Annotated in this window: 96 protein-coding genes, 4 tRNA genes, 1 pseudogene, 1 riboswitch and 1 other annotated feature (2 of these 103 running past the window's edge); of the genes and pseudogenes, 44 read left to right on the forward strand and 57 right to left on the reverse strand. The window is 56.0% G+C overall.

Annotation, left to right across the window (positions count from 1 at the left end; genetic code table 11):
• From cra to ilvI, 3 genes are all read right to left on the reverse strand, one after another.
• Window positions 1-793 carry the 5' portion of a catabolite repressor/activator gene (gene cra / locus C1Y41_RS12290; protein WP_039382560.1) on the reverse strand. 218 nt of this gene lie to the left of the window's left edge, so 793 of the gene's 1,011 nt are visible here — the first part of the coding sequence; the start codon lies at window positions 791-793; the stop codon falls past the left edge of the window.
• Between the two features lie 197 nt (window positions 794-990).
• On the reverse strand, window positions 991-1,482 hold the full coding sequence (gene ilvN, locus C1Y41_RS12295) for an acetolactate synthase small subunit (RefSeq protein ID WP_039382558.1): 492 nt from the start codon (window positions 1,480-1,482) through the stop codon (window positions 991-993).
• A 2-nt stretch (window positions 1,483-1,484) separates the two neighbouring features.
• A complete protein-coding gene (ilvI, locus tag C1Y41_RS12300; RefSeq protein ID WP_039382556.1) occupies window positions 1,485-3,209 on the reverse strand; it encodes an acetolactate synthase 3 large subunit in 1,725 nt (574 codons plus the stop codon).
• A 733-nt stretch (window positions 3,210-3,942) separates the two neighbouring features.
• On the opposite strand from ilvI, the gene leuL reads away from it, so the two are divergent.
• The 5 genes from leuL to leuD all read left to right on the forward strand — a co-directional run bounded on the left by leuL (window position 3,943) and on the right by leuD (window position 8,793).
• Window positions 3,943-4,026 (forward strand): leu operon leader peptide, encoded by an 84-nt coding sequence (gene leuL, locus C1Y41_RS20455; protein WP_108569992.1) that lies wholly within the window; start codon window positions 3,943-3,945, stop codon window positions 4,024-4,026.
• A 92-nt stretch (window positions 4,027-4,118) separates the two neighbouring features.
• On the forward strand, window positions 4,119-5,681 hold the full coding sequence (gene leuA / locus C1Y41_RS12305; protein ID WP_039382552.1) for a 2-isopropylmalate synthase: 1,563 nt from the start codon (window positions 4,119-4,121) through the stop codon (window positions 5,679-5,681).
• A 2-nt stretch (window positions 5,682-5,683) separates the two neighbouring features.
• The gene (gene leuB, locus C1Y41_RS12310) at window positions 5,684-6,775 is read left to right on the forward strand and encodes a 3-isopropylmalate dehydrogenase (RefSeq protein WP_039382550.1); all 1,092 of its coding nucleotides are present in this window, start codon (window positions 5,684-5,686) and stop codon (window positions 6,773-6,775) included.
• Between the two features lie 2 nt (window positions 6,776-6,777).
• On the forward strand, window positions 6,778-8,184 hold the full coding sequence (gene leuC, locus C1Y41_RS12315) for a 3-isopropylmalate dehydratase large subunit (protein WP_039382549.1): 1,407 nt from the start codon (window positions 6,778-6,780) through the stop codon (window positions 8,182-8,184).
• A 3-nt stretch (window positions 8,185-8,187) separates the two neighbouring features.
• Window positions 8,188-8,793 (forward strand): 3-isopropylmalate dehydratase small subunit, encoded by a 606-nt coding sequence (leuD, locus tag C1Y41_RS12320; RefSeq protein WP_104085543.1) that lies wholly within the window; start codon window positions 8,188-8,190, stop codon window positions 8,791-8,793.
• A 35-nt stretch (window positions 8,794-8,828) separates the two neighbouring features.
• Here leuD and C1Y41_RS12325 read toward each other — a convergent pair whose 3' ends face one another.
• Window positions 8,829-10,034, reverse strand: coding sequence for an MFS transporter (locus C1Y41_RS12325; RefSeq protein WP_104085544.1), 1,206 nt, complete (start codon window positions 10,032-10,034; stop codon window positions 8,829-8,831).
• Between the two features lie 256 nt (window positions 10,035-10,290).
• Between C1Y41_RS12325 and sgrR the strand changes: the two genes are divergently transcribed.
• The 4 genes from sgrR (at window position 10,291) to thiQ (ending at window position 15,387) form a co-directional block, all read left to right on the forward strand.
• Window positions 10,291-11,952: an HTH-type transcriptional regulator SgrR gene (sgrR, locus tag C1Y41_RS12330; RefSeq protein ID WP_104085545.1), complete on the forward strand. Its 1,662-nt coding sequence runs from the start codon at window positions 10,291-10,293 to the stop codon at window positions 11,950-11,952.
• Between the two features lie 35 nt (window positions 11,953-11,987).
• Window positions 11,988-12,083, forward strand: a riboswitch (TPP riboswitch).
• A gap of 46 nt (window positions 12,084-12,129) precedes the next feature.
• Window positions 12,130-13,116 (forward strand): thiamine ABC transporter substrate binding subunit, encoded by a 987-nt coding sequence (thiB, locus tag C1Y41_RS12335; protein ID WP_039382540.1) that lies wholly within the window; start codon window positions 12,130-12,132, stop codon window positions 13,114-13,116.
• Complete coding sequence (gene thiP, locus C1Y41_RS12340) at window positions 13,092-14,702, forward strand: thiamine/thiamine pyrophosphate ABC transporter permease ThiP (protein WP_104085636.1); 1,611 nt, start codon at window positions 13,092-13,094, stop codon at window positions 14,700-14,702. The genes thiB and thiP overlap by 25 nt, the downstream gene beginning before the upstream one ends.
• Window positions 14,686-15,387, forward strand: coding sequence for a thiamine ABC transporter ATP-binding protein ThiQ (gene thiQ, locus C1Y41_RS12345; RefSeq protein WP_039382537.1), 702 nt, complete (start codon window positions 14,686-14,688; stop codon window positions 15,385-15,387). The genes thiP and thiQ overlap by 17 nt, the downstream gene beginning before the upstream one ends.
• Here thiQ and C1Y41_RS12350 read toward each other — a convergent pair.
• Entirely contained in the window at window positions 15,384-16,145 is a 762-nt protein-coding gene (locus C1Y41_RS12350; RefSeq protein WP_039382534.1) for a DedA family protein, read from the reverse strand. The genes thiQ and C1Y41_RS12350 overlap by 4 nt on opposite strands.
• 143 nt (window positions 16,146-16,288) lie before the next feature.
• Here C1Y41_RS12350 and polB point away from each other — a divergent pair, with 143 nt between their 5' ends.
• The 3 genes from polB (at window position 16,289) to rluA (ending at window position 22,380) form a co-directional block, all read left to right on the forward strand.
• Window positions 16,289-18,649, forward strand: coding sequence for a DNA polymerase II (gene polB / locus C1Y41_RS12355; RefSeq protein WP_104085546.1), 2,361 nt, complete (start codon window positions 16,289-16,291; stop codon window positions 18,647-18,649).
• A gap of 149 nt (window positions 18,650-18,798) precedes the next feature.
• Window positions 18,799-21,705, forward strand: coding sequence for an RNA polymerase-associated protein RapA (gene rapA / locus C1Y41_RS12360; protein ID WP_104085547.1), 2,907 nt, complete (start codon window positions 18,799-18,801; stop codon window positions 21,703-21,705).
• A 15-nt stretch (window positions 21,706-21,720) separates the two neighbouring features.
• On the forward strand, window positions 21,721-22,380 hold the full coding sequence (rluA, locus tag C1Y41_RS12365; RefSeq protein WP_104085548.1) for a bifunctional tRNA pseudouridine(32) synthase/23S rRNA pseudouridine(746) synthase RluA: 660 nt from the start codon (window positions 21,721-21,723) through the stop codon (window positions 22,378-22,380).
• A gap of 48 nt (window positions 22,381-22,428) precedes the next feature.
• Here rluA and djlA read toward each other — a convergent pair whose 3' ends face one another.
• Window positions 22,429-23,238, reverse strand: a complete 810-nt coding sequence (gene djlA, locus C1Y41_RS12370) for a co-chaperone DjlA (RefSeq protein WP_039382525.1) — start codon at window positions 23,236-23,238, stop codon at window positions 22,429-22,431.
• Between the two features lie 182 nt (window positions 23,239-23,420).
• Between djlA and lptD the strand changes: the two genes are divergently transcribed.
• Genes lptD through apaH form a run of 6 tightly spaced genes read left to right on the forward strand, consistent with a single transcriptional unit; the run spans window position 23,421 to window position 30,252 of the window.
• Window positions 23,421-25,805, forward strand: coding sequence for an LPS assembly protein LptD (gene lptD / locus C1Y41_RS12375; RefSeq protein WP_052246515.1), 2,385 nt, complete (start codon window positions 23,421-23,423; stop codon window positions 25,803-25,805).
• Window positions 25,806-25,859: 54 nt separating this feature from the next.
• A complete protein-coding gene (gene surA / locus C1Y41_RS12380; RefSeq protein ID WP_094110725.1) occupies window positions 25,860-27,149 on the forward strand; it encodes a peptidylprolyl isomerase SurA in 1,290 nt (429 codons plus the stop codon).
• Complete coding sequence (gene pdxA / locus C1Y41_RS12385; RefSeq protein ID WP_104085549.1) at window positions 27,139-28,134, forward strand: 4-hydroxythreonine-4-phosphate dehydrogenase PdxA; 996 nt, start codon at window positions 27,139-27,141, stop codon at window positions 28,132-28,134. Before surA ends, pdxA begins: the two co-directional genes overlap by 11 nt.
• Complete coding sequence (rsmA, locus tag C1Y41_RS12390; RefSeq protein WP_039382519.1) at window positions 28,127-28,951, forward strand: 16S rRNA (adenine(1518)-N(6)/adenine(1519)-N(6))-dimethyltransferase RsmA; 825 nt, start codon at window positions 28,127-28,129, stop codon at window positions 28,949-28,951. The genes pdxA and rsmA overlap by 8 nt, the downstream gene beginning before the upstream one ends.
• A gap of 4 nt (window positions 28,952-28,955) precedes the next feature.
• Window positions 28,956-29,333, forward strand: a complete 378-nt coding sequence (apaG, locus tag C1Y41_RS12395) for a Co2+/Mg2+ efflux protein ApaG (RefSeq protein ID WP_039382517.1) — start codon at window positions 28,956-28,958, stop codon at window positions 29,331-29,333.
• 49 nt (window positions 29,334-29,382) lie between these two features.
• Window positions 29,383-30,252 carry a bis(5'-nucleosyl)-tetraphosphatase (symmetrical) ApaH gene (apaH, locus tag C1Y41_RS12400; RefSeq protein WP_094110724.1) on the forward strand — a complete coding sequence of 290 codons (870 nt, stop codon included), beginning with the start codon at window positions 29,383-29,385 and terminating at the stop codon, window positions 30,250-30,252.
• A gap of 69 nt (window positions 30,253-30,321) precedes the next feature.
• On the opposite strand, the gene folA is transcribed toward apaH, so the two are convergent.
• The 10 genes from folA to ribF form a co-directional block, all read right to left on the reverse strand.
• The gene (gene folA, locus C1Y41_RS12405; RefSeq protein ID WP_039382513.1) at window positions 30,322-30,804 is read right to left on the reverse strand and encodes a type 3 dihydrofolate reductase; all 483 of its coding nucleotides are present in this window, start codon (window positions 30,802-30,804) and stop codon (window positions 30,322-30,324) included.
• A gap of 270 nt (window positions 30,805-31,074) precedes the next feature.
• Entirely contained in the window at window positions 31,075-32,217 is a 1,143-nt protein-coding gene (locus C1Y41_RS12410) for a porin (RefSeq protein ID WP_104085550.1), read from the reverse strand.
• Window positions 32,218-32,443: 226 nt separating this feature from the next.
• Window positions 32,444-35,671, reverse strand: a complete 3,228-nt coding sequence (gene carB / locus C1Y41_RS12415) for a carbamoyl-phosphate synthase large subunit (protein WP_104085551.1) — start codon at window positions 35,669-35,671, stop codon at window positions 32,444-32,446.
• Window positions 35,672-35,684: 13 nt separating this feature from the next.
• Window positions 35,685-36,833, reverse strand: coding sequence for a glutamine-hydrolyzing carbamoyl-phosphate synthase small subunit (carA, locus tag C1Y41_RS12420; protein WP_039382504.1), 1,149 nt, complete (start codon window positions 36,831-36,833; stop codon window positions 35,685-35,687).
• Between the two features lie 466 nt (window positions 36,834-37,299).
• On the reverse strand, window positions 37,300-38,115 hold the full coding sequence (dapB, locus tag C1Y41_RS12425) for a 4-hydroxy-tetrahydrodipicolinate reductase (protein WP_104085552.1): 816 nt from the start codon (window positions 38,113-38,115) through the stop codon (window positions 37,300-37,302).
• Between the two features lie 222 nt (window positions 38,116-38,337).
• Window positions 38,338-39,291, reverse strand: a complete 954-nt coding sequence (gene ispH, locus C1Y41_RS12430) for a 4-hydroxy-3-methylbut-2-enyl diphosphate reductase (protein WP_039382499.1) — start codon at window positions 39,289-39,291, stop codon at window positions 38,338-38,340.
• Window positions 39,272-39,742, reverse strand: a complete 471-nt coding sequence (gene fkpB, locus C1Y41_RS12435) for an FKBP-type peptidyl-prolyl cis-trans isomerase (protein ID WP_071669088.1) — start codon at window positions 39,740-39,742, stop codon at window positions 39,272-39,274. The genes ispH and fkpB overlap by 20 nt, the downstream gene beginning before the upstream one ends.
• A gap of 69 nt (window positions 39,743-39,811) precedes the next feature.
• A complete protein-coding gene (lspA, locus tag C1Y41_RS12440; protein ID WP_071669089.1) occupies window positions 39,812-40,309 on the reverse strand; it encodes a signal peptidase II in 498 nt (165 codons plus the stop codon).
• Window positions 40,309-43,128 carry an isoleucine--tRNA ligase gene (gene ileS / locus C1Y41_RS12445; RefSeq protein WP_039382490.1) on the reverse strand — a complete coding sequence of 940 codons (2,820 nt, stop codon included), beginning with the start codon at window positions 43,126-43,128 and terminating at the stop codon, window positions 40,309-40,311. The genes lspA and ileS overlap by 1 nt, the downstream gene beginning before the upstream one ends.
• A 27-nt stretch (window positions 43,129-43,155) precedes the next feature.
• Window positions 43,156-44,094, reverse strand: coding sequence for a bifunctional riboflavin kinase/FAD synthetase (ribF, locus tag C1Y41_RS12450; RefSeq protein ID WP_039382487.1), 939 nt, complete (start codon window positions 44,092-44,094; stop codon window positions 43,156-43,158).
• 319 nt (window positions 44,095-44,413) lie between these two features.
• Here ribF and rpsT point away from each other — a divergent pair, with 319 nt between their 5' ends.
• Window positions 44,414-44,677: a 30S ribosomal protein S20 gene (rpsT, locus tag C1Y41_RS12455; protein ID WP_039382484.1), complete on the forward strand. Its 264-nt coding sequence runs from the start codon at window positions 44,414-44,416 to the stop codon at window positions 44,675-44,677.
• A gap of 106 nt (window positions 44,678-44,783) precedes the next feature.
• Here rpsT and nhaA read toward each other — a convergent pair whose 3' ends face one another.
• The 3 genes from nhaA to dnaK form a co-directional block, all read right to left on the reverse strand.
• The gene (gene nhaA, locus C1Y41_RS12460; RefSeq protein WP_104085553.1) at window positions 44,784-45,962 is read right to left on the reverse strand and encodes a Na+/H+ antiporter NhaA; all 1,179 of its coding nucleotides are present in this window, start codon (window positions 45,960-45,962) and stop codon (window positions 44,784-44,786) included.
• 150 nt (window positions 45,963-46,112) lie between these two features.
• Window positions 46,113-47,252, reverse strand: coding sequence for a molecular chaperone DnaJ (gene dnaJ, locus C1Y41_RS12465; protein ID WP_071669092.1), 1,140 nt, complete (start codon window positions 47,250-47,252; stop codon window positions 46,113-46,115).
• A 102-nt stretch (window positions 47,253-47,354) separates the two neighbouring features.
• On the reverse strand, window positions 47,355-49,265 hold the full coding sequence (gene dnaK, locus C1Y41_RS12470) for a molecular chaperone DnaK (protein ID WP_039382477.1): 1,911 nt from the start codon (window positions 49,263-49,265) through the stop codon (window positions 47,355-47,357).
• Between the two features lie 50 nt (window positions 49,266-49,315).
• Between dnaK and C1Y41_RS19920 the strand changes: the two genes are divergently transcribed.
• On the forward strand, window positions 49,316-49,537 hold the full coding sequence (locus tag C1Y41_RS19920) for a hypothetical protein (protein WP_139239684.1): 222 nt from the start codon (window positions 49,316-49,318) through the stop codon (window positions 49,535-49,537).
• Here the strand turns inward: C1Y41_RS19920 and C1Y41_RS12475 are convergent.
• From C1Y41_RS12475 to tal, 3 genes are all read right to left on the reverse strand, one after another.
• Window positions 49,529-50,830: an MFS transporter gene (locus tag C1Y41_RS12475; protein WP_094110717.1), complete on the reverse strand. Its 1,302-nt coding sequence runs from the start codon at window positions 50,828-50,830 to the stop codon at window positions 49,529-49,531. The two genes, C1Y41_RS19920 and C1Y41_RS12475, sit on opposite strands and share 9 nt — an antisense overlap.
• A 105-nt stretch (window positions 50,831-50,935) precedes the next feature.
• Window positions 50,936-51,523 (reverse strand): molybdopterin adenylyltransferase, encoded by a 588-nt coding sequence (mog, locus tag C1Y41_RS12480; RefSeq protein WP_071669094.1) that lies wholly within the window; start codon window positions 51,521-51,523, stop codon window positions 50,936-50,938.
• 123 nt (window positions 51,524-51,646) lie between these two features.
• Window positions 51,647-52,600 carry a transaldolase gene (tal, locus tag C1Y41_RS12485; RefSeq protein ID WP_094110716.1) on the reverse strand — a complete coding sequence of 318 codons (954 nt, stop codon included), beginning with the start codon at window positions 52,598-52,600 and terminating at the stop codon, window positions 51,647-51,649.
• A gap of 214 nt (window positions 52,601-52,814) precedes the next feature.
• On the opposite strand from tal, the gene yaaA reads away from it, so the two are divergent.
• Window positions 52,815-53,591, forward strand: a complete 777-nt coding sequence (gene yaaA, locus C1Y41_RS12490; RefSeq protein ID WP_104085554.1) for a peroxide stress protein YaaA — start codon at window positions 52,815-52,817, stop codon at window positions 53,589-53,591.
• 353 nt (window positions 53,592-53,944) lie between these two features.
• Here yaaA and thrC read toward each other — a convergent pair whose 3' ends face one another.
• The 5 genes from thrC to C1Y41_RS12515 form a co-directional block, all read right to left on the reverse strand.
• Window positions 53,945-55,228 carry a threonine synthase gene (gene thrC / locus C1Y41_RS12495; protein WP_071669097.1) on the reverse strand — a complete coding sequence of 428 codons (1,284 nt, stop codon included), beginning with the start codon at window positions 55,226-55,228 and terminating at the stop codon, window positions 53,945-53,947.
• 3 nt (window positions 55,229-55,231) lie between these two features.
• Entirely contained in the window at window positions 55,232-56,161 is a 930-nt protein-coding gene (thrB, locus tag C1Y41_RS12500; RefSeq protein WP_039385707.1) for a homoserine kinase, read from the reverse strand.
• A gap of 2 nt (window positions 56,162-56,163) precedes the next feature.
• Window positions 56,164-58,626, reverse strand: coding sequence for a bifunctional aspartate kinase/homoserine dehydrogenase I (gene thrA, locus C1Y41_RS12505; protein WP_104085555.1), 2,463 nt, complete (start codon window positions 58,624-58,626; stop codon window positions 56,164-56,166).
• A gap of 26 nt (window positions 58,627-58,652) precedes the next feature.
• Window positions 58,653-58,775, reverse strand: a sequence feature (Thr leader region).
• Window positions 58,711-58,782 carry a thr operon leader peptide gene (thrL, locus tag C1Y41_RS20460; RefSeq protein WP_071669149.1) on the reverse strand — a complete coding sequence of 24 codons (72 nt, stop codon included), beginning with the start codon at window positions 58,780-58,782 and terminating at the stop codon, window positions 58,711-58,713. It overlaps the preceding feature by 65 nt.
• 185 nt (window positions 58,783-58,967) lie before the next feature.
• Window positions 58,968-59,672 (reverse strand): tRNA/rRNA methyltransferase, encoded by a 705-nt coding sequence (locus C1Y41_RS12515; protein ID WP_071669099.1) that lies wholly within the window; start codon window positions 59,670-59,672, stop codon window positions 58,968-58,970.
• 599 nt (window positions 59,673-60,271) lie between these two features.
• Here C1Y41_RS12515 and arcA point away from each other — a divergent pair.
• Entirely contained in the window at window positions 60,272-60,988 is a 717-nt protein-coding gene (gene arcA / locus C1Y41_RS12520) for a two-component system response regulator ArcA (protein ID WP_039382461.1), read from the forward strand.
• A 46-nt stretch (window positions 60,989-61,034) separates the two neighbouring features.
• On the opposite strand, the gene creA is transcribed toward arcA, so the two are convergent.
• Entirely contained in the window at window positions 61,035-61,508 is a 474-nt protein-coding gene (gene creA, locus C1Y41_RS12525) for a protein CreA (RefSeq protein ID WP_039382459.1), read from the reverse strand.
• A gap of 194 nt (window positions 61,509-61,702) precedes the next feature.
• Between creA and robA the strand changes: the two genes are divergently transcribed.
• Window positions 61,703-62,584 carry an MDR efflux pump AcrAB transcriptional activator RobA gene (gene robA / locus C1Y41_RS12530; protein ID WP_039382458.1) on the forward strand — a complete coding sequence of 294 codons (882 nt, stop codon included), beginning with the start codon at window positions 61,703-61,705 and terminating at the stop codon, window positions 62,582-62,584.
• A gap of 266 nt (window positions 62,585-62,850) precedes the next feature.
• Here the strand turns inward: robA and gpmB are convergent, their stop codons facing one another.
• Entirely contained in the window at window positions 62,851-63,504 is a 654-nt protein-coding gene (gene gpmB / locus C1Y41_RS12535; RefSeq protein WP_039382453.1) for a 2,3-diphosphoglycerate-dependent phosphoglycerate mutase GpmB, read from the reverse strand.
• Window positions 63,505-63,555: 51 nt separating this feature from the next.
• Here gpmB and yjjX point away from each other — a divergent pair, with 51 nt between their 5' ends.
• Complete coding sequence (yjjX, locus tag C1Y41_RS12540) at window positions 63,556-64,074, forward strand: inosine/xanthosine triphosphatase (protein ID WP_039382451.1); 519 nt, start codon at window positions 63,556-63,558, stop codon at window positions 64,072-64,074.
• Here yjjX and trpR read toward each other — a convergent pair.
• Both trpR and sltY read right to left on the reverse strand, forming a co-directional pair.
• A complete protein-coding gene (trpR, locus tag C1Y41_RS12545; RefSeq protein ID WP_039382449.1) occupies window positions 64,049-64,372 on the reverse strand; it encodes a trp operon repressor in 324 nt (107 codons plus the stop codon). The two genes, yjjX and trpR, sit on opposite strands and share 26 nt — an antisense overlap.
• 43 nt (window positions 64,373-64,415) lie before the next feature.
• Entirely contained in the window at window positions 64,416-66,335 is a 1,920-nt protein-coding gene (gene sltY, locus C1Y41_RS12550) for a murein transglycosylase (protein WP_104085556.1), read from the reverse strand.
• Window positions 66,336-66,633: 298 nt separating this feature from the next.
• On the opposite strand from sltY, the gene deoR reads away from it, so the two are divergent.
• Window positions 66,634-67,398 carry a DNA-binding transcriptional repressor DeoR gene (gene deoR / locus C1Y41_RS12555; protein ID WP_104085557.1) on the forward strand — a complete coding sequence of 255 codons (765 nt, stop codon included), beginning with the start codon at window positions 66,634-66,636 and terminating at the stop codon, window positions 67,396-67,398.
• A 153-nt stretch (window positions 67,399-67,551) separates the two neighbouring features.
• A complete protein-coding gene (gene ettA / locus C1Y41_RS12560; RefSeq protein ID WP_071669101.1) occupies window positions 67,552-69,219 on the forward strand; it encodes an energy-dependent translational throttle protein EttA in 1,668 nt (555 codons plus the stop codon).
• A gap of 52 nt (window positions 69,220-69,271) precedes the next feature.
• Here the strand turns inward: ettA and nadR are convergent, their stop codons facing one another.
• From nadR to serB, 3 genes are all read right to left on the reverse strand, one after another.
• Window positions 69,272-70,498: a multifunctional transcriptional regulator/nicotinamide-nucleotide adenylyltransferase/ribosylnicotinamide kinase NadR gene (nadR, locus tag C1Y41_RS12565; RefSeq protein WP_039382440.1), complete on the reverse strand. Its 1,227-nt coding sequence runs from the start codon at window positions 70,496-70,498 to the stop codon at window positions 69,272-69,274.
• 106 nt (window positions 70,499-70,604) lie between these two features.
• A complete protein-coding gene (radA, locus tag C1Y41_RS12570; RefSeq protein ID WP_039382437.1) occupies window positions 70,605-71,987 on the reverse strand; it encodes a DNA repair protein RadA in 1,383 nt (460 codons plus the stop codon).
• A 13-nt stretch (window positions 71,988-72,000) separates the two neighbouring features.
• Window positions 72,001-72,978 (reverse strand): phosphoserine phosphatase, encoded by a 978-nt coding sequence (serB, locus tag C1Y41_RS12575; protein ID WP_104085558.1) that lies wholly within the window; start codon window positions 72,976-72,978, stop codon window positions 72,001-72,003.
• A gap of 107 nt (window positions 72,979-73,085) precedes the next feature.
• On the opposite strand from serB, the gene C1Y41_RS12580 reads away from it, so the two are divergent.
• Window positions 73,086-73,757: a YtjB family periplasmic protein gene (locus C1Y41_RS12580; RefSeq protein WP_039385704.1), complete on the forward strand. Its 672-nt coding sequence runs from the start codon at window positions 73,086-73,088 to the stop codon at window positions 73,755-73,757.
• An 88-nt stretch (window positions 73,758-73,845) separates the two neighbouring features.
• Here the strand turns inward: C1Y41_RS12580 and yjjG are convergent, their stop codons facing one another.
• Genes yjjG through C1Y41_RS12595 form a run of 3 tightly spaced genes read right to left on the reverse strand, consistent with a single transcriptional unit; the run spans window position 73,846 to window position 75,368 of the window.
• Entirely contained in the window at window positions 73,846-74,526 is a 681-nt protein-coding gene (gene yjjG / locus C1Y41_RS12585) for a pyrimidine 5'-nucleotidase (RefSeq protein WP_039382431.1), read from the reverse strand.
• 19 nt (window positions 74,527-74,545) lie between these two features.
• On the reverse strand, window positions 74,546-74,986 hold the full coding sequence (gene rimI / locus C1Y41_RS12590; RefSeq protein WP_039382428.1) for a ribosomal protein S18-alanine N-acetyltransferase: 441 nt from the start codon (window positions 74,984-74,986) through the stop codon (window positions 74,546-74,548).
• Complete coding sequence (locus C1Y41_RS12595) at window positions 74,958-75,368, reverse strand: DNA polymerase III subunit psi (protein ID WP_039382425.1); 411 nt, start codon at window positions 75,366-75,368, stop codon at window positions 74,958-74,960. The genes rimI and C1Y41_RS12595 overlap by 29 nt, the downstream gene beginning before the upstream one ends.
• Before the next feature lie 106 nt (window positions 75,369-75,474).
• On the opposite strand from C1Y41_RS12595, the gene rsmC reads away from it, so the two are divergent.
• From rsmC to C1Y41_RS12615, 4 genes are all read left to right on the forward strand, one after another.
• Window positions 75,475-76,506 carry a 16S rRNA (guanine(1207)-N(2))-methyltransferase RsmC gene (gene rsmC / locus C1Y41_RS12600; RefSeq protein ID WP_071669103.1) on the forward strand — a complete coding sequence of 344 codons (1,032 nt, stop codon included), beginning with the start codon at window positions 75,475-75,477 and terminating at the stop codon, window positions 76,504-76,506.
• A gap of 133 nt (window positions 76,507-76,639) precedes the next feature.
• Window positions 76,640-76,726: transfer RNA gene (locus tag C1Y41_RS12605), tRNA-Leu, on the forward strand.
• A gap of 31 nt (window positions 76,727-76,757) precedes the next feature.
• Window positions 76,758-76,844, forward strand: a tRNA-Leu gene (locus C1Y41_RS12610).
• Between the two features lie 27 nt (window positions 76,845-76,871).
• Window positions 76,872-76,958 (forward strand) — tRNA-Leu (locus C1Y41_RS12615).
• Window positions 76,959-77,048: 90 nt separating this feature from the next.
• Here C1Y41_RS12615 and C1Y41_RS12620 read toward each other — a convergent pair.
• The gene (locus C1Y41_RS12620) at window positions 77,049-77,333 is read right to left on the reverse strand and encodes a DUF1435 domain-containing protein (protein WP_071669150.1); all 285 of its coding nucleotides are present in this window, start codon (window positions 77,331-77,333) and stop codon (window positions 77,049-77,051) included.
• Between the two features lie 216 nt (window positions 77,334-77,549).
• On the opposite strand from C1Y41_RS12620, the gene C1Y41_RS12625 reads away from it, so the two are divergent.
• From C1Y41_RS12625 to C1Y41_RS12635, 3 genes are all read left to right on the forward strand, one after another.
• A complete protein-coding gene (locus C1Y41_RS12625) occupies window positions 77,550-78,644 on the forward strand; it encodes a GGDEF domain-containing protein (protein ID WP_071669104.1) in 1,095 nt (364 codons plus the stop codon).
• A gap of 107 nt (window positions 78,645-78,751) precedes the next feature.
• Window positions 78,752-79,546 carry a siderophore-iron reductase FhuF gene (gene fhuF / locus C1Y41_RS12630; protein ID WP_104085559.1) on the forward strand — a complete coding sequence of 265 codons (795 nt, stop codon included), beginning with the start codon at window positions 78,752-78,754 and terminating at the stop codon, window positions 79,544-79,546.
• Window positions 79,547-79,637: 91 nt separating this feature from the next.
• On the forward strand, window positions 79,638-80,102 hold the full coding sequence (locus tag C1Y41_RS12635; protein ID WP_104085560.1) for a YbaK/EbsC family protein: 465 nt from the start codon (window positions 79,638-79,640) through the stop codon (window positions 80,100-80,102).
• Between the two features lie 35 nt (window positions 80,103-80,137).
• On the opposite strand, the gene C1Y41_RS12640 is transcribed toward C1Y41_RS12635, so the two are convergent.
• From C1Y41_RS12640 to C1Y41_RS12655, 4 genes are all read right to left on the reverse strand, one after another.
• A complete protein-coding gene (locus C1Y41_RS12640; RefSeq protein ID WP_071669107.1) occupies window positions 80,138-81,127 on the reverse strand; it encodes a nucleoside hydrolase in 990 nt (329 codons plus the stop codon).
• A 21-nt stretch (window positions 81,128-81,148) separates the two neighbouring features.
• Window positions 81,149-82,162, reverse strand: a complete 1,014-nt coding sequence (locus tag C1Y41_RS12645; RefSeq protein ID WP_104085637.1) for a LacI family DNA-binding transcriptional regulator — start codon at window positions 82,160-82,162, stop codon at window positions 81,149-81,151.
• Between the two features lie 76 nt (window positions 82,163-82,238).
• The gene (locus tag C1Y41_RS12650; RefSeq protein WP_094110700.1) at window positions 82,239-83,627 is read right to left on the reverse strand and encodes an MFS transporter; all 1,389 of its coding nucleotides are present in this window, start codon (window positions 83,625-83,627) and stop codon (window positions 82,239-82,241) included.
• 505 nt (window positions 83,628-84,132) lie between these two features.
• Window positions 84,133-85,083, reverse strand: a complete 951-nt coding sequence (locus C1Y41_RS12655; protein ID WP_104085561.1) for a hypothetical protein — start codon at window positions 85,081-85,083, stop codon at window positions 84,133-84,135.
• 415 nt (window positions 85,084-85,498) lie between these two features.
• Between C1Y41_RS12655 and C1Y41_RS12660 the strand changes: the two genes are divergently transcribed.
• A complete protein-coding gene (locus C1Y41_RS12660; RefSeq protein WP_104085562.1) occupies window positions 85,499-86,518 on the forward strand; it encodes a glycosyltransferase family 32 protein in 1,020 nt (339 codons plus the stop codon).
• Here the strand turns inward: C1Y41_RS12660 and C1Y41_RS12665 are convergent.
• On the reverse strand, window positions 86,492-87,403 hold the full coding sequence (locus C1Y41_RS12665) for a LysR family transcriptional regulator (protein WP_104085563.1): 912 nt from the start codon (window positions 87,401-87,403) through the stop codon (window positions 86,492-86,494). The genes C1Y41_RS12660 and C1Y41_RS12665 overlap by 27 nt on opposite strands.
• Window positions 87,404-87,531: 128 nt before the next feature.
• Between C1Y41_RS12665 and C1Y41_RS12670 the strand changes: the two genes are divergently transcribed.
• Together C1Y41_RS12670 and opgB are read left to right on the forward strand one after the other, a co-directional pair.
• On the forward strand, window positions 87,532-87,921 hold the full coding sequence (locus tag C1Y41_RS12670; protein WP_104085564.1) for a tautomerase family protein: 390 nt from the start codon (window positions 87,532-87,534) through the stop codon (window positions 87,919-87,921).
• Window positions 87,922-88,112: 191 nt separating this feature from the next.
• A complete protein-coding gene (opgB, locus tag C1Y41_RS12675; RefSeq protein ID WP_369826808.1) occupies window positions 88,113-90,401 on the forward strand; it encodes a phosphatidylglycerol--membrane-oligosaccharide glycerophosphotransferase in 2,289 nt (762 codons plus the stop codon).
• A gap of 8 nt (window positions 90,402-90,409) precedes the next feature.
• Here opgB and C1Y41_RS12680 read toward each other — a convergent pair whose 3' ends face one another.
• Entirely contained in the window at window positions 90,410-91,123 is a 714-nt protein-coding gene (locus tag C1Y41_RS12680; protein WP_104085566.1) for a GNAT family N-acetyltransferase, read from the reverse strand.
• A gap of 52 nt (window positions 91,124-91,175) precedes the next feature.
• Window positions 91,176-91,673: an RcnB family protein gene (locus tag C1Y41_RS12685; RefSeq protein ID WP_104085567.1), complete on the reverse strand. Its 498-nt coding sequence runs from the start codon at window positions 91,671-91,673 to the stop codon at window positions 91,176-91,178.
• A gap of 226 nt (window positions 91,674-91,899) precedes the next feature.
• Here C1Y41_RS12685 and C1Y41_RS12690 point away from each other — a divergent pair, with 226 nt between their 5' ends.
• Window positions 91,900-92,580: a YecA family protein gene (locus C1Y41_RS12690; RefSeq protein ID WP_104085568.1), complete on the forward strand. Its 681-nt coding sequence runs from the start codon at window positions 91,900-91,902 to the stop codon at window positions 92,578-92,580.
• Window positions 92,581-93,077: 497 nt separating this feature from the next.
• Here the strand turns inward: C1Y41_RS12690 and C1Y41_RS12695 are convergent, their stop codons facing one another.
• The 6 genes and pseudogenes from C1Y41_RS12695 to C1Y41_RS12720 all read right to left on the reverse strand — a co-directional run bounded on the left by C1Y41_RS12695 (window position 93,078) and on the right by C1Y41_RS12720 (window position 98,543).
• On the reverse strand, window positions 93,078-94,124 hold the full coding sequence (locus tag C1Y41_RS12695; RefSeq protein ID WP_104085569.1) for a DUF1176 domain-containing protein: 1,047 nt from the start codon (window positions 94,122-94,124) through the stop codon (window positions 93,078-93,080).
• 105 nt (window positions 94,125-94,229) lie between these two features.
• On the reverse strand, window positions 94,230-94,607 hold the full coding sequence (locus C1Y41_RS12700; RefSeq protein ID WP_104085570.1) for a DUF1090 domain-containing protein: 378 nt from the start codon (window positions 94,605-94,607) through the stop codon (window positions 94,230-94,232).
• Between the two features lie 447 nt (window positions 94,608-95,054).
• Window positions 95,055-95,993, reverse strand: a complete 939-nt coding sequence (locus C1Y41_RS12705) for a nucleotidyl transferase AbiEii/AbiGii toxin family protein (protein ID WP_104085571.1) — start codon at window positions 95,991-95,993, stop codon at window positions 95,055-95,057.
• A complete protein-coding gene (locus C1Y41_RS12710; protein WP_088208768.1) occupies window positions 95,986-96,381 on the reverse strand; it encodes a DUF6088 family protein in 396 nt (131 codons plus the stop codon). The genes C1Y41_RS12705 and C1Y41_RS12710 overlap by 8 nt, the downstream gene beginning before the upstream one ends.
• Window positions 96,382-96,455: 74 nt before the next feature.
• Window positions 96,456-96,950: pseudogene (locus tag C1Y41_RS12715) on the reverse strand (DUF4942 domain-containing protein); the annotation flags it as partial.
• A gap of 621 nt (window positions 96,951-97,571) precedes the next feature.
• Window positions 97,572-98,543 carry a toll/interleukin-1 receptor domain-containing protein gene (locus C1Y41_RS12720; RefSeq protein ID WP_104085573.1) on the reverse strand — a complete coding sequence of 324 codons (972 nt, stop codon included), beginning with the start codon at window positions 98,541-98,543 and terminating at the stop codon, window positions 97,572-97,574.
• Between the two features lie 225 nt (window positions 98,544-98,768).
• Here C1Y41_RS12720 and C1Y41_RS12725 point away from each other — a divergent pair, with 225 nt between their 5' ends.
• The 3 genes from C1Y41_RS12725 (at window position 98,769) to C1Y41_RS12735 (ending at window position 105,016) form a co-directional block, all read left to right on the forward strand.
• Entirely contained in the window at window positions 98,769-102,182 is a 3,414-nt protein-coding gene (locus C1Y41_RS12725) for a DEAD/DEAH box helicase family protein (RefSeq protein WP_104085574.1), read from the forward strand.
• A 63-nt stretch (window positions 102,183-102,245) separates the two neighbouring features.
• Window positions 102,246-103,880, forward strand: a complete 1,635-nt coding sequence (locus C1Y41_RS12730; RefSeq protein WP_104085575.1) for a class I SAM-dependent DNA methyltransferase — start codon at window positions 102,246-102,248, stop codon at window positions 103,878-103,880.
• A complete protein-coding gene (locus C1Y41_RS12735) occupies window positions 103,877-105,016 on the forward strand; it encodes a restriction endonuclease subunit S (RefSeq protein ID WP_104085576.1) in 1,140 nt (379 codons plus the stop codon). Before C1Y41_RS12730 ends, C1Y41_RS12735 begins: the two co-directional genes overlap by 4 nt.
• Window positions 105,017-105,073: 57 nt before the next feature.
• Here the strand turns inward: C1Y41_RS12735 and C1Y41_RS12740 are convergent, their stop codons facing one another.
• From C1Y41_RS12740 to C1Y41_RS12750, 3 genes are all read right to left on the reverse strand, one after another.
• Complete coding sequence (locus C1Y41_RS12740) at window positions 105,074-106,663, reverse strand: SIR2 family protein (protein WP_104085577.1); 1,590 nt, start codon at window positions 106,661-106,663, stop codon at window positions 105,074-105,076.
• A gap of 397 nt (window positions 106,664-107,060) precedes the next feature.
• Window positions 107,061-108,326 carry an integrase arm-type DNA-binding domain-containing protein gene (locus C1Y41_RS12745; RefSeq protein ID WP_104085578.1) on the reverse strand — a complete coding sequence of 422 codons (1,266 nt, stop codon included), beginning with the start codon at window positions 108,324-108,326 and terminating at the stop codon, window positions 107,061-107,063.
• Window positions 108,327-108,512: 186 nt separating this feature from the next.
• A tRNA-Leu gene (locus C1Y41_RS12750) sits at window positions 108,513-108,597 on the reverse strand.
• 230 nt (window positions 108,598-108,827) lie between these two features.
• Here C1Y41_RS12750 and C1Y41_RS12755 point away from each other — a divergent pair.
• From C1Y41_RS12755 to C1Y41_RS12765, 3 genes are all read left to right on the forward strand, one after another.
• Window positions 108,828-109,346 (forward strand): DUF2501 domain-containing protein, encoded by a 519-nt coding sequence (locus tag C1Y41_RS12755; protein WP_369826810.1) that lies wholly within the window; start codon window positions 108,828-108,830, stop codon window positions 109,344-109,346.
• A gap of 149 nt (window positions 109,347-109,495) precedes the next feature.
• Complete coding sequence (locus tag C1Y41_RS12760) at window positions 109,496-110,131, forward strand: hypothetical protein (RefSeq protein WP_071669124.1); 636 nt, start codon at window positions 109,496-109,498, stop codon at window positions 110,129-110,131.
• Window positions 110,132-110,186: 55 nt separating this feature from the next.
• Window positions 110,187-110,864 carry a MarC family NAAT transporter gene (locus C1Y41_RS12765; protein WP_104085638.1) on the forward strand — a complete coding sequence of 226 codons (678 nt, stop codon included), beginning with the start codon at window positions 110,187-110,189 and terminating at the stop codon, window positions 110,862-110,864.
• A gap of 706 nt (window positions 110,865-111,570) precedes the next feature.
• On the opposite strand, the gene C1Y41_RS12770 is transcribed toward C1Y41_RS12765, so the two are convergent.
• The 3 genes in view from C1Y41_RS12770 to C1Y41_RS12780 are tightly spaced (at most 33 nt apart) and all read right to left on the reverse strand, a layout consistent with a single transcriptional unit that may run on beyond the window.
• Window positions 111,571-112,815, reverse strand: coding sequence for a cytochrome c (locus tag C1Y41_RS12770; RefSeq protein WP_104085579.1), 1,245 nt, complete (start codon window positions 112,813-112,815; stop codon window positions 111,571-111,573).
• Window positions 112,816-112,819: 4 nt separating this feature from the next.
• A complete protein-coding gene (locus C1Y41_RS12775; RefSeq protein ID WP_104085580.1) occupies window positions 112,820-114,589 on the reverse strand; it encodes a GMC family oxidoreductase in 1,770 nt (589 codons plus the stop codon).
• 33 nt (window positions 114,590-114,622) lie between these two features.
• Window positions 114,623-115,343, reverse strand: partial view of a gluconate 2-dehydrogenase subunit 3 family protein gene (locus C1Y41_RS12780; RefSeq protein WP_071669127.1) — the 3' portion only. Its footprint extends 11 nt past the window's final position; the window shows 721 of its 732 coding nt (coding positions 12-732); its start codon lies beyond the right edge, outside the window — the gene reads right to left on this strand; the stop codon is at window positions 114,623-114,625.

A 115,343-nucleotide genomic window follows, 5' to 3' on the forward strand; every position in this document is an offset into this window, starting at 1 on the left:
GCAGCCGCCCTTCTCGTTTCAGCGTGACATCCATTACGCCCTGCAGCAGACCAAATGATGTGGTAAAAAGCGCATCAGGCATGGGATTTTCGTCCAGATAACGCTCAAACAGGGCAGCGGCGGCCGCGCGATCAAAACTGTTGCAGTAGAGGTAACTGACTGAACGCTCATCATCCTGCCAGGCTTCGCGGAAGCCCATTTCACGCAGAAAACTCACGGAAAGCTCCGGTAGCGCGCCCATAAACAGTACGTTTTTCACCGGGAGCTGACGCAATTCAGCCGCCAGCGCGCGCGCATCATCCTGATCGGCACCGACAACGCTGGTAAAGTGCTCACGATCCAGCGCGCGATCCAGCGCGACAATCGGCAGCGGATCGTTTATCCAGCGCTGGTAGAACGGGTGCTCCGGCGGCAGCGAAGTGGAGACGATGATTGCATCGACCTGACGCTGCAGCAGATGCTCGATACAGCGCATCTCGTTATCAGGCTGATCTTCTGAACAGGCGATAAGCAGCTGATAGCCGCGCTGGCGCGCCTGACGCTCCAGATAATTAGCAATACGCGTATAGCTGGTGTTTTCGAGATCGGGGATCACCAGTCCGATAGAGCGCGTGCGCCCTGCACGCAGGCCGGCAGCGACCGCATTGGGGTGGTAGTTATACTCGCGTACCACCGCCATCACTTTCTCAACCGTTTTGTCGCTGACACGATACTGCCGCGCTTTACCATTGATCACATAGCTGGCGGTGGTACGCGAGACGCCGGCCAGACGCGCAATTTCATCCAGTTTCACGATAACACCTTCATGTCGATAAGCCAGAGCTGGCGGAGATATCCGCAACGTAGCTGTGGATAAAATCTTTGTTACATCTAACCGCAGAAAACCGGCCTGAGCAACCGCTTTTCATCAGCAAACAAAGCTGGCGCATAAAATAAAAAAACCCGGCATTACGCCGGGTTAGAGTAAAGTGCAGTGATAACAGAGCGGGATTAACGCATGATGCGCTCGCCGCGTGATACGCCAACGATACCTGAACGTGCCACCTCAACAATCTCTGCTACTTCGCGTACGCTGTTGAGAAACGCATCCAGCTTGTCGCTGGTGCCTGCCAGCTGAACCGTGTAAAGCGTCGGTGTGACATCAACAATCTGTCCGCGAAAAATCTCCGCGCTGCGTTTCACTTCTTCACGGCCATAGCCGCTGGCCTGAATTTTGACCAGCATGATCTCACGCTCAACGTAAGCGCCCTGCCCCAGTTCAGTGACGCGCAGTACATCCACCAGCTTATGCAGCTGCTTCTCAATCTGCTCAATCACTTTTTCATCGCCCACGGTCTGAATGGTCATGCGCGACAGAGTAGGATCGTCGGTGGGCGCAACGGTCAGGCTCTCAATGTTATAACCGCGCTGGGAGAAAAGTCCGACCACGCGGGATAACGCGCCCGACTCATTCTCCAGCAGCACCGATAGAATACGACGCATAATTAAGTCCTCTCCGTCTTGCTCAACCACATTTCATCCATTGAGCCGCCCCGAATCTGCATCGGATAGACGTGCTCGCTGCCATCAACGGTGACATCCACAAACACCAGTCGCCCTTTTGCCAGCGTATCCAGCGCCAGCTGCAGCTTCTCTTCCAGCTCGGCCGGATGCTGGATAGCGATGCCGACATGGCCATACGCCTCAGCCAGGCGGACAAAATCGGGCAGCGACTCCATATAGGATTGTGAATGGCGTCCGGAATAGATCATATCCTGCCACTGTTTCACCATGCCGAGGAAACGGTTGTTCAGATTGAGCACCAGCACAGGCAGATCGTACTGCAGCGCTGTCGATAGCTCCTGAATGTTCATCTGGATGCTGCCATCGCCGGTGACACAGATTACCGTCTCTTCCGGCAGCGCCATCTTCACGCCCAGCGCAGCCGGCAGGCCAAAGCCCATGGTGCCAAGGCCACCGGAGTTGATCCAGCGACGCGGCTTGTCAAACGGGTAATAGAGTGCAGCAAACATCTGGTGCTGTCCGACATCAGAGGTCACGTAAGCCTCGCCGCCCGTCAGACGCGCGATTGTCTCTATCACCGCCTGCGGTTTGATCTTATCGCTGCTGCGATCGAACTCCAGACACTTACGGCTGCGCCAGGTTTCAATGTTCTGCCACCAGTCGCGCAGGCTGTCGTGCTGCTGCTGCGTGTCGCTCTGCGCCAGCAGCTCCAGCATCTGCACCAGCGTCTGTTTTGCATCGCCAACGATCGGAATATCTGCGCTGACCGTTTTTGAAATAGACGTCGGATCAACATCAATGTGCATGATGGTGGCATTCGGGCAATATTTTGCCAGATTGTTGGTGGTGCGATCGTCAAAGCGGACGCCGATGCCGAAGATCAAATCGGCGTTGTGCATCGTCATGTTGGCTTCATACGTGCCGTGCATGCCCAGCATGCCGACGCACTGACGGTGCGTGCCAGGAAACGCACCCAGCCCCATCAGCGAGGTGGTTACCGGGATGTTAAGCTGCTCAGCCAGCTGGCGCAGTTCCGCTTCGCATCCTGACGTGATCGCCCCGCCACCGGCATAGATTACCGGTTTATGCGCAGCCAGCAGCGTCTGCAGTGCACGCTTGATCTGACCTTTATGGCCCTGCAGGGTCGGATTATAAGAGCGCATGCTGACGCTTTCCGGCCAGGCATACGGCAGCTTGTTCGCCGGATTAAGGATATCTTTAGGCAGATCGATCACGACCGGGCCAGGGCGTCCGCTGGCCGCCAGCCAGAACGCTTTTTTCAGTACAGTGGGGATCTCTTCCGTGCTTTTTACCAGAAAGCTGTGTTTGACCACCGGCCGGGAGATACCGACCATGTCACACTCCTGAAACGCATCATAGCCAATCAGCGATGAGGGCACCTGGCCTGACAGGATGACCAGCGGAATCGAATCCATATAGGCGGTTGCGATACCGGTGATGGCATTCGTCGCCCCCGGTCCAGACGTCACCAGCACCACGCCAACTTCGCCGGTTGCCCGTGCCAGACCATCTGCCATATGCACTGCGCCCTGTTCGTGACGCACCAGTACATGGTCAATTCCACCGACCGTCTGCAGCGCATCATAGATATCGAGCACTGCTCCGCCCGGATAACCGAATACCTGTTTTACGCCCTGATCGATCAACGAACGGACGACCATTTCGGCTCCTGACAACATCTCCATTTTCTGCCTCCAGGCGTCAGAAACAGCCGCGACGGGCAGCGCTGTCCAGCGCACGGTGTCGCATCTGTTCCCTTATCGCCAATTAAGATCAAAATCTTATGTTTATGCTCAGAAGAAGGAATTCATTTCCGCCTTCCAGATATCGGGAATCTACCTGAATGAATTCTTTTGAGAGTAGGACGATTACCATAACCGCAGAGCCTGCGGGCTGCAAACTGCCAGGGCCTGCGACATGCGTTCTCTGACACGCAAGCCTCTGACGTGTCGGGTCAGGGTGCGATGAATAAACTAATCGGCAGGCATAAATTCAGAGGAATATGCTGGTCTGAAGATTATTTTCAGCGAGTTGTAAGAAATATATTTTTGTTATCGCCTGTTGCATCAGCCCACAATGTTTTTAACTTCTTTCTTTGCCGTGTGATTAACGTCAAAAATTGCCAGAGGCATTATATTATTCTGCCTTGCAGCCTGAGATTTGTATTTTCATCTGCCGCATACATTAAAATACAACAATAAAATCAACAAGTTAATCAAAATAATCGCTTTATGATAGCGTACATTACATCTGCCCCTGCGATGCAGCACGCTATTTTTTTCGCGATCCTCCACAGGCGTCAATATTTCCAGCAGATCGCGCTTTTGGCGTAAGAAAAATAGCCGCTGGTTCAGGGTTGACATCACATCGCCAATCCAGTACCAATATGTACAGCACACATTTTATGGGGTCTGATTCATGTTTCGTTCTTTCCGCCTACTCGGTCTACTACTAAACGCATCCAGTTTGCGCGGTAGACTCGTGGGCGAAATCAACAACTGATTCCAACCCGCTGAAAGTTAAAAACCCGCGCCAATGCGCGGGTTTTTTTATGCTCGTTGCACCGGCGAAGTTAATGCAAAAGGAAGATAACCATGAGCCAGCAAGTTATTATTTTCGATACCACTCTGCGCGACGGCGAACAGGCGTTACAGGCCAGCCTGAGTGTTAAAGAAAAATTGCAGATCGCCCTGGCGCTGGAAAGAATGGGCGTGGACGTAATGGAAGTGGGTTTCCCGGTCTCTTCACCCGGTGACTTTGAATCGGTACAGACCATTGCCCGTACGATTAAAAACAGCCGCGTCTGCGGGCTGGCGCGCTGTGTCGAGAAAGATATTGATGCCGCTTACGAATCACTGCGCGTCGCCGATGCGTTCCGTATTCACACCTTTATCGCTACCTCACCGATGCATATTGCAACCAAGCTGCGCAGCACGCTGCCGGAAGTGATTGAGCGCGCGGTGCACATGGTAAAACGCGCACGTAACTACACCGATGATGTGGAGTTCTCCTGTGAAGATGGCGGGCGCACGCCGATTGACGATCTCTGCCGCATGGTTGAAGCCGCCATCAGCGCCGGTGCTACCACCATTAATATTCCCGATACCGTTGGCTATACCCTGCCTGGCGAATACGCCAATATTATCGGGCAGCTGGTTAACCGCGTGCCTAACATCGACAAAGCGATTCTGTCAGTGCACACCCATGATGATTTAGGGATGGCAACCGGCAACGCTATTGCTGCGGTACTGGCGGGCGCGCGTCAGGTTGAAGGCACGCTGAATGGTCTGGGCGAGCGCGCCGGTAACTGCGCGCTGGAAGAGGTGATCATGGCGATCAAAACCCGCCAGCAGATCATGAACGTTCACACCGCTATCAACCACCAGGAGATCTACCGCACCAGCCAGATTGTCAGCCAGATCTGCAACATGCCAATTCCGGCGAACAAAGCGGTGGTCGGCTCAAATGCGTTTGCGCACTCCTCCGGCATTCATCAGGATGGCGTGCTGAAAAACCGTGAAAACTACGAAATTCTGACGCCTGAATCGATCGGCCTGCACAAAATTCAGCTGAACCTCACCTCCCGCTCCGGACGCGCGGCGGTAAAACATCGTATGGAAGAGATGGGCTATAAAGAGGCTGACTACAACCTCGACGCGCTGTATGACGCCTTCCTGAAGCTGGCCGATAAGAAAGGTCAGGTGTTTGACTACGATCTGGAAGCGCTCGCCTTTATCAACAAACAACATGAAGAGCCGGAATTTTTCCAGCTCAACGAATTCAACGTGCAGACCGGCTCCAGCGTCACGGCAACCGCTTCAGTCCAGCTCGGCTATGGTGAAGAGACCAAAGCGGATGCGGCCACCGGCAACGGTCCGGTTGACGCGGTCTATCAGGCGATCAACCGCATTACCGGCTTTGACGCCGAGCTGGTGAACTACAAGCTGACGGCGAAAGGTCACGGCGAAAATGCCCTGGGCCAGGTGGATATCGTAGTGAACTACAACGGACGCAAGTTCCACGGCGTAGGTCTCGCTACCGATATCGTTGAATCCTCTGCCAAAGCGATGATCAACGCACTGAACAACATCTGGCGAGCCCGACAGGTCGAAAAAGAACTGCAGCGTAAATTTAAAGAACAGAAGGAAACGGTGTAACTATGACTCACTCATATCATATTGCGGTCATGCCTGGCGACGGAATCGGCCCGGAAGTGATGGCGCAGGCGATGAAAGTGCTCGACGCGGTTCGCACCCGCTTTGGCATGCGTATCACCACCAGCGAATATGATGTTGGCGGTATCGCCATCGATCGTCACGGTGAACCACTGCCGCCTGCGACCGTAGCCGGGGCTGAGCAGGCAGACGCGATTCTGTTTGGCTCCGTTGGCGGCCCGAAGTGGGAGCATCTGCCGCCGGCTGGCCAGCCGGAGCGCGGGGCGCTGCTGCCGCTGCGCAAGCATTTCAGACTGTTCAGCAATCTGCGCCCTGCCGCGCTCTATAAAGGTCTTGAAGCATTTTGCCCGCTGCGCAGCGATATCGCGGCGCGCGGTTTTGATATTCTCTGCGTACGTGAGCTCACCGGCGGCATCTACTTTGGCCAGCCAAAAGGACGCGAAGGCAGCGGTGCACACGAGCGGGCATTCGATACCGAGGTTTACCACCGCTTTGAGATTGAGCGCATTGCACGTAACGCCTTTGAAGCCGCACGCAAGCGCCGGGGTCATGTCACCTCCATCGACAAAGCTAACGTGCTGCAGAGTTCGGTGATGTGGCGCGAAATCGTGAATGAAGTGGCAAAAGCGTATCCTGACGTGCAGCTGGCGCATATGTATATCGACAATGCCACCATGCAGCTGATCAAAGATCCGTCGCAGTTTGATGTCCTGCTCTGCTCCAACCTGTTTGGCGACATTCTCTCTGATGAGTGCGCCATGATCACCGGGTCGATGGGCATGCTGCCGTCAGCCAGCCTGAACGAAGAGGGTTTTGGCCTGTTTGAACCCGCTGGCGGCTCTGCGCCGGATATCGCCGGACAAAATATCGCTAACCCGATTGCCCAGATCCTGTCGCTGTCGATGCTGCTGCGCTTCAGCCTGAACGCCGCCGACGCGGCGAATGCTATCGAACAGGCGGTCAGCCAGGCGCTGGAAGCGGGCCATCGCACCCGCGATCTGGCGGGCGACGGCCCTGCTGTCAGTACGGATGAAATGGGTAGCCTCATCGCGGGCTTCATTGCCGGAGAAAAATAAAAATGAAAAGCTTATACCAGAAGTTATTTGACGCACATGTCGTTCACGAAGCGCCCGATGAAACGCCGCTGCTCTATATTGACCGTCACCTGATCCACGAAGTGACCTCCCCGCAGGCGTTCGACGGCCTGCGCGCGCACGGCCGTAAAGTGCGTCAGCCGGAAAAAACCTTTGCCACCATGGATCACAACGTTTCAACCCAGACGAAAGATATCAATGCGTCGGGTGAAATGGCGCGGATTCAGATGCAGGAACTGATGAAGAACTGCGATGAGTTCGGCATTCAGCTCTACGACCTGAACCATCCCTTCCAGGGCATCGTTCACGTGATCGGGCCGGAACAGGGCATGACCCTGCCAGGTATGACCATCGTCTGCGGCGACTCACATACCGCCACGCACGGCGCCTTTGGTTCACTGGCGTTTGGTATCGGCACTTCGGAAGTTGAGCATGTGTTTGCCACTCAGACGCTGAAGCAGGGTCGGGCGAAAACCATGAAAATCAATGTGTCGGGCGCCGCTGCGCCGGGCATTACGGCGAAAGATATCGTGCTGGCGATCATCGGTAAAACCGGCAGCGCCGGCGGCACTGGCTATGTGGTGGAGTTCTGCGGCCCGGCGATTGAAGCGCTGAGCATGGAAGGCCGCATGACGCTGTGCAATATGGCGATTGAGATGGGCGCGAAAGCGGGTCTGGTGGCGCCGGATGACACCACGTTCGCCTACCTGAAAGATAAGCAGTTTGCGCCGAAAGGCGACGACTGGGAGCAGGCCGTGGCCTACTGGCGCACGCTGAAGTCAGATCCGGACGCAGCGTTTGACAGCGTGGTGACGCTGAACGCCGCCGATATTGCCCCGCAGGTCACCTGGGGCACCAATCCGGGTCAGGTGATGGCGGTGGATCAGGCGATACCCGATCCCGCCTCGTTTGCCGATCCGGTTGAGCGCGCCTCCGCTGAAAAAGCGCTGGCTTACATGAACCTGCAGCCGGGCGTGAAGCTGACCGACGTGGCTATCGATAAAGTCTTTATTGGCTCCTGCACTAACTCACGCATTGAGGATCTGCGCGCTGCCGCGGCGGTTGCCAAAGGGCGTAAAGTGGCACCCGGCGTAGTCGCGATGGTCGTGCCGGGTTCCGGTCCGGTTAAAGCGCAGGCGGAAGCGGAAGGTCTGGATAAAATCTTTCTTGAGGCGGGCTTTGAGTGGCGTCTGCCGGGCTGCTCTATGTGTCTTGCCATGAACAACGATCGCCTGAATCCGGGCGAGCGCTGCGCCTCGACCAGCAACCGCAACTTTGAAGGCCGTCAGGGCCGTGGCGGCCGTACGCACCTGGTCAGCCCGGCGATGGCTGCCGCCGCAGCGGTCTCCGGCCGTTTTGCCGATATTCGTGAACTGACTCAGGGAGCTTAAGCGATGGCGACTAAATTTACGCAGCACACCGGTATTGTCGCGCCACTGGATGCGGCCAACGTGGATACCGATGCCATTATTCCAAAGCAGTTTCTGCAGAAGGTCACCCGCACCGGCTTCGGTGCCCACCTGTTTCACGACTGGCGTTTTGACGATGATGCCGGCACACAGCCTACCGCCAGCTTTGTGCTTAACAAGCCTGAGTTTGCCGGTGCCAGCATTCTGCTGGCGCGCGAGAACTTCGGCTGCGGCTCCTCCCGTGAGCACGCCCCCTGGGCGCTGACCGACTTCGGTTTCCATGTCGTCATTGCGCCAAGCTTTGCCGATATCTTTTACGGCAACAGCTTTAACAATCAGCTGCTGCCGGTGCGACTGAGCGAAGAGGATGTTGACGCACTGTTCCGGCTGGTTGACGCCAGTCCGGGCATGCGCTTTACGGTGGATCTGGAAGCACAGACGGTCACGGCAGGCGATAAGATCTATACGTTTGAGATCGACAGCTTCCGCCGCCACTGCATGATTAACGGCCTGGACAGTATCGGCCTGACGCTGCAGCATGAAGAGTCGATCGCGCGCTACGAGCAGCAGCAGCCCGCTTTCCTGCGATAATGATTAAACGCCGCTACGTCAGGTAGCGGCACGCTTTACGCGCCGGCGATCTCCGTCGCCGGCTTCACATCGCGCACGCGCGCGACCAGCAGCAGCGCCAGCACGGACATGCCCAGCGCCACCTGATAAACCGATTCATGCCCGAAGCGCTCGCTCAGGATCCCCTGCAGCAGCCCGGCCACGATCAGCCCGGTGGAGATGGAGGTGGTAAACAGCGTTGTTGCCGCGCCCGCCCGGCCGGGCATCAGATCCTGAAACCAGAGCATGCCAATACCGGCGATAATGCCGATAAAAGCGGCGTTAAACAGCTGCAGCAGCATCAGCGCAGTTTTTGAGGTAAACAGCACCAGCCCGAGATAAAAGAGAATTGCTGCCACGCCCGCCACCAGCATCAGCGCACGCTTGCCGACGCGCTTCGCGTAAAAGCCCGCCAGCAGCATAATCGGGATCTCCAGGCCGGCGGCCGTTCCCATCAGCAGGCCCGCCAGCTTTTCAGGCAGCCCCAGCGTGTTGCTCATGTAGAGCGGCATATCAATAAAGTACATGGTGTTGCACGCCCACATGATTACTGAGGCGATAAACAGCAGCATCACCTGCGCATCTTTCCACGGGCTGACCTGCAGCAGCAGCTGCTCCGGCGTCGCCACCACGCGCGGTACCGACGGCAGGCCGCGCCAGATCAGCAACATACTCAGTAAAAACATGCCCGCCACCACGGCGAACAGCGTGACGAAACCGAAATTGAGCGCCAGCGCAAATGAGAGCGGCGGACCGATGACCCACGCCAGCGACAGCTGCGCCCGCATCACCGAACTGAACATCACCACTTCACGCGCTGATGCGTCCGCGTACTCCCGCGCCAGCGCAAATATCTGCGGCATTGCGACGCTGGCCAGCGCGGAGAGCAGCACGCCCAGGCTTATCAGCGTGGCGTAGTGACGGTTAAACGCAAACAGCAGCGCGTTCAGAATAGCCATCAGGCAGCAAAAGAGGATCAGGTGGCGCCGGTCGCCGCGCGTGTCGGAGCGCTTTGCTACCAGCATACTGATCACAATGCCGCCGAGTGCGTTAATGGTGAAAAAGAGCCCGACCCAGAAGGGGCGTACCTGCACTTCGCGGGTCAGAAACAGGCTGAGGGTCGGTGCCTGCAGCGCACCCGCAACGCCCGCCATAAAGGTGACAGCCATAAAAGCGAGATAGACCGGATCGGGGCGGCGCTGCCGCGTTAACAGCGACTTCATGCAGAAATCCCTTTGGAAAAAACAGAAAAGAGTAGCGAAAGAGCGTAGACGATTTCACACCGCTATGAAAAAAGCCAGCAGAGAAAAATCTGCTGGCGGTGTAATTGCACCCTACTCAGAAAAATGTGCCACACGGGCGACACAGCTGGTTGAGCGCCACCCGGATCGGGTGCCTCCCGCTCTTCCATTGAGTGGCAGTATGCCTCTATTATAGGGCAATAAACACTGAGCGAAATCGCCACGGAGTTCCCCTTTTATGCCTTCGGCCCGTCTGCAGCAGCAATTTATTCGTCTCTGGCAGCAGTGTGAAGGTCAGGATCGGGCGACAACGCTTGATGCACTGGCCAGCACTCTGCACTGTTCGCGGCGCCATATGCGCAACCTGCTTCAGGCGATGCAGCGTGAAGGCTGGCTGACCTGGCAGGCTGAGGCGGGACGCGGAAAGCGTTCGCAGCTGCGCTTCCGCTGTACCGGTCTGGCGCTGCAGCAGCAGCGTGCAGAAGCGCTGCTGGAGCAGGACGGTATTGACCAGCTGGTTCAGCTGGTTGGCGACAAAGCGCAGGTGCGGCAGATGATTGCCGCCCACCTGGGCCGCAGCGTGCGTCAGGGAAAACATATTCTGCGCGTGCTTTACTACCGTCCGCTGCAGAACCTGCTGCCCGCCTCGCCGCTGCGCCGCTCGGAAACGCATCTGGCCCGCCAGATCTTCAGCGGCCTGACGCGCATAAATGAGGAAAACGGGGAAATTGAACCCGATATTGCTCATCACTGGCAGCAACTCTCCGCGCAGCAGTGGCGCTTTTATCTGCGTCCGGCCATCCGCTTTCATCACGGGCGCGAGCTGGAGATGGCAGATATTCTTGATTCGCTGCAGCGCAGCGCCGCTCTGCCGCTGTTTGCGCATATCTCGCAGCTGCACTCGCCGGCGCCCTGGACGCTGGATATCACTCTGACCCAGCCTGACAGCTGGCTGCCATGGCTGCTGGGCAGCGTCAGCGCCATGATCCTGCCGCGCGAATGGCCGTCCCTGCCCGACTTTGCCCGTCAGCCTGCCGGCTGCGGCCCTTACAGCGTGGTACGCAATCAGCAGACGCAGCTGAAAATTGCCGCGTTTGATGACTACTTTGGTTACCGGGCGCTGATTGACGAAGTCTCAATCTGGGTGCTGCCGGAAGTCAGTGACGAGCTGGTCTACTCTGGCGTAAAACTGCAGGGCAGCGAGGCGGATGAGATAGCGGAAGAGAGCCGTCTGGAGGAGGGCTGCTACTTCCTGCTGTTTGACCAGCGCTCCGCCTGGGGACGCCATGCCCGGTTCCGCCGCTGGGTCAGCGATCTGCTTAATCCGGTTACCCTGCTGCATCATGCCGATCCCGGCTATCAGCGTTACTGGTTTCCTGCCTGGGGCCTGCTGCCGCGCTGGCACCATCGCCGCGATCTGCGGGCGGCGGACAAGCCGGAAGGTCTGACCCGACTGACGTTAAGCTGGTACAGCGACCACGTCGAGCATGAAGGCATCGCCAGCGCGCTGCGTCCCCTGCTGGCGCAGCAGGGGGTGGAACTGATCACCCGGGTGGTGAACTACGAAGCGTGGTTTGCCGGCGCCGGAGAGAGCGATATCTGGCTCGGCAGCGTTAACTTCACCCTGCCGCTGGAGTATGCGCTGTTTGCGCAGCTCTATGAGCTGCCGCTGATGCAGCACTGCATTCCGCTGGCGTGGCATGAGGATGCTGCGCGCTGGCGTGAGAAACGCCTGCCGCTGGCTGAGTGGGCGCGCCAGCTGGTAGATCAGGACTGGCTGCATCCGCTGTTTCACCACTGGCTGCTGCTGGAAGGCCAGCGCAGCATGCGCGGCGTACGGCTGAACACGCTGGGCTGGTTCGATTTTAAATCTGCCTGGTTTGCGCCGCCGGCGTTATGACGCTTTCACGCCGTGGCGGAAATGTCTACACTAAGCCGTTCTCAACGGGGTGTCTGCGTCGTCAGGCTGAGAGAAACCCGTCGAACCTGATCCGGTTAATACCGGCGTAGGGATTTGAGATGTGCCAGCCTCAGATCCTTTGCGACTCACTCATATCCTCTCCTTAAGGAGCGCAAAGTGTTAAAGAACGTTCTGCCTGTCCTGCTGCTGTTGTCCGCACCGGTATTCGCCGCCAGACCGCTACTGACCGTCTATACCTATGATTCGTTCGCTGCTGAATGGGGCCCTGGGCCGGCAGTAAAGAAAGCGTTTGAAGCGGAGTGCGGCTGCGAGCTGCGCTACGTGGCGCTGGAGGATGGCGTCTCGCTGCTCAACCGTCTGCGCATGGAAGGGAAAAACAGTAAAGCGGACGTTGTGCTGGGACTGGATAACAACCTCCTGCAGGCGGCGGAGAAAACCGGCCTGTTTGCTAAAAGTCAGGTCGATACCGCGGCGCTGCAGCTGCCTGAGCGCTGGCAGAACGACACCTTTGTTCCTTTCGATTACGGCTACTTCGCCTTTGTGTATGACAAAAACCGCCTGAAGAATCCGCCCGCAAGCCTGCAGGAGCTGGTTGAAAGCCCGGAGAAATGGCGCGTTATCTATGAAGATCCGCGTACCAGTACGCCAGGCCTCGGCCTGCTGCTCTGGATGCAAAAAGTGTTTGGCGATCGCAGCGACGCGGCGTGGCAGAAGCTGGCGGCGAAAACCGTTACCGTCACTAAAGGATGGAGTGAAGCGTACGGCCTGTTTCTCAAGGGCGAAGGCGATCTGGTGCTGAGCTATACCACGTCGCCCGCTTACCACATTATTGAAGAGAAGAAAGAGAACTACGCTGCTGCCACCTTCAGTGAGGGGCACTACCTGCAGGTCGAAGTCGCCGCCCGGCTGGCCGGCAGTAAACAGCCAGCGCTGGCACAGCGTTTTATGCAGTTTATCGTCAGCCCCGCTTTCCAGCAGACGATCCCCACCGGCAACTGGATGTACCCGGTGATCAAAAGCGATTTGCCGGCTGGCTATCGGGCGCTGAACGTGCCGCAAAAAGCGCTGCAGTTTTCACCGGCAGAAGTGGCTGACCAGCGCGCCGCGTGGATCAGCGCCTGGCAGCGGGCTGTCAGCCGCTGATGCCCGGCTGGCTGATACCCGGCGCGCTGAGCGCGCTGCTGCTGTGCGCCGTGGCGCTGCTCGCTCTGGGGGCGCTGCTGACGGCGGCCCCGCTGCCGGACATGCGCAGCCTGCTCAGTGACAGCTATCTGCACCACGTGCTGGCGTTCTCATTTGAGCAGGCGCTGCTCTCGGCACTCTGCTCCGTGCTGCCGGCCGTGCTGCTGGCGCGCGCGCTCTATCGCCGCCGCTTTCCTGGCCGCGCGCTGCTGCTGCGTTTATGTGCGATGACGCTGGTGCTGCCGGTGCTGGTGGCGGTATTTGGCCTGCTGAGCGTCTACGGCCGCAGCGGCTGGCTGGCACAGCTCTGCACGCTGCTGGGTATTCCCTACCACTTCTCTCCCTATGGCCTGCAGGGTATTTTGCTGGCGCACGTCTTTTTTAACCTGCCGCTGGCCACGCGCATGCTGCTGCAGGCGCTGGAGAGCATTCCGCCGGAGCAGCGTCAGCTGGCGGCTCAGCTTGGGCTGCGCGGCTGGAATCTGTTCCGGCTGCTGGAGTGGCCCTGGCTGCGTCGCCAGATCCTGCCGACCGCGGCGCTGATCTTTATGCTCTGCTTTGCCAGCTTCGCCACGGTGCTGGCGCTGGGCGGCGGGCCACAAGCGACCACGCTGGAGCTGGCGATCTACCAGGCGCTGAGCTTTGATTACGATCCCGGCCGCGCCGCGCTGCTGGCACTGCTGCAGCTCAGCTGTTGTCTGCTGCTGGTGCTGCTCAGTCAGCGCTTCAGTAAAGCGATCCCTGCCGGCAGTCAGACGCTGCAGGGCTGGCGCGATCCGCAGGATAGCGGGTTTGCACGCGTCAGCGACACGCTGCTGATTGCTCTCGCGCTGCTGCTGCTGCTGCCTCCGCTGGCAGCGGTGGTGGCCGATGGCGTGCGCGGCGGTGTGGCCGGCGCACTGCAGCAGCCGGCGCTCTGGCAGGCCACGCTGACCTCGCTGCGCATCGCCCTTGGCGCGGGCGCACTCTGTGTGATCCTGACAATGATGCTGCTGTGGAGCAGCCGCGAGCTGCGTCAGCGCCAGCGTCGGGCGAGCGCACAGGCGCTGGAGCTGAGCGGCATGCTGATTCTGGCGATGCCGGGCATCGTGCTGGCCAGCGGCTTTTTCCTGCTGTTTACCGCTACCTCCGGGCTGCCGGCGCGTGCCGACGGGCTGGTGATCTTTACCAATGCGCTGATCGCCATTCCCTACGCCATGAAAGTGCTGGAAAACCCGATGCGCGATATCGCCGCACGCTATGCGCCGCTCTGCGCCTCGCTCGGTCTCTCCGGCCTCAATCGCCTGAAGCTGATTGAGCTGCGGCTGCTGAAGCGTCCGCTGGCGCAGGCGCTCGCCTTTGCCTGCGTACTCTCGATTGGCGACTTTGGCGCAGTGGCGCTATTTGGCAACGCCGATTTCCGCACCCTGCCCTGGTATCTTTATCAGCAGATCGGCGCCTATCGCGGTGCCGACGGTGCCGCGACCGCCCTGCTGCTGCTGCTGCTCTGCCTGTTACTTTTTACTCTGATGGAAAAACTGCCGGGACGCCATGCTGACACTCACTGATCTTACTTACCTTTATCAGCATCTGCCGATGCGTTTCAGCTTCAGCGCTCAGGCGGGTGAACGGCTGGCGATACTTGGCCCGAGCGGCGCCGGTAAAAGCACGCTGCTGAGCCTGATCGGCGGCTTTCTGCCGGTCAGCCACGGCACGCTGCTGATTAATGGCCGCGATCACACCCGCAGCGTACCGGCGTTGCGTCCGGTCTCGATGCTGTTTCAGGAGAACAATCTCTTTCCGCACCTTTCGGTACAGCAGAATCTGGCCCTGGGTCTGCATCCGGGCCTGAAGCTCACGCGCGACCAGCAGCAGCAGCTGAGGGAGATTGCACACCAGACCGGACTGCATGATTTACTGACGCGCTTGCCTGGCGAGCTCTCCGGCGGCCAGCGGCAGCGGGTGGCGCTGGCGCGCTGCCTGCTGCGCAACCAGCCGGTACTGCTGCTGGATGAGCCTTTTTCGGCGCTCGACCCGGCGCTGCGCCGCGAAATGCTGCAGCTGGTGCGCACGGTGTGTGACGCACGCAATATCACGCTGCTGATGGTGTCGCACAGTCTGGAGGATGCGCAGCAGATTGCCGCACGCAGTCTGGTGATTGCTGATGGCCGGATCGAGTGGGATGGTGAGACGGCGGCGCTGCTTCGGGGTGAGAGCAGCAGCGCCGCGCGCCTGGGTATTACGCCAGCTTAAGCGAAGAAGACTTTCCAGAGCAGCTGCAGGAAAACAGGCATCATCGGATGAAACAGCAGCGCGATAAACGCGGCGCTGCCCGCTACGGCCATCAGCGGCGCCAGCCAGCGCAGGCGCGCTTTCGGCAGGTAGCGGGTTGCCCAGTCGCGCGTTTTGTCACTGCGCCACCAGCGCCAGAGCAGCCATCCGCCCAGCCAGAGCAGAATCGTTACCAGCAGCAGCAGCCATTTAAAGCTGTCGCCCTGCGCCTGCGGCACATCAATGGCCACACCGGCGAGGATCCCCGGCAGCAGATAGGCGGGCGGCCACAAAATACAGCCGATGATATTGGGCGGCAGAAACTTCCGCACCGGCAGCTCAAGCATGCCGGCCGCCAGCGGGATCAGCGGGCGTGTCGGGCCGACAAAGCGCCCCACCAGCACGGTAAACATGCTGTGCTGATGCAGCGCATGCTCGGTCTTATCCAGCAGGCTTTGATACTTTTTCAGATACTTCCAGCGGTGCAGCGGCCCCTGAAACTTCCAGCCGATACCGTAGGAGATCCAGTCGCCCAGCAGGCAGCCAATCAGCCCCGCCGCCCACGCCGGATAGAGGCCAATCTGACCGCTGCCCACCAGCGCCCCCAGGCTGGCCATCAGCACGGTGCCCGGCAGCAGCAGACCCACAAACGCCAGTGATTCAAGAAAGGTCACCAGAGCGACGGCGAACAGCGCGTACTCCAGCGATTGCGTAAACAGGTGTTGAATCCAGGCTTCCATAGCTATCCTCTGCGGAATATGAAGGCTGGATTGTCCTGAGCCTGCGTCAGGGCGTCAAGCTTTTCCCGCTGCGCTGCAGAGAGTTGCCGACACTGTATAAACATCCATGATATACTGCGCATAATTTCTACTCCGGAGTCACCGTGACAGAACCGCGCGCAGGCTATCTGCTGACCCGTCACTGGCGGGATACCCCTTCAGGCAGCGAGATCACGCTGTGGCTGGCAACCGATGCCGGGCCGCAGCGGCTGGTGCTGCCCGCGCAGGAGTCAGTGGCGTTTATTCCGGAAGCGTTCCGCCGTCAGACCGAAGCGCTCATCCGCGACGAAGCCCATACCCGTCTGCAGTCGCTGACGCTGAAGGATTTCCATTATCGTCCGGTGTTTGGCCTCTATTGCCGCAGCCATCGTCAGCTACAGCAGCTGGAGAAACGTCTGCGTGAGAACGGCATCAGCGTTTATGAAGCTGATATCCGGCCACCCGAGCGCTATCTGATGGAGCGCTTTATTACCGCCCCGGTCTGGTTCAGCGGCGAGCCGCGCGGTGAGACTCTGATCAACGCCCGCCTGAAGCCGCATCCCGACTACCGGCCGCCTCTCCGCTGGGTGTCGCTGGATATTGAAACCACCGAACGCGGCGAGCTTTACTGTATCGGGCTGGAAGGCTGCGGTCAGCGTCAGGTGTATATGCTGGGCCCGCCCAACGGCGACGCCAGCGCGCTCAGCTTTGAGCTGATTTACGTTGAGAGCCGCCAGCAGCTGCTGGAGCAGCTTAACGCCTGGTTCGCGCGGCACGATCCCGATGTGGTCATTGGCTGGAACGTGGTGCAGTTCGATCTGCGGGTGCTGCAAAAGCATGCCGATCGCTACGGCATTCCGCTGCGCCTCGGCCGTCAGCAGCAGCCGCTGGAGTGGCGTGAACACGGCTTTAAGCCGGGCATCTTTACCGCCCAGCTCGCCGGCCGCGTCGTGATTGACGGCATTGAAGCGCTGAAGTCTGCCTACTGGGATTTTCCCTCTTTCAGTCTGGAATCCGTTGCGCGCGAGCTGCTGGGTGAAGGTAAAGCGATCAATAATCCGTGGCAGCGCATGGAGGAGATCAACTGGCGCTTTGCCCATGATAAACCCGCGCTCGCGACCTATAACCTGAAAGATTGCGAGCTGGTGACGCGCATTTTTCACCATACCGCCATCATGCCCTTTTTACTGGAGCGGGCCAGCGTTAACGGCCTGGCGCTGGATCGGCACGGCGGCTCGGTTGCGGCGTTCAGTCATCTCTATATTCCGCGTATGCATCGTGCGGGGTATGTAGCGCCCAATCAGGGCGACGTGGCGCCGGAGGCGAGTCCCGGCGGCTATGTGATGGACTCCCGTCCCGGCCTCTACGACTCCGTGCTGGTGCTGGATTACAAAAGCCTCTATCCCTCCATCATCCGTACTTTTCTGATTGATCCCGTCGGGCTGGTTGAGGGCCTGGCCCATCCGTCTGACGCAGATTCTGTGCCTGGCTTTCGCGAAGCGCGCTTCTCGCGCCACCTTCACTGTCTGCCTGACATCGTGGCGCAGATCTGGCAGGGGCGTGAAGCCGCAAAGCGCGACGGCAACGCCCCGCTCTCCCAGGCGCTGAAAATCATCATGAACGCCTTTTACGGCGTGCTGGGTACCAGCGCCTGTCGCTTCTTTGATTCACGCCTCGCCTCCTCCATCACGCTGCGCGGCCACGCCATTATGCAGCAGACGCGGGCGCTGATTGAGGCGGAAGGGTTTACGGTGATCTACGGTGACACCGACTCCACGTTTGTCTGGCTGCAGGGCAAATATAGCGAGGAGCAGGCAGCGGCCACCGGCCAGCGGCTGACGACGCTGATCAACCGCTGGTGGCAGCAGCATCTGCAGCAGACGCTCGGCCTGACAAGCGCGCTGGAACTGGAGTATGAGACGCACTTCAGCCGTTTTCTGATGCCCACCATTCGCAACGCCGAACAGGGCAGCAAAAAGCGCTATGCCGGGCTGACCGGCAGCGGCGCGCAGCAGAGGCTGGTGTTTAAAGGGCTGGAGTCGGTACGTACTGACTGGACGCCGCTGGCGCAGCAGTTTCAGCAGCAGCTCTATGGCCGTATTTTCCGCGGGGAGCCCTGGCAGGATTATATCCGTGAAACTGTCGCACAGCTGATGGCCGGCCAGCTTGACGATCTGCTGGTGTATAAAAAACGCCTGCGGCGACCGCTGCATGAGTATGAGCGCAACGTTCCGCCGCACGTGCGCGCGGCGCGTCTTGCCGATGAACATAACCGCAGGCTGCAGCGTCCGCTGCAGTACCAGAAAGGCGGTTCCATTCGCTATGTGATAGCGACCGCCGGGCCGGAGCCGCTGGAGGTGCGTACCACGCCACTCGACTACGATCACTACGTCAGCAAACAGCTGCAGCCGATAGCGGATGGCATTCTGCCGTTTGTCGGCGACGACTTTGCTACACTGATTACCGGGCAACTGGGGCTTTTTTGACAGGTGACGAATGCCCTGCCATCCAGTACCATAGCGCCCTTCCTGTATTTCAGCATGCACAACCTGACCAGACATCTGTCTGGCGCTTTGTTATTGCCTGAGAGCAGGCGAACGTCTTTAAGTCATTCAGAGAATCGAGCAAAAAATATATGGTATTTACACTGGGTCAACGCTGGATAAGTGATACGGAAAGTGAACTGGGACTGGGTACGGTCGTGGCGCTGGATACGCGCATGGTCACGCTGATGTTTCCCGCAACCGGCGAGAACCGCCTCTATGCCCGTCATGATTCTCCGGTCACCCGCGTGATTTTCAATCCGGGTGATACCGTTACCAGCCATGAAGGCTGGCAGATGCTGGTTGATGAAGTGCGGCACGAAAATGAGCTGGTGACCTACATCGGTACCCGCGCTGATACTGAAGAGAGCAACGTGGTGCTGCGCGAAGTGATGCTGGACAGCAAGCTGGTCTTCAGCAAGCCGCAGGATCGCCTGTTCGCCGGTCAGCTCGATCGCATGGATCGCTTCGCCCTGCGCTTCCGCGCGCGCAAATACCAGAGCGAGCAGTATCGCCTTGCCGTCAGCGGCCTGCGCGGCATGCGCACCAACCTTATCCCGCACCAGCTGCATATCGCACACGATGTGGGCCGCCGCCACGCGCCGCGCGTGCTGCTGGCAGATGAAGTCGGCCTGGGTAAAACCATTGAAGCGGGCATGATCATCCAGCAGCAGCTGCTGGCGGGGCGCGCCGATCGCGTGCTGATCGTGGTGCCGGAAACGCTGCAGCATCAGTGGCTGGTAGAGATGCTGCGCCGCTTTAACCTGCGCTTTGCTCTGTTTGATGACGATCGTTATACCGAAGCGCAGCACGACAGCGACAATCCGTTTGAAACAGAACAGCTGATTATCTGCTCGCTCGACTTTGTGCGCCGCAATAAACAGCGTCTGGAACTGCTGGCGGATGCGGAGTGGGATCTGCTGGTCGTGGATGAGGCGCACCACCTGGCGTGGAGTGAAGCGGCACCCAGCCGCGAATATCAGGTAATTGAACAGCTGGCGGAGAACACGCCGGGCGTACTGCTGCTTACCGCCACGCCGGAACAGCTGGGGCTGGAGAGCCACTTTGCCCGTCTGCGCCTGCTCGATCCCGATCGCTTTCACGATTTCAGCCAGTTTGTCGCCGAGCAGCAGCACTATCGTCCGGTGGCCGATGCCGTCAGTTCACTGCTGGCGGATCAGGCGATCAGTAAAGATGAGATGAACCTGATCAATGAGCTGATTGGCGAGCAGGATATCGAACCGCTGCTGCAGGTTGCTAACAGCGACCGCGACGGTAAAGAGGATGCGCGCAAAGAGCTGGTCTCAATGCTGATGGACCGCCACGGCACCAGCCGCGTTCTGTTCCGTAACACCCGTAACGGCGTGAAGGGCTTTCCAAAGCGCGAGCTGCAGCAGATCCGTCTGCCGCTGCCGGCGCAGTATCAGACAGCGATCAAAGTCTCCGGCATTATGGCGGCACGCAAGTCGCCGGAAGAGCGCGCCCGGGACATGCTCTATCCGGAGCAGATCTACCAGGAGTTTGAAGGCGACAGCGGCACGTGGTGGAACTTTGATCCGCGCGTTGAGTGGCTGATGGGCTATCTCACCAGCAACCGCAAAGAGAAAGTGCTGGTGATTTGCGCCAAAGCGGCCACTGCGCTGCAGCTGGAGCAGGTGCTGCGCGAGCGTGAAGGTATTCGCGCGGCGGTGTTCCATGAAGGTCTCTCCATTATTGAGCGCGATCGTGCGGCGGCGTTCTTCGCCTCGCAGGAAGAGGGCGCGCAGGTGCTGATCTGCTCGGAGATCGGCTCTGAGGGCCGTAACTTCCAGTTCGCCAGCCGGCTGGTGATGTTCGATCTGCCGTTTAACCCCGATCTGCTGGAGCAGCGTATCGGACGCCTCGATCGTATCGGTCAGCTGCACGATATCCAGATTATGGTGCCCTGGCTGGAGAAAACCGCGCAGGCGGTGCTGCTGCGCTGGTATCACGAAGGGCTGGACGCGTTTGAGCACACCTGCCCTACCGGCCGCGCTATTTATGACGCTGAATATAACCAGCTGATTGAGTTCCTGGCGGCACCGGAAAACCCGCAGGGTCTCGATGAGTTCATCCTGAAAAGCCGTAAGCAGCATGATGCGCTGAAAGCGCAGCTGGAGCAGGGCCGCGACCGACTGCTGGAGCTTAACTCCAACGGCGGCGAAGCGGCGCTGGCGCTGGCTGATGCCATTGCAGCTCAGGATAATGATACCGAGCTGGTAAACTTTGCGCTCAACCTGTTCGACATTGTCGGCATCAATCAGGAGGATCGCAGCGACAACCTGATTGTTCTGACCCCTTCCGATCACATGCTGGTGCCCGATTTTCCCGGTCTGCCGGAAGATGGCTGTACGATTACCTTTAACCGTAATCAGGCGCTGTCGCGCGAAGATACGCAGTTCATTACCTGGGAGCATCCGCTGATCCGCAATGGTCTGGATCTGATCCTCTCCGGCGATACCGGCAGCTGCGCCCTGTCGCTGCTGAAGAACAAGGCGCTTCCGGTCGGTACGCTGCTGGTTGAGATGATCTATGTAGTTGAGGCGCAGGCGCCGAAACAGCTGCAGCTTACCCGCTTCCTGCCACCGACGCCGGTGCGCATGCTGATGGATCGCGCGGGTAATAATCTGGCGGGCAAAGTGGAGTTTGAGAGCTTTAACCGTCAGCTTAACGCAGTTAACCGCCACACTGGCAGCAAACTGGTCAACGCTGTCCAGCAGGATGTGCATGCCATTCTGACGCAGGCGGAGCAGGCCGTGGTGCCGGAAGCGCAGGCGCTGATTGCCGCGGCGAAAGCGGAGGCGGATGAAAAGCTGAGCGCAGAGCTGTCGCGACTCCAAGCACTGCGCGCCGTCAATCCCAACATCCGTGACGATGAGGTTGAGGCGCTGGAGAGCAATCGTGCGCAGGTGCTGGCCAGCCTGAGCGAGGCGGGCTGGCGTCTCGATGCGCTGCGCCTGATCGTCGTAACGCACCAGTAAGCAGGCGAGACTGACATGCTGATGGAACCCTACAATCCGCCGTCCGAACCCTGGCTGCATATTCTGTATCAGGACGCGCACATTATGGTGGTCAACAAACCGAGCGGATTGCTCTCGGTGCCGGGCCGGCTGGAGGAGCACAGGGATAGCGTGATGACGCGCATCCAGCGTGATTTTCCGCAGGCGGAATCGGTGCACCGGCTCGATATGGCGACCAGCGGCGTGATTGTGGTGGCGCTGAATAAGGCGGCAGAGCGCGAGCTGAAGCGTCAGTTTCGCGAGCGTGAGCCGTCAAAGCACTACGTGGCGCGCGTCTGGGGCCATCCGGCAGCGGAAAAGGGCCTGATCGATCTGCCACTGATTTGCGACTGGCCGAACCGGCCAAAGCAGATGGTGAGTCACGAACTGGGAAAACCGGCTCAGACGGAGTATGAAGTGCTGGAGTATGCCGCCGATAACAGCGCGCGCGTGCTGCTGAAGCCCATTACCGGTCGTTCACACCAGCTGCGCGTGCATCTGCTGTCGCTGGGACATCCGATCCTCGGCGATCGTTTCTATGCGCATGAGGCGGCGCTGGCGATGGCAGCGCGTCTGCAGCTGCATGCGGAGTCGCTGACCATTACCCATCCGGTATTTGGCAGCAGCATGACATTTCGGCAGCCAGCGGAGTTCTGACCTGCGTCACCCCGCCCTCTTTCCGGTAAAAAGGGCGGGATGCCCGGGCTATTTAAACCCTTTCTCTTTGCGGATCAGGTCGTATGCGGCCTGAATCTCCTGCGCTTTCTGTTTCGCCATCTCCATCATTTCCGGCGGCAGACCTTTCGCCACCAGCTTATCGGGATGATGTTCACTCATCAGCTTGCGATAGGCGCGTTTAATGGTGGTGTTATCATCACTGCTTTTCACGCCCAGTACGCTGCAGGCGTCTTCCAGCGTGGGTCCGCGCTTCGTCTGCTGCCAGCCGCCGCCTGAGGCCCCGGCGCCGCCAAACTGCTGGCCGCCTTCCATCATGCGCAGAAACTGATCGAACTGCTGGCGTGAAATCCCCAGCTCTTCGGCAATCACATACAGCACCTGCCGCTCGTTCGGATGCAGCGAACCATCCGCAAATGCCGCCTGAATCTGAATTTCCAGAAACATCCGAATCAGATCGAAGCGGCCAAAACAGGCGCTGCGCAGCTCACGCAGTTTGTTACGCAGCGGATAGTCGCTCTGTTTCCCTTCGCGAAAGGCGCGCTGCGCGGCAGTGCGCGCCTCCCCGTGCAGCTGCATACGATCCATAAACAGCGACGCAATCTGAATATCCGCCTCGGTGACGCGCCCTTTCGATTTGGTCAGATGCCCCATGATCTGAAACGTCGTGCTGAAAAACAGCGTCTGCCGCGACTGATTATTGGCAAAGTATCCCTGCCCTTTTACGCTGCGCACTTTATCAATCAGATGACCAATGATCAGACCCAGGACAATGCCCCAGAACCCCGCGCCTGACATCACGCCAAGCGCAAGACCAATAACTTTTCCCCAGTAGCGCATAAACTCCTCAATTCGCCATGCTTGTGGCTGAAAATTGCATTATCATACCTGTCATTTATCTCCGCGCCTAACGGCAACGCAGACAGAAAAGGATTAACGCTGGCACTACGCCGGGCGGTAAGTTAGTCTCTGTCCGGATTGTCGGCATGATGCCAGTGTCCATGGAATTATCGAAACCGCGTATGAAAAAACGTATACCTACCCTGCTGGCAACCATGATTGGTGCCGCACTTTATAGTCAGCACGCGCTGGCCGACGATTTGATGTCGCAGTGTATGCTGGGCGTGCCAAGCTACAACCGCCCGGTTATCAATGGTGACGCTAACTCCCTGCCGGTAACCATCAATTCCGATTCGGCAAAAGGCAATTATCCGGACGATGCAGTATTCACCGGTAATGTCGATGTGCAGCAGGGTAACAGCCGTCTGCGCGCTGACGAAATGCAGCTGCATCAGCGTCAGCAGGAGGGCCAGACCGCGCCGGTACGCACCGTGGATGCACTGGGCAATGTGCACTATGACGATAATCAGGTCATCCTGAAAGGTCCGAAAGCCTGGTCCAATCTGAACACCAAAGACACTAACGTCTGGAACGGCAACTACCAGATGGTGGGTCGCCAGGGACGCGGTGATGCCGACCAGATGAAGCTGCGTGGCAATAACCGGTATACCATCCTCGAAAATGGCACTTTTACCTCCTGTCTGCCGGGCTCTAACAGCTGGAGCGTGGTGGGATCAGAGGTGATCCAGGATCGTCAGGAAGAGGTGGCGGAGATCTGGAACGCGCGCTTCAAACTCGGCAATGTGCCGGTGTTTTATAGCCCTTATCTGCAGCTGCCGATCGGCGATCGTCGTCGCTCCGGTTTCCTGATCCCGAATGCGAAATATGGCAGTAATAACGGCTTCGAGTTTATGCTGCCGTACTACTGGAATATTGCGCCGCAGGCGGATGCCACGCTGACGCCGCACTATATGAGCAAGCGCGGTACGCAGCTGCAAACGGAGTTCCGTTACCTTACGGTGTTTGGCGCCGGCCTGATGGAGCTGGATTACCTGCCGTCCGATAAGCAGTATGAAAAAGATCGCGCGGCGCGCTCTTCTATTGAAGACGATCAGGACTCTAAACGCTGGCTCTTCTTCTGGCGCCATTCAGGCGTTTACGATCAGCACTGGCGCTTTGCGGCGGATTATACCAAGGTCAGCGATCCCTACTATTTCAACGATATCGACTCGAAATATTACAGCTCGACCAATAACTATGCGACGCAGAAATTCAGCATCGGCTACGCGGATACCAACTGGGATGCGACGCTGTCGACCAAAGATTTCCAGGTCTTCGGCAATACCAGCTCTGCCAACGTCTACCGTGCTGCGCCGCAGCTTGACGTTAACGCCTACCAGAATGATATCGGTCCGTTTGATGGTCGCGTCTACGCCCAGGCGGTGAAGTTTACCAACGTCAGCAACCGGATGCCGGAAGCGACGCGTCTGCATATTGAGCCGACGCTGAATCTGCCGCTCTCCAACGGCTGGGCCAGTCTCGATACCGAAGCAAAACTGCTGGCGACGCACTATCAGCAGGACAACATCGAAAGCTATAACACCCGTTTTAATCCCGACGCCACAAACAACAACAGCGGGCGGCTGAAAGATTCCGTAAACCGTACGCTGCCGCAGTTTAAAGTGGATGGCCGTCTGGTATTTGATCGCGATATGGACTGGTCGCAGGGCTATACCCAGACGCTGGAGCCGCGCGTTCAGTATCTCTATATTCCGTATCGCGATCAGAGCAACATCTATCCTTACGACTCTACGCTGCTGCAGACCGACTATACCGGCCTGTTCCGCGATCGCACCTATAGCGGTCTCGATCGCATCGCCTCCTCGAATGAAGTGGCAAGCGGCGTAACAACACGCATTTATGACAACGATCTGGTTGAACGTTTTAACGTTTCTGTAGGTCAAATCTACTCGTTTACTCCGTCGCGTACCGGCGTAAACCAGACAAATAAAGAAGATGATACCGGCAGCCTGGTATGGGCTGGCGACACGTACTGGAAAATCAGCGATCGCTGGAACGTGCGTGGCGGACTGCAGTATGACACCCGTCTCGACAACGTTTCACAGGGTAATACGGTACTGGAGTATCGCCGTGATGCCGATCGCATGCTGCAGCTGAGCTATCGCTACAGCAGCCCGGAATATGTCGCGCAGGCGCGTAACAACGCCAGCCTGATCAATAATCCGATTTATAAAAATGGCATTTCGCAGGTCGGTGCAACCGGCAGCGTACCGATTGCCGATGCCTGGTCGCTGGTGGGGGCGTACTATTATGATACCCGCAACAGCCGTCCGGCAGAGCAGCTGGTAGGCGTGCAGTACAGCTCCTGCTGCTACGCTATTCGTCTGGGTTACGAGCGCAAGATTAACGGCTGGGAAAACAACGACAGTAAATATGACAACCAAATCTCGTTCAACATTGAGCTGCGTGGCCTGAGTTCCAACTACGGCTTAGGCACTAATGAAATGCTGCGTCAGGGCATTATTCCCTATCAGCGCGCATTCTGATGTTGTGATGTTTGACAGGCGATCCCGCAGTGCGGAAACAATAATGGATAAAGTATGAAGAACTGGAGAATGCTGATTCTGGGTGCGGCGATGTCGGCCGGCACCGCTTTCGCAGCCCCACAGGTAGTTGATAAAGTCGCCGCCGTCGTGAACAACGGCGTGGTGCTGGAAAGTGACGTCGATAACATGATGCGCACGGTAAAATCCCAGGCGCAGCAGGCGGGTCAGCAGCTGCCTGAGGACCGTACGTTGCGTCATCAGATCCTTGAGCGTCAGGTCATGGATAACATTATTCTGCAGATGGGTGAAAAAGCGGGCCTGCAGATCAGCGATCAGCAGCTGGATCAGGCGATCCAGAACATCGCTGCGCAGAACCGTATGAGCGTCGATCAGCTGCGCAGTCGCCTCGCCTACGACGGCATGAACTACAGCGACTACCGTGCGCAGATCCGTAAAGAGATGCTGATCTCTGAAGTGCGTAACAATGAAGTGCGCCGTCGCGTCACCATTCTGCCGCAGGAAGTTGATACGCTGGCGACGCAGATTGGTTCACAGAACTCGCAGGGCACCGAGCTGAATATCAGTCAGATTCTGCTGCCGCTGCCGGAAAATCCTACGCAGCAGCAGGTTGACGATCAGGAAGCGCTGGCACGTCAGCTGGTGGGGGAGATCAAAGGCGGTGCCGATTTCGGTAAGCTGGCGGTGACCTACTCAGCCGATCCTCAGGCGCTGAAAGGCGGCAACATGGGCTGGGGTAAAATTGAAGAGCTGCCGACGCTGTTCTCACAGGCGCTGAGCAGCGCGAAAAAAGGCGATGTGGTCGGTCCGATTCGTTCCGGCGTGGGCTTCCATATCCTCAAAGTCAACGATCTGCGCGGTGAGAGCAAGAATATCTCGGTCACTGAGGTACACGCCCGCCATATTCTGCTGAAGCCATCACCGATCCTGAGCGACGATCAGGCGCGTGAAAAAATTACGCAGCTGGCCGCTGACATCAAAAGCGGAAAAACTACCTTTGCCGCTGCTGCCAAACAGTTCTCTGACGATCCGGGTTCAGCTAACCAGGGCGGCGATCTTGGCTGGGCGTCACCCGACATCTACGATCCCGCTTTCCGCGACGCGCTGCTGAAGCTGCAGAAAGGTCAGGTCAGCGCACCGGTGCACTCTTCGTTTGGCTGGCATCTGATTCAGCTGCTGGATACGCGCCAGGTGGATAAAACCGATGCGGCGCAGAAAGAGCGCGCCTATCGCCTGCTGTTCAACCGTAAGTTTGCAGAAGAAGCGCAGACCTGGATGCAGGAGCAGCGCGCCAGCGCCTACGTGAAGATCCTTGATGGCAACTGATAGCTATCGCGTTGCGATCACGCCCGGCGAACCCGCCGGGATTGGTCCCGATCTTACGGTGCAGCTGGCACAGCGCAACTGGCCGGTTGAACTGGTCGTCTGTGCTGACGGCGAAGTGCTGCGGCAGCGTGCCGCGCAGCTTGGCCTGCCGCTAACCCTGCAGCCGTGGCAGCCTGACCGCGCCCCGCAGCCGCAGCAGGCAGGTACCCTGACGCTGCTGCAGATCGATACGGCACAGCCGGTGGTACCAGGTCAGCTCTGCGTGGCGAACGGTGCGTACGTCCTTGAGACGCTGGCGCGCGCCTGTGACGGTGCGCTTCGGGGCGAGTTTGCGGCGCTGATCACCGGGCCGGTACACAAAGGCGTCATCAACGACGCCGGCATTCCGTTTACCGGCCATACCGAATTTTTTGCCGATCGCGCCGGTGGCGATCGCGTGGTTATGATGCTGGCAACCGAGTCGCTGCGCGTAGCGCTGGCAACCACCCATCTGCCGCTGAAAGATGTCTCTGCCGCCATCACGCGCGAGAGCCTGCGTGAGGTCATCACCATTCTGCATCAGGATTTACAGCAGAAGTTTGGCCTGGCGCAGCCGCATATCTTTGTCTGCGGTCTTAATCCGCACGCTGGCGAAGGCGGGCATATGGGGCGTGAAGAGATTGACACTATTACGCCAGCGCTGGATGCGCTGCGTCAGCAGGGCATCCGTCTGACGGGGCCACTGCCGGCCGATACGCTGTTTCAGCCTAAGTATCTGCAACATGCCGATGCGGTGCTGGCGATGTATCATGACCAGGGATTGCCGGTCCTTAAATATCAGGGTTTTGGCCGGGCGGTGAATATCACCCTGGGCCTGCCTTTTATCCGAACCTCTGTCGATCACGGTACCGCGCTGGAACTGGCCGGTCTTGGACAGGCAGAGCCGGGCAGCTTTATCACGGCGCTTAATCTCGCCATCACTATGATCAAGAGCAGTAATGAATAATCGCGTCCATCAGGGGCATTACGCCCGTAAACGTTTCGGGCAGAACTTCCTGAACGATCAGTACATTATCGATAGCATCGTCTCTGCTATTCATCCGCAAAAGCAGGAGGCGCTGGTCGAGATCGGTCCCGGTCTCGGTGCCCTGACCGAGCCGGTAGGCGAACGCCTGGACGCGCTGACCGTCGTTGAGCTGGATCGCGATCTGGCAGCTCGCCTGCAGACGCATCCGTTCCTTGGTCCCAAGCTGACCATTTATCAGCAGGATGCGATGACCTTTGATTTTGCGGCGCTGGCGCAGGAGAAAGGTCAGCCGCTGCGCGTGTTCGGCAACCTGCCCTACAACATCTCCACGCCGCTGATGTTTCATCTTTTCAGCTATACTGGTTCGATCAAAGATATGCACTTCATGCTGCAGAAAGAGGTGGTTAACCGTCTGGTTGCCGGCCCGGGCAGTAAAGCATATGGTCGTCTCAGCGTGATGGCGCAATATTACTGCCAGGTGATCCCGGTCCTTGAAGTGCCGCCGCAGTCGTTTACGCCGCCACCTAAAGTGGATTCTGCCGTGGTGCGACTGGTGCCTTATGCACAGCCGCCTTACCCGGTCAGTGATGTTAAGATCCTGAGCCGCATTACTACCGAGGCTTTTGGTCAGCGTCGTAAAACGTTGCGTAACAGCCTGGGTCATCTGGTTGCGGCGGGTGCGCTGGAAGAGTTAAATATTGATACCTCACTGCGTGCTGAAAACGTCAGCGTTGCGCAGTATTGTCAGCTGGCAAACTGGCTGGGTAATCATCAGGCAAAAACAGCGGAGAACTAAGTGCATGAGTGATATGGCGCGCGTCTGTGTTCAGGTACTGAGTCAGTATGTGGAATCGCAATCCTCACCGGACGAGGATCGCTACGTGTTTGCCTATACCATCACTATCCGCAATCCCGGGCGCACGCGCGTTCAGCTGCGCAGCCGCTACTGGCTGATCACCAACGGCAACGGCCGCGAAACGGAAGTTCAGGGCGATGGCGTAGTGGGCGAGCAGCCGTTTATCGAACCGGGTGGCGAATACCAGTATACCAGCGGTGCGATTCTGGAAACGCCGATGGGCACCATGCAGGGCCACTACGTTATGATCGATGAAGAGGGCAGCGCCTTTAACGTCGATATTCCGGTGTTTCGCCTCGCCGTGCAAACCCACATTCACTGATCCCCCCCGCCCGGCTCGTCCGGGCGGCGCGTTTTACCGGACTGATATCATGAGTACATATCTGATTGGCGATATCCACGGCTGTTACGATGAGCTGCGCGCGCTGCTGGCGCAGGTAAGCTTTGATCCGCAGCAGGATGAACTCTGGCTGACCGGCGACCTTGTGGCGCGCGGTCCCGGTTCACTCGATGTGCTGCGCTACGTAAAATCACTGGGTGACAGCGTACGCATGGTGCTGGGTAATCATGACCTGCACCTGCTGGCGGTTTTCGCCGGGATCAGCCGTAATAAACCGAAAGATCGCCTGACGCCGCTGCTGGAGGCGGACGATGCTGATGCGCTGATCAACTGGCTGCGGCGCCAGCCGCTGCTGCAGGTTGATGAAGAGAAAAAGCTCGTCATGGCGCATGCCGGCATTACCCCGCAGTGGGATCTCGCGACGGCAAAAGCATGCGCGCGTGAAGTAGAAGCGGTGCTCTCCAGCGACAGCTATCCGTTGTTTCTGGATGCGATGTATGGCGATATGCCCAACAACTGGACGCCGGAACTGAGTGGCCTGGCGCGCCTGCGATTCAGTACGAATGCCCTGACGCGCATGCGTTTCTGCTTCCCCAACGGCCAGCTGGATATGATCTGCAAAGAGGCGCCCGACTCCGCCCCACCGCCGCTGCGGCCCTGGTTCAACGTGCCGGGTAAAATGGGCAGTGACTACACGCAGATTTTCGGCCACTGGGCCTCCCTTGAAGGCAAAGGCACTCCCGATCACGTTATTGGTCTGGATACCGGCTGCTGCTGGGGCGGCACGCTGACGCTGCTGCACTGGGAAACACAGCAATACTATGTACAGCGCTCCCGGCGTGAAGCCGCACTGGCCGCTGAAGGCGCCGCCGCGACTCCTCCGCTAAACAACACGCCATAAAAAAAGCCCCGCGATGTCAGCGGGGCTTTTGCGCAGGGCGCGCATTTATGCACGCCAGGCAGGGATCAATTAACGACGCCGATCCAGGATCTCAAAGCAGTAGCTGTGCGAATTTTGCGCATCCGCATCGTGGAACTCGCTGAACGTCGACTGCCACTCATCTGGCTCGTAATCAGGGAATTGCGTATCCCCTTCCACTTCAGCATCAATATGCGTCAGGTAAAGACGATCGGCGCGGGGCAGCATCTGCTCATAGATACGCCCGCCGCCAATCACCATAATCTCTTCTGCGTCACCGGCTGCCTCGATTGCCGCTTCCGGTGAAGTGACCCAGGTCACCCCCTCGTGCGTACCGGGCTGGCTGCTGACCACAATATTGAGCCGGCCTGGCAGCGGACGGCCAATCGATTCAAAGGTCAGACGCCCCATGATCACCGGTTTATTCAGCGTAGTACGTTTGAACCAGGCGAGATCGGCGGGTAAGTGCCACGGCATGGCGTTTTCCATACCAATAATGCGATCCGCAGCCAGTGCTGCGATCAGACTAATCATGATTTAAAACCTGCTGGAAAAAATTGGCGCAATGATACGTAAAGGCGAAAGTTTCGTCGATAGGCCAGCCGTGCTATTTGCGTAAAGCTCTTTTTGCCGCCAGATTCAGGCTGCCGGGCAGAGCTTTACACCGACTTTACTGCGATTAACGGAGAGAGCCGCCATAATCGCCTGCGCAGCTGGCACAAATCAGCGGCATTAGCGGCAGGTTTTCAGAAAGAGTGTAAAGAAAAGCGCACTGAGCGGCTCCACGCGGAGCCGCTGCAGTCATCAGAAGTCGTAACGCAGACGGACCAGGTTCACGTTGCCCAGCGCCTTGCTGGTATCGGAGGTGATGACATATTCATAATCAACGCGGAAGCCGTAGTCGAGCTGCGCACTGATGCCCACGCCATTATCGATACGCTTATAGTGGCGTCCGTTGACGAAGTCCAGGCGATCGCCCATCACGTAAGGCTGCAGGGTTTTCACCGCATACTGGCCTACAGCAAATTTATAACCGGCAAAATATTCGATGCCCCAGGCGTCATCCGCAAAGTAGTTTGTTGCGCTTTTCAGGCGGGTTGGCGCAAAGTTCTGATACCAGCCGGCGCCTGCCGCCAGCGTCCAGCTATCCGGCGTCCAGCTGACCGAGGTGCCCCAGATATTCTGATCGTAGCGCTCGCTGTCGCCATTGCCCGGATTGCGTACGGTGGCACGGGTATAATTCCACGCGCTTCCCCACGCCAGTTCATCGCTGATGTGATAGTTGACACCCAGCGATCCGCCGCCGTTGCGCTTGTAGCGCAGGCCGTTACCCGGCAGATATTCGGTATCCTCAAAGAGATAAGAGGCGTACAGATCGGCGGCGCCGGCACGGGTTTTATACTTCAGCATTTTGCGCGAGCGATAGCTGCCGTCGTAATCGCCGTTGATCCCGACGCCGGAACCCTGGGCCAGCATATCGTAATCCCAGATATCGGTTTTTGCGCCAACTACATCGTAATAGACGCTGTTTTGCTGACCAAAATAGAGTTCGCCGAGGCTGGCACTTTTAAAACCGGTATAGAGCTGACGACGTGAGGTATCGCGTGCGCCGCTGGCATAGTGATGGTCCCAGCCCCACCACGCCGGGAAGTTAACGCCCAGCTCATAGTAGCCTACCCAGCTCAGATCTTCTGCGATCGCGTAGTCTGCGCCAAAGCGAAAGCGCGAGCCACCATCGTAGCCGTTACGCTTATAGGATGTGTCATTTACGCCATTCTGATGCATAAACTGCGGGCGAATGCTGCCGCCCACTTTAAAGCCAAGGCGATCGAACGCATTGTTCGCCTGAGGATCCTGCTTCAGCAGAGTAATTTCAGCCTGGCTGGCGAGCGGCGCAGCCATAAGTAACGCAGCCACTGCGCTAAGAGTCAAAGCACGCATGTTCATTTTATATTTTCCGGTGAAGGTAAAGGCTCTATGGTTGAGCGCGCCAGATAGTAAGGTGCCCTCACCGGATCGCGGGTTATAAATTTGTGCGAAAAATCTTAAAAAGTTATTTAGCAGCACCAATAGCTAAAAGTTAAGCCAAATCAGCAGGTTTGCTATAGCTACTCTGTTTCAGGCAAAAAAAAACGGCCCCATACGGGGCCGCTGTCTCTTACGGACGCTGCGCTTATTTGCCTTTCAGCTGCGCATGCATCTCCTGTACTGAAGTCACTTTCTCAGTGGGATCCGCATTCAGGGCCATCGCCGTCGCGAAGCCGCCGTTCAGCGTGGTGTCATAATGCACTTTATACTGCAGCGCGCTGCGGCGAATCAGCTTAGAGTCTTCAATCGCCTGACGTCCCGCCGTGGTGTTAACAATATAGGTGTATTCACCGTTCTTCAGGCGATCCTGAATATGCGGGCGTCCCTCATGCACCTTATTGACCAGGCGTGGATTGATACCGGCTTCACCCAGCACCACCGCCGTACCGTGGGTAGCGTCCAGCTCAAAGCCAAACTTCTGCAGCTTCGCCGCCAGATCGACGATGCGCTTTTTATCGCCTTCACGCACCGAGAGCAGCGCACGACCGCTTTTCTTCATGTTGCTCTGCGCGCCCAGCATCGCTTTACCGAAGGCTTCAGCAAAGGTACGGCCGACGCCCATCACCTCACCGGTGGAGCGCATTTCCGGTCCCAGAATCGGATCGACGCCCGGGAATTTATTGAACGGCAGCACCACCTCTTTCACCGAGTAGTAAGGCGGAATGACCTCTTCCGTCACGCCCTGCTCCAGCAGGGTTTTGCCCGCCATGACGCGAGCCGCCACTTTGGCCAGCGGTACGCCGGTAGCCTTGGAGACAAATGGAACGGTACGTGCCGCACGCGGATTCACCTCAATCAGGTAAACCTCGTTATCTTTGACCGCAAACTGCACGTTCATCAGACCGCGTACGTTAAGTTCAAACGCCAGCTTCTCAACCTGCTCACGCATCACGTTCTGGATCTCGCTGCTCAGCGTATAGGCCGGCAGGGAACAGGCTGAGTCACCGGAGTGAACACCCGCCTGCTCAATATGTTCCATGATGCCGCCAATCAGCACCCGCTCGCCGTCGCAGATGGCATCCACATCGACTTCCACCGCATCATCCAGGAAGCGATCCAGCAGTACTGGCGCATCGTTAGAGACGGATACCGCGGTCTGGAAATAGCGCTTAAGATCCACTTCGTCATAGACGATTTCCATCGCACGGCCGCCCAGTACATAGGAAGGACGTACCACCAGCGGATAACCGATACCGGCAGCTTTCTCTACCGCCTGCTCCAGCGTGGCAACCGTGGCGTTAGCCGGCTGTTTCAGTTTCAGACGATCCACCGCCTGCTGGAAACGCTCGCGGTCTTCAGCGCGGTCAATCGCGTCCGGGCTGGTACCGATAACCGGTACACCGGCCGCTTCCAGCGCACGCGCCAGTTTCAGCGGCGTCTGGCCACCATACTGCACAATAACGCCTTTTGGCTGCTCAATTCGTACAATCTCCAGCACATCTTCCAGCGTAACCGGCTCAAAGTAGAGGCGATCGGAGGTGTCATAATCGGTTGAGACCGTTTCCGGGTTGCAGTTAACCATGATGGTTTCATAACCATCTTCACGCAGCGCCAGCGATGCGTGGACGCAGCAGTAGTCAAACTCAATACCCTGCCCGATACGGTTTGGTCCGCCGCCCAGCACCATGATTTTGTCACGATCCTGATTCGGGTTCGCTTCGCACTCCTCCTCATAGGTGGAATACATATAGGCGGTATCGGTCGAGAACTCAGCGGCACAGGTATCCACCCGCTTATAGACCGGATGCAGATTGTACTGCTGACGCAGCTTACGGATTTCGCTTTCTGCCACACCCGCCAGCGCTGCCAGACGCGCATCAGCAAAACCTTTACGCTTCAGCGCGCGCAGGAAGCCGGCATCCAGCGCGTTAACGCCTTCACGTGCAACCTGCTCTTCCAGCCGCACCAGCTCTTCAATCTGTACCAGGAACCAGCGATCGATGTTGGTGAGATTAAATACGCCATCCACCGACATACCGGCACGAAACGCGTCAGCAACATACCAGATGCGGTCCGAACCAGCGTCTTTCAGTTCGCGGCGGATACGGGTCAGCGCGTCGGCGTCATCCAGATCCACTTTTGGATCGAAGCCGTTAGCGCCGACTTCAAGGCCGCGCAGCGCTTTCTGCATCGACTCCTGGAAGGTACGGCCAATCGCCATCACTTCACCCACTGATTTCATCTGTGTAGTGAGGCGATCGTTGGCGCCCGCAAACTTCTCAAAGTTAAAGCGCGGGATCTTAGTCACGACATAGTCGATAGAGGGCTCAAACGACGCCGGCGTGCGACCGCCAGTGATATCGTTCATCAGTTCATCGAGCGTAAAGCCCACCGCCAGCTTAGCCGCGACTTTAGCAATCGGGAACCCGGTGGCTTTGGACGCCAGCGCGGAGGAGCGCGACACGCGCGGGTTCATTTCGATTACGATCAGACGACCATCTTTCGGATTTACGGAGAACTGAACATTAGAGCCGCCGGTTTCCACACCAATCTCACGCAGCACCGCCAGCGAGGCGTTACGCATGATTTGGTACTCTTTGTCCGTCAGCGTCTGCGCCGGTGCCACGGTGATAGAGTCGCCGGTGTGAATGCCCATGGCGTCGAAGTTTTCAATTGAACAGACGATGATGCAGTTATCATTTTTATCGCGCACTACCTCCATCTCATACTCTTTCCAGCCAATCAGCGATTCATCAATCAGCAGCTCGTTGGTCGGAGAGAGGTCGAGGCCGCGCTCACAGATCTCTTCAAACTCTTCGCGGTTGTAAGCGATACCGCCGCCGGTGCCGCCCATGGTAAAGGAGGGACGAATAATGCACGGGAAACCGACCTCCTCCGCGACCTTCAGCGCCTCTTCCATCGTGTGGGCGATACCCGAACGGGCGGTATCGAGACCGATGCTTTTCATCGCCACGTCAAAGCGACGGCGATCTTCAGCTTTATCGATAGCGTCAGCCGTGGCGCCAATCATGGTCACGCCAAACTCTTCCAGCACGCCCTGGCGCTCCAGCTCCAGCGCACAGTTCAGCGCGGTCTGCCCGCCCATGGTAGGCAGTACTGCATCCGGGCGCTCTTTTTCGATGATTTTTCGCACCACTTCCCAGTGGATTGGCTCAATATAGGTCGCGTCAGCCATTTCCGGGTCGGTCATGATGGTCGCCGGATTGGAGTTAACCAGAATGACGCGATAGCCCTCTTCACGCAGCGCTTTACACGCCTGCGCGCCCGAGTAGTCAAATTCACACGCCTGACCGATAACGATCGGGCCAGCGCCAAGGATCAGGATAGATTTTATGTCAGTACGTTTTGGCATCGGAGGCTCCTGATTACTTCGCGTTTGAACGGTAGGCTTCAATCAGTTCGATAAAGTGATCGAACAGCGGCGCCGCATCGTGCGGGCCAGGACTCGCTTCCGGATGTCCCTGGAAGCTGAAAGCGGGTTTATCGGTACGATGAATACCCTGCACGGTCTGGTCAAACAGCGACACATGCGTCACACGCAGATTGGCCGGTATCTGGCTCTCATCGACGGCGAAACCGTGATTCTGTGCGGTGATCATCACAGTATTATTATCGAGATCTTTTACCGGATGGTTGCCGCCGTGGTGACCCAGCTTCATTTTGACGGTTTTTGCACCGCTGGCCAGCGCCAGCAGCTGATGCCCCAGGCAGATACCAAATACCGGAATTTCTGTCTCCAGAAACGCCTGAATCGCGCGGATAGCGTAGTCACACGGCTCCGGATCGCCCGGGCCATTGGAGAGGAAGATGCCGTCCGGATTGAGTGCCAGCACCTCTTCTGCTGGCGTCTGCGCCGGCACCACCGTCAGGCGGCAGCCGCGATCCACCAGCATACGCAGAATATTGCGCTTGGCGCCGTAGTCATAGGCGACCACGTGATACGGCAGTGCGTCAGCTGACTGCTGCTCAGGCAGGCCATCCTGCAGCGTCCAGCTCCCCTGCTGCCACGTGTAAGTCTCCGTGGTAGCCACTTCTTTCGCCAGATCCATACCTTTCAGCCCCGGGAACGCCTGCGCTTTCTGCAGCGCCAGCGCGGCATCCGGCGCGTCACCCGCAATGATGCAGCCGTTCAGCGCGCCCTTTTCACGCAGCAGACGCGTCAGCTTACGCGTATCGATATCAGCGATGCCGACAATATTATTGCGCTGTAGCCAGGCAGAAAGGCTCTCTTCACTGCGGAAGTTGCTGGTAATCAGTGGCAGGTCGCGGATCACCAGGCCCTGAGCGTGAATCTGGTTTGATTCATCATCTGCGATATTGACGCCAACGTTGCCGATGTGGGGATAAGTAAGAGTAACAATCTGGCGGGAATAGGAGGGATCAGTAAGGATTTCTTGATAACCGGTCATTGACGTGTTGAAAACGACCTCACCCACTGCCGAACCCGTAGCCCCGATGGCCCGACCGTGGAATTGGGTTCCGTCTTCCAGAACCAAGAGCGCTGACTTAATCAAAACATCCTCCAGGGAATAAACAGTCACAATATATGCATATTAATTCATAATACTGGCCTGAATCAATGTAAAAACCGCCTGACTGCTCGATTTTTGGCAAATTGCGCGCATTCTAATGATCACCTCTGCTGATGTCTACCCGGAAAGGCTATTTTTTTATGTTTTTCGGAGGCTATAACTAAAATATAGTGCAAACAGGGCAAAAGCAGCATCTTAATAGGGTAATTAATCGGTTGCCTGACAACAATAACCGCCGAATAAGCGGAGCTACGCAAAATATTTGACCAAATGGTCAAATTTAATCTTAGCAGCTGAGAAAAAGATGAGTTAACTTGCAAATAAACCCATTATGAAGATATTTTATGGCGAAGAGGTTATTTTGACAAAAATAAAGGGCAATAAAAATATTGCCCTGCCAATCAATGGACTAGCGACTGAAAAACCACATCACGATGGCTCACAACAATCAATTTTTTGCTAAATTAAGCACATCACGCATGTCATAAAGACCATTTTTTCGCAACTCAACCCAGACCGCAGCCCGGACGGCACCTTTTGCAAAGGTCATCCGGCTTGAGGCCTTGTGGCTAATCTCTATCCGTTCGCCGATATCAGCAAACAGAGCAGTATGCTCACCAATGATGTCGCCGGCGCGCACCGTGGCAAAACCGATAGTGTGAGGTTTGCGCTCACCGGTATGGCCTTCACGCGCGTAAACCGCATGATCCTCCAGCTTCCACTCCATGGCGTCCGCAATGGCTTCACCCATTGCCAGCGCGGTTCCTGAGGGCGCATCAACTTTATGGCGATGGTGCGCCTCAACGATCTCAATATCCGCATACTCCCCCATCACTGAGGCCGCCTGCTGCAGCAGATTCAGCATCAGGTTGACGCCAACGCTGAAGTTGGCAGCAAACACGATGCCGATCTCCTCTGCCGCTGCACGAATTACGGCTTTTCCGGCGTCATCAAAACCGGTTGTGCCAATCACCATCGCCTTTTGATGCTGGCGGCAAAAGGCCAGATACTCCAGCGTGCCTTCCGGACGCGTGAAGTCGATTAGCACATCGAAATCGTCCACCACCTTTAGCAAATCATCGGTGACGGTGACGCCGGTTTTACCGATGCCCGCCAGCTCACCCGCGTCTGTACCCAGCAGTGAAGAGCCGCTGCGCGCCAGCGCAGCGCCCACCGCCACGCCTTCCGCCTGATGCGCGGCCTGAATCAGATTTCGTCCCATGCGGCCCGGCGCACCAACAATAGCTAAGCGGATATCACTCATATTTATTCATTCCTGATACAAAACTATGCATGCAAAGCGTAAACAGGTTAACCATCAGCTAACCGTCACGCCACAATAAAAAAGGGATATAAGAATTTCAGGACAGCGATAAAACATTATCAGTAAAAGCAATCCCGGCGGCTGGTTGTGGCGAGGCACGCAGCCGTACATAAAGAAAAGGCCGAACAATGTCGGCCTGATACGGTAGCAAATGTTAAACGCTTACTGCACGTTGCGCACGTCAACGCGCAGCTCTTTCGGCACTTCGAATACGATATTTTCTTCGCGGCCGATCAGCTCAATGGCTGCTTCACCACCGAGTTCGCGCAGGCGCTGGATCACCTGCTGTACCAGAATATCGGGCGCAGAAGCACCTGCCGTCACGCCAATACACTCTACGCCGGTTACCCACTCTTCCTGAATATCATCCGCTGAGTCGATAAGCTTCGCCAGCTTGCCTGCGCGCTGCGCCAGCTCAGCCAGCCGGTTAGAGTTGGAGGAGTTTTTTGAGCCGACCACCAGCACCACTTCAGCATCCTGTGCCAGCACGCGCACCGCTTCCTGCCGGTTAGTGGTGGCATAGCAGATGTCATCTTTGCGCGGGCCGATAATGGCCGGGAAGCGCTGACGTAAGGCGTCAATGACGTCAGAGGTGTCATCAACTGACAAGGTAGTCTGCGTCATAAAACAGAGGTTGTTCTCATCTTTGACGGTCAGCTTAAACACATCTTCCGGTGATTCCACCAGATACATGCCGCCATTGGGGTTGCTGTATTGCCCCATGGTGCCTTCCACTTCAGGATGACCGGCGTGACCAATCAGGATCGCCTCCACCCCTTTACGGCTGGCACGCGCCACTTCCATATGGACTTTCGTTACCAGCGGACAGGTGGCATCAAACAGCATGGTCAGATCGCGTGCTTTCGCTTCAGCGCGTACCGCCTGCGATACACCGTGCGCTGAGAAGATCAGAATGGCACCATCCGGCACTTCACCGATCTCTTCGATAAAGATCGCGCCACGCTCGCGCAGGCTGCTCACTACATAACGGTTGTGCACCACTTCGTGACGCACGTAGATTGGCGCGCCATACATCTCCAGCGCCCGCTCAACGATGCTGATAGCGCGATCCACACCGGCGCAGAAACCGCGCGGGTTAGCTAACAGGATTTGCATTGTTATCCTCCAGCGCCGGGTCGATCTCAAGGACTTCAATATCAAACCGGACAGGCTGCCCCGCCAGCGGATGATTAAAATCCACGGTGATTGAGTCACCGGAAATTTCGCGGATTACGCCAGGCATCTCGCTGCCGCCCATGCCGCTGAACAGCATGATTGCGCCGATTTCCGGCTCGCCCGCGTCGATAAAGTCGCGACGCGAAAAGTACTGGATCAGATCCGGGCTGCTGGCGCCAAACGCATCTTCCGGCACCAGGGTAAAGGCGAGCTGATCGCCCGCTTTGCGCCCCAGCAGCTCGCGCTCCAGCGCCGCCGACAGGCTGCCGTCACCCAGACGGAACAGCGCAGGCTTGCCGTTAGCACGGGTGGATTCGGCAGTAGAGCCATCCTCCAGCTTGAGCGTGAAATGCACCAGCAGCGCGCTATCGGGCTGAACTGTCTCTGTCATCGGTTACCCTTACTCTCTTTTTCATCATGCCTGCGCCTGCAGCCGTGACCGGCATGCAGGCAGCAGACGTCAGGATGTTGCTTTTTTGCCGCTGGGGCTGAAGAACCCCTCAAGCACCACCAGCGCCGCGCCGATGCAGATGCCGCAGTCAGCGATATTGAACGTGGCGAAGTGCCAGTTACCGACATAAAAGTCGATAAAGTCGACGACAAAACCGTGCCAGGCGCGATCGAACAGGTTGCCAAGCGCCCCGCCAACAATCAGCGCATACGCAATATTGCTGAGCCTGTTGCTGGCGCGGTTGCGATACATCATCACCAGCAGCGCGACCACAATGGCAATGGCAATACCGGCAAAGAACCAGCGCTGCCAGCCACCTTTGTCTGCCAGGAAACTGAACGCGGCGCCATAGTTATGGGCATAGAACAGGTTCAGAAACGGCATCAGCGGCTGCGTTTCATGCAGCATCATATTGTTCATGACCCACACTTTGCTGGCCATATCGATACCAATGACGACCAGCACCAGCCAGATCCAGCGCAGTCCGGTAGAACTGAGTTTAGTCATCAGGCAAATTTCCGTACTTCACCGTCACCGGCTACGTTTGAGTAACAGCGTCCGCACACGTCGGCGTGCTCCGGATTCTGGCCTATGTCGGTAGTATAGTGCCAGCAGCGCGGGCACTTCTCGCCTTCTGCTTTATGCAGAACGATTTTCAGCCCTTTCAGCAGGTCGCTCTGCTGCGCCTCATCGCTCGCCGTTGCGTAATCGGCTACCGTCGCGCCGGAGGTCAGCAGCACAAAACGCAGCTCGTCGCCAAGCGCCTGCAGCTTCGCGCCCAGCTCCGGTTCCGCATAGAGCGTGACCGTCGCTTCCAGCGCGCCACCGATGCGCTTGTCGCTGCGCGCCTGCTCGATCGCTTTGTTGACTTCGCCGCGGACTTTCAGCAGATCGGCCCAGAACGCATCGTTCATCGGCTCATCCGCCGCAAGACCGAACAGATTGTCATACCACTCTTCAGTGAAGACATACTGCGCGCGTTCGCCCGGCAGGTGACCCCAGATCTCATCAGCGGTAAAGGACATGATAGGCGCCATCCAGCGCACCAGCGCCTCCACAATGTGCCACAGCGCGGTCTGGCAGCTGCGACGCGCCAGGCTGTCGCCCTTCGCGGTGTACTGGCGATCTTTAATCACATCCAGGTAGAACGACCCCATCTCAATGGAGCAGAAGTGCATCAGACGCTGCACCACTTCATGGAAGTCGTAGTTTTCATAGGAGGCAACGATATCCTGCTGTGCAGCCAGCGCACGTCCTACCGCCCAGCGATCGACCACCACCATCTCTTCCGGCGTAACGCAGTCAGTAGCCGGATTAAAGCCCGCCAGGTTAGCCAGCAGGAAGCGTGCGGTGTTACGAATACGGCGATAGCTGTCGGCAGCGCGTTTCAGGATCTCATCCGATACCGCCATTTCGCCGGAGTAGTCGGTAGAGGCGACCCACAGACGCAGAATGTCCGCGCCAAGCTTATCCATCACATCCTGCGGCGCTACCGTGTTGCCGATCGACTTCGACATCTTGCGACCCTGACCATCCACGGTAAACCCGTGCGTCAGAACCTGACGATAAGGCGCTTTGCCTTTCATCGCCGTAGAGATCATCAGCGAGGACATAAACCAGCCGCGATGCTGATCGGAGCCTTCCAGATACATATCCGGCGCGTGTCCCTCAAACTCCGGACGCGCATCGACTACCGAGAAGCTGGTTGATCCCGAGTCAAACCATACATCCAGCGTATCCGGCACTTTCACGTACAGATCGGCGTCGTCACCCATCAGTTCGCGCGGATCGAGATCCCACCACGCCTGAATGCCATCCTGCTCCACGCGCTGCGCAACTTTCTCCATCAGCTCCAGCGTGTCAGGGTGCAGCTGCTCACTCTCTTTATGCACAAACAGCGCCATGGGCACGCCCCAGGTACGCTGACGCGAGATGCACCAGTCAGGACGGTTGGCAACCATCGCTTCGATACGCGCCTGACCCCAGTCCGGGATCCACTGCACGCCTTTAATCTCTTTCAGCGACTGCGCGCGCAGCCCCTGCTGATCCATGCTGATAAACCACTGCGGCGTCGCCCGGAAGATGATTGGCGTTTTGTGACGCCAGCAGTGTGGGTAGCTGTGCAGCAGTTTCTCCACGTGGAGCAGCGCGCCCTTCTCTTTCAGCAGCTCAACAATCATGTCGTTAGCTTTGAAGACATTAACGCCATCAAGCGACGGATAAGTGCCCGGCAGATAGGTACCATCTGGTGCCACCGGGTTAGCGGTCTCGATGCCATACTTCTGACCGATTACGTAGTCATCCGGGCCGTGTCCAGGCGCGGTATGCACCGCACCGGTACCCGCTTCCAGCGTAACGTGCTCACCCAGCACCACTTTCGACTGAACCTGCGTCAGAAACGGATGCTGAAACAGCTGCAGCTCCAGCGCTGCCCCCTGGCATTCACCCAGCACCTGCCACTCGCTGATGCCGGCGCGCTTCATCACGCTCTCCACCAGATCTTTAGCGAGGATCAGGCTGCGGCCCTCAATCTGGACCAGCTGGTACTCAAATTCAGGATGCAGGGAGATCGCGCGGTTGGCGGGCATGGTCCACGGCGTGGTGGTCCAGATCACCAGTGAAACCGGCCCCTCTGAGGCGCTGACGCCAAAGGCTGACCGCACCGCGTCGGCATCCAGCGCGTTGAACATCACGTCGATAGACGGCGAGGTTTTGTCGTAATACTCAACTTCCGCTTCCGCCAGCGCTGAACGGCAATCCATACACCAGTGCACCGGCTTCGCGCCTTTATGCAAATGGCCGTTACCGATGATTTTGCCCAGTGCACGGATGATGTTGGCTTCGGTCGTGAAGTTCATGGTCAGATAGGGACGATCCCAGTCGCCCAGCACGCCAAGGCGGATAAAATCTTTTTTCTGCCCTTCTACCTGCTCAGCGGCATAGCTGCGGCAGGCGGCACGAAACTCTGCCGCGCTGACTTTCTCGCCCGGCTTGCCAATCATCTGCTCAACTTTGTGCTCGATCGGTAAGCCGTGACAGTCCCAGCCCGGAACATAGGGTGAGTCGTACCCTGCCATGCCTTTCGACTTGACAATAATGTCTTTCAGAATCTTGTTAACAGAGTGACCAATATGAATATTGCCGTTTGCGTACGGAGGGCCATCATGCAGGATGAAGGTTTTTTTCCCTTTTTTGGCGGCGCGGATGATGCCGTAGAGATTGTCATCGTACCAGCGCTGCAGCATGCCCGGTTCGCGTTTGGCCAGATCGCCACGCATCGGGAACCCCGTTTCCGGCAAATTCAGGGTAGATTTATAGTCACTCATCAGATTCTCGATTCCGTCTGTCGGTCATTAAACCGGTGTTTGTAGCCCAAAGAATTGGCGGGCTGTCACCACATCTTTTGCAATTTGTTCTTTCAGCGCATCCAGCGAGGAAAAGCGCTGTTCGTCGCGGATCTTCTGTTTCAGCACCACCTCAATATGGCGGCCATAGAGATCCATATGTGTGTCGAGCAGATGAACTTCAAGCTGCTGACGTAAACCTTTTACCGTCGGGCGGGTACCGATGTTGGCGACGCCTGGCACCGGCTCTGCGGTCAGACCCAGCACTTCCACGGCAAACACGCCCTTAACCGGCGTGACCGCGCGACGCAGCGGCAGATTAGCGGTCGGAAAACCTATGGTACGGCCCAGTGCATCACCGTGCACCACGCGGCCTGAAATGCTGAAGGGATGGCCAAGCAGCTGCTGCGCCTGCGCAAAATCATCCTGCGCCAGCGCCTGACGGACAGCCGTACTGCTGATGCGCTTACCGCTGTCGCAGAAGGTCTGGGTGCTGATGACCTCAAAGCCATACTCTGCACCCGCTTTCTGTAATAACAGGAAATCCCCTTCGCGACCAGCGCCGAAGCGGAAATCATCGCCTACCGCCAGAAAACGCACGTCGAGTTTTTCCACCAGCAGCTCGCTGATAAAACGCTGAGCCGGATAGGCTGCAAACTGACGATCAAACCGGATACAGAGCACGGCGTCGACGCCAGCGCGCTGCAGCCAGCGCAGTTTTTCACGCAGCCGCGTCAGACGGGCCGGTGCTTTTTCACCCGCAAACAGCTCCAGCGGCTGCGGTTCAAACAGCATCACCACCACCGGCAGATTGCGCTTACGGCCCTCTGCAATCAGCTGCGCCATCAGCGCCTGATGACCGCGATGCACACCATCGAAATTACCAATGGTCAGAACGCAGCCGCGATGCTGCTGTTTCAGATTATAAATACCGCGGATTAACTTCATGGCTGACTCAAACCGGTGGAAATCGGCGGATTATACCCTTGAATAGCGCTGAGGTTAACCCGTATACACGCCTTTCCTGCGCTGAAGCGCCCTCTGTCCCACCGTCGGGCAACAAATCACCATACCTGCTGAAGAAATTGTTGCGAAATACTGTATTCAGAGCGGGGTTGCTGGTAGAATCTTGCGCCATCAATTACGTAAGCGGGTGTCGTGGTTAAAACGACGCTTATTTGCACAAATCCATTGACAAAAGAAGGCGCAAAAGGCATAGTCCTCGGCCTTTGATTTGTCCATATAGAACACATTTGGGAGTTGGACCTTGGCTAATATCAAATCAGCTAAGAAACGCGCCGTAACATCTGAGAAACGTCGCAAGCATAACGCGAGCAACCGTTCTATGATGCGTACTTTCATCAAGAAAGTATACGCGGCTATCGCAACCGGCGACAAAGCTGCTGCGCAGAACGCATTCAACGAAATGCAACCAATCGTGGACCGTCAGGCTGCTAAAGGTCTGATCCACAAAAACAAAGCTGCACGCCATAAAGCAAACCTGGTGGCTCAGATCAACAAACTGGCTTAATCGCCTGTCTGTTTATCGCTTTGTAGAAAGAACCGGCTTATAGCCGGTTTTTTTATGCCTGTCGTTTGCCGGCAGCGTAAAAAGGAGGCTGACGCCTCCTCTCCGGTTAACGCAGCTTAACGCGCAATAGCGTATAGCCAATCACCGCTGACAGCAGCGAGCCGCTAAGAATACCCAGTTTCGAGAACGTCACCAGCTCTTCATGCGCGGCGTCAAAAGCCAGCGAACTGATAAAGATAGACATGGTAAAGCCGATACCGCACAGCACGCCTATGGCCATGATATCGCGTATCGTTGTCCCGCCCGGCAGCGCCGCCAGACGCAGTTTTACGGCCAGCCAGCAGAACAGCGTAATACCCAGCGGTTTACCAATCAGTAACCCGAGGATAATCCCCAGCGGCTCTGGTGAGAACACATCACCAAAGGTGATACCACTCAGTGAAATCCCGGCGTTAGCAAACGCGAACAGCGGCAGAATCAGCCAGTTCACCCACGGCATCAGACCGTGCGCCAGATGCTCTGCCGGTGAATGCCCCTCTTTCTCCTCCAGCGGTACAAAGAAGCCGACTACCACGCCTGCCAGCGTGGCGTGCACGCCTGATTTCAGCACCGCGGTCCAGAGCACAATTCCGACCAGCATATAGACGGCGATATTCCGCACGCCACAGCGGTTAAGTATGGCCAGCACCACAATCGCCGCTGCCGCCACGCTGAGCGACAGCACGGAGAGATCGCTGGTGTAGAAGAGTGCGATAATCACAATCGCGCCGAGATCGTCGATGATGGCCAGCGCCATCAGGAACACCTTCAGCGCCACGGGAACACGACTGCCAAGCAGTGCCAGCACGCCCAGAGCAAATGCGATATCGGTCGCGGTCGGGATCGCCCAGCCGTTGCGCGCAATCTCATTGTCATGATTGAAAAACAGGAAAATCAGCGCCGGCGCAACCATACCGCCGAGGGCAGCAATGACCGGAAAAATCGCGCGATCGCGACTTGCCAGCTCGCCGCTGATTAATTCGCGTTTCACTTCCAGACCGATCAGCAGAAAGAACAGCGCCATCAGCGCATCGTTGATCCACAGCAGCAGGTTCTTGCTGATATCGAGTGCGCCAAAGCGGATCTGCACCGGCTCAGCGAGAAAGCTCTGATAGCCAGCGGCTGTCTCTGCACTGTTTGCCAGAATCATGGCCGCGACCGCAGCGAGAATTAATACCATGCCGTTGCTGGCATCACTTTCTATAAAGCTTTTCAGCAACGTTTTAATCGAACGGGGCTTATTCACAACTCCTCCTGAGCAAAAACAATTTGTTAAGGAGTGTAACCGCGTTAACCCTGTGATAAAAGCCGCTTGCCGCGTCTTTACGCCAGTTTAAAATTAATAAAAAAGCGGAGAGTCACCTCTCCGCTTTTCGTGTGTTGCCCTGACGCTGAATCAGCGCGTCAGGTCATCAAAGAACTTCTTCACACCGTCAAAGAAGCTTTTTGAACGCGGGCTGTTCTTTTCACCGCTCGGGCCACCAAAGCTCTCTTCCAGCTCGCGCAGCAGCGCTTTCTGTTTATCATTCAGGCTGACCGGCGTTTCCACCACCACCCGGCACAGCAGGTCACCAACGGCGCCGCCGCGCACTGATTTTACGCCTTTGCCGCGCATGCGGAACAGCTTGCCGGTCTGGGTCTCCGCAGGCACCTTCAGCTTCACGCGGCCGTCCAGCGTCGGCACTTCAATCTCTCCGCCCAGCGCCGCCATCGCAAAGTTGATCGGCACTTCGCAGTAGAGGTTATTCTCTTCGCGCTCAAAGATAGGGTGCTTCTTCACCGATACCTGAACGTAGAGATCGCCCGCCGGTGCGCCATGCTCGCCCGCTTCCCCTTCACCACTCAGACGAATACGGTCGCCGGTGTCTACCCCCGCCGGAATTTTTACCGACAGCGTTTTCTGACGCTCTACGCGCCCATGACCATGACAGGCGTTGCACGGATCTTTGATGACCGAGCCGCGACCGTGACAGGTCGGACACGCCTGCTGTACGGTGAAGAAACCCTGACGCATCTGTACCTGGCCTGCACCGTGGCAGGTCGGACAGGTCTGTGGCTGCGTGCCCGCTTTGGCGCCGCTGCCGTGGCAGACGTCGCACTCTTCCAGTACCGGGATGCGGATCTCTTTGGTCACGCCGCGTACCGCTTCTTCCAGCGTCAGCTCCATGTTGTAGCGTAAATCGGCACCGCGTGATGCACGCTGACGGCGACCGCCGCCAAAGATATCGCCAAATACGTCGCCAAAGATATCGCTGAAGTCTGCGCCGCCACCGCCGAAGCCGCCACCAAAGCCGCCGCCACCGCCACCCTGTTCAAAGGCTGCGTGACCATACTGGTCATAGGCCGCACGCTTCTGAGCATCCGTCAGAATTTCGTACGCTTCCTTCACTTCTTTAAATTTTGCTTCGGCTTCTTTGTCGCCCGGATTACGGTCCGGGTGATATTTCATCGCCAGGCGCTTATAAGCCTTTTTGATTTCACGCTCATCAGCCGATTTTGAGACGCCTAAGATCTCGTAAAAATCACTCTTAGCCATTTTGTTCTGCCCTTAACATAGTTGCACGGGCGTGGAGAAACTCCTACGCCCGTGCTGGTTTCAACGGCTGTCAGGCCAGCCGTCGCGCCCGGTCAGGGGCAATTATTTTTTATCTTTAACTTCTTCGAACTCAGCGTCGACCACGTCATCCTGCTGCTGTGCTGACGCGTCGCCGGCGTCCGCTGCGCCTGCCTGACCCTGCTGCTGTGCCATCTCCATTAGTTTGCCGGAGACTTCCATCAGCGCCTGCATTTTCGCTTCGATAGCCGCTTTGTCTTCGCCTTTCAGCGCGGTATTCAGCTCAGTCAGTGCAGCTTCGATAGGTGCTTTGTCTTCTGCAGAGAGCTTATCGCCCGCTTCATCCAGCTGCTTGCGGGTGCTATGCGCAATCTGGTCACCCTGGTTGCGCGTCTGTACCAGCTCTTCAAACTTGCGGTCAGATTCAGCGTTCGCTTCCGCGTCACGCACCATTTTTTCGATCTCATCTTCGTTCAGACCAGAAGAGGCTTTAATGGTGATTTTCTGCTCTTTACCGCTGTTTTTATCTTTCGCTGACACATGCAGAATACCATCAGCATCGATGTCAAAGGTGACTTCGATCTGCGGCATACCGCGTGGTGCAGGCTGAATGCCGTCGAGATTAAACTGACCCAGCGATTTGTTATCGCCAGAACGCTTACGCTCACCCTGCAGCACGTGAATGGTCACGGCAGACTGGTTATCTTCAGCAGTAGAGAACACCTGACTGTGTTTGGTCGGGATAGTGGTGTTCTTGCTGATCAGCGCGGTCATTACGCCGCCCATGGTTTCAATACCCAGCGACAGCGGCGTTACGTCCAGCAGCAGAACGTCTTTCACATCACCTGCCAGTACGCCACCCTGAACAGCAGCACCGACCGCTACGGCTTCATCCGGGTTAACATCTTTACGCGGCTCTTTGCCGAAGAACTCGGTCACTTTCGCCTGCACCATTGGCATACGAGTCTGACCACCTACCAGGATGACATCGTTGATGTCAGAGACTGACAGGCCAGCATCCTGCAGCGCAACTTTCAGCGGCTCAATTGAACGGGTTACCAGGTCTTCTACCAGAGATTCCAGTTTCGCACGCGTTACTTTGATGTTCAGGTGCTTAGGACCGGTTGCATCTGCCGTGATATATGGCAGGTTAACGTCGGTCTGCTGCGCAGAAGAGAGTTCAATTTTTGCTTTCTCAGCGGCTTCTTTCAGACGCTGCATCGCCAGCGGGTCGTTATGCAGATCGATACCCTGGTCTTTCTTAAACTCGGCTACCAGATAGTTGATCAGGCGGCTATCGAAGTCTTCACCACCCAGGTGGGTATCACCGTTGGTTGCCAGCACTTCAAAGGTTTTTTCGCCATCAACGTCGTCGATCTCAATGATTGAGATATCGAAAGTACCACCACCCAGGTCATAAACCGCGATAGTACGGTTGCCCTGACCTTTGTCCAGACCGTAAGCCAGCGCTGCTGCGGTTGGTTCGTTGATGATACGCTTAACGTCCAGGCCCGCGATACGGCCCGCATCTTTGGTCGCCTGACGCTGTGCGTCATTGAAGTAAGCCGGTACGGTAATAACCGCTTCAGTCACCGCTTCACCGAGGAAATCTTCCGCGGTTTTCTTCATTTTCTTCAGCACTTCAGCAGAGATCTGCGGCGGTGCCATTTTCTGGCCCTTCACGTCCAGCCATGCGTCACCGTTGTCAGAACCGGTGATTTTGTACGGCATGATTTTGATATCACGCTGTACTTCTTCGTCCTGGAAACGACGACCAATTAAACGCTTGATAGCGAACAGGGTGTTCTGCGGGTTGGTCACTGCCTGACGTTTAGCCGGCTGACCTACCAGCGTTTCGCCGTCTGCGGTATACGCAATGATTGACGGCGTGGTGCGATCGCCTTCAGCGTTTTCCAGCACGCGTGCCTTGCCGCCGTCCATGATCGCCACACAAGAGTTGGTTGTACCCAGGTCAATACCAATAATCTTACCCATCTAAACGTCTCCCACGTAAATTCTTTGTCAAATTGGGTTGTGATGCAGAGATGTGGTCGTTACCGCCACTTTCAACTGCGACTGCAGGCTTTTTTGCTGCCTCACAACGCCCGATGACAAGTAAATGGGGCCGCTTCGATGCGCATCAAGGGTTAAAAGCAAAAAATATTTCGATTCTTTTAGCCGGACGGGATAAATGGCGGGAAAATGTACAACTTCAGCAGCAGTACGGCGGAGCAGTGCTGCCCGCCGTACCGGGCTCATCAGGATAAAGAGCGCGAGGAGTGCCCCGCTGGCTGACGTGCGTCACGCCACAGCCAGCAGCCGACAGCGGCACCGATCGCCGCCAGCGCCAGCACATACCAGGCCGGTGCCATAGGCGTCAGCTGCATCATCAGCGTTACGCTGACGGGGGTCAGGCCGCCGAAAATCGCGTAAGCAACATTGTATGAGAAAGAGATGCCGGTAAAGCGTACCGCTGGCGGAAAGGCGCGCACCATGACAAACGGCACTACGCCTACCACACCGACGCTCAGTCCCGCCACGCCGTACCAGAAAAACAGCATCTGCGGCGCGCTGCCGGTGTTTTGGAAAAAGTGCCAGCTGCAGAAAGCCAGCAGCAGCGATCCCGCTATCAGCGTACGCGCCGCACCCGCGCGATCTACGATCCAGCCTGCCAGCACGCATCCGACCAGCAGCATTACGGTCGCCAGGCTGTTGGCCTGCAGGCTCAGCGCAGCAGGCACGCCCTGTTTCTGCATCAGTGCGGGCGCCATTAAAATCACCACTACAATGCAGGCGGAGAGCAGCCAGGTCAGCAGCATTGAGATCGCAATACTGCGCTTGTGGTGCAGCAAAATAGCCTGCAGCGGCAGCCGTTCAGACAGCGTTTTCCGCTGCTGCATCTGCTGAAATACCGGCGTTTCATGCAGCCAGCGACGCAGGTACATCGCCAGCAGTCCAAACAGGCCGCCGAGAAAGAACGGCAGCCGCCAGCCGTAATCGCGCATTGCCGCTGGCGAAATCGTGCTGTTAAGCAGCGTCGCTACCAGTGAACCCAGCAGGATACCGGCAGTGAGGCCTGCGGTCAGGGTGCCGCAGGCAAAGCCGGTACGCTTTTCCGGAACGTGCTCAGCAACAAATACCCAGGCGCCCGGCACTTCACCGCCAATTGCCGCCCCCTGCAGCATCCGCAATAGCAGCATTAGCAGCGGTGCAGCGATACCTATGCTTGCATAGGTGGGCAGTGCGCCCATCGCCAGGGTCGGCAGCGCCATCAGCAGAATACTCAGGCTGAACATCTTTTTCCGGCCGACTTTGTCACCAAAGTGCGCCATAACAATGCCGCCCAGCGGTCGCGCCAGATAGCCGGCAGCAAAAATACCAAACGTCTGCACCTGACGCAGCCAGTCAGGCATATCGGGCGGGAAAAAGAGCTCGCCAATGACGGCAGCAAAGAAGATAAAAATAATGAAGTCGTAGAATTCCAGCGCCCCGCCAAGGGCAGCCAGCGACAGGGTTTTATAGTCCTGCCGGTTAAGTCGATGCGAGGTGAGCGAGTCCATAACGGTGCGGTATCCAGAGCCGGGAAAGGTAGAGCAGACGTTACTATACCGGCAAACCCGCACCACACCAGCAAGGCTGAATTTTATGCCTGAAAAGCCTTATATTCAGAGGTTTGTCTCACGCCGTGCGCTTTTCGGACGAAATGCTGCTACCACTGCCGCATGCGTCTCGATATAGGGTCCTTCCAGCAGCTGCAGGCAGTAAGGCACGGCGGCAAAAATTCCGGGTACCCTTACGCTGCCATCCTCCGCTTTTACCCCTTCCAGCGTCTCTTTAATCGATTTCGGCTGGCCGGGCAGATTCAGGATCAGCGACTGTTTGCGGATAACCCCTGCCTGGCGTGACAAAATGGCAGTGGGTACAAACTGCAGGCTGATCTGACGCATCTGCTCACCAAAGCCAGGCATTTCGCGATCCGCTACCGCCAGCGTCGCATCCGGCGTCACGTCGCGTCGTGCCGGCCCGGTACCGCCGGTGGTGAGCACCAGATGGCAGAAACGTTCATCTACCAGCTCGCAGATCGCCTGTTCAATCATCGGCTGTTCATCCGGCACCAGCCGCGTCTCCAGCTCGAAGGGTGTTGCCAGCGCAGTGCTGAGCCAGCTCTCCAGTGCCGGAATGCCCTGATCCTGATAAATGCCGTTTGCTGCGCGATCGGAAACGGAAATTAATCCAATGCGTAAAGTATCCATAAGAGTATCGCTGTGGTTAGCCGCGTGGCGGCAAAGAAAGATAGATGCAGAAAGGATAATACAAAGCGCAGAGCAGAGAAATGCGTAATGCCGCGGCGGCAAGGCACCGCCACGGCGTCATGCTTACAGCAGTTCGGTCAGCATCTTTTCAAGTTTGCCCTGATCAACGGCAAAGTTGCGGATGCCTTCCGCCAGCTTAGTCACCGCCATAGGATCCTGATTATGCTGCCACAGGAACTCCGCTTCGGTCATTTTCGCCGGACGCTCGCTGATCTCGCCGCTGTAGCTCAGCTTGCGCTCAACGCTGCCTTCGCTCTCAGCCAGCTCTTTCAGCAGGCCCGGAGAGATGGTCAGACGGTCGCAGCCCGCCAGCTCAATGATTTCGCCCACGTTACGGAAGCTGGCACCCATCACTACAGTTTCATAGCCGTGCTGTTTGTAGTAGCTGTAGATTTCAGATACGGACACCACGCCTGGATCTTCATGCGGCGCATACTCTTTTTTATCGGTGTTCTGCTTGTACCAGTCGAGAATACGGCCTACGAATGGAGAGATCAGGAAAACGCCCGCTTCTGCACAGGCGCGTGCCTGCGCAAAGGAGAACAGCAGCGTAAGGTTACAGTTGATACCCTCTTTTTCCAGCTGCTCCGCTGCACGGATGCCCTGCCAGGTTGAAGCGAGTTTGATCAGAATACGATCGTTGCTGATGCCTGCGTCGTTGTAGAGTTTGATCAGGCTGCGCGCTTTCGCGATGCTCGCTTCGGTATCGTAGGAGAGGCGTGCATCAACTTCTGTGGAAATGCGGCCCGGGATTAGTTTGAGGATCTCCAGCCCGATGTTGACAGCCAGTTTGTCAGAGACCAGCGCCAGCTGCTCTTCCTTGTTGCTGCTCTGCTGACGCGCCCAGCCGATCGCTTCATCAATCAGCTTGCGGTATTCAGGAATTTGGGCAGCGTTGAGGATCAGGGAAGGGTTTGTCGTGGCATCCTGCGGCTGATAGAGCTTCATCGCTGCAATATCACCGGTGTCGGCGACCACGGTAGTCAGCTGACGCAGGGAAGTAAGTTTATCCGTCATGGTTCTCTTTTCTCTTTGGTTGACTGTCAGGGTATAAAAGGCTGAATCGATAATATCACGCGCAATCAGCGGCGCAACATCGTGGCGTGCCCTTTACGATAGCGCTGACGAATAGGAGTGATTTGCCGATTGATGCCGCTTTTTTGATACACTCCGCGCAATAAATTTTCCGTTAATGTCCTGATATTTAAGCAGGCGCACAAGGAGACCCGGTATGCTGATGGTGATTTCACCGGCTAAAACGCTGGATTATGAGAGCCCGCTTGCCACCCCCCGCTTTACCCAGCCTGAGCTGCTGGAAAAATCGCAGCAGCTGATTGACGTTGCGCGCGCCCTCTCTCCGGCTGATATCGCTTCGCTGATGCGTATCAGCGACAAGCTGGCGCACCTGAACGCCGAGCGCTTTAACCAGTGGCAGCCGCACTTTTCGCCGGAAAATGCGCGTCCGGCTATTCTGGCGTTCAAAGGGGATGTTTATACCGGCCTGCAGGCTGAACGCTTTAGCGAGGCAGATTTTGATTTTGCCCAGCAGCACCTGCGTATGCTCTCTGGTTTGTATGGCCTGCTGCGCCCGCTGGATCTGATGCAGCCCTACCGGCTGGAGATGGGTACCCGACTGGCAAACCCGGCTGGCCGCGATCTCTATAGTTTCTGGGGCGATACGCTCACGGAAGCGCTGAATCAGGCGCTACAGGCGCAGGGTGACCAGGTGCTGATTAACCTGGCGTCAGATGAATATTTCCGGGCGGTAAAGCCGGCAAAATTGAATGCCCGATTGATAAAGCCGGTGTTTCTGGATGAAAAGAGCGGCCACTATAAGGTCATCAGTTTTTATGCCAAAAAAGCGCGCGGTCTGATGAGCCGTTTTGTGATTGAGCATCGCCTGGCACAGCCAGATCAGCTGAAGCAGTTTGATGCAGATGGATACCGTTTTGATGCGGCAGCCAGCCAGGGGAATGAGCTGGTGTTTAAGCGTCAGGAGCAGGGATAAATCGGTTTATGCCGGGGCGTCATCGCGTTTCGTATGCGCATCAATCCGGGCGCCATTAATGACGCCCCTACGGGACCATCCGATATCCGTAGGGGGCGCATTTATGCGCCCCTGGCATCATCACGTTTCGCACGCGCATCAACCCGGGCGCCATGAATGGCGCCCCTACAGGGGATGGGATATCCGTAGGGGGCGCATTTATGCGCCCCTGGCATCATCACGTTTCGCACGCGCATCAACCCGGGCGCCATGAATGGCGCCCCTACAGGGGATGGGATATCCGTAGGGGGCGCATTTATGCGCCCCTGGCGTGTTTATGCGCCCCTGGCCGCCATGGACTACGCCCCGATCTGTTACTGCAGCAGGAATTTGCGTAGTGCGGCAAACTCTGCCGGCATCTGGTGTGACAGCAGCGGCAGATCGGCGCGATCGGCCAGCGCCTGCGGCAGCGTAAGCGTCTGTCCCAGAATCTCCTCTACGCTCTCGCGGAATTTCGCCGGATGCGCTGTACCAAGGAACAATCCATACTCACCTTCCTGCAGCTGATCGCGCAGCAGACGATAAGCGATGGCCGCATGCGGCTCTGAGAGATAACCCAGATCGGCCAGCTCGCGCATCGTGGCCTGCGTCGTCTCATCAGAAACCGCACCGTAAGCGAGATCGGTCAGACGCCAGGTTTTACGGCGGAACAGCTCTTCCACGCGCGGCCAGTTATTCGGCTGGCTGACATCCATTGCGTTTGACAGGGTAGCCACGGTGGCATTCGGCTGCCAGGCACCGTTGCCAAGAAAGCGCGGTACGGTGTCGTTGGCGTTGGTTGCGGCAATAAACCGTTTGATTGGCAGACCGAGCGATTTCGCCAGCAGGCCGGCCGTGAGATCGCCAAAGTTACCGCTGGGTACGGAAACCACCAGCTGATTACGCTGCTCCTGCGGAAGCTGTGCGACCGCCTCAAAGTAGTAGCAGATCTGCGCCAGCAGACGGCTGATATTGATGGAGTTAGCGGAGTTAAGGCCAATCGCTTTTTTCAGCTCCTCATCATCAAACGCCTGCTTAACCAGCGACTGACAGGTATCGAAATCGCCATCAATTGCGATAGTTTCAATATTGCCACCCAGCGTGCAGAACAGTTTTTCCTGCAGGGCGCTGATTTTGCCCTGCGGATAGAGGATCACTACACGCACATTGTCCATACCGTAGAAAGCGTGCGCCACGGCAGCCCCGGTATCACCCGAGGTGGCAGTCAGAATAGTGATCTGCTCATCTGCGCCGGAGACATAGGAGAGCATCTGCGCCATAAAGCGGCCGCCGAAATCTTTGAATGCCAGCGTCGGGCCGTGGAACAGCTCCAGACAGGCGATATCTTCGCTGACTTTCGCCACCGGTGCCGGGAAGGTAAAGGCCGTTTTGACCCGCTCAGCCAGCTGATGCGGGGTAACTTCATCCCCGATATAAGCAGACAGGATTTTGCTGCTGCGGCTGACAAAGTCCATCTCCAGCATCGCATCGATATCGGTCAGTTCAAATTCCGGCAGCTCCAGTGGAAAGAACAGCCCCTGCTGCGAGCCCAGCCCCTGTTTGACTGCCTGCGAGAAGCTGACCTGCTCGTTGTGATCCTTAAGATTATAGAGTTTCATACGTTATCCCAGTTTACGTGCGCCAGCCGTATCAAGACGGCAGATATGGACGAAGCCTTCTTCATTCTGCAGATAGTGCTGGCTCAGCCAGTCTGCCATCCGCTGCGCCGTTGCCATCTCATTGCAAACAGCGAAAAGCGTCGGACCGGAGCCCGAAATGCCGCAGGCCAGCGCGCCGATATCGGCTGCCGCCTGCCGTGCCGCGGCGAAGCCCGGCAGCAGTTTGGTGCGGTACGGTTCGGCCACCACATCCTGCATTAACTTAGCCGCCAGCTGCGGCTGCCGGGTATGGCAGGCGTGAATAAAGCCCGCCAGCAGGCGGCCATGTTTAATCACATCCTGCTTGCGATATTGCGCCGGCAGAATCGCCCGCGCTTCCGCGGTAGAAACTTTAATGCCGGGATACGCCATAACCCACAGCCACTCATCAAAGCACGGTACCTGCTGGCTGATAATCCCCTGCTCTTCAATCATTAATTGTACGCCGCCGAGGAAGCAGGGAGCCACATTGTCATAATGTACGCTGCCAGAGATACGCCCTTCCAGCTCGCCCATCAGCGCCAGCAGTGCGGTATCGCTGAGCGGCTTGCCGCAGAATTCGTTCATCGCCATTAAGCCTGCCACGACGGAACAGGCGCTGGAGCCGAGGCCGGAGCCGATCGGCATATTTTTCTCCAGCGTCATCGCCACCGGCACTTCTTTGCCAATCGCCTGACAGAAACGCTCCCAGCACTGATAAACGATATTTTCTTTGGGATCGTCAGGCAGCTTGCTGACAAAACGACCGCGATTCTCAAGGCTGAAACGATCGGCTGCTTCAACTGCCACACAGTCGCCCAGCAGCGATCCATCCACCGGCGACACCGCGGCTCCCAGCACGTCAAAGCCAACGCTGACGTTGCCGATGGAGGCCGGTGCATAAATTTTTACCATCATTAAACTCCTAACTTCCACGACAGCGTACGCAGCAAATCAGCAAACACGCCCGCTGCGGTAACATCATTCCCTGCACCATACCCGCGCAGTACCAGCGGAATCGGCTGATAGTAGCGGCTATAGAACGCCAGCGCATTTTCACCGTTTTTCACTTTGCACAGCGGATCGTTGCCATCTACTGCCTCAATTTTAACGCTGCAGTGACCATCTTCTGCAATCGCTCCGACAAAACGCAACACTTTGCCTTCATCGCGCGCCTGAGCGACGCGTGCTGCAAAGGCATTATCCAGCTCCGGCAGACGCTCCATAAACTGATCCGCATCCGCCAGTTCAGTCAGGCTGGCAGGCAGAAGCGGCTCGATGGTGATATCGCTCAGCTCCAGCTGATGCCCCGCTTCGCGCGCCAGGATCAGCAGCTTGCGCGCCACATCCATTCCTGACAGGTCGTCACGCGGATCGGGTTCAGTAAAGCCCATCTCGCGCGCCAGCGTGGTTGCCTGGGAGAGCGACATCCCCTCATCCAGTTTGCCGAAGATAAAAGAGAGCGAGCCGGAGAGAATGCCGGAAAACTTAATCAGTTCATCGCCCGCGTTCAGCAGGTTCTGCAGGTTTTCAATCACCGGCAGACCGGCACCGACGTTGGTATCATAAAGAAACTTGCGACGCGACTTCGCAGCGGCAGCCCGCATCTGCTGGTAGTAGTTCCACGAGGAGGTGTTCGCCTTTTTATTAGGCGTCACGACATGAAAACCTTCGGCAAGGAAGTCAGCATACTGGTCGGCCACCGCCTGACTTGAGGTACAGTCGACGATCACCGGATTAAGCAGGTGATACTCTTTTACCAGCCGGATCAGACGTCCGAGGTTAAACGGCTCGCGCGCCTCACTCAGCGCCCCTTTCCAGTCTTTAAGGTCGATACCGTGGACGTTGGTCAGCAGCGCGCGCGAATTTGCGATCCCGCAGACGCGCAGATCGATATGTTTGCCTTTCAGCCACGCCTGCTGGCGATGCAGCTGATCCAGCAGCGCACCGCCGACGCCGCCGACGCCGACAACGAACACTTCAATCACCTGATCGGTCGCGAACAGCATCTGATGCACAACGCGCACGCCGGTAGTCACATCGTCATTGCTTACCACGACAGAGATTGAGCGTTCGGAAGAGCCCTGGGCGATCGCCACGATATTAATATTGGCGCGTGCCAGTGCCGAAAAGAATTTTGCGGAGATGCCGCGCAGCGTACGCATGCCATCGCCTACCACCGAAATCACCGCCAGCTGCTCCAGCACATCCAGCGGATCGAGCAGGCCCTCTTTCAGCTCAAGATGAAACTCCTCTTCCAGCACGCGCCGCGCGCGCGCCTGCTCGCTCTGGGGTACGCAGAAGCTGATACTGTATTCGGAGGAGGATTGGGTGATCAGCACTACGGAGATGCCGGTGCGGGACATCGCAGCAAACACGCGCGCGGCCATGCCCACCATGCCTTTCATTCCGGGGCCGGAGACGTTGAACATCGCCATGTTGTTTAGGTGGGTGATGCCTTTGACCGGATTTTCGTCATCGCTGCCCTCGCCGCCAATCAGCGTACCGGGCGCCTGCGGATTAGCGGTGTTTTTAATCAGGCAGGGGATCTGAAACTGTGCGATCGGCGCAATGGTACGCGGGTGCAGAACTTTGGCGCCAAAGTAGGAGAGCTCCATCGCCTCCTGATAGGACATCGACTTCAGCAGGCGTGCATCGGGCACCTGACGCGGATCGCAGGTATAGACGCCATCGACATCGGTCCAGATTTCGCAGCAGTCAGCGCGCAGGCAGGCGGCCAGTACGGCAGCAGAGTAGTCGGAACCGTTGCGCCCCAGTACGACCAGCTCGCCTTTTTCGTTACCGGCGGTGAAGCCAGCCATCAGGATCATATGATCGGCCGGGATCTGACTGGCGGCAATGCGCCGGCTGGATTCAGGGATATCCACTGTGGACTCCAGATAGTGTCCCACGGCCAGCAGCTTCTCAACCGGATCGATCACGGTCACCTGATAACCACGCGCCTGCAGCAGCGCCTCCATAATGGCAATCGACAGCTTTTCACCCCGGCAGATGATAGCAGCATTGACCGCGTCCGGGCACTGCCCCAGCAGGCTGATACCGTGCAGCACCTGCTTAAGCTGAGCAAACTCCAGCGCAACAAAGGTATTGATGCGCTCAGCGTCAAACCCCGGCTGGGCGGCCGCAAGCCCCTGCAGAAGATCGGCAAAAATGCGCTCGGCGTCGCTGATATTCGGCAGGGGATCCTGGCCGCTGATGGTTTTTTCAATCATCGCCACCAGGTGATTAGTAATTTTTGCGGGTGCAGAGAGCACGGTGGCAACCTGTCCCTGCTGCGCATTGCTTTCCAGAATGTCCGCTACGCGCAGAAAACGCTCTGCGTTTGCTACTGAGGTTCCGCCGAATTTCAGCACTCGCATGGTTAAAACTCTCCTGAATTTTTGCCGAAAAAAAAGCCCGCACTGTTGAGGTGCGGGCTTCTTTTTTATTTTTTCCTGTATGCGTCAGCCCGCACCGTTACCTGTGGTAATGGTGGTGGTAATAATTGTTGTGGTGTTCAGGCTGTCGTTACGCATTAAGATTTTTCTGTCTGTCTTTGTCTTGTCCGTCTGCCTTCCAGAAGTAAAGCAAAGCGCACGTTAAGTCAACGAATTTGTCTTTTGCCGCTGAACCTGCAGCCGGGCAGTGCTGCGCTGGATCGGGTAAATGGTGTTGCGATCGTTCAGCCCCGAGGCAAGATGCCCGATCAGCAACTATCTGTTCAGGATTTTGCCGAGTAATGCTCTGCCAGCTTTTTTTCCACATCGTGCAGCAGCCGGTGCAGCATTGCGCTGTCACGCTGCTCCAGCAGACCGATGCGTTGATCGATCCAGTCCACCATCTTGGTGTCATCGCTCACCTCAAGCGTCGTGAGCAGCTGCTGAAAACGCTGACGCAGCGCCTGCAGCTGCAGCGCATTGGCCGTTTCTGCCGGGGTGACGGTGACCTGATTAAGCGAGGCGAGCTGATAGCAGTAGACCATTACCGCCTGTCCCAGATTGAGTGAGGGATAATCCGCCGCCATAGGAATACCGGTCAGCAGATCGACCTGATCCAGCTCCTCGTTCGTCAGCCCGCTATCTTCACGACCAAATACCAGCGCAATGCGCGGCAGCCACTGTCGTTTTTCCTGCAGAATAGTCTCTACCTGCACAGGCGTGGCATAGTAGCGAAACTTCGCCCGGCTGCGCGCCGTGGTGGCAACAGAAAAATCGACATCGGCCAGCGCGTCACTTAGCGTGGCATACGTCTGAACATTGTCGAGGATTTCACCGGCGCCGTGCGCAACGCGCCGCGCCGCCGGATCCTGCCACGCATCGCTGGCGACAATGCGCAGCTCTGTAAAACCCATGGTTTTCATCGCGCGGGCAGCGGCACCAATATTTTCCGGACGGGCGGGTGAAACTAAAATCAGGGGAAAAGACATAATTTTTCCAGTAGCAAATTAACACTATGCGCTATGGTGGCATGCAGCGAAAAAAATACCAATTGTTATGCAGTGATAAAGCAGAATGTTAATAATGTTAAACTGCCGGAATAAATTGTACTGATGGCATTTATCGCGATCAGGCAGATATTATGCGCTTATAAAACATAAATCCTGTTAATTCATAATACTACGCCAGCTATTTATGCATTTTGCATAGGTTTAAAACCGCGGGCTAAATGTAGCGAAAATGCTGCTTTTTGTGAGCTAAGCTGGCAATACAGGAGAAGTTTTTCATAAAAGTGTTAACGTGCTACACTTGCTTTTGATATAAGTCAACGAAGCGTTGTTTTTATGCTTATCGGTTGTTGCTGGTGCTGTTAGGTTGCTGTTAATGCGGTTAGGATAAACGCTATTCCGATCCCAACGGGGCGCACAGATATTCATTCTGACCGGCTGAGCTGACACTGAAGTTGACCTGATGGATGGTATATTCCGAAGATTATTTCGTACTCCGGCTGCGCACACGCCTTTATTCTGTCGCGGCAACGGCGGTACGCCCTGTTTTCGATTTGTTGGCAAATTTTAGGTAGCAAAACATGCAGACCCCGCACATTCTTATCGTTGAAGACGAACTGGTCACGCGTAACACGCTAAAAAGTATTTTTGAGGCGGAAGGTTACGTGGTCTATGAAGCCACTGACGGTGCTGAAATGCATCAGGTTTTAACAGACAATGACGTAAACCTGGTGATTATGGATATCAACCTCCCAGGGAAAAATGGATTGCTGCTGGCGCGCGAGCTGCGTGAACAGGCAAACGTCGCGCTGATGTTTCTGACCGGTCGCGATAATGAAGTGGATAAGATCCTCGGCCTGGAAATTGGCGCTGATGACTACATCACAAAACCTTTTAATCCGCGTGAGCTAACCATTCGCGCGCGTAATCTGCTGTCGCGCACCATGAACCTGGCGATGCCGGGTGAAGAGCGCCGTCAGGTAGAGAGCTACCGCTTTAACGGCTGGGAGCTGGATATCAACAGCCGTTCCCTGATCAGTCCAAACGGTGAGCAGTATAAGCTACCGCGCAGCGAGTTCCGCGCGATGCTGCACTTCTGCGAAAATCCGGGCAAAATCCAGACGCGCGCCGATCTGCTTAAGAAGATGACCGGTCGCGAGCTTAAGCCGCATGACCGTACCGTGGACGTCACAATTCGCCGTATTCGTAAACATTTCGAGTCAACGCCCGATACGCCGGAAATCATCGCCACCATCCATGGTGAAGGCTATCGCTTCTGCGGTGAGCTGCAGGATTAAGTTAAACAATAAAAAAACGCCCGTTCGGGCGTTTTTTTTGGCTGCTTTAGTGCCACGGCATAATGGGCACTGCGCTTAGCGCGTTTTTCGGCGATCCATCCACAACCTTATCTGAGTAGCTCAGATAGACCAGCGCATTGCGTTTCTGATCGAAAAAGCGCACCACCTGCAGCTTCTTAAACACCAGCGACGTCCGCTTACGAAACACGACTTCTCCCTGCGCCTTGCCTTGTGCAATTTTCTCGCTAAGCTCTACAGGCCCTACCTGCTGGCAGGAGATAGCCGCATCCGATGTATCTTCAGCCAGCCCCAGGCCCCCTTTGATACCGCCGGTTTTAGCCCGGCTGATATAGCAGGTGACATTTTTCACGTCCGGATCGTCGAACGCCTCGACCACGATCTTATGATCGGGGCCGAAAATTTTGAATACGGTGTCAACAGAGCCGATCTCCTCCGCCAGCGCGACGGGAGTGAGCATAAAAGTTGCCAGCGTGACTATAAGAGCGCGATTTATTGTCATTGGGTTACCATTGCAAAGGAAAGAGATGTGGCGATAATGTACCGTCACCAGATCAAAGTACCAAACCTGAACGGGTTATCACCCGCATTGATATAGCACAGTTGATCAACACACAAGCGCCGCGCGTTTGTGCATTTAGTGCTATTATTCGACGACTTCATCGTTGCGCCACCAGAGAGTTATGAGGATGTTTTATGGACCAAGCCGGTATCATTCGCGATTTGCTTGTCTGGCTGGAGAGCCATCTGGATCAGCCGCTTTCACTTGATAACGTTGCACTGAAAGCGGGTTACTCCAAATGGCACCTGCAACGGATGTTTAAAGAGGTCACCGGACACGCCATCGGGGCCTATATCCGTGCGCGTCGGCTCTCCAAAGCCGCCGTGGCGCTGCGTCTGACCAGCCGCCCTATCCTCGATATCGCTCTGCAGTATCGCTTCGATTCACAGCAGACATTTACGCGCGCGTTTAAGAAACAGTTTAATCAGACGCCCGCCTGGTATCGCCGCTCGTCCGAGTGGAACTCTTACGGTATCCGTCCGCCCATTCGTCTGGATAACCAGCCCGTGCCGGAAGCACAATTTGTCACGCTGCCGGAGACGATTCTGGTAGGCCAGACGCAGAGTTATACCTGCGCGCTGGAGCAGATCTCCCGCTACCGTGATGAGATGCGCGTGCACTTCTGGAAACAGTTCCTGCTGGAAACCGATACCGTGCCGCCGGTGCTTTATGGTCTGCATCAGGTGCGCGCCAGCCATGAGAAAGATGATGAGCAGGAGATCCTCTATACCACTGCGGTACCGGCCGATCAGCAGGCGCTGAATATGCAGTCAAACCAGCGCGTGACGCTGGAAGCGGGCGACTACGTGCAGTTCAGCTATGAAGGTCCGCGCGTCGCGCTGCAGGAGTTTATCCTGATGCTCTACGGCACCTGCATGCCGCTGCTGGGGCTGATCCGTCGTCAGGGGCAGGATATTGAGCGATTCTATACCCACGGCGGCAAAAAGCGCAGCGAACCGCCTGCCGATATTCGCTGCGAATACCTGATCCCGATCCGCCCGCAGCCCGTTAATTAATCGCCAAAGCACCTCGTCGGGCGCATTAACCCGGACGCCATTAATGGCGCCCCTACATTTCCTGTAGGGGGCGCATTAATGCGCCCCTGGCCGCGGTAAAAAACGTCATCACGTTCCGTACGCCCATTAATTCGGGCGCCATTAATGACGTCATCACGTTCCGCACGCGCATTAATCCGGGCGCCATTAATGACGTCATCACGTTCCGCGCGCGCATTAACCTGGGCGTCATTAACGACGCCCCTACATTTCCCGTAGGGGGCGCATTAATGCGCCCCTGGCAGCTCATCCAGCGCAGGGGCATCCAGATGCGAGACGTCGCCGGCGGTCTCTACGATCCAGCCAGACGCCAGCCAGGCACTCTGCTGATGATCCACGCGTGAAATCGAGCAATTACGCAGGCGCAGGCGTCGTTCCGCATGCGCCGGTAAACCCAGAATGGTACTCACCAGGGCACCCAACGCCATACCGTGGCTGACCAGCAATGGCCGGCTGCCGGCTGGCAGATCGAGGCAGGCGTTCAGCGCATCATGCATGCGCGCCGCCAGCTCGCTCATCGACTCGCCGCCGGGAATGCGCCCCGCTTCGGTGCCATCCACCAGCGCCTTGCGCCAGCGCTCCTCTTCCGCCGTCAGGCCATCAAGCGGACGCTGCTCCAGACAGCCCATATTCAGCTCGCGCAAACGTGCATCCAGCGTAACCGGGCAGCCGCAGGCGTCAGCGATAATCTCTGCCGTACGCCGGGTGCGGCCTAAATCGCTGGCAATGACGTGCGTAATGCCCAGCGTTTTCACCCGCTCACCGACCTGACGCGCCTGCTGTTCACCTTTATCCGTCAGAGCACTGTCGGACTGCCCCTGAATGCGTCGGGCCGCATTCCAAACCGTTTCACCGTGACGAACAAGATAGACCTGTAACATGCGTAATTTCCGTTATACTGCGACAAATTTGCCTTGAGGGTTCAATCAATTATGTACCATGTTGTCGCAGCCACCACCAATCCGGCAAAAATTCATGCGGTTGCGCTGGCGTTCAGCGACGTATTCGGTGAGGGATCCTGCCATATTCGCGGGGTAGCGGTCGAGAGCGGCGTGGCGGCGCAGCCGCTTAGCGATACAGAAACGCGCAGCGGCGCACGTCAGCGCGTGATTAATGCCCGTGCGGCCGCGCCGGAGGCGGATTTCTGGGTGGCTATTGAAGCGGGCATCGAAGGCGACTGCGCGTTTGCATGGATGGTAGTGGAAAATGCACAGCAGCGCGGTGAATCACGCTCTGCCAGCTTTACGCTGCCGCCGGTTGTGCTGGCAGGATTAGCAGCCGGGCGCGAGCTGGGCGATGAGATGGCGCGCCTGACCGGGGTCGACAATATCAAACACAAGGGCGGCGCGATCGGCGCTTTTACGCAGGGCCTGCTGACCCGCTCCAGCGTCTATCATCAGGCGCTGATCCTCGCACTCTGCCCGTTTACTCATCCGCTTTATCAGCAGTAATCAGCCGCGATTCCAGCCAGCGTCTGAGTTCGGGTGGCGCCTCTTTCAGGCTGTTAGAGCCGCGCGTTATCGTCGCAATGCCCACGCCCAGCTCGTTTTTCAGTTCGCGCTGGCTGATATCGCCGTTGATTAACGCTTCGATAATGCGCAGCCGCGTGCCGAACGATTCACGTTCATCGGGCGTCATCATCAGCTGCAGCATCGGCAGCGCCACGTTATCGGCAAACGCATGCTGCATCAGGTCGATAAAACGCAGCCAGTGATCGTCAGCGGGCTGCTCAGAAAGGGATGAAGGCATAGTGGCTTCCGTACTCATTAACGAGTACGGAAGCATAGCACACTCAGTAACGCTGATTCCACTCGCTGTCGCTGAGAATCTTGTCAGGTTTCCCCATGAAGTAACGATAGTAGGCGTCATACGCCAGCACGTTCTTCACGTAGCCCCGCGTTTCAGAGAACGGAATCGTTTCAATAAAGGCCACGGCGTCCAGTTTGCCTCCGCTGTTATTACGCCAGCTGCGCACCCGCCCCGGCCCGGCGTTATAAGCGGCGGAGGAGAAAATGCGGTTCTGCCCGAACTGCTGATAGACATACTCCAGATACTGCGTGCCAATCTGGATATTGGTTTGCGGATCAAGCAGCTGGCTGCTGTTTACGTAGCCGGGAATATTGTACATTTTCACGGTATGCGCGGCCGTGGCTGGCATCACCTGCATCAATCCGCTGGCCCCGACCGGGGAGCGCGCTTTCGGGTTCCAGGCGCTCTCCTGGCGCGAGATGGCCATGGCGTAGCTCGGATCGATCGCCTTATCACCGGTGTATTGCTGATACAGATTGCGCCACGCCAGCGGGAAACGCTCTTTCAGGCTATCCCACATTTTTGCGCTAATCGTGGCCTGCACGCTCAGATCCCACCAGTCCTGCTGGTTCGCGTAGTGCGCCAGCATCTGCTGCTGCGTGCGGGTTTTACTGACGATCAGGTTTGCCCACTCGCTGCGCGCCAGGTTATCCATGCCCCAGTACATCAGCTCGCGTACGCGCGCCATCTCCGGTCCCTGCACGATGCTGTTGTCCGCGGCCGGCGCGTCATCAATCTTCAGCGGATAGTCGGTGCCAAGGCGCTGCGCCGCCACCATCGGATAGAACCCGCGCTGCTGCATCAGCTTACGCAGAATCTCATCGGCTTCATCTTTGCGCCCCTGCGCTATCAGCAAATCCGCCTGCCAGTACTGCCACTCATCTTTTTCTTTCGCTTCCGGCGGCAGGCGCGCAATCCAGGTGTTGAGGCCACGGCGATCGCTTTCGCTCAGCGCAAGGCGCACGCGACGTTCGATAAGCGCGGTGGATTCACTGTTCATCACCACGGCATCGCGCCAGCGCGCCTGCTCTGAGGTCAGGTCAGCCCCCATCATGCGCCATACCACCGCCTCTTTCAGATCCTGCTCTTCTGCCTGACTCATCTTCTGCGCTTTAACCAGCTGCGGGATCATCATGCGCGCGTTATCCATATCTTCGCGCGCCACGCGCGCAAAGGCGTAGCTGGTGGCCATACGGGTAAAGTCGGTCGGCCCCAGCGTGGCGGCAAACGTCGTTACGGTCTGCGGATTCTGCTGCAGGGCCAGCAGTGCGCTGGCGGTGGTCTGGTAATCCGCCGGCAGCATTTTTGCCAGATAGTTTACCAGGCTGTCGTTACCCGCTTTCATCGCCAGGCGGATACGCTCCAGAATGGTGATCGGCGAGAGCTGGCCTGATGCCTGCCAGACTGAGAAGAGCCGGTCGCAGTCAGCGGGCAGTGCCGATCCGCGCAGCCAGATACTTTTCGCGCCGGTAAACGCCGTCTGCTGCTGGCCGGTGGCCCATTTAGCGTAGTACCAGTTGCAGCGCGCCTGCACCGGCTTCGGCTCATCCGGACTGAAACTCAAAATTCCCTGCCAGTCCTGCCGGTGCGCCAGCACGTTCACAAATCGCGTCTGCAGCGATTTGGCCGGCGGCAGCGTCGGATACTGCTGAATAAAGTTTTTGATCGCCAGCCCCGCTTCCTGATCGAGATCCTGCGCCAGCAGGCGATACTGCAGATAGGGATAGAGCGGATAATCCTGCAGCGTCGGCATCAGCTGCTCAACCTGGTCCATCTGTTTGTTATCCCAGGCCTGCTTGATCTGCGCATAGCGCTGTCGTTGCTGATCCAGCGAGTCGGCCCATACGCTGCCTGCCGTGCTGACCAGACACATCCCTATCATCCAGTTACGCCACTTCTCCACTCCGCTCTCCTCTCTGCTTCGGTCCAGCGTATGCCGGGCTCCCTTCATGCTAACCAGGGCTTTCGTCTCTCGCCACGTTCTTAACAAAATTTACCTGACGAACAGGCTCCTGCCCCCCTGACCCGCCTGTGCACCTGCAACGCAGTTTACGCCACGGCGCCTTTAAGGCTACTATTGACCACCCGCTGCTGACGACGCCGCAACCGCCTGAAACCTGTCAGGATTGTCGCGCTCAGAGGCTCAATGGCAAACCGCATCCGCTGCTCTGCGGCAGAACACCACTTTTACCGAGATGCTTATGGAAACCCGGCGCGACGAACGACTCAATAAGCTGGCCCAGGCCCTGAAACGCACCGATAAGCTGCATCTGAAAGAGGCGGCGCAGCTGCTGGGCGTCTCTGAAATGACCATCCGCCGCGATCTCAGCGAATCGGCCTCGCAGGTGGTGCTGCTCGGCGGCTATGTGGTCAGCGATCCGAAAAACCATGCCGGGCACTACTTTGTTTCCGATCAGCACGGGCACAACGCCGCGCGTAAACGGCGTCTGGCGCAGGCCGCCGCCGCGCTGATTCGTGAAAATGATACGGTGTTTTTTGACTGCGGAACCACGCTGCCCTACGTCATCGACGCGATTCCGGACACCCTCGCCTTCACGGCAGTCTGCTGCGCGATGAACACCTTTCTGGCACTGAAAGAGAAGCCCGCCTGCAGCGTGATCCTCAGCGGCGGCGAGTTTCATGCTGATAACGCGCTGTTTACGCCAGTCGGTAACCACTCCATTCTTGATGACCTCTGCCCGGCGCTGGCGTTTATCTCAGCAGCGGGAGTGGATCTGCAGCAGGGCGCAACCTGTTACAACCTGAATGAGCTGGCGATGAAGCACCACGCCATGCTGCGCGCGCGTGAACGGGTACTGGTGGCAGACAGCAGCAAATATGGCAAAGTGCTGCCCGCCCGTATCAGCGCGCTGCACCGTTTCGAGCGGCTGGTCAGCGACAGCGCCCCCGACGCCGCGCTCAGTTCGTGGCTGGCAGAGCAGGCGATTACGCTGCATCTGCCCTGATCGCCGTCAGCGCGTACAATTACGCAGCAGTGCGCCTGACATCACGCCTGTCACGCAAGTTTCACCGCGGCGCGGCTGTGATTAGGCCGTGAAAACCGCTAAACTTCACCATCTGACGTTCCACTATTTACAGACCAAGAGGCTCATCACAACGTGGCTCAATTCGTCTATAGCATGCATCGCGTCGGCAAAGTGGTACCGCCGAAGCGTCACATTCTGAAGAATATCTCTCTCAGCTTCTTCCCGGGCGCCAAAATCGGCGTACTCGGCCTGAACGGCGCGGGTAAATCGACCCTGCTGCGCATCATGGCCGGTATCGATAAAGATATCGAAGGGGAAGCGCGCCCGCAGCCGGGCATTAAAGTGGGTTATCTGCCGCAGGAGCCGCAGCTCAATCCGGAACACACCGTGCGTGAATCGGTTGAAGAAGCGGTGGCGGAAGTCGCTGGCGCTCTGAAACGTCTTGATGAAGTCTACGCGCTGTACGCCGATCCCGATGCGGACTTCGACAAGCTGGCCGCCGAACAGGGCCGTCTGGAAGAGGTGATTCAGGCGCACGATGGCCACAATCTGGAAACCCAGCTCAACCGCGCCGCTGACGCGATGCGTCTGCCGGAGTGGGATGCCAAAATCGGCAACCTGTCGGGTGGTGAGCGCCGTCGCGTCGCGCTGTGCCGCCTGCTGCTGGAAAAGCCGGACATGCTGCTGCTTGATGAACCGACCAACCACCTGGATGCGGAATCTGTCGCCTGGCTGGAACGCTTCCTGCACGACTTCGAAGGCACCGTAGTCGCGATTACCCACGACCGTTACTTCCTCGATAACGTTGCGGGCTGGATCCTGGAGCTGGACCGCGGTGAAGGTATTCCGTGGGAAGGCAACTACTCCTCCTGGCTGGAGCAGAAAGATCAGCGTCTGGCGCAGGAAGCGTCACAGGAAGCTGCACGCCGCAAATCCATTGAAAAAGAGCTGGAGTGGGTGCGTCAGGGTGCGAAAGGCCGTCAGTCTAAGGGCAAGGCGCGTCTGGCTCGCTTTGAAGAGCTGAACAACAGCGACTATCAGAAGCGTAATGAAACCAACGAACTCTTTATTCCGCCAGGCGCACGCCTCGGCGATAAAGTGCTGGAAGTGAAAAACCTCAGCAAATCGTATGGCGATCGCGTCCTGATTGACGATCTGTCGTTCTCGCTGCCAAAAGGAGCTATTGTCGGGATCATCGGGCCGAACGGCGCGGGTAAATCGACGCTGTTCCGCATGATGTCTGGTCAGGAGCAGCCCGATTCCGGCAGCATCGATCTGGGCGAAACCGTGAAGCTGGCGTCGGTCGATCAGTTCCGCGATGCGATGGATAACTCTAAAACGGTATGGGAAGAGGTCTCTGGCGGCCAGGATATTATGCGTATCGGTACCACCGAGATGCCAAGCCGTGCCTACGTCGGACGCTTTAACTTCAAAGGCACCGATCAGGGTAAACGCGTAGGCGAACTCTCCGGCGGTGAGCGCGGACGTCTGCACCTGGCGAAACTGCTTCAGGTAGGCGGCAACCTGCTGCTGCTGGATGAACCAACCAACGACCTCGACATCGAAACCCTGCGCGCGCTGGAGAATGCCCTGCTGGAGTTCCCGGGCTGCGCGATGGTGATCTCGCATGACCGCTGGTTCCTCGACCGTATTGCTACCCATATCATCGATTATCAGGATGAGGGCAAGGTTGAGTTCTTTGAAGGTAACTTTACCGAATACGAAGAGTATAAGAAACGCACTCTCGGCGCGGATGCGCTGGAGCCGAAGCGTATCAAATACAAGCGTATGGCGAAGTAACCTGCTGATAAAAAAGGCGCCTTCGGGCGCCTTTTTTTATTATGCTCAGGCGTTAATTGCCCAGCCGCTCTTTGACCAGCTCCACACAGCGCAGGAAGCGCGCATCGTAGTTGTCCTCCTGCACGTGTACAAACTCAACGTTATTTTCCCGCAGCATGGTCACCAGAATAGACTGAAACTCGCGCCGGTCTACCGAGCTGCCAAGGCTGCGCAAGCCATCCGCCACCCAGGGCACGTTGTTCTCCAGCAGGATCACCAGGTCAAAGCGGTACTCATCGATCAGCGCCTGCACAAAAGGATGTTCGCGTCCTTCATACTTCAGGCAGAACGCCTGAGTGGTAATAAAATCAGTATCGATAAAGGCGACTTTATTCGCGTACTTGACGGCAAAATCGATGTATTGCGCCTGACCGAGCGCGATTTTATCGTAGTCAGAATACTGCAGCGCCATCTCGTCGCCGCCGAGGTGAGAGAAGACGTAGTCGCGGCCATACTCCCAGGCGCTGGTGGTATTAAAGATATTCGCCAGCTTGTTGACCAGCGTGGATTTGCCGCTCGACTCGCCACCCAGCACCGCGACGGTGCGCACAAAGAAAGGCTTCACTTCGGTCGGAATATATTCCCAGTAGCGAAACGGATCCTGACGGATCTGGCTGCCGCTGATGCTCATAAACGATCGATGCGGATCGATCACCCGCGCCGGGATCCCCAGATATTGCTGATACATCGGCGCATCCGGTTCTTCGCTGGTATAAACGCAGTCGGGCATAATCCCCTGCTCTGCCAGAAACGCGCTAACGCCTGCGCTCCAGAGATCCCAGCCGTGCGGATAGGGTTCGATTCCCTCTTCGTTGAATGAGTGAATACGAATGTTTTTCTGGTATTTGAATGTCTGCAGCAGCCAGCGCAGACGATCGCTGATGGTGGGCTGCTGCGACATGGCGCTGTTCTCAAACAGTGCGCGATCGCGCGGCTCGTCGTGGCCCATAATAATATGCAGCTCATCCACCTGACTGCAGGCGCGCTGGATCAGGTAGATATGGCCGGTGTGCAGCGGATAGAACTTGCCAAATACCACGCCCACGGTTTTCTCACGCCGCGGAAACTCCAGCCCGAGAAAGTGATGCAGCGCCGCCAGTTTCTGCGCGCCAGGGCTTTTTATTTTCGCGTTAAGCAGCTGACTCAGGTAGCCCTTGGTCATTCCGCTGGCGTCAGCCACCTGCTGCAGCGTATGGCCCTGCTGCCGAATCGCGGTCTTCAGATAGTCAAATGATGACACTCAGTGCCTCCTGCGGACAATAAACGGCGGTGCGGCCTTTAAGGCGGGGCGCATTAATGCGCCCCCTGCATATCGCGGCGGCGGCATTTATGCCGCCCTGGCGAAATTACAGCTCATCCAGAATGGCCAGCGCATCTGCCAGCTTCTTCGCGCTGTAAACCTTCATGCCATCAATGGTTTTCTTCGGCGCGTTGCCGGCCGGCACGATGGCGCGCTTAAAGCCGTGCTTGGCTGCTTCAGAGATACGCTCCTGGCCACTCGGTACCGGCCGGATCTCACCTGCCAGCCCGACTTCACCAAAGATCACCACATCCTGCGGCAGAGGGCGATCGCGCAGGCTGGAGACCATCGCCAGCAGCAGCGCCAGATCGGCACTGGTTTCCGTGACTTTTACGCCGCCTACCACGTTAACAAACACATCCTGATCCGCCATTTGCAGGCCGCCATGACGATGCAGTACCGCCAGTAAAATCGCCAGACGGTTCTGCTCCAGCCCTACCGCTACGCGGCGCGGATTGCCCATCATCGAGTGATCCACCAGCGCCTGGATCTCAACCAGCAGCGGCCGGGTACCTTCCCACACCACCATCACCGAACTGCCTGAAGTGATCTCATCGCCGCGCGACAGGAAAATAGCTGAAGGGTTGCTGACCTCACGCATTCCCTGCTCCGTCATGGCGAATACGCCCAGCTCATTCACCGCACCAAAACGGTTTTTATGGCTGCGCAGCGTGCGAAAGCGCGAGTCGGCGTCGCCATCCAGCAGCACCGAGCAGTCGATACAGTGCTCCAGCACTTTCGGACCTGCCAGCGAGCCATCTTTGGTGACGTGGCCGACCATGATAATCGCCACGCCGCGCGTCTTGGCAAAACGCGTCAGATAGGCGGCGGTCTCCCGCACCTGCGCCACGCTGCCGGGAGAAGACTGAATATCCGCCATGTGCATCACCTGGATGGAGTCGATAACCATCAGCTTCGGCTCTTCCTGCTCGGCAATCAGGCAGATCTGCTCAATACTGGTTTCCGACAGCATATTTAGGTTGTCCGTGGGCAGTCCCAGCCGGTGCGCGCGCATCGCCACCTGCTGCAGCGACTCCTCGCCGGTGACATAGAGCGTCTTCATGCTCTCCGCCAGCTTGCACATAACCTGCAGCAGCAGCGTCGATTTACCGGCACCGGGGCTGCCGCCAATCAGGATAGCGCTGCCCGGTACCACGCCGCCGCCCAGGACGCGGTCAAACTCTTTAAAGGTGGTGGTGAAGCGCGGCAGCGCCTCAAGGCTGATCTCCGAGAGCTTCTGCACCCGGCTGCTGCCGGCGTTACCTGCATAGCCGCTCAGGCGCTCATTGCGCGCAGCGGCAGGCGAGGCAGCAATACGCACCTCGGTGATGGTGTTCCAGGCGTGGCAGGCGCTGCATTGCCCCTGCCAGCGCGGATAGTCTGCGCCGCATTCGTTACACACGAAGGCGCGTTTTGCCGCTTTGGCCAAATCAGTTCCTCAGTTAACGCTCTTCATGAATCAGGCTGCCGGTCAGGATGCAGAACACCCCCATCAGGTCAGCGTGACGGATAGTGACTTCCGTCTGCTCATTCACTTTAGGTTTAGCATGATAGGCAATACCCAGTGCTGCACGCTTAATCATCGGCAGATCGTTGGCGCCATCGCCCACCGCTACCGTCTGCTGCGGTGCGATATCAAAACGCTGTGCCAGCTGATGCAGGGTATCCGCTTTATATTGCGCATCGACAATCTGTCCGATCACCTCGCCGGTGAGTTTACCGTCGCGCATCTCCAGCTCATTGGCGACGGCCGCCGCCAGATGCAAGGTCTGACGCAGGTGATCCGCATAAAAGGTAAAACCGCCAGACGCAATCGCAACCTGCCAGCCGAGCGCCTGCAGCTTATGCACCAGCGTGGTCAGGCCCGGCATCAGCGGCAGAGTGTCGCGCACCTGTTTAAGGATAGCGGCATTGGCGCCAGCCAGCTGCGCCACGCGCTCACGCAGGCTGGCTTTGAAGTCGAGTTCACCGCGCATAGCCCGTTCGGTGACCTCAGCCACCTGCTCACCGCAGCCCGCCAGCCTGGCGATCTCATCAATGCATTCGATCTGAATCGCCGTGGAATCCATATCCATCACCAGCAGCCCCGGCGTTTTCAGATGCGGGATTTTGCCCAGCGGCGCCACGTCAAACCCGGCGTCATGCGCCAGCCGGGTGGCGCGCGGCGTCAGCGAACCTGCCAGCCGGATCACCTGATATTCGTCAACGTTCCACGCGCTGACAATCACCATGGCGGCCCCCAGCTGATGCTGATAATCGGTCAGCTGCTGTTTATCGAGTCCGCGCCCATACAGCAGCCAGCCCGTGCGGCCGGCACGGTAGTCCAGCGGCATAACTTCATCACCGCTCAGGGAGAGGGGTAAACCCGGCCAGAGAGAGACATCGGCGGGCAGATCGCACCAGGTAAGACGATTTGGCATTACAGCTCCTGTAGGGACAACAAAACCACGCAAGAGGCTACCTTGTCTGCGCGGGTTCTGGCAACATAATTGCCAGCCTTTCTGCTGCTATGTCACATGGGTTTCTGATGGTTAAAACTGCACTGAAATTTCGCCTGCATCGCACGGTGATTGTTCTTATCTCTCTGGCGCTGCTGGTGGTGCTGATGCAGGGCGCCTCATGGTTCAGCCTGGGTCATCAGATGGCGCGTTCTGAGCAGGTTGAAGAGCTGGCCCATACCCTCACCCGCCAGGTGGCGTTCAGTCTCAAGCCCCTGATGGATAACAGCGATGATAACCGCACGCAGATTGCCGCCATTCTCGATCAGATGACGGATAACAGCCGCATCCTTGATGCCTCCGTCTATGCTGACGATGGCAGCCTGGTGGCACACAGCGGTGAAACCATCAACGTACGCGACCGTCTGGCGCTGGATGGCAAACGCGCCGGCAGCTACTTCAATCATCAGATTGTGCAGCCGCTGGAAGGCAAAGAGGGGCCACAGGGTTTCCTGCGCGTGACGCTGGACACGCACGTTCTGGTTACCGAATCACGTCAGGTAGATAACACCACCAATATTCTGCGCCTGATGATGCTGCTGGCGCTGGCAATTGGCATCATTCTGACCCGTACTCTGCTGCGCGATCGCCGCACCCGCTGGCAGCAGTCGCCCTTCCTGCTTACCGCCAGCCGCGCGGTGAAAGAAGATAAAGAGGAAGAGCCGGCAGAAACACCCGACGCGCAGGAAAAGACGCGCTAAGCGCCAGCCTGAGCCGCGGGCTGTTCAGAAAGATACAAAAAAACCAGGCCGCTGCTTCTGCCTGGTTTTCGGTTTTTAACGGCGCGCTTTAAGCGGTAAGAATAGCCTGAAGCTGAGCGAGGTTTTTCACCTGAAAATCGGGGGTAATATCCGCAGGCAACGGGCGCGTGCCGTGATCGATCCAGCAGGTTTTAAGACCCGCATTCATTCCCCCGAGAATATCAGACTCGGGCGTATCGCCAACCATCAGTACGCGCTGTGGCGCCGGATTGCCGAGCAGCTCCAGCGTATGGGCAAAGATTTTTGCGTCCGGCTTGGGAACACCAACCTGCTCTGAAATCACCAGCGCATCGAACATATCGTGAAAGCCCGTGCGCTCCAGCCGCGCCTGCTGCAGGGCCGTAAAGCCGTTGGTGACGATCGCCATTTTGACGCGGCCTTTAAGGCTCTGCAGCAGTTCAGGCGCGCCTTCCAGCGGCAGGCAGATCTCCGCCATCGCATTAAGGAAATCGCTGTTCAGGATATCCGGCTCTACGCTGAGCTTCTCTCCCCAGAGCGTAAAGCGCTGCGTCTGCAGCTGTGCGGCGGTGATGGTGCCGTTCTGGTAATCCACCCATAAAGGCTTATTGATCGCCTGATAATCGGCGTAATCGCGATCGCTGAACTGCACGTCGTAGCGGGTAAACATGCGCTGCAGTCCGGCAAAGGCATCGAAATGAAACAGTGTTTCGTCAGCATCAAACAGGATGCAGTCCCAGTCGTTTAACATGGTGCTCCTTAATCAGCGGTCAAAGTGTCAGCGCCATAATGATGGCGTCTTCCCGTCCGCCTGCGGTGGGGTAGTAATTGGGGCGCACGCTGACCTGGTGAAAATCGAGCTGCTCATACAGGGCAATCGCCGCGCGATTTGAGGCGCGCACCTCCAGCCAGAGGGTCAGCACATCGCGCTGCTCCAGTTCGCCGATCAGCGTCTGCAATAGCTGACGCGCATAGCCGCGGCGCTGAAAGTCGGGATCAACGGCGATGTTAAACAGCGACGCTTCATCCAGCACAACCTGCGTAATAGCAAAGCCGGCAAGGCGTCCGTCACTGTGCAGCCCGAAGTTGAGAAAGCGTTCCCCCTGATTGCTGGCGAAGGTCTGTTCACTCCAGGGAAAAGCGTGCGCCCGGCGTTCAATGGCGAGCTGCTGCGGCCGATCGTCAGCCGTGATGAGCGAGATAGTGGTCATGGTTACACATCTGTTGCCACAGCGCGCGCCTGGCTGCGCCGCTGCTAATCAGTTCATTAAGGACGGCGCTGGTGAATACCACACCGTTAAAGGTGTGCCCGCTCTCCACGCCCAGCAGCCAGCCGGGACAGGCTACCTGCTCTGGCAGCATCGGCAGCTGCTCCGGCGTCAGCGTCATCACCTGTGCGGGCAGAATATCCAGCGCCCGCAGCACGTCCCGTATCAGAGGCTCATCCAGTGCCGGCGGGTGTTCCGCTACCAGCAGCAGGCGCGTATCGGGTGCCAGCCTGACGGCGATCTCCCCTTGCAGCACGCGCGGACGCCGCAGCTGATACTGCGTAATCCCCATCTGCTGCAGAAGCCAGTCGCGTCTTGTACTCATGCTGTTTTCCGCTATGCCGTAAGTAATGCGCGCTATGCTAGCAAACCCGTCGAACATGCGCCAACAAAGCACTATAATCCCCGCTCTGATTTAACAGGAGCGTTCCATGTCTGCTTTTACCCCGGCCAGTGAAGTTATTCTGCGCCACAGTGATGAATTTACCACCCGCCACGTGCTGTTTGCGGGTGATCTGCAGGATGACCTGCCCGCCCAGCTGGAAACCGCGCTCAGCCGCGTTCATACCCAGCAGTATCATCACTGGCAGAACCTGAGCCATCGGCTGGGCGATCGCGCCGTATACAGCCTCGTGGCCAGCGCGGCCGATGTGACAGACTGCACCACTCTGATTTACTTCTGGCCCAAAAATAAGCCGGAAGCGCAGTTCCAGCTGCAAAATCTGCTCGCGTTACTCCCTGTCGGCAGCGATATCTTTGTCGTGGGCGAAAACCGCAGCGGCGTACGCAGCGCCGAAGGCATGCTGGAGCAGTGGGTGACGCTGGAGAAAATTGACAGCGCGCGTCGTTGCGGCCTCTATCATGGCCAGCTGACGCAGCAGCCTGAGTTTGACGCCAGCCGGTTCGGCAATACTTACCAGCTGGATGAGATGACCATCCATACGCTGCCGGGCGTATTCAGCCGCGATGGTCTGGATATTGGCAGCGATCTGCTGCTGTCGACCCTGACGCCGCACACCAAAGGAAAAGTGCTGGATCTCGGATGCGGCAGCGGTGTCTTAGCCACCGCGCTGGCACAGCACTCCCCGAAAGTGCGGCTGTGGCTGTGTGATGTGCATGCTGCTGCCATTGAAGCGAGCAAAGCCACGCTGGCGGCAAACGGGCTGGAAGGCGAGGTGTTTGCCAGCAACGTCTTTAGCGACGTTACCGGACGTTTCGATCTGATCATCTCTAATCCACCGTTCCATGACGGCATGCAGACCAGCCTTGATGCGGCCAACAGCCTTATCCGCGGCGCGGTGAAGCATCTGAACAGCGGCGGCGAACTGCGTATTGTGGCGAATGCTTTCCTGCCTTATCCGCAGATACTTGATGAGACCTTCGGCAGCCATGAAGTGCTGGCGCAGACCGGCCGCTTTAAGGTTTACCGTGCGGTTTATGGTCGTGGCGCGCGCGGACGCTAAGCGCCTGATGCGGCGATAAAGCGTTGCTTTTTCCAGCAGTCGGTTTATCGCCGTAAAATATCTGTTGACGCATTGCGTAAAACCTCTAGAATGCGCCTCCGTGGTTAGCAATACTGTAAAGTGTTGCCGGTATGCGAAGGTGGCGGAATTGGTAGACGCGCTAGCTTCAGGTGTTAGTGTCCTAACGGACGTGAGGGTTCAAGTCCCTCTCTTCGCACCAATAATCACAGAGTTTATATCGCGTGCACTGCGCGAAGGTGGCGGAATTGGTAGACGCGCTAGCTTCAGGTGTTAGTGTTCTTACGGACGTGAGGGTTCAAGTCCCTCTCTTCGCACCATGCGGTGATATAAACAGACAACACGATGCGAAGGTGGCGGAATTGGTAGACGCGCTAGCTTCAGGTGTTAGTGTTCTTACGGACGTGAGGGTTCAAGTCCCTCTCTTCGCACCACTGTTGTCACCTCTCTCCCGTCAGTTAATTCCCTGAATGTTACTCTCCTGCTTATCACGCGCTGCGTGATGGTGCTGTTTCTGCACGCTGCTAACCCAGATGAAAATTCACTGACGCTGCCGTGATGCCGCCCGCCAGCGCGACACAGGATGGCAGCAATATATAGTGGCGCAGCCGCTGGTGAAACAGCATAACCAGCGTCAGCAGAAGCATAACAATCATGATCGCCCGCCACTGCGCATAGCCCGGTTCCCATAACGCAAACAGCGGCATAGCGGTACAGGGCAGCAGAATACCCCAGCCACTATCCAGGCGCTTACCCATTATCCAGCTCACACCCCACAAGCCGCAGGCAGCCAGCATTGCTGCGATCATCATTACGCCCCTTAATGATAAGAATTACCATTATCATATGACAACCATTCTCATTCTGCAGCGAATTTTTCACCGCATGACAGAAATACTGGAAAATGCTAAATTGCCGCCGATAACACACCTGATAACAACATGAAACGTGCTGACTATCCGCATAGCAGAATTAACGCTGCCGGGTAGCGCTTTGATATTTCAGGGCTGTCACGGGTAATAATAATGAAATTAAACGCTTACGATGAACTGAAACAGAGCAAATATCGGCTTTCGCTGATGCTGTTTTTGTTTCTTAATATCGCCGTTTCACTTTTTTGCCTGCTGCCCTGCCTGAACGTTCAGATACCGATATTTACCCTGCCCGCAGTGCTGGTCGCGGGTTTCAGCACCACGCTGCTGCTGCTTTGTCTGATAATGCCCGGCCTGCGCTTTCCCGTATTAACGCCGGTCGCGCTGCTGCTCGGGCTGCTGTGGGCGTGGCATATTAATCAGAAATATCATCTGATTTCTGCGTTTGATAGCAGCTATTTAATTATCAGCTTACTTAGCGTCTTTTTTATCAGCGCTATCGCGCTGAGCGACTATTTAACGGCATTTTGCCTGCATATTCTGCCGCCGGTGCTGACCGTGCTGCTGCTGGATAACGGACAGCACCTGACCACTATTCTGTTTACTATTACGCTGCCGCTGATTGGATTTTCCCTGCTGCATTTGATGCGCCGGCGTTTTGACCATTTTACCCGGCAGCTGATTGGCCAGCTGTATGAAGAGAAGCAGAGCTTCAGCGCGCTCAGCATGCTCGATCCGCTGACCGGCCTCTATAACCGGCGCGGGCTGCAGAACCGGCTGGAAACTATTCTCGAGAACCATGCCGGCAGCCACTTTATCCTGCTGCTGGATATCGATCACTTCAAAGCCTATAACGACAATTACGGACATGCGATGGGCGACCAGGCGCTGAAGCGCGTATCGGCTGCGATCCGTGACGCTGTCCGCTCGCGCGATGTGGTCACCCGCTATGGTGGCGAAGAGTTTCTGGTACTGCTGACCAATGTCAACGCGTCAATCGCCATGAAGCTCGCCGAGCGCATCCGGCAGTCGGTGCTGGAACTGGAGATCCCCCATCGTTCTAATACCGCGGTATCGACTCACGTCACCGTCAGCGCCGGCATCGCGCCGATGGCTGCGCACGATTTTGAGCGGGCCGTCGCCAACGCTGACCGTGCGCTCTATGTCGCCAAAAACCGCGGGCGCAATACCATTCTGGCCTGGGAGGCGCTGCCGGCACGCCGGCAGGCGATTAGCGAGCCGCACTAAAGTGATAAATACAACGCTATAGCAATCTTATGCTGCTGCTATCTTGCTCACTCAATCAGGAACGATTATCATTTGTTTTTCGTTTCCCGTTATCATTCAGGATTGGCATGGCTACGATTACGCGTCAGGCGCACCGCTTCAGTGAGCAGTCCCCGATCTTCATGCAGCGCGATCGCACGCTGGTACGCGCGCTGCAGGAGCTGATCCATGAGCAGTGCAGCGACCGTCAGGCGTATGTCAGACTGGGAGAAACCGCACCGGAAGGCGCTTTGACGCTGGCTGAATGGTCGGCACCGGAGCACTTTCAGTCTCTGACGCAGCGCTACGGTGACTATCTTTATCGCAGCCATCCTGATACGCCGCGGGAGGCGAAGCCGCTGCAGTCACTCTGGGCGCAGTGGTACTTTGGCCTGCTGGTGCCAACGCTGATGATGGCGCTGCTGCATGAGCCGCGTGCCCTCAACTGCTCACCTGAATATATCCGCGCTGAGTTTCACGAAAATGGCCATCCCGCCACCTTCTGGCTGGATGTGCAGGAGGATGAGCCCGCGCGATTTCTCTCTGCCCCGCAGCGTATGGCGCGCCTGATCCAGACCTGCCTGCAGCCCGCCGTGGAAGGCATGACGCAGCACGGCGACATCAATGCGCGCCTTATCTGGAACAACATGGGATACCTGATCTACTGGTTTCTGGGTGAACTCCGCGCGCAGCTGCCCGTCGCGCTGATCGACCAGCTGGAAGAGATGCTGTTTTTCACGCCGTCGCTGCCGGACGGCAGCGATAACCCGCTTTACCGCACCATGATTATGCGCCACGGGACAATGGAGCGGCGCAGCTGCTGTCAGCGCTATCGTATTCCTGACGTCGAGCGCTGCGGTAACTGTACACTGAAAGCGCAATAAGCACGCGCGCGCCGTAAATTCTCCTTTTCTCTCGTTTACACTTTTTTCGCCTTGTGGCAGCGTTCAGGTTCAGTTTTTACCGGAGAACAACATGAGCCTGGAGTCGGTACAGCAGTTCTTTGCTGAGCATGCGCCGGATATCGAAATTATTGAAACGCCTGAAAGCACGGCCACCGTGGCGCTGGCGGCACGCGTTCACGGCGTCTCACCGGGGCAGATTGCCAAAACGCTGTCGCTGAAAGTGAAAGAGCAGGTGGTGCTGATTGTTACCCGAGGCGACGCGCGTCTGGATAACCGCAAACTGAAAGCCGCCCTGGGCGCCAAAGCGCGCATGCTGAGCGTGGATGAAGTGGTGAACTGGACCGGCCATCCGGTCGGCGGCGTCTCTCCTTTTGGCCTGGAAAACCCGCTGACCGTGTACTGCGATATCTCTCTGCGCAGCTTTGATGAGGTGCTGCCTGCCGCGGGCTCGGTGCGCAGCGCGGTACGCATCTCACCGCTGAGAATGGCGGAGCTGACCCATGCCACCTGGCTCGACGTCTGTGAAGCGCTTTGAGGGCGCGGATATTATCGCGCCGTCGCTGTCACGTTTCAGAGCCGGGTCGGCAAACGGGTAAAAGCCTGTTCAAGCATATCCAGCAGCAGCGCATTATCAACGTGCTGGATGACATGGACCAGCGCCCCGGTTTCTGGCGGGATCCCCACATCAAGTCGCAGCGGTGGACGGTAACGCCAGCTCTTGCCGCGCGTTGCACCGGGACGCAGCTCGATATCCACGTAATAATCGGCGCCTTCCGCCACGCGCTGGTTCAGCAGCCAGGCGACCACCAGCGCATCATGGATCCAGCAGCCTGGCAGCCGCCGGGTCCGCATTGAGTAGTCGATCCAGGGGCCCAGCGTCTCGCGGATAAACTGCGTCAGCGGATGCGGTTGCGCCGTGATGCGCGCGAGATCGTCGCGGGTCAGCAGCGTCTGCGTGGTGGCGTCCATCGGCACCAGGGTAATGGTGGCACCGCTGTGCAGTACCTGATGTGCCGCCTCCGGATCGAGACCAAAATTGGTATCTTTGATGTAGTCATCAAGCGCAAAGACGCCGCCCATGATCACAATCTCCGCTACCGCTTCAGCCATCTGCGGATAACGCTGCAGCGCCTGCGCCACATTCGTCAGCGGCCCGATAGCGACCAGCGTAAACTCTCCCGGGTTATCGCAGATCAGCTGGCCCATCACGCCGGCAGCATCATTGCCGTCCGCCGCCATCACCGCTGGCTGACGCACGCCCTGCCACAGCGCGGCCAGCGCCGGGTCGGCCAGATTATCCAGACGCGCCCGCCACGGCAGCGGATCTTCGCGCAGCGCCTGCAGCGCCCCCTGCACCACCGGAATATTCAGCCCGAGACGTTTCAGCAAATCTTTTGCCACGCGCGCGCCCGTTGCGCTGGGCGTGTTACCGGTGACCGTGGTAATCAGTTCCGGCGACAGCGCGGGTGATGCCAGCGCCAGCGCAATCGCCAGTCCGTCATCGGTATTTGCACCTGCGATGCCATTCCCCGGATCGCAATCAATAATCACTCTTTTCATAATGTTTTATCGTTATTGTATTTAAGGCTGCAGGCAGCCACAGGACTCGCCGGTTTCGATGTAGTGCGGCAGCTCGGCCATCACCCCCTCCTCCGGCTGGTTTTTCAGCATAGCAATAGCGCGCTGCGCCAGCTCAGACAGCGGCTGTCGCACCGTGGTCAGCGAAGGCACATGAAACGCGGCCTGCGTGGTACCGTTGAAACAGACCAGCGCCACATCCTGCGGCACGCGGATCCCCTGCTCGGCAAACGCGCGAATACAGCCAATGGCCTGGCCTTCGTTACTGGCAAACAGCGCACGCGGTACGCGACCGCTGGCGATCATGCGCTGCGCCGCGTCGTAGCCGCCCTGCCGCGAGTAATCCGCCGGGAAAATCAGGCTTTCATCCACGGGCAGCCCCCGCTCCTGCATCGCATCACGCCAGCCCTGAATACGATCCCGGGCGTTAAACATCGCCGGCGGGCCGCTGATCATGCCCACCTGCTGATAACCGTGACTCAGCAGATGCCGGGTGACATCACAGGCCGCCAGCCGCTCGTTCATGCTCAGCACGCTGACGCCGGGGCGCGGGGTAATGCGATCCAGCATCAGCAGCGGCGTTCCGCTCGCCTGCACCACGTCAATATAGGGATGACGATCGACGCTGTTATAAAACAGTCCGTCGATCTGACGGTTAAGCATGCCCTGAATCAGCTCCAGCTCACGCTGACGATCGTCACCGGCATCACCCAGCAGCATGATATGGCCGTGGTTAAGCGACTCCTGCAGCAGGACATGCGCCATGGAAGCAACAAACGGGTTCGCAATGTTCGGCACAATCAGACCAAAAGTTTTGGTGGTGCCGGAGGCCAGCGCGCGCGCTACGGCGTTAGGCCGGTAGCCCGTCTGCTTAATGGCAGCCAGCACCCGCTGACGGGTCGCTTCCGCCACCGGGCGCGGCCCGTTGTTGATCACATAGCTGACCACGGCTACCGAGGTGCCTGCGACGCGGGCGACATCGGTACGGGTAACATTTCCGCCGGGAGATTTTGCCAAATTAGCCTCAATATAAATGCCGCTGGCCGGATTCACCGGCCAGCGTTATGTCAATGGTACTGCCTGCAGCTGCGCGTCAGATGGCATCCTCCGGCAGATTAAGGTCGCGACCGCGCGTTTCCGGTGCGACAAACGTCGTCAGAAATCCGATAGTGGCCATCGCGCTAAAGTAAACGGCGATTGGCCACCAGTGGCCGGTCCATGAGAGCAGCGCTGCCGCGACCAGCGGCGCAGTGCCGCCAGAAAGAATCGACCCCAGCTCTTTTGCCACTGCCATTTTGGTATAGCGATGCTTCACGCCAAACATCTCGACGCCCCAGGCCGCCTGTACGCCAAATATCCCCAGCGAAGCGAGCGCCATTCCTGTAACGATGACAGCAATAATAATTGTCGGATCGCGGCTATCCATCAGGCTGAAGGCGGGCCACGCATAGATCATCAGCAGCAGGCAGAAACCACGATAGGTAATGCGGCGACCAAAACGATCGGAGAGCCAGCCCGCAAACGGAATAATCAGGAAGCCCAGCAGCGAGGCGATAAACACCGCCGTGGTCGGTACCGACTTATCCAGCATCAGCACTTTTGCGACATAGCCGACGATAAAGCCCTGAGCCAGATAAGAGGGACCATTTTCACCGATGCGCAGACCCACCATGGTCCAGAACGCCCGCGTACGCTGCCAGACGCTGCGGCTGTCAGTTTCAATGTGCGCCCGGGACAACGTCTCGCTGCGCTGCGCCTGCAGTTCAGCCTGCTGACGCTCAAACACCGGCGTTTCGCGCAGATGGCGGCGGATCCACAGCGCCACGACGGCGATCAGGACGCTGCTCAGAAAAGGAATACGCCAGCCCCAGGCCAGCAGACTCTCTTTATCCATCTGGATCACCGCCAGCCAGACCAGAGAGGCGATCAGCGTGCCGCTGTTTGAGCCCAGTGCGATCACGGAAGAGACCAGGCCGCGTCGTTCAACCGGGGCATATTCGCCCAGCATAACGGTGCCGCCAGAGAGCTCCGCCCCCGCTCCCAGCCCCTGCGTAAAACGCAGCAGTACCAGACAGGCAGGTGCCCAGAGTCCGATTGTTGCATAAGACGGGATCAGGCCAATCAGCGTAGTTGAAGCGCCCATCAGGATAATCGTACTGATCATCACGACTTTGCGCCCTTTGCGATCGCCAATCCAGCCAAACAGCAGCGCGCCTATCGGACGGGCGATAAAGCCGACTGACCAGGTGGCAAAGCTTGAGAGCAGCGCCATAGCGGGTGTCGCTTCCGGAAAAAAGATGTCGCCAAAGATGATACCTGCCGCCAGGCCATACAGCGCAAAGTCGGCATACTCCATTGCCGTACCGAGCCAGCAGGAGAAGGTTGCGCGCCAGAAATCTTTGCGGCCAGCGGGAGTTTGCAGCCGTTCATCAGCTGCGGTGAGGTGAGGTGAGTGCTGTGCAGTGGGATGATGTTCCGTCATAACCCTTTCTCTTAGTGAAGTGAAAACAGTAAACGCCCTTCCATGGGTCTGTTCCCTTGCTTAAGCAAGCAGAACGTCCCGGTGACGACGTTCGACAGGCAAATCCTGAAAGATCAGTAAGGAATTCCCTGGTGTTGGAATTCATCTCTCTGCTGCGTTTCGCCGGTGTTTAATTCACCGATCGTATTAGCACAGCAAATGTAACATGTTCATTTCAGGGCCGTAGCCGCGTCTGGCACCGTGAGTTATCACTGGGGAGACAGTCTATCTACGCGCGTAGATAAATCAAGCGGCAAAACGAAAATTAGTTAGATTATTTTGACTATCCTCCCTGATTAATACCAAAAAAATACGAGAATTCAGGTAATTGCATGCGTTTTAATTAAGCAAAAGCCGTATTAAAACGCAGCAACGGGTATCAGTAATTTATCAATAGCTGCGCAGTGCCTGCTGACGCGCCGCCTTTATGCCACCTGCAGATGACAATGAAATGACAGCGGCTGCCTCAGCTCAGCGTAAAATAACTTAACGCCTCACAGCCTGTGCCCGCCTGCGGTGTGGCTATCACCTTTCGCTGCGCCAGATCGATAACGCTTAACGACCCATCGCCTTCATTCGCGATAAGCAGCGTGCGGTTATCCTCACTGAAACAGCCATCCCCTGGCCGGCACCCTACGCGCAGAGTACCTAAGGGATTAAGCAGATCGTCAAACAGCGTAATCAGTGATTCATCATGCCCAATCGCAACCAGCCGTTCGCCACTGGCACTGAACCGCACAACCTGGCAGGGCTGCTGGTGGCCGGCCAGCGTAATGCGCTGCCGGACCCGGTGGCTCTGCCGATCGATCACATAAAGCAGCGGTGCGTCGGCGGCGCTGGCGACCAGATAAGGATGTCTGGGCGAGGCAGCAATACCGGCTATCGGACCAGGCAGCAGAATGTTATCAATGACGCGGCCTTCTGCCTCACATAAATCGATTACTGTGATGCTGGCGTCCTCTTCATTTTCCGTAAACAGCTTGCGTCCGCTGGGGGAGAGCGTCAGCCGGTGCGCGTTATGTGAAGGCAGCGGTATGGTTTTCTCTACGCGATCGGTGTGCGGATCGATGACCGCAACCGCCGCGCTGTTTTCACAGCAGAGATAGACTTTGCCGTCACGCCCCAGCTGTCCGCTGTGCGGCGACTGCAGTGGCGTAAGGTCGATAAAGCCGCTGATCCGGCGCTGACGCAGATCGATAACAGCGACTTTATGCCCGGGATAAGGATTAGCGCCGTGCACGCCGCTGCCATAGAGCGGGACATAGGCTTTTTCCAGTGCGGGCAGCATCAGCAGCTCGTGCGGGCACGGCGGAAACGCATTCAGCTCCTGCTCAACAGCAAAGCTTTCCGGATGCAGAAACAGCACCCGGTTCCCCTGTTTATCAACGGCTATCAGACCGCGGGCAGATGACTGCATAATCACTCCTTAAACAGAATGCCTGACTAAAGCGTAGCTAAGCTGTATGACGAAGGTAAATTTCGCTCTGATACCAGACTAAAATCCAGCAGGGATAAACGTTCATTTCTCACCACAATTTTCACATTCCCGCACTTCAGGCTGCACGCAGAGAACGATCTTAGGATTAATCCTGGCGGGGAAAAATAAACTGTGAAATTCGTCACGCTGTTATTTTGTTAAATTTTTATTGTTAACGGCAGCTTCATTTTCCGCTTTATCTGAAAGAGAAAAAAAGGATTAGCGCAATCGCGAAGAATGTTTTATTAAGCTCATTGTAATACTTTTACACACAGCCCCCGTAAGGAAACATAAGAGCGCCTAAGGCGCCAGCATCAGGGACTCCTTGCCCATAATCACAATAATCAGGTGCATCATGTCAAAAAAACGTCTTCAGCCGGCGCGCGCGCTCTGGCACAACTGGAAAAGAATAGCGTTTACCGGTCAGTCATTACTGCAGAAAAAACAGCATAATGCGCTCTGCGCGCCGGAGTATGATCCCAGCGAAGAGGACAATATCGTGTTACTTTCTGGTGAGAAGACGTTGCCAGATATCCCGAAAAAAGTATGGCTGTACTGGGATACAGAATATTTACCAAAATCACTGCAGGCGAATATTGCTAAAATACGCCGCGATAATCCTGACCACAGCGTTCACCTGTTAAATAAATATTCTGTAAAAGAAGTCCTGCCCGATTTTATATTTACCTCAGCGCAATTAACGGCGCAGCAGAAAAGCGAAGTGATCAGGCTTGAGCTGTTATTACGCTACGGCGGCATCGCTATCGACTGCGCTGCGCTGCTGTTTGAAGATCTGAGCTGGGTACACAGCGCCCATCAGGAACGTCCGATGGATGTGATCGGCTATTATTGTGAGCGCTCAACGCTGAATTATCTCGCGCCTGTTATTGAGAACTGGTTCCTTGCTGCTGCACCAAATAATCCTTTTATTCGCGAATGGCAGAAGCAGTATGCGCCCATCAAGCATCAGGGTGAGCAGAGCTTCTTTAACGAAATGCGCAAGCGTGATGACTTTTCGCTGCTGACGCAGAGAATCGCTGAACCGGCACAGCAGCCGGGCGCGCTGGCGCAGCAGGCGGCCATGCGCGAATACCGCCGCGTTAATCTCTTTCTGCGTAAATGCGAAGCCAGCGCCTTTTACTATCAGCGCCTGAACAACTGGAAAAGCGACGCCTTTACGCATGCCATTCTGTTTCATCAGCGCCCGCATACGCCGCCGCCGGTTATTAAGCTGGATGGCCACGCACAGCTGCATCTCGACTTTAACCTGCGCCTGGGGAACTACAACCGCAGCAGCCTGCTGGGTGCAATGATGCAGCCTGCTGCACCGCTCAGCGTGGCGCTGCCCTCACCCGTTAACAAAGCGAGCGCGTAGCCAGTGAATAAAGGTCGTCACCGCACGCGGCACCTGTGCCGCGTAAGGGCGCACCACCCAGAGGCGGTCGGCAAAGGCGTCGACCGCCTGCCACGATGAGAGCACCGGCTGCAGCGCGCCGCTTTCCAGCGCTGCGCGGGCGCTGAAATCGGGCAGCATGGCAATGCCTGCCCCCTGCAGCGCGGCGTCCCGAATCGACTCGCTGTTATTGGTGGCGAAATTTCCCTGAATTTTTACCGTCAGCGTTTCGCCGCCCTGATGCGACTGAAAGCGCCACTGCGGCGCATCGGGACCGCGCGGATACCACAGGCAGTTATGCTGAAGCAGCGCCTCCGGCGTCTGCGGCACGCCGTGCTGTGCCAGATATGCGGGGGAAGCCACCAGCAGCGCGCGCGTGGCGCACAGAGGCAGCGCGACGTGCGTTTCCGGCAGCGACTGACTGTGGCGGATAGCGAGATCAAACCCTTCCCCGCCGAGTGACACCAGGCGGTCAGTCACATCCAGCTGCAGGCGCACCTGCGGATATTCGCGCAGAAAATCGCCGATAATCGGCACCAGCTGCTGCCGGGCAAACGCCACCGGCGCGCTGATGCGTACCTGCCCGCGTACCGGCCCCGCTTCATCACGCACGCGATACACGCTTTCCGCTATCCGGGTAAAGGGTTCACGCAGCTCGCCAGCCAGCTGCTCACCGGCTGACGTCAGCCGCACGCTGCGCGTGGTGCGCTGAACCAGAGCAACCCCGGTCAGCGCTTCCAGCTCTTTAATTTTCTGACTCACTGCCGCTTTACTGACATCCAGCCGCTCAGCGGCGCGGGTAAAACTGCCCTGCTCCGCCAGTACCGTCAGCCAGTAAAGATGTGTCCAGAGCGCTTCGGTTTTCATCGCCTTACCCGCCATTGTTCAAAATAGTGAACAATCATTTTATCGCAGTCGCTTTTTCTTTGCGCGCGCAGCGGGCAGCATAGCCTCACTTAACGCGACTTTTACGCCCCTACTGTGAGGATTTACCGATGCCATTACTTACTTTCGATCTGATTCAGGGCCGCTCTGAGGCTGAAGTTCTTACGTTACTGGATGCCGCCCATCGCGCCGTCCTGACTGCGTTCGGCGTGCCTGAGCGCGACCGCTATCAGATTGTTCACGAAAACAAAGCTTATCAGATGGTTTTCCAGGATACCGGACTGGGCTTTTCGCGCACGGATAATCTGGTGATGGTGCGGGTCTACACCAGCCCGCGCAGTGAGGCGCAAAAAAGCTGTTTTATGGCAGAACTGGCGCGCGAGCTGCGTGAAAGCTGCGGCGTGCAGGGCCACGATCTGATGATAAGTTTTATCACCAACAGCAAAGGTGACTGGAGCTTTGCGCACGGTGAAGCGCAGTATCTTACCGGTGCGTTATAAACCACAGTCTGCCTGATACGCTACCGCCGCCGCGCTTATCATCCCGCCTGGCGGCACGATTCCGAATGTACCGCACAAATCCCGCCGGACAGGTTGCAGCCCGGTGACAGCCAATATAGATTGACGCAAAACCCCTGAGAGGGCGCGCGGCCGCTGGCGCTGCGCTATTCATCTATCGTGAGGATTTGCCGTTGGCATTGCTTTCAATCGTGCTGTTTCTGACCGCCATCATCATTTACGCCTCTAAAGCCGGACGCAATACGTTCTGGTTCAGCCTGATGCTGCTGCTGCTGACGCTGTTTATTGTGCTGAATGCAACGCTGTTCGCCAGCAACTATTTTACCGGTGACGGCATCAATGATGCGGTGATCTACACGCTGACCAACAGCCTGACCGGCGCCGGCGTCAGTAAATATGTGGTGCCCGCTATCGGGCTGATTATTGTGCTGTTTCTGCTGTTCTGCTTTCTTTCATGGATTTTGCGCCGCCATAAACGTCCGCATCATCTCGGCTGGAGCCTGCTGGCGGTCGCCTGCGCCGCCGGCTCGGTGCAGACCACGCCGGCGTTTCGTCAGGTTAAAGATCTGATTGCGTCGCACGCGCACGCGGGCGACTCCGATTTCGCCACCTGGTACATCACGCCGCAGAACCGTATTGAACAGCCCGCGCTCAACCTGGTCTATATCTACGGCGAGAGCCTGGAGCGCACCTATTTAAATAAGCAGGCTTTTCCCGACCTGGCGCCGGAGCTGAGCCGCGAGCAGGCGCAGAGCCTGGATTTCAGCAATACCGCGCAGCTGCCCGGCACCGACTATACCATTGCCGGCATGGTCGCCTCACAGTGCGGTATCCCGCTGTTTGCGCCTTTTGACGGTAACGCCTCAGCCGCGCTCTCCAGCTTCTATCCGCAGAGTCTCTGCCTCGGCGATATTCTCAAAAACAGCGGCTATGAGAACTGGTTTATTCAGGGCGCCGATCTGCGCTTTGCCGGCAAAGATACTTTTCTGCTTTCGCACGGCTTCGCCGCATCGAATCTCTATGGCGCGCAGGAGCTGAAAAGCCGCGTGGCCGATCCCGACTACCGCAACAACTGGGGCTTTTACGACGACACCGTGCTGGACGAGGTGTTTGAGAAGTATGCTGAACTGTCGCAGCAGAACAAACGCTTTGCCCTGTTTACCCTGACGGTGGATACCCATCATCCTGATGGCTTTATCTCCCGCAGCTGCCAGCGTAAAAGCTATCAGTATGAGGGCAAAATGAACCAGTCATTCAGCGCCGTCGCCTGTTCACAGGAGCACGTGGCGCGGCTGATTGAGCTTATTAAAGCTTCGCCGTGGTTTAAAAACACCGTCATCGTCGTCAGCTCCGATCATCTGGCGATGAACAATACCGCCCACCCCTATCTGACGAAGCTGCCGCGCCGCGATCTCTTTATGGTCATTCGCGGCGATCGGCCGCAGGCGGAGGTGCGCGATGCGCCACGCAGCACGCTGGATAACGGCGCCACGGTGCTTGAGATCCTCGGCGGTGACAAGGCGCTGGGACTTGGCCGCAGTTCACTCTCTACGCCGTCGCTCTCCACGCAGTTTGACGACATGGCGAAAAAGGTCAGCAGCTGGAAAGCTGATATTGTGCAGCTGTGGAATTTTCCGGCCAGCATGAAAGAGTTCACCATCGACCAGCAGAAGAATACCTTTACCTTCTCCGGCGCCACGTTCCGCCTGCCGATCCTGTTCCGGCTGGGCAATAAGCAGGTTGAACCGCTGCCGGAGGGAGAGTATGCCGCGCCGCTGCGCTATCAGCTGGCCGATTTTGCCGCGAGCGACAAATTTGTCTGGGCCGACCGCTGCTTCAAAATGGCGCGACTCTGGAAGCCGGAGCTGGCGCTCTCCACCGATCTCTGCCTGGCGATGGGCCAGATGGGTGGCCAGCCCAGCGTGGTGCGTATCGATCAGCCGCTCTGGCACGGCAAAACGCACTTTCCGCCGCTGCGCGTCAGCCCGGAAACCTGGCGGCTCAACCAGCAGCAGATCCGCATTGAGGATAATGACATTCGCTACGATGCCGACAGCTTTGTGCTGAACGTGCCGGGCGCTCCGCACAGCATCCGGCGCTTTAGCGGCATCTCGCGCCCGGAGAGCTGGGGGCGCTGGTCCAATGCCAATCTGGCTCCGGAGGTGAATATTGAGTATGCCGAACCGCTGCCGTCGCGGTTCGATCTGGTGATCACCGCGCGCGCGTTTGGTGCCAATGCGCAGCAGCCGATTCCGGTACGCGTAGGCAGCGAGGAGCAGGTTCTGCGGCTGGACGATAGCTTCTCCACCACCACGCTGCACTTCAGCAATCGCGACGGCAGCCATAATCTGGTGATTGTGCCACCGGCGCCGCAGCTGTCGAATCAGGACAATATTGTGGGTCAGGCGCCGCGCAAGCTCGGCATTGGCATGGCGGAGATCCGCATCGTGCCACGCCCCTGAGAGCGGGCTCAGTCGCGCGGGCGCAGCGTCTCCAGCCGCTCCCGCTGCGCACCATCGGCGCTGAAATTATCCGGCGCCAGCCAGCGCTCAAAGGCGAGCTTTAATACCGGCCAGTCGCCATCGATAACAGAGAACCAGCAGGTATCGCGGCTGCGACCTTTGTAAACCATCGCCTGACGGAACACGCCTTCGGGCTGAAAGCCGAGCCGCAGCGCCGCCTGGCGCGACGGCTGATTGCAGCTGTCGCATTTCCATTCGTAGCGGCGATAGCCGAGCTGGTCAAACGCATACGCCATCAGCAGAAAGTGCGCCTCGGTGGCCATGCGGGTACGCTGCAGCAGCGGTGAAAACACCACATACCCTACTTCCATTACGCCGTGCTGCGGCTCGATACGCATCAGCGCGAGCGTACCCACCGCCTGCCCGCGCTGCAGGTCGATTACGGCAAAATGCAGGTAATCGGGATTGTGCTGGCAGGCGGCGGCGAACGTCAGCCACTCATGCTGCGATGCCGGACGCTCCACGGGCAGCCAGGTCCAGCTGCTATCGTCCGCGGCGTGCGCATGCGCGGCGCTGAGATCGGACGCGTGGCGTGACGCATCCAGCGGCTCAAGGCGGCAGTAACGCCCCTGAAGCGTGACGCGCTCCGGACGCGGACGCGGCTGCCAGTCAGGCAACGCACTACCCGTCGGCTGGCCAAACTGATTAACGGTCGGGGCCATCTTTCCTGCCTCTGAAATAAAACAGGCGGACCCGGTGGCCCGCCTGCTGGCGTTATCCTTTAAAGAAGATGTCGCCCGATTTACCCATCACGATTTTGCCGCTGTCATCGGTGATCTGAATATAGTTGGCGTTGATGTAAGCCCAGTGTGCACCAGCCTGCGGAGCGGGCAGATGACGCGCCTGCCAGTCAGTGATGGTGTACTCTTTTTTGCGATACTCTTCCGGTACCACATCGCCGACCTTGTGCTCTTTGTAGTCGATGATAATGGTGTGCAGATTGTAGTTGTTGGCGGCGGAAGGCTGCTCACCGGTGCCGTTGTTAGACGGGCGAACCGGCGCGTCATCGCCTGATGCAGCAGGTGCCTGAGCGGCTGGCGCATCGGCGTCTGGCACCGGCGCGGCATCAGGCGCCTGCACATCCGGCTGCTCTACCTGAGGCGGCATCGGCACGCTATCGGTCTGCTCATCCGCTGCCAGTGCAGCTGGCGTCAGGCTGAGCGCGCCCAGAAACAGGCCGGCAGATAAAAGGGTTACGTGTGTCCTGCGCATTGGTGATTCCCACTCTGATTAATAGTCTGATGTCCATTTACTGACAAGCGCACCGGGCTAATGGTTCCCGCTGCCGTGCGGCGCTCGTCGCGTCATGCCACAGCATACCTCAGCCTGGCCCGATTCAGGCGCGCTAAAATTGCAAATAATCGTGATAATGCCGCTATAATCGCGCCATGAGATGCGGGCCTGGCCCGTACAGAATATTACGTGCAGGAGAGAAGCGATGAATCAGGGGCCGTTAACGGAAAAAGAGCTGAACTGGCTGGATGATATGCTGGAGAAGTATGGCAATGCACAATCCGTGGTGGATACGGCCGAGCTGGATGGGATGCTGACCGCCCTGCTCTCCGGCCCGAATGATATTGAACCCAGCGAGTGGCTGGTGGCGATGTGGGGCGGCCAGAAGCATATCCCTAAATGGGCTAATGAGCGCGAGATGGATCGCTTTATGACCCTGACCTTTCAGCACCTGAACGATATTGCTGAGCGTCTGGCCGAGTTTCCGGAGCAGTTTGACCCGCTGTTTGGCCTGCAGGAGATGGAGGGTCAGGAGTTTACCGTGGTCGAAGACTGGTGTTACGGCTATATGCGCGGCGTTGCGCTGGACGCCGACTGGTCACAGCTGCCTGAACCGCTGCAGCCGCAGCTACAGGCGATTGCCCTGCACGGCAGCGAAGAGCAGCGTGAAGCGCGCGAGGCGCTCGATCCGGACGCGTTCGAAGCGAGCATGGAGGCGATCCGCCCGGCGGCGCTGGAACTGCACGAATACTGGCAGGCCGAGCGCATGGCCCAGCCCGATCCCGAGCCACAGCTGCCGTTCTTTGCCGGTGACAAAACCGGACGCAACGATCCCTGCCCGTGCGGCAGCGGCAAAAAATATAAGCAGTGCTGCCTGAATAAATAACCTGCGTTTGGTCGCATAAATGCGACCCCTGTGGATATCGCGCCCAATCCACCCCGGGGCGCATAAATGCGGCCTCTATGGACATCGCGCTCCATCTTACGCCGGGTCGCATAAATGCGACCCCTACAACAATATCCACAAGGGCGCCATTTATGGCGCCCTGACCACATCGCGCATCAGCCCCATACAAATGCCACCACAGGGGCGCCATTTATGGCGCCCTAGCCACATCGCGCCCAATCCACCCCGGGCCGCATTAATGCGGCCCCTACGGATATCGCGCTCCATCTTATCTCGGGTCGCATAAATGCGACCCCTACATTGGTATCCGTAGGGGCGCCATTGATGGCGCCCTGGCCACATCGCGCACCTGATCCATACAAATGCCACCACAGGAGCGCCATTCATGGCGCCCTGGCCATACCGCGCACATGCCCCCGGGCCGCATAAATGCGGCCCCTACAACAATACCCACAGGGGCGCCATGTGCTCTGCAATCAGGGAGCGGGTCTGACATCGCTGACTAATACCGGCAGCTGCCAGGCGCCGCCGGCGCGGATGGCGCGGCACATGCCGGTGGTGGCGTCACTACTCTGTACAAAACTGCGCCCATCCCAGACCCATGCGGCGGTACTCCAGCAGTCGCCAATACCGCGGCCTTTCTGCGCTTCGCTAATTGCCCCGGCGTGATAATCGGAGCCGGAGTCAGTGATCAGCTGTGGTGAACCCTGCAGCGCGCTATCCATCAGCCAGTAGCCATATCCTTCGTTATAGGCACCGCGCCAGCAGAGGGCGGCGATCAGCACGTGGTCCGCATCCACAGCGGTCAGCGTCGGCGGCTCTGCGCCTTCTTCCGGCTGATCGTCCGCCGGTGCGAGATTATCGCAGCTGTCATCATCCGTCAGCGTAGCGATAAGCGCCGGCTTGATCCGCGCCAGCTCCTGCGGCGTCAGAGGACGCGGCTTTGCCTCAACGGTTCTGGCCTGAATGATCACCGGCATGGGTACGGCGGGCGGCACGCTGCTTTCCGGCTTGCTGCCTTTACGCACCAGCGCACCCGGCGTGCCGATGCGCCCCTGCGCCTCATCCATTTTCAGCAGTACGGCAAAAGCGCCGTTTGCAGAGAGATCAAACGGCTCGGCACCGCCACGGAACTCCACGCTGCCGCTGCCTTTAATGGCAGTGATAATCGACCGGGTCTGCGCATCGGTCAGCGTCCACTCATCGTTATCGGCCTTCGCCAGTTCACCCAGCGGGCGATCGTCAATCCAGAGCGTCAGCGTATCGACCTGCTTTGAGTCATCATCGCCGGTATCCGCCAGTACCACCCGGCCATGCGTCGCCGTATCCGGCCCGCCCGCCCGCGTCAGCAGCACCGATCCCCCCGCGCCCTCTTCCGCGCTATAGCCCGCCGCACGGCAGGTCAGCGTGTTATCGCACGCCAGTTCCCACTCTTTGTGAGCAAACGAGACGCCTTCTTCAGCTATCGCCGGTATCATCAGGGCGTTAAGCAGAGGGAGCGCCAGCAGCAACCGTATCTTCATGCCATGTTTTCCATCAGAATAAAGCAGCAGTGTGAGGATTTTTTGCAGGCAGGAAAAGTGAATTTTTGCAGCGGCAGAGGCGCACGCACCTCTGCCGCTCAGCGCTTAGCGGCTTAATTCCGCCTGCGCATCAGCCAGCTCTTCTCGCGCCTCAGTGAGTTTGCGCTGCTGTTTTTCAATCTTATCGCGGCGGCCGCTGGCCTGCGCCTCCTGCAAATCTGCTTCACGCTCAGCCACTTTCTGCTGCTTCTCCGCCACTTTCTCCTGACGCTCCTGCAGCAGGCCCGCATCAGTGCAGTGCTGCTGATTTTCACGCAGCGCTTTCTCCAGCCCGTTAATGCGCGCCTTATTACCAGATTCCCGCGCCATCTCCAGCTCCTGCTGGATCGACTGCTGTTTCTGCTGACAGCCGCCAGCAGCCTGCGCGGCGGTGGCAGAGAGCGCTGCTGCCAGGGTAATCAGTGCAATCGCTGTTATTTTCATGGGTTCATCCTGAATGTAGAGTAAAGCGCTTATTATACGGCGGGTTCTTAACAGATTCTTAAAAGCGCAGCGCGGCAAAGAGAAAATGCGGCTTGTTTTGATCGGGATCAGGTTTGTGGCTTTCTACTGTGGGTGGCGGATGGGGTATCCGGAGAGTAGCGGTATGTTGCTGTTGGCAGCTGAGTATTGCTATTCAATGATGTAAAGCAATAGCGCGGAAATGCTGAATCTCAGACAAAAAAACTTCTTATAAGCGACTCAACTCTAACCTTTAGTACGGAGGCTGGACGCATATATAATAGTTAATTCTTTGATTTAAAATAAATAAAAAATAACATTTAGATAATGTACCAACATCAATATCAACACATTGAATCGTTAATTTTAGCACTTGAATCGGGGCAAATGTTACCTGGAAGATGCTCACCACCGAGCGTATCTCTTGTGCTATGTATCAATCACATCCAATGCCGTTATGCGAAAACAGGCATAGGCCTCTTCCCAGGAAACGTGGCTTTCACCGAACACCATTGGTGTAACAAACTGCAGATAACGTTCCTTATAAACAGGGTTGCGCGCCAGTTCTTCCAACCCCATTTTTAGTTCTTCAACAGGCGACTCGCAGAATTCAGGATACTGAGCACCGTAACGTTGGATATCCTGCTCAATGCATTCCTGCACAAAGCGCTTCAAAACAGGAACGTCAGCACCTTTTTCTCTGACAATACAAAAGTTGTCGTAGATATGACGCACCAGTGACTCATCCACTGCACGCTCCACATTACGCACGCTTGCAGCCGTTCTGCGCATCATCGAGATCAGTTTTTCAGCCTGCGTGCTACCGATAGTTGCGCAGGGAAAAGCCCTCACTACTTCGCCCTTCTTTGTTAGATCCATTACCAGTGAGCTAATAGCACGATTTTCCGCAGCCTCAAGCAAATCCGTTTCCATCAGTTCCAGTTTGATAAATGGCCTTAAACAGGGAATTTGTACATATTCCTGCGGGTAGCGCACCGGAATTTCATTATAGCGGTTTTCATCACGAGTAACCTTTGGGTACTCCTCATCCATGCTAAACATACCTGAAGCTAAAATCGTTTCGGTGATGGTCTTAATAATATTTTTACGTTGATTTCTGGAATATTGCAGGGAAAAGCCGGTGACAGGAATAAGCTTAATGTCCACGTCCTCCGACATCCTGTTCAAAGATATACCCGCTTTAGACAATGCTGTTCCACCGGCAAAAACCAGCTGATGTGTATCAAAGGACAGAGGCTGGAGCAATCGCAATAACTCAACGATGTAATGATCTTTCTCTACAATTGCAACTGATTCAATGCCCAGAGCATCAGCAACGTCCGGGAATAGCTTTGTCAAATCATCCATTTAATTTGCTGTTCCCTACTGACAATGTTCTCTTAAAACGTGGTGAGGTTTTGATTTCCACTAACGCAGGGATCTGGGTGGATTTACCGCTATTATAGGCGCTTGTTGCGCCTGCCAGACGGTAATCCACTTTCAGACGTTCCAACGCCTCAATCATTACCGCAGCAGAACCTCCGGGAGCAGCAGGCATCAGCTTACCGGTAATCGCATTTTGCCGCGCTTTGGTGTAGACGCCATAGCCTACTTTCAGTAGCTGCCCCTCCTTCATTAGCTCACGCAGTGCTCTGCCTATTTGATCGTAGCCAGCAAGATCTTTGAAATCGTCACGAGTGAAAACATAACGCTTTGAGCGCTTCAGCCGTGACTGAATTCGAGCTTTTATGGTCATGTCATCCTCCTTTGTTCGTTTCTTCATCATAGCAAACATACGACACTTTTAACAGCAAACATACGACAACTAACTTACCTTGCAGCCAGCATTCCCGGATAGTGTTTAGCTATGATATCGTTCATACGTTTAATCAACTCCAGATGCTTGAAGGTCAAGTGCGCCGTACCTTTTTGATAGTAACGAATGCTGAATAACTCATCTTCGTAAACATTCTTAGCCGGATTATCACGAATATGCTCCATCAATCGGGTAGAGATATCACCACGGTTGTCAGGGATGGGTTTGCCATCCAGTAGAAACAGCATTCTCTCCAGATCCGCCAGTTGATCCCGTCGCCAACCCCAGTTAAGGCTAAAGCCCCAGCGGTTATGCGTCACCAGATTGTTAATGATGATCTTCTTACCGAAGCAGCAGGGACTATTGGTTTTGTAATCCCATGACAGACCTTTGAACACGTTGATGATCCCGCGCTCAAAGACATCCATTTTGTTCAAATGTAACTGCTCAAAAGTACTGAGGATATTCGCCTCACTGATCGCAGGAAGATCGCCCTCCTCCAGATGCTGCGATCTATATTGCGGGTGACGGCAGGGATTGCTCTATTTGGCACTGGATGCAGAGAATAGCGGTTATATCGAACATAATCTGGAATATGTTGAAGAACGCAGGTTAACGCACTGTGGGCATCATATCTATAAAACGGAAATGAATAATCCTGAACCCTGACAATGCCGGTGAATTTTGCGGAATGAGGTAATTGTTATCGTGTAAACCTCTATCAGTAAGAATAGTTAGCAGTAATTATTAAACGGTGAAATGACTCATCCACTTAATGAGGATTCAGCTGAGCCATTACTTAAAACTGTGCTTTTCCTAATGTCGTCGGCGGCGTTCCCAATTGCTTAAGCCATATCCCGCAAGGGTCGCATGTGGTAAGTGATTGCTCTTTAGAATCCCCCTCCGGGCTGAAATCCCAGGTTCTCCAGACTGACTTCATCATTAGTTTTGAGCCAACCGCATTCACCATGCTCGCCAATGGCGCAATCACGATAAACAATTATTTTTTTCTGCGTGATTGAGGTCCTCACATTCTTTCAAGAAGATCTCATAGCGGGTTTAACCGTTACGTTCATTATACAATAACAGCACTCTCCCCAGATTGAGTTGCACCATTGAAATCTCTGGTCTCAGGACATGCGCTGTTTGATGGAATTGAAGAACATATCCCAAAGGTGTCCAGCCATACCTTCGCTGGTGAGCAGAGATTCGCGTGAATCGCCGTAGCCAAACCCCATAAGAGCCCGGAACCCAAGCGTCTGCCCATTATCCGCAACACTAAGACTTTCATTACAACTATTGCGAGTCACCCCGCTTTGACTGTAGCAGATATCCCCGAATCCCATATTACGACTGCCACACCAGACTCCGCACTGACCAACCTTGCCACCGTTGATATACACGGCACATGTGAAGGAATCGTTATCAGGTCGGTGGAAATCAACGTCTAGCCCTGCATGGCGCTTTTTGAGTTCGTCCAGCGAGTTAGCAAAGTAACGAGCGACATACTCAAAACCCTCGCGACGGGCACGATCTTTATCAAGGTCAGTAAAACTCTTTGGCAGAGAAAGATTGCTCGAACGCGGTGTAAAGACGGTATCCGTTGCCTGAAGCATCGGATTAGCCGGAGCTGGGGCGTGCACAATCTGCTGCGGCTTTTTCGCTTCCAAATTGGCAATGGCTCGGGAGACAGCATCGGCAACCTGAACGTAACCCTCATCGTGACTGGCAAACCTGCTTATGGCTTTACCGTCGATTGTGGCTGCCATGATGTTGCCGAATGGCAATTGATGCCAAGCACACTCTCTTAAAATCACCGGAATGACCACCGCCTCGCCTTTTTTATGCCGCTCCAGTGCATTGGTCATCTCCACCTGATAACAATAATCAGAAGCGATGAAATCACTGCTAATTAGCAATAGGATAATATCTGCCTGCGAAAAATAGTGGTCGATCTGATGTTCAAACACTTGCCCAGGAACGATTCGGCGATCATGCCATGTGGTGATTTTCCCCATTCGCTTCAACGGGGACAGATGTTTCTCTAGCTCATTGCGTTGTGCTTCATCCGCATGAGAGTAGGAAAAAACGAGAGTAGTCATAAGGGTGAAATGCTCCTGAACCGTTACTGTATTTAGGGCTATTCTGTGCCCAATGTATAAAAAAATCACGCTATTGACTGTAATTAATAGATGCTTGATCTCTTTAAAGTTGTTACGTCAGTTTATTCAAAGCCACCGTATGCCATCCGGCTCACTTCGTCAGCCCAAATAGTGTGATATTCTTTCCAGAATTCCTGTTGTATCCACGACATAAGGCGATGATTGATGGAGCAGTCTCTCAATTTTGAAATGTTGCGCAGCCAGTGGCCGGAACTGGCTGAACTCGCGTGTATGGCGGAACGCTATGTTCATTCCGACCCGGAAAGCTGTCTGGTTAAGCTGCGTAACTACACTGAATTGATGGTGCGCTGGTTGTATCGTCAGGAGCGGTTGCCGGAAGGCATCAAGGCGAATCTGTACGATTTAATGAACGCCGATGTGTTTACCAGCATGATGCCGGAAGCCATCATCATGAAATTGGATGCACTGCGTATACACGGTAACCGCGCCGCGCACGGCGGACGTATCAAAGCTAAAGATACTTACTGGCTGTTAAAGGAAGCGTATTTACTGGGAGTTTGGCTGTATGTTCGTTATGCCCACGGTAATGTTGATAACTGCCCCAAATTTTCTCTTCCTCCATTAACGCAATCTTCAGGTCGTGCAGATGAAAAACGTCTGGAAGATGCAATCAGAGCTCAAGATGAAAGCCGTGAGCGTGAACTGGCGTTACAACGCGCACTACAGCAAGAGCAGGAAAAGGCCGAACACCTCACCCAGCGCCTGAATGAAGCCAGAGCTCGCAACCAGCATGTTGCCGATATCCTCTCTATTGATGAAGCGGAAACCCGCCGCCGCCTGATTGATTCTCGCCTGCTTGCCGCCGACTGGAATGTAGGGGAAGAGCTTAACAAGACCGATCAGGTTACGCAGGAACACCCCGTTAAAGAACAGCCTACCGCGACCGGTGACGGTTATGCGGACTATGTCTTGTGGGATGAGGCACATAAACCGCTGGCGGTGGTGGAAGCAAAAAAAACCAGCGTCAATGCCGAGCAAGGGCGAATTCAGGCCCGGTTGTATGCAGACTGGCTGGAAAAAGAATATGGTCAGCGTCCGGTCATCTTCTACACCAACGGCTACGATATCTGGCTGTGGGACGACCATAAAACTCATGGTTATCCTCCGCGTCGGGTATTTGGCTTCTACAGCAAGGAAAGCCTGCAATATCTTATTCAGCAGCGAGAAACCCGTCTGCCACTGAACAGTGTGGCGCACGTAAAAGACAACGAAGGTAAGGCCGTTGCCGGACGTTTGTATCAGCTTGAAACCATTGCCCGCGTCAGCGAACGGTTTACCAATAAATATCGTCAGTCATTAATCGTTCAGGCCACCGGCACTGGTAAAACCCGTGTAGCGATTGCACTGAGCAAACTGATGATTGATGCCCGTTGGGTAAAACGCGTTCTGTTCCTTTGCGACCGTAAAGAGCTGCGCAAACAAGCGGCGAATGCCTTCAATCAATTCACCAATGAGCCGCTGTATGTGGTCGGGAAATCGAAAAAAGCAGATAGGCAGAATGCCAGAATCTACATCGCTACCTATCCTGGCATGATAAAAATCATGGACCATTTCGATGTCGGTTATTTCGATCTAATCATCGCAGATGAATCCCATCGTTCGATCTATAACGTTTACGGCGATCTGTTTAAGTATTTTGATGCCCTCCAGATTGGCCTGACAGCCACGCCGATTGACATGGTGAGTAAAACTACTTTCGGCCTTTTTGGTTGTGAAGGACGTATCCCTACCGCTAACTACAGTCTGGAAGATGCCATCGCCGATAACAATCTGGTTCCCTATGAGGTTGTCACTCACACCACGGAATTCCTGCGCGAAGGCATCAAACGGGAGAAGTTAAGCGACACACAAATCCGCGAACTGGAAGAACAGGGTATCGATCCCAATACGCTGGAATTTGATGGTAAGGCGCTGGATGAGGCGATCTACAACAAAGACACCAACCGCTATATCCTGCGTAACCTGATGGAAAATGGCCTGAAAGATCGGGACGGCCAGCTGCCAGGTAAAACCATCATTTTCGCCCGGAACCACAAACACGCGCTGTTGTTAAATGAATTGTTCGACGATATGTACCCGCAGTTTGCCGGACGCTTCTGTCAGGTCATCGACAACTACGATCCCCGCGCCGAGCAACTGATTGACGATTTTAAAGGGCTGGATGAAAGCACTAACAAAGAGCTAACCATCGCTATCTCCGTTGACATGCTCGATACCGGTATTGATGTCCCGGAAATTGTGAATCTGGTCTTTGCCAAACCGGTCAAATCGAAAGTGAAGTTCTGGCAGATGATTGGCCGTGGTACACGCCTCTGTTCGGGGCTATACGGCAATGATGAAAACGGCAAACCGCTGGATAAACAGAAATTCCGCATCTTCGATCACTGGGGCAACTTTGAGTATCACGAGTTGCATACCGAAGAGGCCGAAGTCACAGCGACAAAATCGCTGGCGCAAAAACGCTTCGAAGCGTGGGTTATGCTGGGGGCTGCTGCACAGCGTAAGTTCGACAAACAGGCGGTGGATTTAGTCGCTCACCAGCTCCGCGAGCAGATCAACGCGCTGGATGAAAAGTCGATTGCCGTACAGGAAAAGTGGCAGCAAAAAGCGCAGTACAGCGATGAAAAAGTTCTGCGCCAGCTTTCCCCGAAAACACAGCAGGATCTGCTATCTGTCCTGGCCCCGCTGATGCAGTGGCTGGACGTTCGCGGGCAAAGCGATGCCATGCGCTTTGATATGGATATTCTGGCGGCGCAAACTGCCCGTTATACAAACCCGGAAGAGCTGGATGTGCTCTGGCCGGTCATCATCGAGAAAGTAGAACGTCTGCCGCCGCATCTGGCGCAGGTGCAACAGCAGGGACAGCGAATTAATCAGCTTCGTAATTTAGGCTGGTGGAAGCAAGCTAGCCTGGAAGAGCTGGAGGATATCCGCATTCATTTGCGCGGCATTATGCACCTGATGGAAAAAGATGCGACGCCGCAATTTGGTTCGATACAGGTGGATATTACCGAAGATGCGAACCTGATCCAGACGGAGACCCGCAAAACCAACATCCGCTCGATTGATTTCAAACTCTATCGTCAGCAGGTTCAAGGAGCGCTGGAGCCGCTGTTCCAGCAAAACCCGGTGCTGAAGAAAATCCGCATCGGCGAGCCGGTGACGCAAAGCGAGCTGGATGAGCTGGCAAAGCTGGTGCTGATCCAGAACCCCAACGTTGATATTCGTGCGTTGAAAGAGTTCTATCCGCAGGCAACCGCCAGCCTGGATAAACTGTTGCGTACCATCATCGGGATGGACAGCGACGCGGTGGAAGTGCGCTTTGCCCAGTTCGCCGCTGACAACAGTTTGACCAGCCAACAACTGCGCTTCCTGTCATTGCTGAAAAACCACATTCGCGATTATGGCACCATTGAAATGCGACAGCTCTTTGAACAGCCGTTTACGCATATCCACAACGAAGGCGTTACTGGCGTGTTCCCGGATATAGAGCAGATCGCCCGGCTGCAAAAGATAGTCGAAGAGCTGGGTGTTGTGACCGACGCAGCGACGGTATAATACGCACATGACAAGCCCCGGCAGCGGGGCTTTTGTATTTATAACAAGGTATAGACGTTAACAATGATCACCGGTGACTTAAAAAGTAAAATCGACGGCCTGTGGGAAGATTTCTGGGTAGGCGGCATAACTAACCCGCTGACCGTAATCGAACAGATCACCTACCTGATGTACTCCCGGATGCTGGATACCCAGGAACAACGCGACGAGAAGCGTAAACAAATCGCGGGCGTTGATTTTAAACCGCGTTTTGCGCCTGAGCAGCAGGAGTTCCGTTTCAGTCACTATAGCAACCTTGGCTCGGATGAAATGATGGAAGTGGTGCGCGATGGCGTCTTCCAGCATTTCCGTCAACTCGGGCTGGCTGACGATTCGAAGGTGACGCTGCTGGGCAACTTTATGAAAGACGCCCGTCTGGAGATCGTCAAACCGTCGCTGTTAACCAAAGCCGTAGAGGTGATCAAAAACCTGCCGCTAGATCGTGGCGACACCAAAGGCGATCTCTACGAATACCTGTTAAGCAAGCTAACCACCGCAGGAATCAACGGTCAGTTCCGTACGCCGCGCCACATTATCCGCACGATGGTTGAAATGATGGAGCCGAACCCCGCGCGTGGTGAGACGATTTGCGATCCGGCCTGTGGCACTGGTGGTTTTCTGGCGACCAGCTATGAGTACCTGTTGGAAAAATACAGCTCGCTGGAGTCCATCCATACCGAGATTGGCAGCAACGAACGCGGTGAACTAGAAGAGCAAAAAATCTTTACTGGTGATCTGCTGACGCCGTGGCGTGACCATGTGGATAACAACATGTTCCACGGCTACGACTTTGATACTACTATGCTGCGTATCGCCGCTATGAACCTGATTATGCACGGCGTGGAAGAGCCGGATATCCACTATCAGGACACCATGAGCCAAAGCTTCAGCACCAACTTCCCACAGGCCAGCAAAAATGCTTTCAACCTGATATTGGCGAACCCACCCTTTACCGGTTCACTGGATGAGGAAGATATCGACGCCACGCTGTCGGCGATGGTGAAAACCAAGAAAACTGAGCTGCTGTTCCTGGCGCGAATTCTGCAAATGCTGAAAGTAGGTGGACGCAGCGCCACTATCGTGCCGCAGGGTGTGCTGTTTGGCTCCAGTAAGGCGCACCAGTCACTGCGTAAAACGCTGGTAGAAGATAACCAGTTAGAAGCGGTGATCAATCTGCCTTCCGGCGTATTTAAACCTTACGCTGGTGTGGCGACGGCGATCCTGATCTTTACCAAAGGCGGTCAGACGGACGAGGTCTGGTTCTACGATCTGCAAAGTGATGGCTACAGCCTGGATGACAAGCGTAACCCGATAAAAGACAACGATCTGCCGCATCTGCTGGCAAGCTGGAAGCACTACCGTGCTTTGCGTGGTTTGCCAGTAGATAACTTTATGGGCGAGAAATTTGCCTCGTTGCTGAAACAGCAGTACCCGGAAGGGATTGCTGCTGGTGTTGATTTTAAAGATCGAACGCAGGCGGCATTTGTGGTGTCGAAAGAGGATATTGCAGCGCAGAAATATGATCTCTCTATTAATCGTTATAAAGAAGTGGTGTATCAGGCCGAGGAGTATGAAGATCCGAAGGTGATACTGAAGCGGCTGAAGGACTTGGAGAAAGAAATTCTGGCGGATCTGGATGAGCTGGAGGGAATGCTGTGAGTTGGCCGATGGTAAAGTTAGGTGATGTAGCACCTGCAACCCCAGTAAAGAATGTTAATTTAAACAAAGATGAACTTATCTGGCAGTTAAATCTTGACCAAATTGAATCAAACACCGGCAAAGTTATCGATAAAATTAAACAACCCTTATCAAAAGCGGGGTCATCCACACACTTTTTTAACAATGAACATGTACTATATTCAAAGTTACGTCCTTATTTAAATAAGGTAATTATTCCGGATGAGTTGGGAATCGCAACTACTGAATTAGTTCCAATGAAACCTGATCAGAAAAGATTAAATAAAAAATACTTAGCTTATTATCTACGATCAAAGCAATTCGTTGACTGGATATCCACACAGGTGTCTGGGGCAAAAATGCCTCGAGTTGTAATGAGTATATTCTGGCAACATGAAATGCCACTACCACCAATAGCCGAGCAGGAACGGATTGTTGCCATTCTTGATAAGGCTAATGGAATTTTACATAAGCGAAAAAAAATAAAAAAATTGGCTGATAATTTTTTGGATGCTACGTTTTTTGCAATGTTTGGAGATCCGGTGGTTAATGATAAAAAATGGTCAATAAAAAAATTAAATGATATATGTGACAATGTAATAGATTGCTCTCATTCAACCCCTAAATGGGTTGACGATGGAATTATTTGTGTACGTACATCAAACTTATCTAAAGGAGGATGGATTTGGTCTGATTCAAGATTCGTTAATAATGAAACTTATTTAGAGAGAACGAAAAGGAGTATTGTAGAAAAAGGAGATATTATACTTAGTCGTGAAGGAACTGTTGGTGTTGCAGCTATTGTGCCTGAAAATTTAAAATTATGCATGGGACAACGTTTAGTCCAACTTAAGTTAGATAAAAATAAAGTAACTCCAGAGTATCTCTTGGCTTTTTTACTTTATGAATTAGATCCTGTAAGAATATCAAGAGTAATGAGTGGTTCAACTTCAAAACATATTAATGTCAGTGAATTACGACAGTTGGATGTGATGCTTCCACCAATGAGAGAGCAAAAATTATTTTCAGAAATACGAAATAAAATAATCAATATATACAACAAGCCTGACATAGATAGTTCATTATTTGAAGCATTAAGTTCCCAGCTTACATTTTAGTTTCAAGATTGGATTATGAATAATCCCTCTCGTAAAAATTTTACGAGAGGTTCGAAATTAAAATCTGTTGCTATTTTTTATGAAATCATAGAGACATACTAATTTACAGAAATTACTTGATAACACTTGAATACTCATCGCTTCATCAATATGTTTTTTCAGTATCTTTAGTAGTTCATCCATATCACGCTTGATTAAACCCGATTCCATATATGGCATCATTCTTAAAAAGAAACCGAAATCATAAGCAAGATATAACTCGTTGACACCCACTCTGACTTCAGGAACGTTTTCAGAGCGTCTCTTATCCCATCCTTGAGATTGAAAACTTACTGGAGTGATATTTAATCGTGATAAAACACCACCTGAAAGTCCTGCTTCATTAATTACATTCCCATCTGGGTTAATTAAATTAGCGTGATTTAAGAAGTGAAAAACAGGTATGCGCGCATTGCCTTTGCATATATTTGGCAGAACATCATTAACAACACATTCCCAATCATAATGTCCATTTTCAAATACAACTTCTCGGATAAGATCTACACGTTCCAGTCCAACTAATCCTTTTGCCGCCATCGACTCTGATTTTTTTACCATCGAAATAGCACCATACCCTACAACAAACTCTGTTGTACTAATCCCCTCTTCAATCTTCTCTGAGTCCCTCACATATAATTTTCCTTTAGGATCATCGGTTAAGACTAATTCATAAAGCTCATCTTTTATCATTCTGAATAAATGTGCTGGAATCCTTTTTTTAGTTTCACTTAGCACTTCAAATATTTCTTTATAGGATGGTGCCTGAACATATTTCACCGGGATTTTTTTATGAATCACAGAATCACTAATGTCAGCCTCTTCAAGTTCAGGTTTCCATTCAACAAACAATAATTTATTCTGTAAAAAATCCAAACTGGCATCAGGAAAACAACTAACTATATCTTCCAGGATTTCAGCTATATGTTCATCTGTTAAAGAGTAGCCTAAGAAGATAACAGGCCTCTCTATAAACATAGTTAGTAACTTAGATGATAGGTAGGGGTTTTTCTTTCTATATTTATCATAGTCATTTGATGTTAAAATTAATGAGTTAGGCTCAGTGCAGCAACCATGTATTTTATATATTTCGGCAATACCGTGGCTCCTGCCAGTAATCAATCCATCTTGGCCTATAAAGGTTGTAAATTTAGGGAAAAGGCTTTCAAGAAAAACATCCCAGTTTGTGGTAATAACCCCATCAATATTTGCTTTCGCAAAAAGAGAAATTTCGTTTTTTAACCCATCATTATCTATAATATTTTCATGTGCATTCTCAATATATTTAGATATTGACAACTTCAAAGGAGACTGTTCGTTAATGAAAGTTTTCTCCTGTTCTTTTTCACTTAATGCTAATTGTCCTTCTTCAGTATCCCACCATTTCTCAGCGTATGCCGACACCAATAATTGTGCATATTCGGGTAGGTCACCATTAGATTTTGTTTTAAATTTTATATGATTTTCCCCAATCGCCTCAGCAAAATGCTTTAAAAGGTCTTGCCAACATGGCACACCAAGGTAACGACGAGACACTCCGGAGCCAACAAATAACACAGGGGATGCCTCAAACTGCTTAAAATGCTCTTCGAGTTTTTTCTTAAAATTCATACTGATACTCTCTTTACAAGAAATCAAACCCCTTTATACCGATAACATTAAGGTATTGCTTCTTTCATCACCAGTACATTTATCAATTTTACGCAAGAAATCTAATCATTTGGATTCAAGTAGTTATCAGGCTAAAACTTGAGGAATAGCATATCATTCTTGATAATAGCCGAATTGTTGTACCTTCGTTACGATGTAGGGCCCAATCAAGAGCCCATTCCCGTTTTCTAAGTAATCGTGACTTTAGGTTTAGGCTTACATGGCGCATTCCTGCCACTTAGGCTCAATGGAAAGTGTTGCCACAGTGAAAACTCGGCTATTTGACCTTACCGACCAACTCCTCATTTGATAAGTCAGCAGCTTTTAATTTAGGCTCGAATGTCCACTTTCAAACAACTCACTCGCCATTACCCCGGTTGATCTTCGCATAGTCAAACGGCGTAATCCCTTTCCCTCGATTGGCATCCAGAAAATCCGCCCACCACTGCAACATCAGCTTGCGTTCGTCCAGATGTTCCGCTTTATGGATATATGCAGCCCGCACCGAATTGCGTTCCATATGGCTCATCTGCCTTTCCACCGCATCCTTCGACCATAGTCCTGACTCAATTAGCGAGCTACAGGCCATTGTGCGGAAGCCGTAACCACAAACCTCAACTTTAGTGTCATAGCCCATCACCCGGAGCGCACTGTTTACGGTGTTTTCACTCATTGGCTTACGCGGATCATGATCGCCAATAAAGATCAGCTCATGTTCGCCACAGAACTGCTTTATCTGCTTCAGGATCGCCAGCGCCTGCTTTGAAAGCGGCACCAGATGCGGTGTACGCATCTTTGAACCTCGCTGAGAATGTTTCACATCAGGAATGGGCTCTCGCTCAGGTGGGATGGTCCACATTGACGTTTCAAAATCGATTTCTGACCAACGAGCAAAACGCAGCTCACTGGACCGAATAAAGATAAGCAGAGTGAGTTCTGTCGCCCAGCGGGTTAGCGGCCTGCCGGTATAGCTATCTATTTTCTCAAGCAACTCAGGGATGCGCTTTAATTCCAGCGCCGGACGATGTTGCCGATTACCGGAAGCAACCGCCCCAGCCATCTCTTGTGCCGGGTTATAATCAATTAACCCACTTTGTACTGCATAACGCATGATGGCCGTAGTGCGCTGTTGAAGACGAGCAGCAACCTCAAGACGTCCAGACATCTCTACGGCTTTAATGGGCGCTAATAAATCGCGCGTTTTTAACTCAGTGATATTACGTTCACCAAGCGCCGCAAAGAGATTATCTTCCAGACTTTTTAGCACACGATGGGCGTGATCTTCAGACCACTTTTTATTGGTGCCATGCCACTCGATCGCTACCTCTTTAAAGGTTCGTGCTTTACTCTGTTCAACCTTATCATTTTTCTTTTTGTCTCCCGGATCTACGCCATTCGCTAGTAGCTTACGCGCTTTGTCACGACGTGCTCTGGCATCCGCCAGTGTGATTTCAGGGTAAACTCCAAGCGCCAGCATCTTTTGCTTGCCGTCATAACGGTACTGCAAACGCCAGTACTTAGAACCATTAGAGTGGACAAGAAGATGCATACCATTGCCATCAGTCAGCTTGTATTGCTTATCTGTTGGCTTAGCTGTTCTGACTTTGATATCTGTTAACGCCATGCTTATCCCCTCCCTGTTGGTACAAGCATTATCGAACCGGAAATACCATCATCTGTACCAACATGTGTTGGTAGATGTACGTTGATGTCGGTTGACCCTGAGAGAGTTAATATAGCGGGAAAGATAGATAAACACTGGATTTTAGACATAAAAAAAGACCTCAGTTGAGGTCCATTTACATGCTTTTGGTGCCGAAGGCCGGACTCGAACCGGCACGTATTTCTACGGTTGATTTTGAATCAACTGCGTCTACCGATTTCGCCACTCCGGCATGGATAAGGATACGGAAAACGCTGGCGATTATACCGTTACCCGTGGGGTGTGCAACCGCTATTGAGTAGCGCGTGCGCTGAGCGTTGAAAAAAACAGCGTCATCATCTCATCAAAAACCAGAACACTCTCAATCTGCATGGCCCTGCCCGCTTCTCCGGAACTTTCTGAGATCCTGTGCCTCATATCCTGCATTATCGGCGTCTGAAAGACGGAACCATGAGGTTATACATGAGTAAATCAATGCAACGCGGCGTTTGGGCATGGGGTATGGCGGCAGCACTGGTCGCGGGCAGCGCGTCGGCGGCGAGCTGGCAGGATCAGCTGAGCAGCGCCGCTTCGCAGCTCTCGCAGCAGCAAAACAGTAATACCACCAGCAGCAATGGTGCGCAGAGCGGCGGGCTGTCGCTCTCCACGCTGACCGGCCTGCTGAACGGCGGCGATAAAGCGGTAAGCGCCAGCAATATGACCAACGCGGCGGGCGTGATGGAGTACTGCGTGCAGCATAACGTGGTGGATAACAATGTGAAGTCGGTGAAAGAGCAGGTGCTGAGCAAACTCGGCCTGAGCACGCCGGCGGCGCAGGAGCAGAAAACTGATTATCAGCAGGGTATCGCCGGCCTGCTCAATACCGGTAACGGCCAGCAGCTTAACCTGCAGAGCCTGAGCAACTCGCCAATGGGTGAGAAGCTTAAAACCAAAGCGTGTGATGTCGTGCTGAAGCAGGGCAAAAAATATATCGGCATGTAATCAGCGCCGTGTGCCGGGCTGCTGTCCCGGCCTTATCGTGCTGATGAATGAGATTTTTTATGGCCAGATGCGTACGCTGCTGGCCTCCCCATGTTTTTCTGTGCGCCCTGACGCTATAGTGAGATTTTGCAGCAAACAGGACAGCGCGCATGAAAGGCATCAACATAGCGATTTACTTCGATCCCGATCTGATTCGACTCTGCGTACATGAGCAGGATGACAGCTACCTCAACCAGACCTTTCAGTATGACGACAGCGTCATTGAAGAGATCTATCAGTGGCTGGAACAGTACACGCCAAAGCGCACCCATATCTGCCTGATTGAGCACGACACCGCTGATATCCTCGCCGATGAGCTGACCGATAACGGCTATCACGTCCATCAGGTGAGCCAGCATGACCTGCTGAGCTGGTTCGCCAGCGAGCCGCCTGCTACGCCGGATGGATCGCCGGTGCGCGCCCTGCTGCGCTATCTCGAGAGCGAACGCCCGGCGGAGTATGAGTCGCGCACGCCGCAGATCGAAGCGCTGATGGATCTGCTGGATGAGCTCGACGCGCTGGAAGGCGTGGATGAGGTGGAGGATGAAGATAGCCTGCCGGATAACGTGCTGCGCCTGATGAAGCAGAAAAAAATCAGCGCTGATGATGCCGCGCAGCGCCTGCTGCCGGAGGTCAATGAGCGCATCCGCGAACACCTCATTAACTACCCCGAACTGATGACGCCGGAGCTGCTGGAAGATTTTTTCCCCGAGATGATCGAAGCGCTCGATACGCCAAAGCACTGAGTAATACATCCTGTCACAGGGCTGCACACGCGGCCCTGCCCTGCGGAGATGCATGATGCTGGAACTCTTCAAAGCGATAGGCCTCGGGCTGGTGGTGATCCTGCCGCTGGCCAACCCTCTGACGACCGTGGCGCTGTTTTTAGGGCTGGCGGGCGAGATGAATTTTCAGGAGCGTAACCGTCAGGCGCTGCAGGCGTCGGTTTATGTGTTTCTGATCATGATGGTCGCCTGGTACGCCGGCAACGCGGTGCTGCACACCTTTGGTATATCTATACCCGGCCTGCGCATGGCGGGCGGGCTGATCGTCGCCTTTATCGGCTTTCGTATGCTGTTTCCGGCAAAACCAGTCGGCCATTCGGTAGAGGCGCGCCATAAAAAAGATGAGCAGGATGCCAGCGACGATCCGCGCGAGACGGTGAATATCGCCTTTGTGCCGCTGGCGATGCCGAGCACCGCCGGTCCGGGTACCATTGCGATGATCATCAGCTCAGCCTCAACGGTGAAAGCCGGCGTCGATTTCCCCGCCTGGGTGGTGATGGTCGCCCCGGTGCTGACCTTTCTGGTAGTAGCTCTGATTTTATGGATTTCCCTGCGCAGCTCCGGCGCGATTATGAAGCTGGTAGGCAAAGGCGGCATTGAAGCGATTTCGCGCCTGATGGGTTTTCTGCTGGTCTGTATGGGCGTGCAGTTCGTGATCAACGGCGTGCTGGAAGTGGTGCGTACGTTACATTGAGTTTTGTGCGGGCCCCGTAGGGGGCGCATTTATGCGCCCCTGGTTGAATTCAGGCGTCATTGAATCCGTGCGGGTATCGGCCAGGGCGCCATGAATGGCGCCCCTACGGGGGATGGATATTATCGAATGTCGTACGAACCCCGTAGGGGCGCATTTATGCGCCCCTGGTTGAATCCAGGCGTCATTAAATCCGTGCGGGTATCGGCCAGGGCGCCATGAATGGCGCCCCTACGGGGGATGGATATTATCGAATGTCGTACGAACCCCGTAGGGGCGCATTTATGCGCCCCTGTTTAAATTCAGGGGTCATTAAATCCGTGCGGGTATCGGCCAGGGCGCCATGAATGGCGCCCCTACGGAGGATGGATATTATCGAATCTCGTACGAACCCCGTAGGGGGCGCATTTATGCGCCCCCTGGTTGAATTCAGGCGTCATTGAATCCGTGCGGGTATCGGCCAGGGCGCCATGAATGGCGCCCCTAAGGGGGATGGATATTATCGAATCTCGTACGAACCCCGTAGGGGGCGCATTTATGCGCCCCTGGTTGAATTCAGGCGTCATTGAATCCGTGCGGGTATCGGCCAGGGCGCCATGAATGGCGCCCCTACGGGGGATGGATATTATCGAATCTCGTACGAGTCCCGTAGGGGGCGCATTTATGCGCCCCTGGCTGAGGATATTATCCGGGCGCCCCCGCTTAGCGATTAATGCAGGGTTTTGCGGACGTCGGCGACCTGCTCTTTGGTCACGGCCGGGGCGCGGTTGCTCCAGCCCTGGCGAACGAAGGTGGCGAGCTGTGCGACCTCTTCGTCGCTCAGGCGCTGGCCGAAGCCCGGCATCGCCAGCGTCGACGGCGCTTTAGCCGTTGAAGGCTGCTGCGCGCCGACGAGGATCGTATGGATCAGCCCCGTCGGATCGCCTGCGTTCACGATCGTTGCCTGATCCAGCTCGGGGAAGATCCCCGGCGCACCCTTGCCGGTTACGAAGTGGCAGGCGCCGCAGTTGTCGAGATAGAGACGCTCGCCTTCGCTCAGGTTCTTCGCGGCCGTCAGTTTCGCTTCGGTCTGCTGCTGCGCCTGCACGTTGTAGGCCTGCAGCGGCGGATTGCCGCCAAGGAACTTCAGATAAGCAGCAATCGCTTTCAGATCGGCGTCGGTCATATGGGAGCTGGAGTGCTCAATCACCGACTTCATCTCACCGCCCACGGCAGCTTTATCGTTCCGCCCGGTCTGCAGGTAATCGATCACCTCCTGCTCGCTCCAGTGCGGCATACCGCGCAGCGACGGCACATCCCAGTTATTCAGGCTGCCGCCGGCGAGAAAGGTTTTGTCGCTGCTGTCGAGCGATTTCTCATTCATGCCGAGACCGCGCGGCGTGTGGCAGCTGCCGCAGTGGCCAAGACTCTCGACGATATAGGCACCGCGATTCACTTCAGCAGAGGCGCCGCCAATCGGCTGAAACGGCTTGTCGGAGGTAAATGCCCAGTTCCAGAAGCGCATACCCCAGCGCTGGCTGAACGGGAAGCTCAGCTTCGTCTCCTGCGGCTGCTCGCTGCTCGGCTTTACGCCCTTCATAAAGTAGACCCAGAGCGCGTGCATATCAGCATCGCTGATCTTCGCATAGTCCGGATACGGCATGGCCGGATAGAGGCGTGAACCATCCGGCAGCACCCCTTTACGTACCGCGTCAGAGAACTGCTGTTCGCTGTAGTTACCGATACCGTGTGCTTTGTCCGGCGTGATGTTAGTGGAGTAGATCGTACCCAGGTTCGACTCAATTGCCAGCCCGCCCGCGTAGGCTGCTTTGCCCGCGACGCTGTGGCACGCCATGCAGTCACCCAGCCGCGACAGATACTCACCCTGCTTAATCAGGGCCGCTTCATCTTCCGCCTGCGCCTGCAGCGCCACGCCGCTCAGCGCCAGCGCTACCAGTAATGTTAGTTTTTTCATCTGCTTATGCCTGTACCAGTGGGCCGGGATTCTTCAGATACTGCTCTTTGATCGCCTGCGCCGCCATCAGGGTGATCGCGCCGATGGTATCGGTCGGGTTCGCCTGGAAGTTTTGCGGGAAGGCGTTGCCGCCCGGCACAAAGACGTTATGCACGTCCCAGCTCTGCAGGTATTTGTTCAGCGCCGAAGTTTTCGGGTTATCGCCCATCACCGCACCGCCCACGTTGTGGGTTGAGACATATTTGGTGAGGTCAAAATCGGCGCCCATCGGCAGGAAGCTCATACTCATGCTGTCCGGGTTCAGCTCTTTGGCAATATCGCCCACGATGCCCTTCAGATGCTGCTGCAGCTTCAGCTCGTTCTCTTTCCAGTTAAAGGTCATACGCAGCAGCGGGTTGCCGCGATGATCGGTGTAGTGCGGATCGAGATCGAGATAGATATCGCGATAGGACTGGCAGGTGGTAGTGATGCTGATCTTCATCGAATGGTTGTACCACTGCTCCAGACCCTCTTTGTAGCCCATACCCCAGGCGGGCGTGCCTTTCGGCAGCGCAGCGGCCATCGGCGTACCGGTCGCCTGCGAGCTGTGGATCTTGGCGCCGCCGAGGAAGCCGAGGCCCGGGCCGTCGAAGTTGCCTGGCGAGATGTCATTGAACATCTGGCCGGTCGCGCCGGCGGTGGCGTAAGAGTTAAAGTTCTTATCTTTAAAGAACAGCGTGGCGCCGCCGTTGGAGAGAAACGCATAGTTGCGCCCTACCACACCCTCTTCAGTGATCGGGTTATACGGCTTGCCGATGCCGGAGAGCAGCATCAGACGCACGTTGTAGAGCTGGAAGCTGGAGAGCACCACAATTTTGGCTGGCTGGAACACCTCGTTGCCGTCGGCATCGTAGTAGATCACGCCTTTTGCGGTTTTGCCATCATCGTGCAGAACGACTTTAGCCACTTCAGCGTTCACTTCGTAGGAGAAGTTCGGCAGACGCTTCAGCGCATCCATCACCGCCGTCTGCGGTGACGCTTTGGAGTAGTTCAGGCACGGATATTTGGAGCAGTAGCCGCAGTAGTTGCACGGTGCAATCTGGTTGCCGTAGGGGTTTTTCCACGCACGCGACACGCAGGCTGAAGGGTTCGGGAACGGATGATAGCCGAGCTTCTTCGCCGCCTCTTTAAACATCACGTTGTTGAGCGTGTCGTCCAGCGCCGGCAGCGGGTAAGGCTCTGAGCGCGGCCCTTCAAACGGATCGCCGCCTTCAAGGATCTGACCACGCAGGTTGCCGGTGGTGCCGGACTGCCCGCAGATCAGCTCAAACTTATAGAAGTAAGGCTCAATCTCTTCCCAGCTGAACGGGAAGTCCATAACGCGCATATCATCCTGCAGAATGCCTGGCTTATACGCCTGATCAACATAGGTTTTCAGTTTGATATCGGTCGCGGTCGGACGGATCAGTACTGCCGTCCAGTGCATACCTGCGCCGCCCACGCCGGTGCCGGGTGCAAAGGCACCCCATTTGCGGGTAGGCAGCGCGGTCTGGTCCATATTGTAACGCACCGTCACCGCCACCTCTTTTGGTGTGGCGAAGACTTTATTACGCACGTTGTAAGCGTATTCATCGGCCGGCTTCGGGTAGGCGAAGTCGGGATAGTCGCGCTCGCCGCCGCGCTCCAGCGCGCGCACCTCAAGTCCGGCCAGCGCCAGCTCGATACTCATCAGCGAGCCGGCCCAGCCGAGGCCGCACACAACGACATCGACTTCTTTTTTTGTAATCTGTGCCATGTTAGTTCTGTCTCATATACCAAATAGGGAAATTCAGGCGCGCTGGCCCAGCAGGCTGACCGGTCCGAGCGGATACGGCACGTTGTGCTGCTTCACCCATTCGGTAAAGCTGGCGCGGGCACCCGGGAAGCCGATAGCGATCCACGCCTTCATACCTTTATTACCGCCATACATCGGGTCGGCAAGATAACCATGTTTGGTATCAGCCAGCAGCTGGCTGAAGAACTGTGAGGCTTTCAGCGACGGCTCGCCCAGCGCCGCAAAATCGAGGCCATCATTCTTGTTGATACGGGTCAGCACGGCATCTTTCTCTTCCGTGCTCAGCTCGTGGAAGGCTTTCTGATAGGTCGTCTGCGTCCACTGCTCCACCAGCTTGATGGCGGTGCGGTACATCTGCTGCGGCGTAAACGGGATCTGATAGCCCATGGTCGCCGGCGCGTGTACATCAAACGGCCCCTGCAGATAGATTTCTGCACCGAACTCCGGCGTGTGCAGCTGCTGGTCGATAAAAATCGGTACGTTGGTTTCCAGCGCGCCGGGCGCCTTGCCGCTGCCGCCAGCCGGGATCAGACGGTCGGTTGCCGCCAGGATAAACTGCCATTCACTGGCGCTGAAAAAGATCGGTTTATAATCGGCGAGTTCCGGCGCAGCCATTTCTGCCGCCTGCGCGGCGGTAACGCCTTTTAATAAAAGGTCGCTGACCGGCAAAGCCAGCAGCGCCCCGAGTAAAAATTTACGTCTGGTGGTGGGTTTT

Origin of the sequence: Pantoea sp. ICBG 1758 (genome assembly GCF_002928325.1) — a bacterium.
GTDB lineage: Bacteria > Pseudomonadota > Gammaproteobacteria > Enterobacterales > Enterobacteriaceae > Pantoea > Pantoea eucrina.

Coding starts and splice junctions, on each gene's coding strand:
- ilvN (WP_039382558.1), bottom strand. CDS start 1,482: ATGCGTCGTATTCTATCGGTGCTGCTGGAGAATGAGTCGGGCGCGTTA.
- ilvI (WP_039382556.1), bottom strand. CDS start 3,209: ATGGAGATGTTGTCAGGAGCCGAAATGGTCGTCCGTTCGTTGATCGAT.
- leuL (WP_108569992.1), top strand. CDS start 3,943: ATGTTTCGTTCTTTCCGCCTACTCGGTCTACTACTAAACGCATCCAGT.
- leuA (WP_039382552.1), top strand. CDS start 4,119: ATGAGCCAGCAAGTTATTATTTTCGATACCACTCTGCGCGACGGCGAA.
- leuB (WP_039382550.1), top strand. CDS start 5,684: ATGACTCACTCATATCATATTGCGGTCATGCCTGGCGACGGAATCGGC.
- leuC (WP_039382549.1), top strand. CDS start 6,778: ATGAAAAGCTTATACCAGAAGTTATTTGACGCACATGTCGTTCACGAA.
- leuD (WP_104085543.1), top strand. CDS start 8,188: ATGGCGACTAAATTTACGCAGCACACCGGTATTGTCGCGCCACTGGAT.
- C1Y41_RS12325 (WP_104085544.1), bottom strand. CDS start 10,034: ATGAAGTCGCTGTTAACGCGGCAGCGCCGCCCCGATCCGGTCTATCTC.
- sgrR (WP_104085545.1), top strand. CDS start 10,291: ATGCCTTCGGCCCGTCTGCAGCAGCAATTTATTCGTCTCTGGCAGCAG.
- thiQ (WP_039382537.1), top strand. CDS start 14,686: ATGCTGACACTCACTGATCTTACTTACCTTTATCAGCATCTGCCGATG.
- C1Y41_RS12350 (WP_039382534.1), bottom strand. CDS start 16,145: ATGGAAGCCTGGATTCAACACCTGTTTACGCAATCGCTGGAGTACGCG.
- rapA (WP_104085547.1), top strand. CDS start 18,799: ATGGTATTTACACTGGGTCAACGCTGGATAAGTGATACGGAAAGTGAA.
- rluA (WP_104085548.1), top strand. CDS start 21,721: ATGCTGATGGAACCCTACAATCCGCCGTCCGAACCCTGGCTGCATATT.
- djlA (WP_039382525.1), bottom strand. CDS start 23,238: ATGCGCTACTGGGGAAAAGTTATTGGTCTTGCGCTTGGCGTGATGTCA.
- lptD (WP_052246515.1), top strand. CDS start 23,421: ATGAAAAAACGTATACCTACCCTGCTGGCAACCATGATTGGTGCCGCA.
- surA (WP_094110725.1), top strand. CDS start 25,860: ATGAAGAACTGGAGAATGCTGATTCTGGGTGCGGCGATGTCGGCCGGC.
- pdxA (WP_104085549.1), top strand. CDS start 27,139: ATGGCAACTGATAGCTATCGCGTTGCGATCACGCCCGGCGAACCCGCC.
- rsmA (WP_039382519.1), top strand. CDS start 28,127: ATGAATAATCGCGTCCATCAGGGGCATTACGCCCGTAAACGTTTCGGG.
- apaG (WP_039382517.1), top strand. CDS start 28,956: ATGAGTGATATGGCGCGCGTCTGTGTTCAGGTACTGAGTCAGTATGTG.
- apaH (WP_094110724.1), top strand. CDS start 29,383: ATGAGTACATATCTGATTGGCGATATCCACGGCTGTTACGATGAGCTG.
- folA (WP_039382513.1), bottom strand. CDS start 30,804: ATGATTAGTCTGATCGCAGCACTGGCTGCGGATCGCATTATTGGTATG.
- C1Y41_RS12410 (WP_104085550.1), bottom strand. CDS start 32,217: ATGAACATGCGTGCTTTGACTCTTAGCGCAGTGGCTGCGTTACTTATG.
- carB (WP_104085551.1), bottom strand. CDS start 35,671: ATGCCAAAACGTACTGACATAAAATCTATCCTGATCCTTGGCGCTGGC.
- dapB (WP_104085552.1), bottom strand. CDS start 38,115: ATGAGTGATATCCGCTTAGCTATTGTTGGTGCGCCGGGCCGCATGGGA.
- ispH (WP_039382499.1), bottom strand. CDS start 39,291: ATGCAAATCCTGTTAGCTAACCCGCGCGGTTTCTGCGCCGGTGTGGAT.
- fkpB (WP_071669088.1), bottom strand. CDS start 39,742: ATGACAGAGACAGTTCAGCCCGATAGCGCGCTGCTGGTGCATTTCACG.
- lspA (WP_071669089.1), bottom strand. CDS start 40,309: ATGACTAAACTCAGTTCTACCGGACTGCGCTGGATCTGGCTGGTGCTG.
- ileS (WP_039382490.1), bottom strand. CDS start 43,128: ATGAGTGACTATAAATCTACCCTGAATTTGCCGGAAACGGGGTTCCCG.
- ribF (WP_039382487.1), bottom strand. CDS start 44,094: ATGAAGTTAATCCGCGGTATTTATAATCTGAAACAGCAGCATCGCGGC.
- dnaJ (WP_071669092.1), bottom strand. CDS start 47,252: ATGGCTAAGAGTGATTTTTACGAGATCTTAGGCGTCTCAAAATCGGCT.
- dnaK (WP_039382477.1), bottom strand. CDS start 49,265: ATGGGTAAGATTATTGGTATTGACCTGGGTACAACCAACTCTTGTGTG.
- C1Y41_RS19920 (WP_139239684.1), top strand. CDS start 49,316: ATGTGGTCGTTACCGCCACTTTCAACTGCGACTGCAGGCTTTTTTGCT.
- C1Y41_RS12475 (WP_094110717.1), bottom strand. CDS start 50,830: ATGGACTCGCTCACCTCGCATCGACTTAACCGGCAGGACTATAAAACC.
- mog (WP_071669094.1), bottom strand. CDS start 51,523: ATGGATACTTTACGCATTGGATTAATTTCCGTTTCCGATCGCGCAGCA.
- tal (WP_094110716.1), bottom strand. CDS start 52,600: ATGACGGATAAACTTACTTCCCTGCGTCAGCTGACTACCGTGGTCGCC.
- yaaA (WP_104085554.1), top strand. CDS start 52,815: ATGCTGATGGTGATTTCACCGGCTAAAACGCTGGATTATGAGAGCCCG.
- thrC (WP_071669097.1), bottom strand. CDS start 55,228: ATGAAACTCTATAATCTTAAGGATCACAACGAGCAGGTCAGCTTCTCG.
- thrB (WP_039385707.1), bottom strand. CDS start 56,161: ATGGTAAAAATTTATGCACCGGCCTCCATCGGCAACGTCAGCGTTGGC.
- thrA (WP_104085555.1), bottom strand. CDS start 58,626: ATGCGAGTGCTGAAATTCGGCGGAACCTCAGTAGCAAACGCAGAGCGT.
- C1Y41_RS12515 (WP_071669099.1), bottom strand. CDS start 59,672: ATGTCTTTTCCCCTGATTTTAGTTTCACCCGCCCGTCCGGAAAATATT.
- arcA (WP_039382461.1), top strand. CDS start 60,272: ATGCAGACCCCGCACATTCTTATCGTTGAAGACGAACTGGTCACGCGT.
- creA (WP_039382459.1), bottom strand. CDS start 61,508: ATGACAATAAATCGCGCTCTTATAGTCACGCTGGCAACTTTTATGCTC.
- robA (WP_039382458.1), top strand. CDS start 61,703: ATGGACCAAGCCGGTATCATTCGCGATTTGCTTGTCTGGCTGGAGAGC.
- gpmB (WP_039382453.1), bottom strand. CDS start 63,504: ATGTTACAGGTCTATCTTGTTCGTCACGGTGAAACGGTTTGGAATGCG.
- yjjX (WP_039382451.1), top strand. CDS start 63,556: ATGTACCATGTTGTCGCAGCCACCACCAATCCGGCAAAAATTCATGCG.
- trpR (WP_039382449.1), bottom strand. CDS start 64,372: ATGCCTTCATCCCTTTCTGAGCAGCCCGCTGACGATCACTGGCTGCGT.
- deoR (WP_104085557.1), top strand. CDS start 66,634: ATGGAAACCCGGCGCGACGAACGACTCAATAAGCTGGCCCAGGCCCTG.
- serB (WP_104085558.1), bottom strand. CDS start 72,978: ATGCCAAATCGTCTTACCTGGTGCGATCTGCCCGCCGATGTCTCTCTC.
- C1Y41_RS12580 (WP_039385704.1), top strand. CDS start 73,086: ATGGTTAAAACTGCACTGAAATTTCGCCTGCATCGCACGGTGATTGTT.
- yjjG (WP_039382431.1), bottom strand. CDS start 74,526: ATGTTAAACGACTGGGACTGCATCCTGTTTGATGCTGACGAAACACTG.
- rimI (WP_039382428.1), bottom strand. CDS start 74,986: ATGACCACTATCTCGCTCATCACGGCTGACGATCGGCCGCAGCAGCTC.
- C1Y41_RS12595 (WP_039382425.1), bottom strand. CDS start 75,368: ATGAGTACAAGACGCGACTGGCTTCTGCAGCAGATGGGGATTACGCAG.
- rsmC (WP_071669103.1), top strand. CDS start 75,475: ATGTCTGCTTTTACCCCGGCCAGTGAAGTTATTCTGCGCCACAGTGAT.
- C1Y41_RS12620 (WP_071669150.1), bottom strand. CDS start 77,333: ATGATCGCAGCAATGCTGGCTGCCTGCGGCTTGTGGGGTGTGAGCTGG.
- C1Y41_RS12625 (WP_071669104.1), top strand. CDS start 77,550: ATGAAATTAAACGCTTACGATGAACTGAAACAGAGCAAATATCGGCTT.
- fhuF (WP_104085559.1), top strand. CDS start 78,752: ATGGCTACGATTACGCGTCAGGCGCACCGCTTCAGTGAGCAGTCCCCG.
- C1Y41_RS12635 (WP_104085560.1), top strand. CDS start 79,638: ATGAGCCTGGAGTCGGTACAGCAGTTCTTTGCTGAGCATGCGCCGGAT.
- C1Y41_RS12640 (WP_071669107.1), bottom strand. CDS start 81,127: ATGAAAAGAGTGATTATTGATTGCGATCCGGGGAATGGCATCGCAGGT.
- C1Y41_RS12650 (WP_094110700.1), bottom strand. CDS start 83,627: ATGACGGAACATCATCCCACTGCACAGCACTCACCTCACCTCACCGCA.
- C1Y41_RS12655 (WP_104085561.1), bottom strand. CDS start 85,083: ATGCAGTCATCTGCCCGCGGTCTGATAGCCGTTGATAAACAGGGGAAC.
- C1Y41_RS12660 (WP_104085562.1), top strand. CDS start 85,499: ATGTCAAAAAAACGTCTTCAGCCGGCGCGCGCGCTCTGGCACAACTGG.
- C1Y41_RS12665 (WP_104085563.1), bottom strand. CDS start 87,403: ATGAAAACCGAAGCGCTCTGGACACATCTTTACTGGCTGACGGTACTG.
- C1Y41_RS12670 (WP_104085564.1), top strand. CDS start 87,532: ATGCCATTACTTACTTTCGATCTGATTCAGGGCCGCTCTGAGGCTGAA.
- C1Y41_RS12680 (WP_104085566.1), bottom strand. CDS start 91,123: ATGGCCCCGACCGTTAATCAGTTTGGCCAGCCGACGGGTAGTGCGTTG.
- C1Y41_RS12685 (WP_104085567.1), bottom strand. CDS start 91,673: ATGCGCAGGACACACGTAACCCTTTTATCTGCCGGCCTGTTTCTGGGC.
- C1Y41_RS12690 (WP_104085568.1), top strand. CDS start 91,900: ATGAATCAGGGGCCGTTAACGGAAAAAGAGCTGAACTGGCTGGATGAT.
- C1Y41_RS12695 (WP_104085569.1), bottom strand. CDS start 94,124: ATGAAGATACGGTTGCTGCTGGCGCTCCCTCTGCTTAACGCCCTGATG.
- C1Y41_RS12700 (WP_104085570.1), bottom strand. CDS start 94,607: ATGAAAATAACAGCGATTGCACTGATTACCCTGGCAGCAGCGCTCTCT.
- C1Y41_RS12705 (WP_104085571.1), bottom strand. CDS start 95,993: ATGGATGATTTGACAAAGCTATTCCCGGACGTTGCTGATGCTCTGGGC.
- C1Y41_RS12710 (WP_088208768.1), bottom strand. CDS start 96,381: ATGACCATAAAAGCTCGAATTCAGTCACGGCTGAAGCGCTCAAAGCGT.
- C1Y41_RS12720 (WP_104085573.1), bottom strand. CDS start 98,543: ATGACTACTCTCGTTTTTTCCTACTCTCATGCGGATGAAGCACAACGC.
- C1Y41_RS12725 (WP_104085574.1), top strand. CDS start 98,769: ATGGAGCAGTCTCTCAATTTTGAAATGTTGCGCAGCCAGTGGCCGGAA.
- C1Y41_RS12730 (WP_104085575.1), top strand. CDS start 102,246: ATGATCACCGGTGACTTAAAAAGTAAAATCGACGGCCTGTGGGAAGAT.
- C1Y41_RS12740 (WP_104085577.1), bottom strand. CDS start 106,663: ATGAATTTTAAGAAAAAACTCGAAGAGCATTTTAAGCAGTTTGAGGCA.
- C1Y41_RS12745 (WP_104085578.1), bottom strand. CDS start 108,326: ATGGCGTTAACAGATATCAAAGTCAGAACAGCTAAGCCAACAGATAAG.
- C1Y41_RS12755 (WP_369826810.1), top strand. CDS start 108,828: ATGAGTAAATCAATGCAACGCGGCGTTTGGGCATGGGGTATGGCGGCA.
- C1Y41_RS12760 (WP_071669124.1), top strand. CDS start 109,496: ATGAAAGGCATCAACATAGCGATTTACTTCGATCCCGATCTGATTCGA.
- C1Y41_RS12765 (WP_104085638.1), top strand. CDS start 110,187: ATGCTGGAACTCTTCAAAGCGATAGGCCTCGGGCTGGTGGTGATCCTG.
- C1Y41_RS12770 (WP_104085579.1), bottom strand. CDS start 112,815: ATGAAAAAACTAACATTACTGGTAGCGCTGGCGCTGAGCGGCGTGGCG.
- C1Y41_RS12775 (WP_104085580.1), bottom strand. CDS start 114,589: ATGGCACAGATTACAAAAAAAGAAGTCGATGTCGTTGTGTGCGGCCTC.